The sequence below is a fragment of the Corallococcus sp. AS-1-6 genome (assembly GCF_020037015.1).
Taxonomy (GTDB): Bacteria; Myxococcota; Myxococcia; order Myxococcales; family Myxococcaceae; genus Corallococcus.
In genome coordinates, this window is record NZ_JAIQDE010000006.1 from 1 (window position 1) to 115343 (window position 115343).

The 115343-nt window shown below is 70.6% G+C and carries 91 protein-coding genes and 2 pseudogenes (1 of these 93 running past the window's edge); 47 read left to right on the forward strand and 46 right to left on the reverse strand.

Features of this window, described 5'->3' with window-relative positions; genetic code table 11:
• Positions 1–860 (reverse strand): annotated as a pseudogene (locus tag K8612_RS10020) (hypothetical protein); the annotation flags it as partial.
• A gap of 377 nt (positions 861–1237) precedes the next feature.
• Complete coding sequence (locus K8612_RS10025; RefSeq protein WP_223762121.1) at positions 1238–2032, reverse strand: SDR family NAD(P)-dependent oxidoreductase; 795 nt, start codon at positions 2030–2032, stop codon at positions 1238–1240.
• A 307-nt stretch (positions 2033–2339) separates the two neighbouring features.
• On the opposite strand from K8612_RS10025, the gene K8612_RS10030 reads away from it, so the two are divergent.
• Positions 2340–3560, forward strand: coding sequence for an FAD-dependent monooxygenase (locus K8612_RS10030; protein ID WP_223762122.1), 1221 nt, complete (start codon positions 2340–2342; stop codon positions 3558–3560).
• Positions 3561–3662: 102 nt separating this feature from the next.
• Here K8612_RS10030 and K8612_RS10035 read toward each other — a convergent pair whose 3' ends face one another.
• Genes K8612_RS10035 through K8612_RS10045 form a run of 3 tightly spaced genes read right to left on the reverse strand, consistent with a single transcriptional unit; the run spans position 3663 to position 6372 of the window.
• Positions 3663–4190: a hypothetical protein gene (locus K8612_RS10035; RefSeq protein WP_223762123.1), complete on the reverse strand. Its 528-nt coding sequence runs from the start codon at positions 4188–4190 to the stop codon at positions 3663–3665.
• Between the two features lie 49 nt (positions 4191–4239).
• A complete protein-coding gene (locus K8612_RS10040; RefSeq protein ID WP_223762124.1) occupies positions 4240–5229 on the reverse strand; it encodes a HEAT repeat domain-containing protein in 990 nt (329 codons plus the stop codon).
• 12 nt (positions 5230–5241) lie between these two features.
• Complete coding sequence (locus K8612_RS10045) at positions 5242–6372, reverse strand: hypothetical protein (protein WP_223762125.1); 1131 nt, start codon at positions 6370–6372, stop codon at positions 5242–5244.
• 485 nt (positions 6373–6857) lie between these two features.
• Between K8612_RS10045 and K8612_RS10050 the strand changes: the two genes are divergently transcribed.
• The 6 genes from K8612_RS10050 (at position 6858) to K8612_RS39520 (ending at position 18003) form a co-directional block, all read left to right on the forward strand.
• Positions 6858–9884: a protein kinase gene (locus K8612_RS10050; protein WP_223762126.1), complete on the forward strand. Its 3027-nt coding sequence runs from the start codon at positions 6858–6860 to the stop codon at positions 9882–9884.
• A 20-nt stretch (positions 9885–9904) separates the two neighbouring features.
• Entirely contained in the window at positions 9905–11146 is a 1242-nt protein-coding gene (locus K8612_RS10055) for a PEGA domain-containing protein (RefSeq protein WP_223762127.1), read from the forward strand.
• A gap of 10 nt (positions 11147–11156) precedes the next feature.
• A complete protein-coding gene (locus K8612_RS10060; RefSeq protein ID WP_223762128.1) occupies positions 11157–14096 on the forward strand; it encodes a DUF4215 domain-containing protein in 2940 nt (979 codons plus the stop codon).
• 174 nt (positions 14097–14270) lie between these two features.
• Complete coding sequence (locus K8612_RS10065; protein WP_223762129.1) at positions 14271–16718, forward strand: isoamylase; 2448 nt, start codon at positions 14271–14273, stop codon at positions 16716–16718.
• Positions 16719–16825: 107 nt separating this feature from the next.
• Positions 16826–17488: a pentapeptide repeat-containing protein gene (locus tag K8612_RS10070; protein WP_223762130.1), complete on the forward strand. Its 663-nt coding sequence runs from the start codon at positions 16826–16828 to the stop codon at positions 17486–17488.
• Complete coding sequence (locus tag K8612_RS39520) at positions 17485–18003, forward strand: hypothetical protein (protein WP_373692095.1); 519 nt, start codon at positions 17485–17487, stop codon at positions 18001–18003. The genes K8612_RS10070 and K8612_RS39520 overlap by 4 nt, the downstream gene beginning before the upstream one ends.
• A gap of 997 nt (positions 18004–19000) precedes the next feature.
• On the opposite strand, the pseudogene K8612_RS39525 reads toward K8612_RS39520, so the two are convergent.
• From K8612_RS39525 to modA, 4 genes and pseudogenes are all read right to left on the reverse strand, one after another.
• Positions 19001–19195 (reverse strand): annotated as a pseudogene (locus K8612_RS39525) (hypothetical protein); the annotation flags it as partial.
• A 308-nt stretch (positions 19196–19503) separates the two neighbouring features.
• Positions 19504–20574 carry a molybdenum ABC transporter ATP-binding protein gene (modC, locus tag K8612_RS10080; RefSeq protein ID WP_223762308.1) on the reverse strand — a complete coding sequence of 357 codons (1071 nt, stop codon included), beginning with the start codon at positions 20572–20574 and terminating at the stop codon, positions 19504–19506.
• Positions 20575–20701: 127 nt separating this feature from the next.
• Positions 20702–21379, reverse strand: a complete 678-nt coding sequence (gene modB, locus K8612_RS10085; RefSeq protein ID WP_223762309.1) for a molybdate ABC transporter permease subunit — start codon at positions 21377–21379, stop codon at positions 20702–20704.
• A gap of 651 nt (positions 21380–22030) precedes the next feature.
• Positions 22031–22912 carry a molybdate ABC transporter substrate-binding protein gene (gene modA / locus K8612_RS10090; RefSeq protein ID WP_223762131.1) on the reverse strand — a complete coding sequence of 294 codons (882 nt, stop codon included), beginning with the start codon at positions 22910–22912 and terminating at the stop codon, positions 22031–22033.
• Positions 22913–23001: 89 nt separating this feature from the next.
• Here modA and K8612_RS10095 point away from each other — a divergent pair, with 89 nt between their 5' ends.
• Positions 23002–23487 (forward strand): MarR family transcriptional regulator, encoded by a 486-nt coding sequence (locus tag K8612_RS10095; RefSeq protein WP_223762132.1) that lies wholly within the window; start codon positions 23002–23004, stop codon positions 23485–23487.
• Positions 23488–23493: 6 nt separating this feature from the next.
• On the opposite strand, the gene K8612_RS10100 is transcribed toward K8612_RS10095, so the two are convergent.
• Positions 23494–24132, reverse strand: coding sequence for a YdcF family protein (locus K8612_RS10100; RefSeq protein ID WP_223762133.1), 639 nt, complete (start codon positions 24130–24132; stop codon positions 23494–23496).
• A 219-nt stretch (positions 24133–24351) separates the two neighbouring features.
• Here K8612_RS10100 and K8612_RS10105 point away from each other — a divergent pair, with 219 nt between their 5' ends.
• Entirely contained in the window at positions 24352–24915 is a 564-nt protein-coding gene (locus K8612_RS10105; RefSeq protein WP_223762134.1) for a hypothetical protein, read from the forward strand.
• 3 nt (positions 24916–24918) lie between these two features.
• On the opposite strand, the gene K8612_RS10110 is transcribed toward K8612_RS10105, so the two are convergent.
• The 3 genes from K8612_RS10110 to K8612_RS10120 form a co-directional block, all read right to left on the reverse strand.
• Positions 24919–25836: an endonuclease/exonuclease/phosphatase family protein gene (locus tag K8612_RS10110; RefSeq protein WP_223762135.1), complete on the reverse strand. Its 918-nt coding sequence runs from the start codon at positions 25834–25836 to the stop codon at positions 24919–24921.
• 96 nt (positions 25837–25932) lie between these two features.
• The gene (locus K8612_RS10115; protein ID WP_223741072.1) at positions 25933–26547 is read right to left on the reverse strand and encodes an MXAN_6652 family MXYO-CTERM-anchored protein; all 615 of its coding nucleotides are present in this window, start codon (positions 26545–26547) and stop codon (positions 25933–25935) included.
• 119 nt (positions 26548–26666) lie between these two features.
• Positions 26667–27362 (reverse strand): DUF4336 domain-containing protein, encoded by a 696-nt coding sequence (locus K8612_RS10120; RefSeq protein WP_223762136.1) that lies wholly within the window; start codon positions 27360–27362, stop codon positions 26667–26669.
• A 127-nt stretch (positions 27363–27489) separates the two neighbouring features.
• On the opposite strand from K8612_RS10120, the gene proS reads away from it, so the two are divergent.
• Complete coding sequence (gene proS / locus K8612_RS10125; protein WP_223741070.1) at positions 27490–28923, forward strand: proline--tRNA ligase; 1434 nt, start codon at positions 27490–27492, stop codon at positions 28921–28923.
• 70 nt (positions 28924–28993) lie between these two features.
• Here proS and K8612_RS10130 read toward each other — a convergent pair whose 3' ends face one another.
• Positions 28994–30235 (reverse strand): adenylate/guanylate cyclase domain-containing protein, encoded by a 1242-nt coding sequence (locus K8612_RS10130; RefSeq protein ID WP_223762137.1) that lies wholly within the window; start codon positions 30233–30235, stop codon positions 28994–28996.
• Positions 30236–30307: 72 nt separating this feature from the next.
• On the opposite strand from K8612_RS10130, the gene K8612_RS10135 reads away from it, so the two are divergent.
• Entirely contained in the window at positions 30308–30853 is a 546-nt protein-coding gene (locus tag K8612_RS10135; protein WP_223741068.1) for a metal-dependent hydrolase, read from the forward strand.
• 18 nt (positions 30854–30871) lie between these two features.
• Positions 30872–31423, forward strand: a complete 552-nt coding sequence (gene thpR, locus K8612_RS10140) for an RNA 2',3'-cyclic phosphodiesterase (protein ID WP_223741067.1) — start codon at positions 30872–30874, stop codon at positions 31421–31423.
• Here the strand turns inward: thpR and K8612_RS10145 are convergent.
• Positions 31420–33615: a PhnD/SsuA/transferrin family substrate-binding protein gene (locus K8612_RS10145; RefSeq protein WP_223762138.1), complete on the reverse strand. Its 2196-nt coding sequence runs from the start codon at positions 33613–33615 to the stop codon at positions 31420–31422. The two genes, thpR and K8612_RS10145, sit on opposite strands and share 4 nt — an antisense overlap.
• A gap of 262 nt (positions 33616–33877) precedes the next feature.
• Here K8612_RS10145 and K8612_RS10150 point away from each other — a divergent pair, with 262 nt between their 5' ends.
• Positions 33878–34531, forward strand: a complete 654-nt coding sequence (locus tag K8612_RS10150) for a YiiX/YebB-like N1pC/P60 family cysteine hydrolase (RefSeq protein ID WP_223762139.1) — start codon at positions 33878–33880, stop codon at positions 34529–34531.
• A gap of 10 nt (positions 34532–34541) precedes the next feature.
• On the opposite strand, the gene K8612_RS10155 is transcribed toward K8612_RS10150, so the two are convergent.
• The 8 genes from K8612_RS10155 to K8612_RS10190 form a co-directional block, all read right to left on the reverse strand.
• Positions 34542–36938: an exo-alpha-sialidase gene (locus K8612_RS10155; RefSeq protein ID WP_223762140.1), complete on the reverse strand. Its 2397-nt coding sequence runs from the start codon at positions 36936–36938 to the stop codon at positions 34542–34544.
• Positions 36939–37110: 172 nt separating this feature from the next.
• Entirely contained in the window at positions 37111–37869 is a 759-nt protein-coding gene (locus K8612_RS10160; RefSeq protein ID WP_223741064.1) for a hypothetical protein, read from the reverse strand.
• A 181-nt stretch (positions 37870–38050) separates the two neighbouring features.
• Positions 38051–38803: an ABC transporter ATP-binding protein gene (locus K8612_RS10165; RefSeq protein WP_223741063.1), complete on the reverse strand. Its 753-nt coding sequence runs from the start codon at positions 38801–38803 to the stop codon at positions 38051–38053.
• On the reverse strand, positions 38800–39678 hold the full coding sequence (locus tag K8612_RS10170) for an ABC transporter ATP-binding protein (protein ID WP_223741062.1): 879 nt from the start codon (positions 39676–39678) through the stop codon (positions 38800–38802). Before K8612_RS10170 ends, K8612_RS10165 begins: the two co-directional genes overlap by 4 nt.
• A complete protein-coding gene (locus tag K8612_RS10175; protein ID WP_223741061.1) occupies positions 39675–40745 on the reverse strand; it encodes a branched-chain amino acid ABC transporter permease in 1071 nt (356 codons plus the stop codon). The genes K8612_RS10170 and K8612_RS10175 overlap by 4 nt, the downstream gene beginning before the upstream one ends.
• On the reverse strand, positions 40745–41665 hold the full coding sequence (locus K8612_RS10180) for a branched-chain amino acid ABC transporter permease (RefSeq protein WP_223762141.1): 921 nt from the start codon (positions 41663–41665) through the stop codon (positions 40745–40747). The genes K8612_RS10175 and K8612_RS10180 overlap by 1 nt, the downstream gene beginning before the upstream one ends.
• 18 nt (positions 41666–41683) lie before the next feature.
• A complete protein-coding gene (locus K8612_RS10185) occupies positions 41684–42895 on the reverse strand; it encodes an ABC transporter substrate-binding protein (RefSeq protein WP_223741060.1) in 1212 nt (403 codons plus the stop codon).
• Positions 42896–43056: 161 nt separating this feature from the next.
• Positions 43057–43377: a hypothetical protein gene (locus tag K8612_RS10190; RefSeq protein WP_223762142.1), complete on the reverse strand. Its 321-nt coding sequence runs from the start codon at positions 43375–43377 to the stop codon at positions 43057–43059.
• Positions 43378–43738: 361 nt separating this feature from the next.
• Here K8612_RS10190 and K8612_RS10195 point away from each other — a divergent pair, with 361 nt between their 5' ends.
• Complete coding sequence (locus K8612_RS10195; protein WP_223762143.1) at positions 43739–44641, forward strand: YsnF/AvaK domain-containing protein; 903 nt, start codon at positions 43739–43741, stop codon at positions 44639–44641.
• Positions 44642–44695: 54 nt separating this feature from the next.
• Here K8612_RS10195 and K8612_RS10200 read toward each other — a convergent pair whose 3' ends face one another.
• From K8612_RS10200 to K8612_RS10220, 5 genes are all read right to left on the reverse strand, one after another.
• Entirely contained in the window at positions 44696–46132 is a 1437-nt protein-coding gene (locus tag K8612_RS10200; RefSeq protein ID WP_223762310.1) for a serine/threonine-protein kinase, read from the reverse strand.
• 103 nt (positions 46133–46235) lie between these two features.
• Positions 46236–46538 (reverse strand): hypothetical protein, encoded by a 303-nt coding sequence (locus tag K8612_RS10205; protein WP_223741057.1) that lies wholly within the window; start codon positions 46536–46538, stop codon positions 46236–46238.
• A 95-nt stretch (positions 46539–46633) separates the two neighbouring features.
• The gene (dnaK, locus tag K8612_RS10210; protein WP_223741056.1) at positions 46634–48463 is read right to left on the reverse strand and encodes a molecular chaperone DnaK; all 1830 of its coding nucleotides are present in this window, start codon (positions 48461–48463) and stop codon (positions 46634–46636) included.
• A gap of 2 nt (positions 48464–48465) precedes the next feature.
• Positions 48466–49305, reverse strand: coding sequence for a nucleotide exchange factor GrpE (grpE, locus tag K8612_RS10215; RefSeq protein WP_223762144.1), 840 nt, complete (start codon positions 49303–49305; stop codon positions 48466–48468).
• Positions 49306–49406: 101 nt separating this feature from the next.
• On the reverse strand, positions 49407–49919 hold the full coding sequence (locus K8612_RS10220) for a transcriptional regulator (RefSeq protein WP_223762145.1): 513 nt from the start codon (positions 49917–49919) through the stop codon (positions 49407–49409).
• A gap of 243 nt (positions 49920–50162) precedes the next feature.
• Here K8612_RS10220 and K8612_RS10225 point away from each other — a divergent pair, with 243 nt between their 5' ends.
• On the forward strand, positions 50163–52508 hold the full coding sequence (locus K8612_RS10225) for a lamin tail domain-containing protein (RefSeq protein WP_223762146.1): 2346 nt from the start codon (positions 50163–50165) through the stop codon (positions 52506–52508).
• A gap of 116 nt (positions 52509–52624) precedes the next feature.
• Positions 52625–53194 (forward strand): head protein, encoded by a 570-nt coding sequence (locus K8612_RS10230; protein WP_223762147.1) that lies wholly within the window; start codon positions 52625–52627, stop codon positions 53192–53194.
• A 3-nt stretch (positions 53195–53197) separates the two neighbouring features.
• Here K8612_RS10230 and K8612_RS10235 read toward each other — a convergent pair whose 3' ends face one another.
• Entirely contained in the window at positions 53198–53854 is a 657-nt protein-coding gene (locus tag K8612_RS10235) for an outer membrane beta-barrel protein (protein ID WP_223762148.1), read from the reverse strand.
• Positions 53855–54060: 206 nt separating this feature from the next.
• Here K8612_RS10235 and K8612_RS10240 point away from each other — a divergent pair, with 206 nt between their 5' ends.
• From K8612_RS10240 to K8612_RS10255, 4 genes are all read left to right on the forward strand, one after another.
• Positions 54061–54750 (forward strand): hypothetical protein, encoded by a 690-nt coding sequence (locus K8612_RS10240; RefSeq protein ID WP_223762149.1) that lies wholly within the window; start codon positions 54061–54063, stop codon positions 54748–54750.
• Positions 54751–54888: 138 nt separating this feature from the next.
• Positions 54889–55812 carry a DUF2381 family protein gene (locus tag K8612_RS10245; protein ID WP_223762150.1) on the forward strand — a complete coding sequence of 308 codons (924 nt, stop codon included), beginning with the start codon at positions 54889–54891 and terminating at the stop codon, positions 55810–55812.
• The gene (locus tag K8612_RS10250) at positions 55809–57725 is read left to right on the forward strand and encodes a serine/threonine-protein kinase (RefSeq protein WP_223762151.1); all 1917 of its coding nucleotides are present in this window, start codon (positions 55809–55811) and stop codon (positions 57723–57725) included. The genes K8612_RS10245 and K8612_RS10250 overlap by 4 nt, the downstream gene beginning before the upstream one ends.
• Before the next feature lie 30 nt (positions 57726–57755).
• Positions 57756–58022: a hypothetical protein gene (locus K8612_RS10255; protein WP_223762152.1), complete on the forward strand. Its 267-nt coding sequence runs from the start codon at positions 57756–57758 to the stop codon at positions 58020–58022.
• A gap of 15 nt (positions 58023–58037) precedes the next feature.
• Here K8612_RS10255 and K8612_RS10260 read toward each other — a convergent pair whose 3' ends face one another.
• A complete protein-coding gene (locus tag K8612_RS10260) occupies positions 58038–59606 on the reverse strand; it encodes a hypothetical protein (RefSeq protein ID WP_223741046.1) in 1569 nt (522 codons plus the stop codon).
• Between the two features lie 343 nt (positions 59607–59949).
• Here K8612_RS10260 and K8612_RS10265 point away from each other — a divergent pair, with 343 nt between their 5' ends.
• The 6 genes from K8612_RS10265 (at position 59950) to K8612_RS10290 (ending at position 67182) form a co-directional block, all read left to right on the forward strand.
• A complete protein-coding gene (locus tag K8612_RS10265; RefSeq protein WP_223762153.1) occupies positions 59950–60648 on the forward strand; it encodes a sigma-70 family RNA polymerase sigma factor in 699 nt (232 codons plus the stop codon).
• Entirely contained in the window at positions 60645–61445 is an 801-nt protein-coding gene (locus K8612_RS10270; protein ID WP_223741044.1) for a hypothetical protein, read from the forward strand. The genes K8612_RS10265 and K8612_RS10270 overlap by 4 nt, the downstream gene beginning before the upstream one ends.
• Positions 61442–63172 (forward strand): caspase family protein, encoded by a 1731-nt coding sequence (locus tag K8612_RS10275; RefSeq protein ID WP_223741043.1) that lies wholly within the window; start codon positions 61442–61444, stop codon positions 63170–63172. The genes K8612_RS10270 and K8612_RS10275 overlap by 4 nt, the downstream gene beginning before the upstream one ends.
• Positions 63173–63265: 93 nt before the next feature.
• Entirely contained in the window at positions 63266–64543 is a 1278-nt protein-coding gene (locus tag K8612_RS10280) for a hypothetical protein (protein ID WP_223762154.1), read from the forward strand.
• A gap of 61 nt (positions 64544–64604) precedes the next feature.
• Positions 64605–66305, forward strand: a complete 1701-nt coding sequence (locus K8612_RS10285) for a DUF6311 domain-containing protein (protein WP_223762155.1) — start codon at positions 64605–64607, stop codon at positions 66303–66305.
• Between the two features lie 109 nt (positions 66306–66414).
• Complete coding sequence (locus K8612_RS10290) at positions 66415–67182, forward strand: VOC family protein (protein ID WP_223762156.1); 768 nt, start codon at positions 66415–66417, stop codon at positions 67180–67182.
• Positions 67183–67185: 3 nt separating this feature from the next.
• Here the strand turns inward: K8612_RS10290 and larC are convergent, their stop codons facing one another.
• The 8 genes from larC to thiL all read right to left on the reverse strand — a co-directional run bounded on the left by larC (position 67186) and on the right by thiL (position 75522).
• Entirely contained in the window at positions 67186–68352 is a 1167-nt protein-coding gene (gene larC / locus K8612_RS10295) for a nickel pincer cofactor biosynthesis protein LarC (protein WP_223741039.1), read from the reverse strand.
• Positions 68353–68358: 6 nt separating this feature from the next.
• Positions 68359–69111 carry a nickel pincer cofactor biosynthesis protein LarB gene (larB, locus tag K8612_RS10300; RefSeq protein ID WP_223741038.1) on the reverse strand — a complete coding sequence of 251 codons (753 nt, stop codon included), beginning with the start codon at positions 69109–69111 and terminating at the stop codon, positions 68359–68361.
• A gap of 44 nt (positions 69112–69155) precedes the next feature.
• Positions 69156–69746 carry a chemotaxis protein CheC gene (locus tag K8612_RS10305; protein ID WP_223762157.1) on the reverse strand — a complete coding sequence of 197 codons (591 nt, stop codon included), beginning with the start codon at positions 69744–69746 and terminating at the stop codon, positions 69156–69158.
• Positions 69743–72139 carry a chemotaxis protein CheA gene (locus K8612_RS10310; RefSeq protein ID WP_223762158.1) on the reverse strand — a complete coding sequence of 799 codons (2397 nt, stop codon included), beginning with the start codon at positions 72137–72139 and terminating at the stop codon, positions 69743–69745. The genes K8612_RS10305 and K8612_RS10310 overlap by 4 nt, the downstream gene beginning before the upstream one ends.
• A gap of 68 nt (positions 72140–72207) precedes the next feature.
• Complete coding sequence (locus K8612_RS10315; protein WP_014400067.1) at positions 72208–72576, reverse strand: response regulator; 369 nt, start codon at positions 72574–72576, stop codon at positions 72208–72210.
• Between the two features lie 71 nt (positions 72577–72647).
• Positions 72648–73070, reverse strand: a complete 423-nt coding sequence (locus tag K8612_RS10320) for a chemotaxis protein CheW (RefSeq protein WP_014400068.1) — start codon at positions 73068–73070, stop codon at positions 72648–72650.
• A gap of 51 nt (positions 73071–73121) precedes the next feature.
• Positions 73122–74495 (reverse strand): methyl-accepting chemotaxis protein, encoded by a 1374-nt coding sequence (locus tag K8612_RS10325; RefSeq protein ID WP_223741035.1) that lies wholly within the window; start codon positions 74493–74495, stop codon positions 73122–73124.
• A 64-nt stretch (positions 74496–74559) separates the two neighbouring features.
• Entirely contained in the window at positions 74560–75522 is a 963-nt protein-coding gene (gene thiL / locus K8612_RS10330; RefSeq protein WP_223762159.1) for a thiamine-phosphate kinase, read from the reverse strand.
• A 115-nt stretch (positions 75523–75637) separates the two neighbouring features.
• On the opposite strand from thiL, the gene K8612_RS10335 reads away from it, so the two are divergent.
• Together K8612_RS10335 and K8612_RS10340 are read left to right on the forward strand one after the other, a co-directional pair.
• The gene (locus tag K8612_RS10335; RefSeq protein WP_373692096.1) at positions 75638–76771 is read left to right on the forward strand and encodes an aquaporin; all 1134 of its coding nucleotides are present in this window, start codon (positions 75638–75640) and stop codon (positions 76769–76771) included.
• Between the two features lie 80 nt (positions 76772–76851).
• Entirely contained in the window at positions 76852–78177 is a 1326-nt protein-coding gene (locus K8612_RS10340) for an MgtC/SapB family protein (RefSeq protein ID WP_223762160.1), read from the forward strand.
• A gap of 3 nt (positions 78178–78180) precedes the next feature.
• Here the strand turns inward: K8612_RS10340 and K8612_RS10345 are convergent, their stop codons facing one another.
• Both K8612_RS10345 and K8612_RS10350 read right to left on the reverse strand, forming a co-directional pair.
• Positions 78181–79677: an ATP-binding protein gene (locus tag K8612_RS10345; protein ID WP_223741032.1), complete on the reverse strand. Its 1497-nt coding sequence runs from the start codon at positions 79675–79677 to the stop codon at positions 78181–78183.
• Positions 79674–80399, reverse strand: coding sequence for an ATP/GTP-binding protein (locus K8612_RS10350; protein ID WP_120561098.1), 726 nt, complete (start codon positions 80397–80399; stop codon positions 79674–79676). Before K8612_RS10350 ends, K8612_RS10345 begins: the two co-directional genes overlap by 4 nt.
• A 270-nt stretch (positions 80400–80669) precedes the next feature.
• Here K8612_RS10350 and K8612_RS10355 point away from each other — a divergent pair, with 270 nt between their 5' ends.
• The 5 genes from K8612_RS10355 (at position 80670) to K8612_RS10375 (ending at position 87196) form a co-directional block, all read left to right on the forward strand.
• Positions 80670–81209, forward strand: coding sequence for an N-acetyltransferase (locus tag K8612_RS10355; RefSeq protein WP_206787503.1), 540 nt, complete (start codon positions 80670–80672; stop codon positions 81207–81209).
• A gap of 179 nt (positions 81210–81388) precedes the next feature.
• A complete protein-coding gene (locus K8612_RS10360; RefSeq protein WP_223762161.1) occupies positions 81389–83269 on the forward strand; it encodes a type IV pilus twitching motility protein PilT in 1881 nt (626 codons plus the stop codon).
• A gap of 1 nt (position 83270) precedes the next feature.
• Positions 83271–84377 carry a type IV pilus twitching motility protein PilT gene (locus tag K8612_RS10365; RefSeq protein WP_223762162.1) on the forward strand — a complete coding sequence of 369 codons (1107 nt, stop codon included), beginning with the start codon at positions 83271–83273 and terminating at the stop codon, positions 84375–84377.
• 116 nt (positions 84378–84493) lie between these two features.
• Positions 84494–84913: a DUF5684 domain-containing protein gene (locus K8612_RS10370; protein WP_223762163.1), complete on the forward strand. Its 420-nt coding sequence runs from the start codon at positions 84494–84496 to the stop codon at positions 84911–84913.
• Between the two features lie 129 nt (positions 84914–85042).
• Entirely contained in the window at positions 85043–87196 is a 2154-nt protein-coding gene (locus tag K8612_RS10375; RefSeq protein ID WP_223762164.1) for a TonB-dependent receptor, read from the forward strand.
• Here K8612_RS10375 and K8612_RS10380 read toward each other — a convergent pair.
• From K8612_RS10380 to K8612_RS10390, 3 genes are all read right to left on the reverse strand, one after another.
• On the reverse strand, positions 87150–89147 hold the full coding sequence (locus tag K8612_RS10380) for an ATP-dependent DNA helicase (RefSeq protein ID WP_223741026.1): 1998 nt from the start codon (positions 89145–89147) through the stop codon (positions 87150–87152). The two genes, K8612_RS10375 and K8612_RS10380, sit on opposite strands and share 47 nt — an antisense overlap.
• Positions 89148–89300: 153 nt before the next feature.
• A complete protein-coding gene (locus K8612_RS10385) occupies positions 89301–90056 on the reverse strand; it encodes a hypothetical protein (RefSeq protein ID WP_223762165.1) in 756 nt (251 codons plus the stop codon).
• The gene (locus K8612_RS10390) at positions 90053–91054 is read right to left on the reverse strand and encodes a site-2 protease family protein (protein ID WP_223741024.1); all 1002 of its coding nucleotides are present in this window, start codon (positions 91052–91054) and stop codon (positions 90053–90055) included. Before K8612_RS10390 ends, K8612_RS10385 begins: the two co-directional genes overlap by 4 nt.
• Before the next feature lie 216 nt (positions 91055–91270).
• Between K8612_RS10390 and K8612_RS10395 the strand changes: the two genes are divergently transcribed.
• From K8612_RS10395 to K8612_RS10405, 3 genes are all read left to right on the forward strand, one after another.
• Positions 91271–91618 carry a hypothetical protein gene (locus tag K8612_RS10395; protein WP_120524715.1) on the forward strand — a complete coding sequence of 116 codons (348 nt, stop codon included), beginning with the start codon at positions 91271–91273 and terminating at the stop codon, positions 91616–91618.
• A gap of 86 nt (positions 91619–91704) precedes the next feature.
• Complete coding sequence (locus K8612_RS10400) at positions 91705–92526, forward strand: hypothetical protein (protein WP_223762166.1); 822 nt, start codon at positions 91705–91707, stop codon at positions 92524–92526.
• A 46-nt stretch (positions 92527–92572) separates the two neighbouring features.
• Positions 92573–93286 (forward strand): HAD family hydrolase, encoded by a 714-nt coding sequence (locus K8612_RS10405; RefSeq protein ID WP_223762167.1) that lies wholly within the window; start codon positions 92573–92575, stop codon positions 93284–93286.
• A 69-nt stretch (positions 93287–93355) separates the two neighbouring features.
• Here the strand turns inward: K8612_RS10405 and K8612_RS10410 are convergent, their stop codons facing one another.
• Positions 93356–93808, reverse strand: coding sequence for a transcriptional regulator (locus K8612_RS10410; protein ID WP_223762168.1), 453 nt, complete (start codon positions 93806–93808; stop codon positions 93356–93358).
• A 309-nt stretch (positions 93809–94117) separates the two neighbouring features.
• Here K8612_RS10410 and K8612_RS10415 point away from each other — a divergent pair, with 309 nt between their 5' ends.
• Positions 94118–95026 (forward strand): lipid kinase, encoded by a 909-nt coding sequence (locus K8612_RS10415; protein ID WP_373692097.1) that lies wholly within the window; start codon positions 94118–94120, stop codon positions 95024–95026.
• A 15-nt stretch (positions 95027–95041) separates the two neighbouring features.
• On the opposite strand, the gene hrcA is transcribed toward K8612_RS10415, so the two are convergent.
• Positions 95042–96073 (reverse strand): heat-inducible transcriptional repressor HrcA, encoded by a 1032-nt coding sequence (gene hrcA / locus K8612_RS10420; RefSeq protein ID WP_223762169.1) that lies wholly within the window; start codon positions 96071–96073, stop codon positions 95042–95044.
• Between the two features lie 205 nt (positions 96074–96278).
• On the opposite strand from hrcA, the gene yedA reads away from it, so the two are divergent.
• Positions 96279–97178, forward strand: coding sequence for a drug/metabolite exporter YedA (gene yedA / locus K8612_RS10425; RefSeq protein WP_223741020.1), 900 nt, complete (start codon positions 96279–96281; stop codon positions 97176–97178).
• A gap of 6 nt (positions 97179–97184) precedes the next feature.
• Here the strand turns inward: yedA and K8612_RS10430 are convergent, their stop codons facing one another.
• Positions 97185–98900: a DUF4157 domain-containing protein gene (locus K8612_RS10430; RefSeq protein WP_255671496.1), complete on the reverse strand. Its 1716-nt coding sequence runs from the start codon at positions 98898–98900 to the stop codon at positions 97185–97187.
• Positions 98901–99238: 338 nt separating this feature from the next.
• On the opposite strand from K8612_RS10430, the gene K8612_RS10435 reads away from it, so the two are divergent.
• From K8612_RS10435 to K8612_RS10475, 9 genes are all read left to right on the forward strand, one after another.
• Positions 99239–99937 (forward strand): hypothetical protein, encoded by a 699-nt coding sequence (locus K8612_RS10435; RefSeq protein WP_223762171.1) that lies wholly within the window; start codon positions 99239–99241, stop codon positions 99935–99937.
• On the forward strand, positions 99934–100848 hold the full coding sequence (locus K8612_RS10440) for a DUF3396 domain-containing protein (protein WP_223762172.1): 915 nt from the start codon (positions 99934–99936) through the stop codon (positions 100846–100848). The genes K8612_RS10435 and K8612_RS10440 overlap by 4 nt, the downstream gene beginning before the upstream one ends.
• Before the next feature lie 120 nt (positions 100849–100968).
• A complete protein-coding gene (drmD, locus tag K8612_RS10445; protein WP_223762313.1) occupies positions 100969–104148 on the forward strand; it encodes a DISARM system SNF2-like helicase DrmD in 3180 nt (1059 codons plus the stop codon).
• Positions 104148–108065 (forward strand): type IIL restriction-modification enzyme MmeI, encoded by a 3918-nt coding sequence (locus K8612_RS10450; protein WP_223762173.1) that lies wholly within the window; start codon positions 104148–104150, stop codon positions 108063–108065. The genes drmD and K8612_RS10450 overlap by 1 nt, the downstream gene beginning before the upstream one ends.
• A gap of 8 nt (positions 108066–108073) precedes the next feature.
• Positions 108074–111412 carry a DISARM system helicase DrmA gene (gene drmA, locus K8612_RS10455; protein ID WP_223762174.1) on the forward strand — a complete coding sequence of 1113 codons (3339 nt, stop codon included), beginning with the start codon at positions 108074–108076 and terminating at the stop codon, positions 111410–111412.
• The gene (gene drmB, locus K8612_RS10460; protein ID WP_223762175.1) at positions 111399–113246 is read left to right on the forward strand and encodes a DUF1998 domain-containing protein; all 1848 of its coding nucleotides are present in this window, start codon (positions 111399–111401) and stop codon (positions 113244–113246) included. Before drmA ends, drmB begins: the two co-directional genes overlap by 14 nt.
• The gene (drmC, locus tag K8612_RS10465) at positions 113237–113923 is read left to right on the forward strand and encodes a DISARM system phospholipase D-like protein DrmC (RefSeq protein WP_223741010.1); all 687 of its coding nucleotides are present in this window, start codon (positions 113237–113239) and stop codon (positions 113921–113923) included. The genes drmB and drmC overlap by 10 nt, the downstream gene beginning before the upstream one ends.
• A 114-nt stretch (positions 113924–114037) precedes the next feature.
• A complete protein-coding gene (locus K8612_RS10470; protein WP_223762176.1) occupies positions 114038–114751 on the forward strand; it encodes a hypothetical protein in 714 nt (237 codons plus the stop codon).
• Positions 114748–115343: the 5' portion of a type VI immunity family protein gene (locus K8612_RS10475; RefSeq protein WP_223762177.1), read on the forward strand. 331 nt of this gene lie beyond the right edge of the window; the window shows 596 of its 927 coding nt (coding positions 1–596); it begins with the start codon at positions 114748–114750; the stop codon falls past the right edge of the window. Before K8612_RS10470 ends, K8612_RS10475 begins: the two co-directional genes overlap by 4 nt.

Genomic DNA, 115343 nt, shown 5'->3' on the forward strand with positions numbered 1-115343 from the left:
TGCTGCCTGCGCATCTCCAAGCGCAGCCGCAGCTCCAGCGTGGGCGTCAATGCATCCGCGCCCGCTCCCACCACCGCACCCCATGCGCCACCCTCACCGGGCCGTCCGCCCCAACCGGCAAGCAGGTGGGCCTCGAAGCCCGGCCGCACCAGCACCACGGCGGTGCCGTCCAGATGCGCCAGCGTCACCGAGGGCGCACGCCCTCCGGCGTTCCCCCAGTCATGTACGGCGGAGAGTGCCAGCGTGTAGCGGCCCGGCTCGCGGGGCTGGCCGAAAAGGACGTGCTCCAGGTCCAGCGCGACTTCCGCTCCCATCAACCGTGCGCCCAGCACGTCCGAGGCGAAGGTCTGCGTGTAGAGGGGACCCAGCGTGCCGGTGAGGAAGCCGCCCGCCGGGTGGTAATCGGGATTGCTCCGGTTGGAGTAGCGCCGCACGAGGTGCGCGGACAACAGGCTGTAGGACTCCAGCGCGCCGAACCAGACGCCCACGGGCGCGTCGTTCGAGCCCAGCTTGAGGCCGCGCACGAGCTGTCCCCAATCAGAGAGGCTGTCCCAGTCCTCCCTCCTCACGAGGCCCGTGCCTTCACCCCACAGGCGCAGCCGCACCGGAGCGCCCAGGTTGAGGCCGAACCCCGCGCCTTCGTCGAGAATGAGGGTCGGCTCTACCTGCACGAATCCTTCATCCGTGCCCACCCCCGCGCGCGGCTGGAACGTCAGCGTTGTTGCCTCCAGCCGTGCCAGTGAAGACCTGGAGCGGGTGAGCTTCTTGGGGACCGAAGCCTCGGAGTCGGGCGAAGCCGTGGCAACTCCTCGCAGGGAAAGAAGCCCCAGCCACAGCACCGCCCACCAGCGGTCGCCCATCGCTCGCGCCTCCAGACTGCACTCCGGTGTGGCGTGCAGAAAAGCGTCATATCCGCGGAGTCTGACAACCCGGATGGACCCGTGGTGCACATGTCCCGAGGGAATGGAGGGAGGCGAGAGCCAGAGCCTCAGACCGTGGGCGTCCGACTCCCTATTCACGGAGCGGTAGGACATGGCGCACCAGATGATGTCCTCCGCGAAGAGCGGCAGCGTCTGCTCCAGGGAGAAGAGGTCCGCCCGCGCACTCAGTCAGGACCGGAGAGACCTCCCCGTGCGCAGCGCCTGCGGAGCACCATCTCGGCACCTTCGAGCCTGCACGCCCTTGAACCCCGCCGGCGGCCCACACTGTTGCACACGCGACGCCCCGCCCCGGGGGCTCAGGCGATGGAGTCCACCACGCCCCCGTCGACCCGCAGCGCGGCGCCGGTGGTGGCGGAGGCCTGGGGCGACGCGACGTAGACAATCATGTTCGCCACCTCCTCCACGCTGGACGGGCGGCGGAGGAGGGAGCTGGGCCGGCTCGCCTGGATGAAGTCCACGGCGAGGTCCTCGAAGGAGCGGCCCGACTTCTCGTGCTCCTCGCGGAACATCTCCCGGACGCCCTCGGAGAGGGTGGGGCCCGGCAGCACGGAGTTGACCGTGACGCCCGTCCCCGCCATGCGCTTGGCCAGACCGCGCGCGACGGCCAACTGCGCCGTCTTGGTGACGCCGTAGTGGATCATCTCCGTGGGGATGTTCAGCGCGGACTCGGACGACACGAACACCACGCGGCCCCAGCCCTGCTTCCGCATCCCCGGCAGGTACGCGCGCGACAGCCGCACGCCGGACAGCACGTTCGACTCGAAGAAGTGGCTCCAGTCCTCGTCGGACACGTCGAAGAAGTCCTTCGGCCCGAAGATGCCCAGGTTGTTGATGAGGATGTCGCAGTGGGGGTGCGCCGCGACCAGCGCCGCGCAGGCCTCCGCCGTGCCCAGGTCGCCCGCGAAGCCCTTCACCGTGGCGCCCGGGGCCGCCTCGCGCACCGCCGCGATGGCCCGGTCCACCGACGCTTGCGTGCGGCCGTTGACGATGACCGCGGCGCCCGCCGCCGCCAGCCCCTTCGCCGTGGCCAGGCCGATGCCGGCCGTGGAGCCGGTGACGAGGGCGGTCCTTCCAGTGAGTTCGATGCGCATGGCGTGTCCCGGGAAAAGAGGAGTACGGCCTTCCGGCCCGTGGGGATGCGGCCCGCGAGCCTCCGAGACAATGGCCACGCCGCGCAAACCCGAATCCAGGCGCCGGGCGCGAAATAGGACACCCGCTGGCGTTCCTCGCTGAACACCTGCCCCCGTCCGCGGGGCCCGGCGGCGCGAGGGCCGGAGCCGCTGAAGCCTCTCATCCCCTCTTCTGTCCTCCCAGCAACGACAGACAGCGCTTCCGACCAGCGTCGATTTCCCTGACAGGCCGGTAGCATCCGGGCCGTTCGCGCGCTGGGGGGATTCGATGAAGATGGTCTGTGTTGGCGGTGGCCCTGCCGGGCTCTATTTCTCGATCCTGGCGAAGCTGTCCAACCCGAAGCACGACATCACCGTCCTCGAGCGCAACCCCGCGGGCGTGACGTATGGCTGGGGCGTGGTGTTCTGGGATGACCTGCTGGACGACCTCTACCGGAACGACCCGGTGAGCGCGCAGCGGATCGCCCTGTCCGCGGCGCGCTGGGACACGCAGGAGGTGCACCTGCGCGGCCAGTACGCGACGCACATCGGCGGTTATGGCTTCGCGCTGGGACGCGACCGGCTGCTGGACATCCTCATCCGGCGGGCGCGGGGGCTGGGCGTGGACGTCCGCTTCGAGCACGACGTCACGGACCCCGCCGCGTTCATGGACGCGGACCTCGTCGTCGCCTGCGACGGCGTCAACAGCCGGCTGCGCCAGCGCCACGCCCATCATTTCCAGACCCACATGGAGGAGGGGCGCAACAAGTACATCTGGCTGGGCACCAACCAGGTGTTCGACGCCTTCACCTTCGCCTTCGAGGAGACGCCCGCCGGCTGGCTCTGGTTCCACGGCTACCGCTTCAACAGCGAGACCAGCACCTGCATCGTGGAGTGCCAGGAGGCGACCTGGAGGGCCCTGGGCTTCGACACGATGGGGCCGGATGCGACGCTCCGGAAGCTGGAGGGCATCTTCCACAGCCGGCTCCAGGGCAGGTCGCTGTTCAACCAGTTGAAGGGCATGGGCAGGGCGCCGTGGCTCAACTTCAAGCGCATCACCAACGAGCGCTGGTACCACGACAACCTGGTGCTGATGGGCGACGCCGCGCACACCACGCACTTCTCCATCGGCTCCGGGACGAAGCTGGCCATGCAGGACGCCATCGGGCTGGCGCGGCAACTGCGAGAGCAGCCGGACGTGCCCACGGCGCTGGAGGCCTATGACGAGGAGCGCAGGGCCTCCCTGCTGGCCATCCAGTTGGCGGCGCGCAGCAGCTCCGAGTGGTTCGAGAACGTCCCCAGCTACGTGGACCAGGACGCGACGCAGTTCGCCTATTCGCTGCTGAACCGCCGGGGCAGCTCCGTGTGGAGCTACCTGCTGCTCATGGCCAGCCAGCAGCCCTCGCTCCAGGGGATGCTGCGGAAGATCCACCACTCCAAACAATGGGTCCGCGAGCAGCGCCGGGGCCGAGGCACCGTGGCCCTGAGCCTCCCGCCGCCTCCGGCCTAGGGAGACGTCGCGGCGTGCCGCGACAGCTCCCGCGACCGACCTCCCGACTCCACGGGAGACGGAGCGCCCCACGACGCTCCGCCTCCGGCGGGAAGCTGGGAGCTACTCGATGACGCCGATGGTCTCCGAGCGGTCCACGGCCTCACCCTTGGTGGTGTAGCCGGAGTACCAGCCGGTCAGGTTGCTGCCGGACTGGTCATACTGCACGTGGACGTGGGGACCCGTGGCGTTGCCCGTACCGCCCTCGTTGCCCACCTGGCAGCGGTTGCACGTGCGGTCATACGAATCCGACGTCTTGATGAAGTGCCACAGGCGGAACGTCCGGCCGTTGGCGAAGGCGTGCTTCGCCTCGTTCTGCGTGCCGCTGCCCGTGCCGTTGCAATAGACGCCCGAGGTGCGGATGGTCACGTTCCAGGACAGGGACGCCATCACGCCCGTCTCCACGCCCCAGTAGTTGCAGCGGCCGCTGGAGATGTCCAACGCGCCGTGGAAGCTGCCGCTGGAGTAGTACGTCGTCGCCGTCACCGTGCCCGGAAAGGGCGACTTCACCGTGTACGAGTACGCCGCCGCGACGGAGGGGACCGCGAGGGCCAGGACGGCCGCGAAGACCTTCTTCTTCATGTGACGCATCGGGGGTGTTCCTTTCGGGCCGGCGGGTCCGGCCCCATGAGGGTGCCGCTCAACGGACCTGTTGCAGCCGCTGCTTCTCTCTCAGGAGCAGGCCCCACTCCTGAACTCCTGATTCCAAGGCGCGGATCCACGCGTCGATCTCCGGCGCCATGGCGGGGTCCATGCTCCGCAGCTTGCGCAGCTCCGGCACGGCGTCCGCGAAGCCCAGCTCCGCGATGCTTTGCACCAGCGCCTTGCGCACCCCCACGTCCCGCTCGCCCCGGTACATGCCCACCAGCGCCTCGCGCGCGGGCCCCATCTGCGCCGCCGGCGCGCTGCCCAGCGCGAGCGCCGCCGAGCGCCGCACGTCCGCGCTCTCGTGGCCCAGCATCCCCAGCAGCTTCTGCCCCGCCTCCGGCCCCATCCTGCGCGTGTCCAGGGACTCCAGAATCGTCGCCGTCACCTTCGGGTCCGTGGACACCGCCGCCGCGTTCACCGCCGTGTCCGTGGCCGGGCCGTGATAGCCGGAGTAGACGTGCGCGTTGTCCTCCACGAGGTTCTTCGCCGCCTCCATGCGGACCTCCGGCGAGCCGTCCCGCATGAGCCGCTCGTACATGTCCCCCGTCTTCTCCAGCGCGCCCGTGCGGCGCATGGCGCGCACGGTGGCGGCGCGGACGGACGGGTCGCGGTCCTCCAGCGCGCGGCGGGCCACGGCCTGGATGGCGTCCTTCTCCGCCTCGCGCTCGCTGCGCGCCACCAGCGCCGCGGCCAACTGCTCCACCATCGCCGGGTCCGTCTCACGGTCGAACGCCGCGTGCAGCTCGCCCGAAGGCAGCGACACGGCGGCCTCGCGCAGCACCGCCTGGAGATAGTCGCGGTAGGCCTTGGAGCTGGAGCCCAATCCCTGGCGGAGCTGATCCATCAGCCCCTGGACCGAACAGCTCTCCCCCCGCAGCGCGGGCTTCGCGGTGGAGGGCGTGGACTGGGCGGTGACGACCGGGGACGCGAACATCAGCGTCAGGCCCCCGAGCGCGCGAAGACCTTGGAGGTAGCGGGGCATGGGGCAGGGCTCCTAGGTGTGGCGGTCCATGCAGCCGAAGGGGTTCTGGTCCGGCAGCTCGTTCCAGACGCGGATGAAGTCGACGTGGCCCTGGGCGTAGAGCGTCTCGAAGATGCCGTAGAGCGGCTGGAAGCGCGGATCCACGGTCGCCATGTTCGCCATCACCGGCAGGGCGTCCCGGCCCGCGACGCGCGCGGAGAAGCGGAACAGCGCCCAGCGCACGCACACGGACTGCTCGCGCTGGAAGGCGTCCGTGAACATCTCCAGCACGTGCTCCTTGTCGGAGGACATGGCCAGCACCTGCGCCGCCGCGTCGCGGCCGTCCTCGTTGCCCTCGCTGCGCAGGATGCGCTCGAAGCGGGCCGTGGTCTTCGCGTCCAGCACGGGCGAGTTGTGCAGCGGCGCCGTCTGCGCCAGGTGGCGGATCTGCTCGTCCGGCGCGTCCGTGGCGATGGTGAGGAGCCGGTCGAGGTATGGCGACGCGTCCCCCAGGTTCTCCGACTCGCGCGCCATCACGCGGCCCAGCGTGCGCGTGGCCGCCCAGCCCGCCTCGGTGGACGCCGGGTCGCGCGCGAAGTCCGCCATCCGGTCCATCGCGTCCGGCGTCAGGTGCTTCTGCGTGTCGAGCGCGGACAGCATGCCCGCTCGCCGCGCGATGGACAGCCCCTTGTCCATCCCCGCCTCCAGCAGCCGCGCGGCGACCTGCGGCTTCTGCACCGCGTCCGACCCGCGCAGCCCGGACAGCAACACCTGGAACTCCGCCCCCTGCGCGTCCCGGGCCCAGTCCACCACCTGCCCCGCCTTCTTCGCGTCGTCGCCAATCAGCTCCGCGAGCTTCGCCTTCAGGTAGTCGCGGACGAGCGGGTCCTTCGACGCGAGCAGCGGCGCGGCCCAATCGCGGAACGACTCCATCGTCACGCCGTCGTTGAAGCGCGCCAGCTCCGGGAAGCACGTCTGGTCCGAGAAGCGGCGCTCCGCGGCCTCCGCCTCCGCCACGCCAGCAGGCGCCGCCGCCGCCGCGCCCCCACCGCCGCCATGCGCCCCGCCCGGCTGTGTGCCTTTGGCGGGGGCCGCCACCGCGGACGGCGCCCGGGCGTCGTCACCGCCACGCCACACCAGACCCACGGCCGCCAGAACGGCCACCAGCCCCGCGCCCGCCAGGACCCAGGGGACACGCCGTGCTCGCGGAGGACCGGATGCGGGCGTCTGGGTCGGAGTGGAAGGAACCATGGGAATCAAAATAACCATGGATTCCCTGTTTCAATCAAGGAAAACAGATTGATTGGATTTTTACTGGAACCCGCCCTCCTCCCCTCTTGAGATGGCATCCGCTGACCGCGCGCGTCACAGGAAAAGTCCCCACGTTATGGAACGACGCACGGAGCCGACACACTTCGTGTCGCGGTGGCGCAATGACTCTCCGCGCGCGTGTGCCCTCCTGCCCCCCAAGGTCAAAACAGACACGCCTGTGACAGCGGGGGCGTGGAGTGTCCGCGATTCAGTGACCGTGTATGATTACGACACGTGGTGGCAGGGCCGGGGGGCTGTAGCCAGCGCATGGCTGCACCGGGCGGAGGTGCCCGGGTCGCGCCATGGCTGTGAATGCGTCGCGGGAAAAGTGGCCGGACATGATGAAGAACGAAGCAGGTGCCGTGCGGCGGGAGCCCCCCGCGGTGGGCGTGACGGGTGTGTCCTCGGACCTCGCGGACCGGACCCAGGCCGCGGACATGGAGTCGCTCCTGGGGGTCGCTCCCGCGCCCGTGGAGCCTCCGTCCCGCTCCAACACGGGTTCGTCCACGTGGGACGGGCCGTCGCGTCCGGGCACGGGTGGCACCGGTGACACCGGCAACAACACGAGCCCCTCCATCCAGGGCCACGCGCTGCGCCCGGGCATGCGCCTGCAGCACTACGAGCTCATCCGCGAGCTGGGCTCCGGCGGCATGGGCACGGTGTTCCTGGCGCGCGACGTGCGGCTGGGGCGCCGGGTGGCCATCAAGTTCCTGCACAGCGAGGACGCCGACATCACCCGGCGCTTCATCCTGGAGGCGCGGGCCACGGCGCGGTGCAGCCACGAGAACATCGTCATCATCTACGAGGTCGGCGAGTTCACCGGCGGCCCGTTCATGGTGCTGGAGTACCTGCAGGGCAAGCCGCTGACGAAGGTGCTGGGCACCCAGCGCCTGCCGCCCGCGCGCGCGGTGGAGCTGATGGTGCCGGTGGTGAAGGCGCTGGTGTGCGCCCACGAGCAGGGCATCGTCCACCGCGACCTGAAGCCGGAGAACATCGTGGTGACGGACTCGGGCGCCATCAAGGTGCTCGACTTCGGCATCGCCAAGGTGCTCCAGGGCGACGAGCCCGCGGAAGCGGCCCCGGGCGGCCCGCGGGTCCAGCCGCGGCTGCACTCGGTGGAGGGCATGGGCGAGGACGTGTCCAACCTCACCCGCAAGGGCGCCATCATGGGCACCATGGCCTTCATGTCCCCGGAGCAGTGGGGCATCGGGGTGGCCGTGGACAACCGCACGGACATCTGGGCCGTGGGGTTGATGCTGTTCCGCATGCTCGCCGGCAAGCACCCGTTGGATCCGCTGCGCGGCCCGCAGTTGATGGTCACGGGCATGCTGGACGAGCCCATGCCGCTGCTCAGGACGATGGCGCCGGACGTGCCGCAGGAGCTGGCGGCCGTCGTGGACCGCTGCCTGCTCAAGCGCAAGGAGGAGCGCTATCCGGACGCGGCGTCGCTGTTGCGCGCGCTGGAGCCCTTCCTGCCCGGCCGCATGAGCCGCGAGCTGCGCGTGGACGAAAGCCCCTACGCGGGCCTCAGCTCCTTCCAGGAGGCGGACGCGGACCGCTTCTTCGGCCGCACCCGTGAAATCGCCGCGCTGGTGAACCGCATCAACGACCGGCCGCTGCTGGCCGTGGTGGGCCCGTCCGGCACGGGCAAGTCGTCGTTCGTGCGCGCGGGCCTGGTGCCCGTGCTCAAGCGGTCCGGCACGCCGTGGGAGGCGCTGGTCATCCGCCCCGGCAGAAGCCCCCTGTCGGCGCTGGCCAGCATCGTCACGCCGCTGATGAGCTCGTCCACCACCATCGAGGACGACCTGGTGGAGCAGCAGCGGGTGGTGGAGCGGCTGCGCGCGGAGCCCGGCTACGTGGGCAACGTGCTGCGCAGCCGCGCGCGGCGGGAGAAGCGGCGCATCCTGCTCTTCGTCGACCAGTTCGAGGAGCTCTACACGCTGGTGCCGGACGCCCAGGAGCGGCTGGCCTTCACCGCGTGCCTGTCCGGCATCGCGGACGACGCGACCACGCCCATCCGCGTCATCCTCTCCATCCGCTCGGACTTCCTGGACCGCGTGCCGGAGGACGAGCGCTTCATGGCGGAGCTCAGCCAGGGGCTCTACTTCCTCACCGCGCCCGCCCGCGAAGGCCTGAAGGACGCGCTGGTGCAGCCGGCGGAGCGCGCGGGCTACCAGTTCGAGAGCCCCGCCATGGTGGCCAGCATGCTGGAGCACCTGGACGCGTCCCAGGGCGCGCTGCCCCTGTTGCAGTTCGCGGCCACGCAGTTGTGGGAGGCGCGAGACGTCACCCACCGGCTGCTCACGGAGGGCGCCTACCAGGCCATGGGCGGCATCGCCGGCGCGCTCGCGAGCCACGCGGACAGCGTGCTGGAGAGCCTGTCCACGCAGGAGCGCACGCTGGTGCGCGCGCTCTTCCTGCGGCTGGTCACCCCGGAGCGCACGCGCGCCATCGTGTCCCTGGACGAGCTGCGCGAGCTGACGAAGGACACGGGGGAGATGCAGCGCCTCATCGACCACCTGGTGCAGGCGCGCCTGCTGGTGGTGCAGACCGGCGGCGGCGCCACGGGCGCCACGGTGGAGATCGTCCACGAGTCGCTCCTCCATAGCTGGCCCACGCTGCGGCGCTGGCTGGACGAGGGCCAGGAGGACTCCGCGTTCCTGGAGCAACTGCGCAACGCCGCCCGGCAGTGGCAGGGCAAGAACTTCGACGCGCACCTCCTGTGGCGCGGCGAGCTGGTGGAGGAGGCCCAGCGCTTCCAGCGGCGCTACCGGGGAGAGCTGCCCCGGCTGCAGCAGGACTTCCTCACGGCGGTGTTCGCGCAGGCGAAGAAGGGGCGCCGGCTGAAGCGGGCGCTGCTCATCGGCAGCGCGACGTTCCTGGGGCTCCTGGTGGTGGCGGCGGTGGTGGCGCTCGTGGTCATCCGCAACGCGCAGCAGGAGGCCGAAAAGCAGGCCCAGGCGGCCCAGGCGGCCGAAATCATCGCGCGCGCCGCCGAGACCAACGCCCGCGGCGCGGAGGCCGAGGCCAAGCAGCGGCTGGCCGAGGTGCAGGCCAAGGAGCTGGAGCGCCAGAAGGCGCAGCAGGCGGCGGAGTCCGCCAACGCGCAGGTGGCCCTGGCCAACCAGGAGCTGCTCAGCAAGAACGACGAACTGGTGTCCGCGCTGAAGCGCGCCCAGGAAGCGCAACTGCGCGCCCGGAGCGCCAAGAAGCGCGCCGAGGAGAGCGCCGAGTCCGCGCGCGACGCCCGCGAGGAGGCCCTCCGCGCGGCGGAAGAACTCTCCACGTTGCTCAAGCGGGAGAAGGAGCGCGTCTCCCGTCTGCAATCCCAGCTCGGCAGTCCGGTCATCGAGGTCCTGAAGTGAGAAGCGTCTTGAACAGGGTGATGAGCAGGTCCGCGGTCGCGTTGTCGCTGCTGCTGGCGCTGGAGTCCGTGCCCGCGTGGGCCCGGGAGCCGGCGCCACGGACAGGCACCGCGAAGACGTCCCGGGGCATGAAGAAGAAGCCCACCGCGTCGAAGGCGACGGGCAAGACGAAGCTGCCCGGCACCGGCGCCTCGAAGCGCAAGCGCAAGCCCACCGCCGCCGAGGCCGCACAGGCCCCCTCGGACGCGCCCCTCTCCAGCTCCCTTCCCATGCCCCCGCCGCCCACGCCCAGGGCCGTGGAGCCCCAGCAGGAGCAGGCCAGCAGCACGCTGGAGGGCTCGCCCTCCGGCGCGGACGAGCGCCCCTGGGCACAGGGCATCTCCAAGGCGGACCAGGACGCGTCGCTCGCGCTGTTCGGCGAAGGCAACGTGCTCCTGAAGGAGTCCATCTTCGTGCGGGCGGTGGAGAAGTACCGCCAGGCGCTGGCGCGCTGGGACCACCCGGCCATCCACTACAACCTCGCGCTGGCGCTGATGAACCTGGACCAGCCCGTGGAGGTGCACGAGCACCTGGTGGCGGCGCTGCGCTTCGGACCGGCGCCGCTGGAGAAGGAGAAGTACGAGTACGCCCGCAACTACAAGACGCTGGTGGAGAAGCAGTTGGCGCGTGTGGACATCACCTGCGCCACGCCCGGCGCCACGGTGACCCTGGACGGCCAGACGCTGTTCGTGGCCCCCGGCCGCTACGAGGCGCTGGTGCGCCCCGGCGCGCACAGCATCGTCGCGACGATGGCGGGCTATGTGCCCAGCGACCAGAGCCGCACGCTGCTGCCCGGTGAAACGACGACGCTGGACCTGAAGCTCTTCACCTCCGACGACCTCATCCGCTACAAGCGCCGCTGGTCCGCCGCGATGCCCTGGCTGGTGATGGGCGCGGGCGTGGCCGTGGCGGGCGGCAGCACCTTCCTGCACCTCCAGTCCCGCGACCACTTCCGCGCCTTCGAGTCCGGCATCACCCAATGCGGGGGCTGCGTGCCGCCCGCCGCCGTCGCCGACGAGCGCTCCCAGGGCAACCTGATGCAGACCGGCGCCATCGCCGGGTACGCCGTGGGCGGCGCCGTCATCGTCACCGGCGCGGTGCTCGCCGTCCTCAACCAACCCAAGCCGTACCGCATCGAACCGGGCCAGGAGGCGGCGGCCGTGCAGGTCACGCCGCTCCTCGGCGCGGGGTCGGGCGGTGCCGTGGCCACGTTCCGCTTCTAGAGGTCCTCGCATGACACGCGTCTCCCCCTCTTCCATGGCGCGCGCCCTGCTGCTCCTGGCCGCGCCGCTCCTGCTCCTCTCCTCCTGCTTCCAGCCCACCACGGTGGACTGCCCCGCCGGCCTGGTGTGCCCGGACGGCCTGAAGTGCGCCGCGAACCAGTCCATCTGCATCTCCACGGACTGCGGCGACGGCGTCGTCCAGCCCCACGAGCAGTGTGACGACGGCAACGTCGTGGACGGCGACGGCTGTAGCCGCGACTGCAGGTCCAACGAGACCTGCGGCAACGGCGTCCCGGACACGAACGTGGGCGAGAAGTGCGACGACGGCAACACCGAGGACGGCGACGGCTGCAGCGCGGACTGCAAGTCCAACGAACTGTGCGGCAACGGCGTGGTGGACACGGCCGTGGGCGAGCGGTGCGACGACGGCAACAACGCCAGCGGCGACGGCTGCAGCGCGGACTGTCTGTCCAACGAGACGTGCGGCAACGGCTACACCGACCCCACGAAGGAGGAGCGCTGCGACGACGGCAACACCGTCAGTGGCGACGGGTGCAGCGCGGACTGCCGCTCCCAGGAGAGCTGCGGCAACGGCTACGTGGACGTGGCCAAGGGTGAGAAGTGCGACGACGGCAACAACGTCAACGGCGACGGGTGCAGCTCCGACTGCAAGTCCAACGAGACGTGCGGCAACGGCGTCCTGGACACCATCAAGGGTGAAATCTGCGACGACGGCAACAACGTCAGCGAGGACGGCTGCAGCGCGGACTGCCGGTCCGCGGAAGGCTGCGGCAACGGCGTCCGCGACGGCGAGGAGCAGTGCGACGACAAGGGCGAGTCCGCCATCTGCAACCTCAACTGCACCGTGCGCGTCTGCGGTGACGGCATCGTCAACCGGTCCGCGGGCGAGCAGTGCGACGACAAGGGCGAGTCCGCCTACTGCAACGCCAACTGCACGCTGCGCGCCTGCGGCGACGGCGTGGTGAACACGTCCTCCGGCGAGCAGTGCGACAACCCCGGCCCCGTCAACAGCCCCGCCTGCGACGCGGACTGCACCATCGCCTTCTGCGGCGACGGCTTCACCAACCTCACGCGCGGCGAGCTGTGCGACACGGCGGGCAACTCCCGCACCTGCAACGCGGACTGCACGCCCGCTGCCTGCGGCGACCGGTACCTCAACACCGCGGCGGGCGAGCAGTGCGACGACGGGCCCAGCTCCGCCATCTGCGACGTGGACTGCACCCCCGTGGCCTGCGGCGACGGCGTCACCAACACGGCGGCGAAGGAGCAGTGCGACGACGGCAACACCCGCGACGACGACGACTGCCTGGGCACCTGCAAGCCGAACATCTGCGGCGACAGCGTGGTCAACGTCAACGGACCGGACCGCCCGGAGGCCTGCGACGACGGCAACACCAAGACGGAGGTCGCGTGCGACTACGGCACCGCCACCTGCGAGGCGTGCAGCGGCGACTGCAAGGCGCGGCTGGAGCTGAAGGGCAACGTCTGCGGCGACAACGTGAAGGACGCCACGAACGAGGCCTGTGACGACGGCAACACCGACACGGAGGACGCCTGCCCCTACGGCACCGCCAGTTGCAAGGTGTGCCGCTTCGACTGCAAGGAGAGCCTGTCGCGCACGGGCAACATCTGCGGCGACAGCGTGAAGGACCCGGACCACGAGTCCTGCGACGACGGCAACACGAAGACGGAGACCGCGTGCGACTACGGCGTGGCCACCTGCCAGAAGTGCAGCGGCGACTGCCAGCAGCCCCTGTCGCTCACGGGCAACGTCTGCGGCGACAAGGTGAAGGACCCCACCTTCGAGGCCTGCGACGACGGCAACACCACCACGGAGACCTCCTGCCCCTACGGCGTGGCCAACTGCCAGACGTGCAGCGGCGACTGCAAGCAGTTGCTACCGGTGACGGGCAACGTCTGCGGGGACGGCGTGGCGGACCCCACCCACGAGGCCTGTGACGACGGCAACACCACCACGGAGACCTCCTGCCCCTACGGCCAGGCGAACTGCCAGACGTGCAGCGACGACTGCCAGCGGGTCCTGACGCTCACGGGCAACGTCTGCGGCGACGGCAAGCAGGACCCCAGCGCCTCCAACGAGGTCTGCGACGACGGCAACACGCAGACGGAGTCCTCGTGCCCCTACGGGCAGGCGAGCTGCCAGGTGTGCCGCGGCGACTGCAAGGAGCGGGTCCCCGTCACGGGCAACGTCTGCGGCGACGGCGTGAAGGACCCGGACCACGAGGCCTGCGACGACGGCAACACCACCACGGAGTCCACCTGCCTGTACGGCACGGCGAGCTGCCAGCAGTGCAGCAATGACTGCCAGCAGGTGCTCTCGCTCTCCGGCAACGTCTGCGGCGACGGCGTGAAGGACGCCACGAACGAGGCCTGCGACGACGGCAACACCCTCACCTGCGGCTCGTGCAGCGCCAACTGCAAGACGCAGACGCTCCAGGCGGCGACCGGCACCATCACGGCGACGTCGAGCGCGAACCTGTCCGACCAGGAGACGTTCACCCTCAGCGACGGCATCAACACGCCGGTCACCTTCGAGTTCGACCGCGACAACAGCCTCAAGAACCCCGCCAACCAGCGGGTGGTCCTGGCGAGCGGCACGCCCGCGGCGCAGATTGCCCTCGTCATCCGGGACGCCATCAACGCGGTGGAGGAGCCGTTCGAAATCGAGGCGTCGGTCGTCACCGGCTCCATCACCGTGAACGTCACCCACAAGCTGAAGGGCTCCATCGGCAACCAGGCCATGACGGAGAAGGTCGCCAACAACAACTTCAAGGTGAGCGGGATGAACGGCGGCAGCGGCTACGACTGCCCCCAGGGCACCCGGTGCGTGGGCAACGAGGACTGCGCGCTCGACCTGGTGTGTGGGGCCAGCAAGACCTGCGTCACCCCACCCGCCCCCGTGCCTTGACGCACCGGGCCATGTCTTGCGTCACACGCGAGCGGACCCGGGGGTGGGAGTGGGGGAACGTGCGGTTGACTTCACAGTCGTGGGGGTGGTGAACCGGACGGGCCCCGGGTAGTCGCGGGCCCGGTGGCCATGCAGCGGTCGTGAACCTCGCTTGCCGCGTCTGGAGCCACATCCATGATGACCCCTCCCCGTCGCCACCGCCGGAGCCCCTGGCTCTCGCGGTGGCATCCCCTTGTCGCCGCGGGCTTCGCCTCGGCGCTGGTCTCCTGCGCCTCCCCGGAAGCCCCCGCCGACACCCCCGCGCCTTCCGCGCCTTCCGCGCCCGCGGTGGAGGACATCGCGCAGCGTGAGCAGGAGCTGCTCAGTTGGACCCTGGGCGCGAAGTACGACGCCACGCAGGCGAACATCACCTTCAACGTGTACTCGTCGCGCGCCACGCGCATCGAGGTGTGGATCTACAAGACGGCCCAGGGCGCGCAGGAGGCCGTCAGCTACGTGATGACGAAGAACACGACGACCAACGTCTGGTCGAAGACCGTCTCCGTCTCCACGCTGAAGAACAGCTACGGCGTCACCGGCACCGTCTACTACGGCTACCGCGCGTGGGGCCCCAACTGGACGTACAACTCCACCTGGACCAAGACGAACAACGCGGTGGGCTTCATCGCGGACGTGGACTCCGCGGGCAACCGCTTCAACCCGAACAAGCTCCTGTGGGACCCGTACGCGCTGGAGCTGTCGCACGACCCGGTGAACCCCAGCAACACGGACGCCACGGTGTTCGCGTCCGGCCCGCTGCACCGCTACAAGGACAGCGGCCCGTTCGCGCCCAAGGGCATCGTGCTGCCGCCGGACGCCACGGCCACGGGCACCAAGCCCACGCGCGCCTTCAAGGACGACATCGTCTATGAGGTGCACCTGCGCGGCCTGACGAAGCAGGACACCGGCTCCGGGTTGGACGCCGCCTGTCTGGGCACCTACAAGACGGCGGGCCAGAAGGCGGCGCAGTTGGCGGCGCTGGGCGTGACGGCGGTGGAGTTCCTGCCGCTGCACGAGACGGACAACGGCAACAACGACACCGTCATGAGCACCGCGGGCGACAACTACTGGGGTTACATGAACCTCAGCTACTTCGCGCCGGACCGCCGCTACGCGTGCGACCAGACGCCGGGCGGGCCCACGCGCGAGTTCAAGACCATGGTGAAGGCGTTCCACGACGCCGGCATCAAGGTGCTGGTGGACGTGGTCTACAACCACACCGGCGAGGGCGGCGCGTGGATCAACGGCGACCCGACCACGTACAACGTCATGTCGTACCGGGGCCTGGACAACCCCACGTACTACAGCCTGACGAAGGACATGAAGTTCAACTGGGACAACACGGGCGTGGGCGGCAACTTCAACACGTTCAACCCCACGGCCCGCAACGTCATCCTGCATTCGCTGTCCTACTGGAAGGACACGCTGGGCGTGGACGGCTTCCGGTTCGACCTGGCGTCCGTGCTGGGCAATGTCTACGAACACCAGACGGACACCCACGACGGCTACTTCTACGACCGGGACAACCCGAACACCGCGCTCAACCAAATCACCACGCAGTTGGACCCGCGCCCGGAGGCGGGCGGCGCGGGCACGGACTTCATCGCGGAGCCGTGGGCCATTGGCGGCAATTCCTACCAGGTGGGCAACTTCCCGGCGAAGTGGCGGGAGTGGAACGGCGCGTTCCGCGACACGTTCCGCAAGGACCAGAACCAGTTGGGCGTGGAGAGCGTGACGCCGGCGCAACTGGCCACGCGCTTCGCGGGCTCGTCGGACCTGTACTCGGATGACGGCCGCAAGCCGGCCGCGTCCGTGAACTTCATGGTGGCCCACGACGGCCTCACCTTGAAGGACCTGTACTCGTGCAACAGCAAGAACAACAGCCAGCCGTGGCCCTACGGCCCGTCCGACGGCGGCGAGGACAGCAACCACAGTTGGGACCAGGGCGGCAGCGCGGCGCTCCAGCGGCAGGCGGCGCGCAACGGCCTGGCGTTCATGATGCTGAGCGCGGGCGTGCCCATGCTGACGGGGGGTGACGAGTTCCTGCGCACGCAGTACTGCAACAACAACGTCTACAACCTGGACTCGAACAAGAACTGGCTGGACTACGCGTGGAGCGCGGACCAGTCCAACTTCCGCCTCTTCGCCAAGAACCTCATCGCGTTCCGCAAGGCGCACCCCGCGCTCCGTCCGGCGGACTTCTACAAGACGAACGACAACAACGGGAACGTGATGGAGCAGCACCGCTGGTTCAAGCCGGACGGCCTGGTCCCGGACGCGGCGTACTTCAACAGCGCGAGCAACCACGCGCTGGCGTACCGCATCGACGCGACGGAGTTCGCCGGTGAGACGGTGAGCGCCATCTACGTCGCCTACAACGGCTGGTCCGCCAGCGTGAACTTCCTGCTGCCGTGGCCGGGCAGCGGCAAGCAGTGGTACCGGGTGACGGACACCTGCTCGTGGATTGAGAGCCGGGGCGCGGATCAGGTGCTGCTCAACCCGGGCAGCGCGGACCTGATTGGCGGCGAGGCCGCGAGCTACGGCCTGTGCGGCCGCGGCGTGCTGGTGCTGGTGGCCAAGTAGCGTGAAGGCCGTGGAGGGCCCGGCGCTTTTCCTGGGGCCGGGCCCTTCGCGATAAGGCAGGCACTTCACCCCGCGCATGCGTGGCGGCGAGCCGGTATAAGGCAGCCATGGCCCAGAATGACAGCGCGGTGGCGAAGCGGCTTCAGCAGGAGGACTCGTTCGAAAAGGAGACGTTCGAGGGGTTGGACCTCCAGGGCGTCGACCTGGGTGACAAGGAATTCTACCAGTGCACCTTCCTGAACTGTGAATTGCAGGAGGGCCGGTGGAAGGACACGCTGCTGGAGGCGTGTGTGTTCCGGGGCTGCAACCTGACGCGCGCGAACTTCAATGGCATCCGTCTGAGGGACGTGCGCTTCGAGGGTTCGAAGCTGATGGGCATTGATTGGACGGGCGTGGCGCCGAACCCGGAGGTGAACTTCGAGGAGTGCGGCCTGCCCTACAGCTCGTTCGTGGCGCTGAGTCTTCGCCAGACGTCCTTCGTGCGCTGCGTGGCGAGGGAAGCGAACTTCTTCGACATGGACCTGACGGACGCGGACTTCACGGGCGCGGACCTCACCGGCAGCAACTTCCGCGGCTGCACGCTGACCCGGACGGACTTCTCCGGGGCCACGGGCCTGATGCTCGACCCCGCGCACAACAAGCTGAAGGAGACGCGCATCCCGCAGGACACGGCGATGTCCGTGGTCCATGAACTGGGCATGCGCGTGGAGGGCTACCACGCGAAGGCGGGTGGACGCGGCGGGGCGAAGAAGACCGGGTCGAAGCGGTGAAGGACGGCAGCCCGTTCGACCTGGTCTCCGTCGTGCGAATCGGCGTGATGGTGGAGATGGGGCTCGTCGGGCTCAAGCAGATCATCGCCTGGGCGGATGCCTGGGTGATGAAGCTGGATGACCCACCGCGCTGGTTGCTGGAAATGTGCACCGCGCCAGATGCCGACACAGCGCTGGGGCTGATCCGCGACATTCCGATGCTTCCGTTTCCAGCCACTCCCGAGGAAATCCGCGAGGAGAATGCGGACCACCTGGCGAGCCTGGTCCTCCGCCACCGAAACGGGGCGCTCTCCTGGGGGGATTTCCTCTTTCAAGCAGGTCAGTATCTGGATCGCGCGCGCAGGGCCGATCAGTGCGAGCGGTTCTTCATGCGGTTGAACCTGCTGGAGCGCATGGGCTTTCCGGAAGACCTGGTGCAGGCCCAGCGGGAGGACATCGAGCGCGACCTCGTGGACGCGCTGGCACGGATGGAGTCCGCCCATCGGCGGTTCGAGGCGGAGGCGCGCGGGCACTGAAGCCCCGGTAATCCGAGCACGACGCAGGTGGCCCCAGGGCATGAACCATGAAGCGCCAGAGTCGCGCAATCCACCCGCCCAGGCGGCCCCCCGTCTCCTGCGGCAGTCCAATCCGATGGTCGGACGAGGTCTCCGAGGCCGCGGCCTGCTCGTCCGCCCCGGTGCCATCACCCACGAACTCGTTGAGAACGGGCATTGGAACGGTTGGCGGCGGCAGCGCCCCACACTCCAGCTCCAGGTGGAGGGCCTCCGCCTGGGGACAGGATGCGCCCCCGAGCGCTCCGATATCCTCCGCGGCTGGCACACGCGGGCCAAGGTCTCTCTCGTCCACGTCAGGCCGTGCCTTCGGCGCGCCGCACGGCGCGGGAGCTGACGCGGAGGCGCTGAGCGGCGCTTCCTGAGAGCACGCGGCTTCGGAGGAGACCGGCTCCTGGAGGACGGGAGCGAAGGCCTCCAGCATGCGATCATCGCGCGCCTTCAGCAGCGCCGGCAGTTCGTGCTGAAGCCTCCGCGCGTCGCGCTCATCCAGCGCCCCCACTGCGCGCCAGGCCCACTCGCGCAGCAACTCTCCCCCCATGAAAGGCTGCAGCCGGTCCGCGCCTCCCAGGAAGGCCCGTTGCAGGGACTGAACGAGGAGCACATGCCCGGGCCGCTCGGCCACCCGGGCTGCCAGCCGTAGCAACTCGAATTCCGCCTGGGCGCAAGCTGTACCCGACTCCCAGCGCGCCGCGTCCTGGAGCCGGAAGCACGCGCTCCCCAGCCGGTCCAGGTCGCGGTCCGAGGCCTTCGCGCAGCAGTCGACCAGCAGTTCCACCAGCACCTGCCGCTTGAGGCTGAAGTACCCATCCAGCAGCCACCGGGCGTCCGGCGAGCGCGCGTCATGCAGCGCCAGGCTCAGGTTCTCCAGCGTCAGCGATTCATCCAGCGCCACCGCGCGCGTCTTGCGCCCGGGGCGCTGCACCACGAGGCCCCGTGCCGCCAACCGCCGCAGCGCCTCGCGGATGGTGCCCCGGCATACGCCATAGCGACGTGCCAGCTCCGCTTCGGAAGCGAATCGCCCGCTCGGGTGACACCGCCCCAGCGCGATATCGCTCTCAATCCGCGCTTCCACGTACGCCACGAGCCCGCCCCGATTCATCCCCATCCCCCCTCTTCGCCTCAGCATCGCCATCCAACCATGGGGGTCTGACATGGGCGCGAGCCCCCACCGTCCGCGTGGCCTGCTGGAAGGGGGCACCCTCCAGCCCCGAGCGATGCAAACCTGTCCGACAGTCGGACACGTTCGCGGGTTCAGGCATCGTGCGGCGAAAACCTGTCCGACAGTCGGACAGGTTTTGAGCCAGCGCGCCCGGCGGGCCGCCTCTGCCGGTGACTCCGCCCTTCCTGACGTCCGCGAAATCACCCTGGACTGAGATGGCTCTCCGTTGAACTCCACGAGGCGCGTATCCTGCGGAGTCGTTTCAGGTCCCTGACCTCCTCGACGTGCCTCTGCCCCACTGCTCAGGAAGTCCGGCCCGCCAGGCGGCGGCAGGCGGAGGACTTCACCGCGAGGTACACGCGCAGCCCCGGGGCAATGCGCAGCTCATGCACGGCGGCGTGTGTGAGGCGGACCACCCAGTGCACTCCCGTCACGTCCACGTGGGTCGCGCACTCCCCTGCCCCCGCGTCCTCCAGCTTCGTCACCGCGCCTTCGAGCACGTTGCGCGCGGAGACGCCGCTCAGCGGCCCGGTGGACAGGAGGATGTCCTCGGCGGGCACGGCGTAGGCGGCTCGGGTGCCGTGGGGCAGCTCCGGCGCGTCCGGCACCCAGAGCGACAGGCCTTCCGTGACGCGCAGCCGCGTGCCTCCGGATGAGGGATGTTCCAGGGTGCCTTCGAGGATGTTCTCCTCGGGCTCACCGGTGAGCAGGCCTCGCGCCACGGTGCCCAGCACCGTGTCCGCGGGGCCCACGGCCTTCACCACGCCGCCGTCCAGGAGCAGCGCCTCGCGGGCCAGGGCCCGTGCCTCACCGAGTTGGTGGGTGACGTAGAGCAAGGGCACCCGGGCTTCGTCGCGCACGCGCAGGAGGTACGGCAGCACGCGCTCCTTCAACGCGACGTCCAGCGCGGCCAGGGGCTCGTCCAGCAACAGCAGCGCGGGGTTCGTCGCGAGCGCCCGCGCCAGCGCGACCCGCTGCTTCTCGCCTCCGGACAGCGTCACCGGGTAGCGGTGCAGCAGCGGCTCCAGCTCCAGCAGATGCACGGCCTCGTCCACGCGCGACGGCCGTCCGGCGCGCACGCCGAAGCGCACGTTCTGCCCGGCGGTGAGGTGCGGGAAGAGCAACGCGTCCTGCGGCACGTAGCCCATGCGGCGCGCTTCGGGCGGCACGTCGATACGAGCGGCCGTGTCGAGGAGCACGCGGTCATCGACCACGACGCGCCCTGTGGCGCCCCGCCGCAAGCCCGCGAGCACCTCGAGGAGTGACGTCTTTCCGGAGCCCGAGCGCCCCAGCACCGCCACCGACGCGGACGTGAAGCGCGCTTCGACCTCCAGCGTGAAGCGTGCCAGGGGCAACCGCAGGGAGAGCTCCATCACGAGCGCGCGCCCCTTGCCCGCGTGGTGCCCCGTCCACCCTCCGTGGACACGCGGTTTCCCGAAGCCGCCGGCTTGGGCATGCGGGACCGCACGGCGTGCATCGCCCAGCGTGCAGGTCCGTGGCTCACGCGAGCCCCCGGGCACCGCGGCGCCGCGTCACCACTTCCGTCACGTACATGGCCCCGAACGCGAGCACCACCGAGACGCCCGCGAGCCTCAGCGCCTCCGCGTCCTGTCCCACCTGCGTGCGCTGGAAGATGGCCAGCGACAGTGTCTGCGTGCTCCCTGGGATGTTGCCCGCCACCAGCACGGTCGCGCCGAACTCCCCCAGCGCCCGTGAGAACGCGAGCAGCGCGCCCGTGAGCACCCCGCGCCAGGCCAGAGGCAGCGTCACCCGGAAGAAGGCCCGCGTGCGCGTGTCCCCCAGCGTGCGCGCTACGGCCACCAGCCGTGGATCCACCTCCTCGAAGCCCGCGCGCGCGGAGCGCACCAGCAGCGGGAAGGCCATCACCGCGCTGGCCAGAACCACCGCCTTTGGCGTGAACACCACCTCCACGCCCAGCGCATCCAGCATCCGCCCCAGCGCCGAGTCCCGCGCGAGTAACTCCAGCAGCACCAGCCCCACCGCTGTCGGAGGCAGCACCAGCGGCAGGGCCAGCACCGTCTCCACCACGCCGCGCCCCGGGCCCCTCCAGCGTGCGAGCGCGTACGCCGCCGCCACGCCCGGCACCAGGATGAGCACCGTGGACAGGGCCGCCACCGCCACCGTGAACAGCACCAGCCCTGTCAGTCCGTAGTCCATCACGGCGAGAGATGCCCCGTGGCCAAGGCCATGCAATGCCTCACCCGCACCGGTGCCAGGCATCGCGGCGAAGCACTGGAGCGAGGGAACTCACGCGCTCCCTTCCCCGCAGCCCACGCCAGTACTGGCACAACCATCATGGTGCATCCTTCCGTGTGCCCACACCGTCCGGCATCACCCACGCCAGCAGCCAGCGTCACAGCACGTCCTTCCGCGTTCGAGGCTACGGCCCCAGCACCCACGCCAGCAGCCAGCGTCACAGCACGTCCTTCCGCGTTCGAGGCTACGGCCCCAGCACCCGCGCCAGCAGCCACCGGCACAGCGCGTCCTTCCGCGTTCGGGGCTACGGCCCCAGCACCCGCGCCAGCAGCCATCGTCAGGGGGCTTCCTTCCGCGTCCGGGCTAGGGCCACAACACCCACGCCAGCAGCCATCGTCACGGAGCTTCCTCCCGCGTCCGAGGCTACGGCCCCAGCACCCTCACCAGCAGCCATCGTCACGGTGCTTCCTCCCGCGTCCGAGGCTACGGCCCCAGCACCCGCGCCAGCAGCCACCGTCACGGGGCTTCCTTCCGCGTCCGCAGCACCCACGCCAGCAGCCGTCGTCATGGCGCGTCCTTCCGCGTCCGCAGCACCCGCGCCAGCAGCCATCGTCACGGCGCGTCCTTCCGCGTCCCAGCTCCGGACTTCGACGCCGGTACGGCTCGCGGCATCCCTGCATCCAGTGGCCCCGGGCCACCCGAACTGCCCGGCTCCGTGCCCGTCACTCCCGCGTCCGATGCGGCATTCGCCGTGCTCGCGTCCAGGAAGCCCAGCCGGCGGAACTCCTTTCGCGCTTCTTCTGTCTGGAGGAAGCGCACGAACGCGAGCCCGCCTTCCGGTGCCTTGCCCTGCGTCAGCGCCGCCGCCGGATACACGATGCGCGGCGCGTCCCCCTCCGGCACCGTGAACACCACCCGGACCTTCTTCGATTGCGCCGCGTCCGTCGCGTACACCACGCCCGCGTCCGCCCTGCCCGCTTCCACCGCCGCCAGCGCGGCCCGCACGTCCACCGCCGGCACCACGCGCGGCGCCACCTCCGCCCATACGCCCGCCTTCGTCAGCCAAGCCTTCGCGTACACGCCCGCCGGCACCGCCGCCGGCTCCGCCAACACCACCCGCTTGAGCCCCTTCAGGTCCGCCGGCCCGGCGACCTTCACGGCCGACTTCACCGGCACCACCACCACCAGCCGGTTGGACAGCAGGTCCACCCTCGAGCCCGCCTGCACGAGCCCCGCCCGGTCGACCACGTCCAGCTTCGCCTCGTCGGCGGAGAGGAACGCATCCGCCGGAGCCCCCGCCACCACCTGACGGGCCAGGTCGCTGGACGCCCCGAAGGCGAACCGCACCCGGTGCCCCGATACCTGCTGGAACGCGGGCGCCAGCACCTGGAGTGCGTCCGTCGTGCTCGCCGCCGCGAACACCAACACCTCCTCCGCTCGCGCCGCGGACACCGACACCCACGCCAGCAACAACGCCCACCCCGCATGTCGCATCGTCCGCTCCTCCCGCCACCGGCCCCGCCGGGAGCCCTTTCCGAGCCTACAAGTTGACCCGCTCCCACCCCGCCGCTAATGAATATTCTGTGTCACGGAATATCCATAAAGAGGATGAAGCGCTCTCGAAGGACATCGACCGGTTGCAGGAGTTGATGTTCTCGCTGGGTCGTCGCCGTTCACTCCGTGACCCCATCGCCAGCACCTGCGAGCAGCTCCAGTTCACGCCGCCCCAGGTGCATGCCCTGCTGTGGCTGGGCCTGGACGGCTCGCTCACCATGGGCGAGCTGGCCCGGCGACTGGGCGTCACCGAAAAGACCGTCACGGGCGTCGTGGACCGCCTGGAGCGTGAAGGCCACCTCGTCCGCGAACGCGGGGAGACTGACCGGCGCGTCGTGCGCTGCCGCCTCACCGACAAGGGCAAGCAGACCTTCGCCAAGCTCGACCGCTCCATGCACCGCGCGATGGGCGTGGTGATGGGCATGCTCGACCCGGACGACCGGCAGGCCCTCTTCCGCGTCCTGGAGAAGGTGCTCAGCAAGCTGGACGCGCCGGACTCCGCGTCCGGGAGCTGAAGGCCGTCAGCGCCTGTCCGGCGCCGGCGCCCGCGCCCACAGGAGGCGCGGGTGCAGGAGCAGCGCGAACGCCTCCCGCACCGTCCAGTACGCCCGGTCCCCCGCGCGCATCCGCCCGGCGATGGGGGCGGGGCTCGTGGCCACCTCCAGCCCCTCGCGCCGGAAGCACTGCCTCGCGCGCAGCAGGTGATACGGGTCGGAGACCACCACCACCCGGCGCGCCCCCCGCTCGCGCAGCACGCGCGCGCTGAACCGCGCGTTGGCCTGCGTGGAGTGGCTGTCCTCCTCCAGCACGCACGCGGACGCGGGCACGCCCGCCGCCACCGCCAGCTCGCGCATCACGCGCGCCTCGGACGGCGGATGGGCCCCCACGCCTCCGGACAACACCAACCACGGCGCCACGCCCCGGTGATACAGCGCGACCGCCTGCTCCACGCGCGCCACCAGCGCCCCGGACGGCACGCCGCCCGGCAACACCCGCGCGCCCAGCACCACCAGCGCGTCCGCCTCCGTCACGCGCTCGCGCCGGCCAAAGCGGTCCACCCACCAGGCCAGCCCGAACACACCGCCCGTGAGCACGCCCGCGCACAGGAGCACCGCCCGGCGCGCACGTCCGGGTCTGGGGAGGAGGGCAAGGGGACGCACCGCCAGGACCCTAGTCCTGCACCGGACATCCCGCGGCCCCGGATACGCCTCCAGCGAGGCAGTGTGTCCGCGATGACAGGTTTCACGGTGTGAGGTGGACGCACGACCCGGTGAATTGTCGCGATGCGTATCGCCCCGGAGTGGGTCTCAAGACACAATGCGCAAATGACCCGGCCGGGGTCCGAGGCGAACCCGGGGCGGCCGGTGGGAGGCATACGGATGGATGTCAAAGGCGTCGCATTCCTGGCACGGCAGACCATGGCGGTGCAGGCCTTCGGCGAACCGGCATGGAAGGCCTTCCTCGCGGAGCAGGCGAAGCGGGACCCCATCTTCGGGCAGCTCATCATGCCGGTCTCGCGCATCCCGGCGGACGCCTTCCTCCGCCTCAACGAGGCCTTCACCCAGCGCTTCTACGGCGGCGACACCAAGGCCTACTGGCAATACGGCATCAAGTCCGCCGAGTACGCGCTGGGCCAGGGCCAGCTCAAGACGATGTTCGGCAAGGACGACTTCCGCCGCTTCGCCCTGTTCACCCCCGGCATCTGGAAGGGCTACTTCACCGAAGGCGAGCTGACCGCGCAGTTGCAGGGCGACACCGTGGAGCTGCGCATCACCGGCGTGCCCCGGCCGCACATCTACTTCGAGCTCGCGGTGATGGGCTTCGCCTCCGGGGGCCTCGCGTACCTGAGCGGCCGCAAGGAGATCCACCACGAGGTGCTGAAGGGCTTCAGCAAGGGGGACATGGAGGTCCTCTACCGCTTCACCCTGCCCACCCCGGCTTGAGCCTCAGGGCGCCGAGGCGGCCGTGGCCGTGCCCGCGGGCGCGGCTCCAGCCGGAGCCACGACGACCGGAGCCTCGACCGGAGCCTGGGAGGGCTGAAGCCGCAGGTCCGCCACCACGGGGTAGTGGTCGGACGCGCCCACGCGCAGCACGCGCGTGGCCACCGGGGTGAAGGCGCCGCACGCCATCACGTAGTCGATGCGCAGGGACCTCAGGAACAGCGGCATGGGGTAGGTGCCCGTCCCGTCGGAGCGGGTGACGCGCGCCACGTCCTGGAGCTGGCGGCGCAACAGGCGCACCGGGCGCGAGTCCGGGTCGTCGTTCAGGTCCCCCATCAGGAGCCGGGGCCGGGTGTCCTTCGCCAGCAGCCGCGAGATGAAGACGCTCTGGCGCACGCGCGCCGCGCCGTTGAAGGGCCGGCGGATGAGGTGCGTGGCGTAGACGCTCACCTCGCGCCCGTCCACGTCCAGCACGGCGTGCGCCAGCGTGCGCGGCTCCGCGCCCCTCGGCGTGGGCAGCGGGTACTGCGCCAGGGACTGGAACGGGTGGCGCGACAGGAGCGCGATGCCGTACGCGCCGCCGTACAGCCGCGTGGTGCCGAAGTGCGCGCGGTACTTCAGGCCGGTGAGCGCGGACAGCCGCTCCACCTGGTCCTCGCCGCGCGCGCGCGTGGAGCCCACGTCCACCTCCTGCAGCGCGACGACGTCCGGGCCCTCCTGGCGGATGACCTCCGCCACCTGCTCCAGCCCCTTGAGGCCGGACTGGATGTTGAAGGTCATCACCCGCAGGGCGCCCGGGTCGCGCGCGGGGGCGGCGGCGACGGGGGTGGTGCCCGAGGACAGGGTGGGACGCACGGGACCGGAGGCACAGGCCAGGGTTCCCGCGACGAACAGGGCGGTCAGCAGGGGGCTCGTTCGCGTCATTCGCATCAGGGGGGGCGATGGTAGGCCGCCCGCCCTCGCGCTGTCGTCCCGCCCCCCGGGGCCCGGCCGGAGGGCAGGCGGGCCCGAGGCCCCGGCTCAGGACCGGCGGCGGCGGCGCGCGGCCAGCGCCGCGAACACCGCGATGAGCGCCGCGGGAGCGCCGCCGGTGGCCACGGAGCAGCCGCCCTCGTCCTCCTTGATGGGCGCCGGGTCGCTGCCGCCGGTGACGACGACGTCCAGCGTGGCGTTGGCGTGCGCGTCCCCCGTGGCGGCGGTGTCGCCGTTCACGGAGTTGCCGGCGGCGTACACCTTGTAGGTGCCGTTGGTGGCCGGGGCCACCAGCGAGAAGTCGAAGCGCGCCGAGCCGTTGGAGAAGGCCTTGGGCAGCGAGTGCGTCAGCTCGCCGTTCAGCACCTTCGTGCCCGAGCCCGCGGTCAGCGTCGCGCCGTCCGAGGCCACGTTCATGCCCGCCTTCGCGCCGGGGCCGCCCGTGATGATCAACGAGTACTGGCCCGTCTGGCCCGCCGTCAGCGCCGTGGGCCCCTCCAGCGTCACCGTGGGGGTGCTCGAGCCGCCGCCGTGGCAGCCGGACGCGGTGCAGGACACGCTCTGCTTGCCGCTGCGCCCGCTGATGCCGGTGGAGTTGGCGAACGCGGAGCCCGCGACAAGGCACACCGCGACCGCGCCCACGGACGGAAGAATGGACCGCATGGAATGGACCTCCTGGGGGGAAACTCAGGAAAAAGAGGGAGGTCCTCTTGTAGCGCAGCGCGGCGTGGAGTGCAGCAGGCGACACTCCCCTGCGACGCGGAGGCAGGGCGTACCGCGACCTACAGCCGGGAGAAGGCGTCGTGGAGGGCCTTCTGGGCGCCGTGCTCCAGCACCTGTCCGTGACAGACGATGACGCGCGCCACGTCCCACTTCAGCGCACGCTGGAGCGAAGCGCGCACGGCCTCCGGGTCCTTGGTGAACAGGCGCAGGAAGCGCGGGGCGGCGAACCGGCCCAGGACGCCGTCCAGCCACAGGTACGCGCGCAGCTTGAGGCCCTCCGCGTGCGCGTAGTGGAAGGCCAGGTCGGTGACGAGCGCGGTGCGCGACGGGCGGTGGAAGAAGAGGAACTCGTTGAGCTGGGGCATGCCGCGCACGTGCATCTGTTCCAGCACGGGGGCCCAGGCGGGGTCCGGGAGGTCCTCCAGCTCCAGGTCGATGCGCAGCGCCGGCTGCTTCGCGCGCAGCCCCCGGGGCGCCACCACGCGGGCGTCGGGGAAGGCCGCGGCCCAGTCTGGCAGGTGCAGGTGGTGGAAGAGGTTGGGGGCCACCAGGAAGCGCACGGGGCCCAGGGCGGCCACGGCGGCCCTGCGCTCCGGCGTGAAGGCGACAGGCGAGTGCACCCACAGCCCGCCGTCCGGCAGGCGGAGGACCGTCATGCGGCCGCCCACCGGCACGCCGAACAGGGAGAAGGGGGCGTCGAACACGTGGACGCCGTCAGCGAGCTGGCGGGGCGAGGTGTCAGGGGGCGTGGGCATGGCGGGTCGTTTTCCAAGCATGGACGGCGTCCAGGGGACGAGTCCGGCCTGCGTCCGGCGTTGATTTCCGGAACATCCCAGCGTAGGCAACCCCCACTTTCCATCCCCTAGCAAGGTTCCCAAGCACATGGCCGAGAAGCTCACGCCCCGCGAGAAGGGCTTTTCCGAGTGGTACGTCGACCTGGTCCAGAAGGCGAAGCTCGCCGACTACTCGGACGTGAAGGGCTGCATGGTCATCCGCCCCAACGGCTACGCGCTGTGGGAGAACATCCAGCGGACGATGGACAAGATGTTCAAGGACACGGGCGTGAAGAACGCCTACTTCCCGCTGCTCATCCCGGAGTCCTTCCTCAAGAAGGAAGCCGAGCACGTGGAGGGCTTCAACCCGCAGTTGGCGGTCGTCACGCACGCGGGCGGCGCGAAGCTGGAGGAGCCGTACGTCATCCGGCCCACGTCCGAGACCATCATCAACCGCAGCTTCTCCAAGTGGATCCAGAGCTACCGGGACCTGCCCCTGCTGGTGAACCAGTGGGCCAACGTGATGCGCTGGGAGATGCGCACGCGCCTGTTCCTGCGCACCACGGAGTTCCTCTGGCAGGAGGGCCACACCTGCCATGAGACGGAGGCGGACGCGGAGGAGCGCACGCTGCAGATGCTGGAGGTCTACCGCACGTTCGCGGAGGACTACATGGCCATGCCCGTGCTGCCGGGGCGCAAGTCGGAGTCGGAGAAGTTCGCCGGCGCGCTGCGCACGTACAGCATCGAGGCCATGATGCAGGACAAGAAGGCGCTCCAGGCGGGCACCAGCCACAACCTGGGCCAGAACTTCGCCAAGGCCTTCGACACCACGTTCCAGGGCCGCGACGGCAAGGTGCACCACGTGTGGCAGACGTCGTGGGGCTCCTCCACGCGCCTCATCGGCGGGCTCATCCTCACGCACTCGGATGACGCGGGCCTCGTGGTGCCGCCGCGCATCGCGGCCACGCACGTGGTCATCATCCCCATCGCGGGCAAGGCGACGGACGCGGAGAAGACGCAGGTGATGGAGAAGTCGCACGCGCTCGCCGCGGACCTGCGCAAGGCGGGCCTGGGCGTGGTGGTGGACGACGACGAAACGAAGGGCCCGGGCTTCAAGTACAACGAGCACGAGCTCATCGGCACGTGTCTGCGCATCGAGCTGGGGCCCAAGGACCTGGCCAAGGGCTCGTGCGTGATGGTGCGCCGCGACCTGCGCCAGAAGGAGTTCGTGTCGCTGGACGAGGCCGTCGCCAAGGCACAGGCCATGCTGGACCAGATGCAGAAGGACCTGTTCCAGAAGGCCAGGGACTTCCGCGACTCGCACACCTTCGAGGTCAACTCCTACGAGGAGCTGAAGGCGCGCGCGGAGGACGGCTTCCTGCTGGCGCACTGGGACCTGGACCCGAAGACGGAGGCGCGCATCAAGGAGGAGACGGGCCTCACCACCCGCTGCCGCCCGTTCAGCCTCAAGCAGGAGCCGGGCAAGTGCGTGCTGACCGGCAACCCCTCGCCGGGCCGCATCGTGTTCTCCAAGGCGTACTGAGCCGGGGAGCGCGTCCGCCGCATCCGCGGGGCTGGGAGGCGACTCCCGGCCCCGTTGTCATTCCAGCGCGTCAGCTCGCGGCGAGCAGGCCGCGCTTGCGGGGCAGGAAGGTGGCCACCGGCTCCGGCTTGCCCGCGACGGGCAGCGGGGCGGCGGCCTCGAAGTCGAAGGTGTCCCCGCAGCGCTCGCGCGTGGCGTGGGAGACGAGCACCGGGGCGCCGACCTTCTTCGTCAGGCCCTCGATGCGGCTGGCCAGGTTCACCGCGTCGCCGATGACGGTGTACTCGCGGCGCTGCTCGCTGCCGACGGCGCCCACCACCACGCGGCCGGTGTGGATGCCCACGCCGATGTCGAGCGTGAACTCCCCCCGGGCGGCGCGCTCCTGGTTGAGGGCCTTCAGCGCGTCCAGCATGGCCAGCCCGCAGGCCACGGCGGCCTCCGGGTGGTCGGGCTGCTCCAGGGGCGCGCCGAAGTACGCGAGGATGCCGTCGCCGATGAACTTGTCCAGGGTGCCGCCGTGGCGGAACACCACCTCCACCATGCGCGACAGGTACTCGTTGAGCAGCGCCACCACCTGGGGGCTGTCCATCCGGTCCGACAGCGAGGTGAAGCCGCGGATGTCGGAGAACAGCAGCGTCACCTCGCGGTGCTCGCCGGCCTCGCCGTCGGTGCCGCGCTCGGAGATGCGCCGGGCGACCTCCGGGGAGAAGAAGCGGCCCAGCCGTTCGCGCTGCATCTCCTCTCGCACCACGTCCGTCACCAGCCCCATCACCGTGCGGCTGATGAAGAAGGCCACGGACGACGCGAGCACCATCACCAGCACCATGCCGGGCAGGAACTGCGAGGGCGAAAGGCCCGCGCTCAAGGTGAGCAGGGCGACCGCGACGATGCCCAGCGCCGTGGCCCCCGCGACGATGAGCCGCGACAGCGTCACCATGGACACGATGACCACCAGCACCATGTACACGCCCATGGTGAGCAGCGCGGTGGGCACGCCGTTGGCGGTGGCCGGGATGGCCTGCGCCTGGAGGAAGTAGATGAGCGGCATGTCCAGCAGCGCCACGCCCAGCGCGGGCCGCCGCAGCAGGTCCGGCACCTTGCGCCCCGCCGCCCACAGCGCCACCGCGAGCGCGAGGTAGGCCCCCAGCACGCCGCGAGACACGCTCCAGTCGTCCGCCACGGCCATCAGCAGCCACGCGGCGGTGGCGCCGACGCGCGTCAGGCTGAGCCAGGAGCCGACATCGGCCCGCCACTCGCCCAGCCGGCGTTGCAGGGTGCCTTCGACTCGGGCGCGTGAGAACAGGAACCGCATGTCTCCCCGGAGGCTACCCCACGCGTGGGGCCCCTCTCCAGGCGGGGTCCCCGTGCGTTAGGGTCCCGGCCCATGGCGAGCATCGGGCACGTGGCGGTGGGCATGGCGTTGGGGCGTCATGAGACGGGGGCGGGCGCGCCCTGGCGGCGGCGGGTGGCGGTGATGGGGTTCCTGTCCCTGCTCGCCCTGCTGCCGGACGCGGACGTGGTGGCGTTCGCGCTGCGCATCCCCTACGCGGCGACGTGGGGACACCGCGGCGCGTCGCACTCGCTCGTGTTCGCGGCGGCGGTGGCGCTCGCGGTGGCGGCGCTGGCCCGGTGGAAGGGCGAGTCCGCCACGCGCTGGGGCCTCCTGACGCTGGCGGCGGTGGCCAGCCACGGCATCCTGGACACGCTCACGGACGGCGGGCTGGGCGCGGCCCTCTTCTGGCCCTTCTCCGACGCGCGCGTCTTCGCCCCGGTGCGTCCGCTGCCGGTGGCGCCCATTGGCGCGGGCATGCTGTCCGCGCGGGGCCTGTACGTGAGCGGCGTGGAGTTCCTCGTGTTCCTGCCCGCCTGGGCCTACGCGCTGTGGCCCCGGAAGAGGGCGCGCGCGGTGGGGAGCGTCCAGGTTCCCTGAAGGAGGAGGTCCTTCGCGATGCGCCTGTTCACCGCCGTGACGTTGGGAGAGGTCCTCACCGCGCAGACGGAGCGGGGCATCGAGCGCCTGCGCGCCCTGGCTCCGGACGCGAAGTGGGTGCGGCCGGAGGGCGTGCACCTGACGCTGCTCTTCCTGGGGGACGTGGAGGAGGGCCGCCTGCCGGAGCTGCGCGACGCGCTGGAGCCGGTGGGGCTCTACCACGCGCCGTTCGTGCTGTCGGTGGCGGGGGGAGGGACGTTCGGTCCGCCGTCCCACCCGCGCGTACTCTGGGCGGACGTGCGCGGGGACACCGCGGCGCTGAAGGCGCTCCAGGCGGACGTGGCCCGCGCGCTGGAGCCCCTGGGCTTCACGTCGGAGCACGGCGAGTACATCGCGCACCTGACGCTGGCCCGGGCCCGGCCGCCGCGCGGGGACCCGGCGCTGGCGGCGTGCGCGAGCGAGCTGCAGGGCGCGTCCTGGGGCGAGGGGCGCGTGGACCGGCTGGTGCTGTTCGAGAGCACGCGCGGCCACTACGTGCCCCGCCTGGAGGTGATGCTGGAGCGCGGCTAGCAGGCGCGCAGGGACTCCGCCACGGGCACGGCGGCCGGCAGCGTGACGGTGAGCAGCGTGCCGCGGCCCTCGCGGCTCTCCGCGCGCAGCGTGCCGCCCAGGCCGGTGACGATGGTGTGGCTGACGGACAGGCCCAGGCCGGTGCTGTGGGGGCGCGCGGTGGCGAAGGGCTCGAAGATGTGCGCGAGCGCGTCCTGTGACAGGCCCTTGCCGGAGTCCTGCACCTCCACCACCACCTCGCCGTCCTCGCTGGTGTAGGCCGCCACGCGCAGCACGTTGTGCGCGGCGTCCTGCGCGTCCATCTGGTGCAGGCCGTTGAGCAGCAGGTTGAGGAAGAGCTGGGTGAGGCGCGCCTCGTCCGCGTCCACCGTGGGCATGTCGTGGAAGTCCCGCTCCAGCCGCGCGCGGTGCTGCAGCTCGCCGCGCAGGAGCTTGAGCGCGTTCTCCAGCACCGGCTGCACGGCCACGCGGGCGCGGTGCTCCGGCGGCTTGCGCGACAGCGTGCGCAGGTCCTGCACGATGTGCTTGAGCCGGGTGGCGCCCTCCACCGTCTCGCCCAGCGCCTCCAGCATGTCGTCCAGGTCCGCGCGGGGCACGGGCCGGCCTTCGAGCAGCGGCTGCTTCAGGCGGTCCATCTCCTCGCGGATGAACGACAGGTTCGCCAGCACGAAGGCCAGCGGGTTGTTCATCTCATGGCCCACCGCCGCCGCGAGCGAGCCCAGCGCGGACAGCCGGTCCGCCTGGAACAGCCGCGCCTCCATCTGCTTGCGCAGCGTCACGTCGCGCGCGAACACGCGCAGGCCCGGCGGGTCCCAGAGCTGCGCGATGGTGAGCTCCCAGTAGCGCCCGTCCAGGTGCACCGTGGGCGGCGGCTCTCCCGGGGGCGCGCCCCGCCACGCCCAGACGATGGCGGCGTTCACCAGCGGGTGCTCGGCGCCCTTCTCCACCAGGTCCTGGAAGGCCGCGTGGGTGGCGGGGTTCGCGTACCGCAGCGCCCCGTCCATGCCCAACTCCAGCAGCGGCTCCGGGTGCAGCAGCGGGAACGACGCCAGCCGGTACAGCGGGTCCTCCAGCGCGCGCAGGCCGCTGACGTCGCGCACCAGCAGGCCCAGCCGCACGCCCGTGTCCCCGGGCGAGGGCTCGCACGGGGTGATTTCGGCCGCGTAGACGCGCTCGTCGCCGTTCACGGTGAGCCGGTACTCCAGCCGCCCGTCGGAACCGCCCCGGAGGACGGCGTCGAGCAGGGACATGAGGGGCTTGCTCGCGGCGGTGCCCAGGACCTCCTCCAGCATGCGCCCCTCCCCACCACGCACGCTCAGGCCGAAGGCGCGGCCGGAGGGGGACCACAGCCGCAGGCAGCGGCCCTCCGCGTCCAGCTCTCCGGCCAGGTACTCGGCGGTCCCCGTGGGACGCGGGCCGGACGCGGGCGCGTCCAGGCCGGGCGACCGGACGAAGGTCTCCACCCGGAAGGGGCCCATGAGCATCTCCAGGCCCGCGCCGTCGGTGTTCATCCGGGTGAGGACGGAGATGAGCGCCTGCGCGTCCGCCTCCGGCATCCGCTTCGTGAGGATGAGGCCGTCGGCGAGCGTGGGGATGGTGAAGAGGAACGGCGTGAGCCTCGGCGCGTCCGCGCCCAGGTACGTCGTCAGCGTGGCGCGCATCGCGTGCGCGTCCTTGTGGTTGCAGAAGAGCGCGCACAGGTCCGACTCGCCGCGCAGCACGGCATCCAGCGCCTTGCGGTAGGTCCCCAGGAAGCGCTGCTCGGAGAAGAGCGTGTCCGGGCGCAGGCCCAGCGACTCCAGGTGGCGCACCGGCAACAGGTGCCCGCCGGTGGAGCGCGGCGCCACCCAGGCCACGCGCTTGCCCGGCAGCGTCTCCAGCGTCAGCGGCTCGTCCGCGCGGCAGATGAAGGCCGCGTGGTAGTAGCAACTGCCGGAGCGCACCGCGCGCAGCACCGCGCGCGCCTGCGGCTCGAAGGCGTTGCACTGCTCGGCGGTGCCCCAGGCCATCTCCACCCGGCCCGCCGCGAGCTCCGCCTCCAGGTACTCGTAGGAGGGCGCCATGGACATCACCACCGGGCGGCCCATCCGCTCCGACAGCGCCCGCGCGAACAGCTCCACGCGCACGTGCTCCCGCACCTCACCGAGGGTCGGATAGAGCAGGCAACGGATGGGCGCGGTCGATGCGGTCACGACGAATTCCTCCGATGAGCCCCCTCTCCCGCATGCACGGACTGCCGGCGCGCGAGTGCTCCCTGACTACCCCAAAATTTACGGCGATGCCACACTATTCTTGATTCGCTGTAATAAGTAGATTCCCCAGGTTTACCACGTTCCGACCCAGGGTCGGAGGCGACTTCCGCGCACCGTGAGTGAAACCCGACTCCGGAGGGGCTGGCACCCGGGCTGCACTGGGGGTGGGTGGACGGGTGCAACCCAGGGAAGGAGCGGACGGATGCGCTGGCTCGTGAGGGGGCTGTGGCTGCTGGCCCTCGTGCTGGTGGGGGCGGCGTGGCTGGTGGGCCGCGGGACGCAGGCGGCGCCGCGACAGGCGGAGGGTGTGGCGGCGAAGGTGCGGACGGGGGACGTGGTGTTCCAGACGTCGGGATCACGCCAGTCGAAGGCCATCCAGGTGGCCACGCACAGCCCGCTGTCGCACGTGGGGCTGGTGGAGGTGACGCCGGAGGGGGTGTTCGTGGTGGAGGCGGTGCAGCCGGTGAAGCGCACGCCGTTCGCGCAATGGAAGGCGCGCGGGGTGAAGGGGCGGCTGTTGGTGATGCGCCCGCAGGGGGTGGATGACGCGGCGAAGGCGCGCGCGGTGGAGGAGGCGAAGCGGCACCTGGGCAAGCCGTACGACGCGCTCTTCGGGTGGGGGGACGAGGCGATGTACTGCTCGGAGCTGGTGCGCAAGGCGTACGCGGCCGGCGCCGGCGTGGAGTACGGCAGGATGAAGCGGCTGGGCGACCTGGACGTGGCGGGGCTGCGGCGGGAGATCGCGGAGCGCTACCGGGGGCCGGTGCCGGTGGACCTGGAGCTGGTGACGCCCGCGAGCCTGGCGGCGGATGCCCGGCTCGCGGTCGTGCATTCGGACTTCCCGCGGGCGCCCTGACGCCCGCGCCTCAGCGCTTCACGCGCAGGACCTGGAACCCCTTCCCTCCGGCTCCGAAGCCCTTCAGGTTCTCCGCCCGCACCACCAGGTCGCCGCCGGGCAGCACGCCCCAGACCTCCACGCGGGCGAGGACGCCGCTGGTGGCCCGCTCGTAGCCGCGGGCCTCCATCCACGCCACGCCGTCCGTGCTGGTGAAGAGCCGCGCGAAGAGGTCCGACGCGGGCTGCACGTCGCCCACGTCCGCCCTGGCCGTCCCCAGCACGAAGCCGCCGCCCGTCAGCGCCTCCAGCGAGTACGCCGGGCCCGGCAAGGTCATCAGCGCGTCCACCCTTCCGCTCGCGTACACGCGCAGGAGCTTCGGGTGCTCGGGCTCGTAGAGGGTGGACTGCCCCATGAGCAGCTCGCCGCCCGGCAACACCGTCCCCGTCACCGCGTTGGCCGCGTAGCCGCCCATCACCTTCGTCCAGTTGCGGCCCCCGTCCGTCGAGCGCACCACCGCCGCCTGCGCGCTGCTGCTGCCGAACGTGGCCCACAGCGCGCCGCGCGTCGCGTCCGCGTACAGCGCCGTGCCGTGCCGGTGGTCCTGGAACGTCGCGCGCGTGGACCACGTCGCGCCCCCGTCCGTGCTCGCCCACAGCCGCAGCGGGGTGCTCTCGGAGGTGAACGTCTGGTACTCCAGGAAGAACACCGCGCCGCCCAGCTCCGCGAAGCTCGCGGGCGACATCGCGCGGTAGCTCCCGAGCGCCGCCACGTCCGCCCACGTGCGCCCGCCGTCCGTCGAGCGCTCCAGGTGGTAGCTGCCGCTGCGGCTCATCTGCGCCAGCAGCGTCCCGTCCTTGAGCACCGCCATCACCCAGAACGACGCGCCGCCCACCCCCTGCCCTCGCGCGCTGAAGGTGCGCCCGCCGTCCGTGCTCGCCAACAGCTTCGAGCGGCTCCCGTCCAGCGCCAGCGCGTACACGGTGCCCGCGCCGTCCACGGCCAGCACCTCATGCGTCGTGTTCGTGAACACCGGCTCCAGCGTCACCGGCCCCTGCACCCCGCCATCCCCCGGCGGAGTCCCCGCGTCCACGCCGCCATCCGTGCCCGAGCCCGCGTCCGGAGTCCCCGCGTCCACGCCGGCATCCGTGCCCGTTCCGGCATCCGTGCCCGAGCCGCCATCCGGCGTCCCCGCGTCGAAGCCGCCATCCGGCGTCCCGCCGTCCTGCCCGGAGCCGCCGCCTTCCGGCTGGCGGGCCAGGGCCACGCGCATCACCCGGCCGCTGGAGTTCGCGTCCACCGCGTCGCCGTAGAAGCACGGCACCTCCGTGACGCTGTCCGGCAGCACGTCCAGGGTGCTCAGGTAGCCCTTGAAGCTCGTGCGCGAATCCAGCGTCACCGGGTCGCTGAACACGCCGTTGCGCAGCACCCGCGCGCGGATTTCGTAATCCGTCGCCGTCTGGAAGTGATTGTAGAAGACATACAGCGCGTCCCCGATGCGCGTCACCGCGGGCTGCAACGCCCAGTCCGGCGTCCCCTCCACCAGGATGCGCGAGCCGAACGACGTCCCGTCGAAGCGCCGGTAGTACAGCCGCTCCGTCTCGTCCTTGTAGACCAGGTGGATGCCGCCCTTGCCGTCCTCCACCGCGCTCAGCGCCGCGCCGTGGTAGATGCCGTCGGAGAACGCGTCCCGCTGCGGCCCCCACGTGTCCAGCGGATCCGCCGCGTCACGCACCCGCATCCGCGTGGGCTCGAAGCCGTCGTGCATGGCCCAGAAGAAGACGAGCTTGGACCCCACGCTGAGCAGCCGTCCCCCGCCCCGCTTCCGCGTCCGCCCCAGGTCCGGCTGCCGCTGGAAGCTCGCGCCGCCGTCCGTGGACACCGCCACCACCGCCGTGGCGCCGCCGTCCGCCTCCAGCCGGAACGCCTGCACCCACAGCCGCCCCTTCGAGTCCCGCGCCAGCAGCGCCCGCGAGTACGCCGTCGCGCTGTCCGCGTTGAACACCCGCACCGCTGGCTCCGGCGTCCAGGTGTCCCCGTCCGCGTCGTAGCGCCACCACTGGAAGTACACGTCGTGCCGCGACGACGCCGCCAGCGAGGGGGCTTCGTACGCGTAGACCATCGCCACGTCGCGCCCCACCGCGACCAGCTCCGCCCGGTCGTGGTGCGACGCGTCCGGCTGGATTTCCGCCAGCTTGGAGAAGCTCTGGAACCCGTCCTCGGAACGGAACAGGTTCAGCCCCTGGCCCTCCGCCCCCTGCTGCTGGATGGCCAGGAGCCACGTGGGCGCATGCCCGTTGCCTGTTTCAATCCGCACCGCGTGCCGGTGCGCCGGCAGCGTCAGGGCATTGCCCCCGCCGGCCGGCACCATGGGCACTCCTCCCGCCGCCACCACCGTGGTCAGCAGGGCCCCCACCCAGGACATCATGTGATTTCGCGCCCCCTGTCGTATCCCCGCCCGAAAGGTAGGGACGGCAGACCCGGGAGCAATCCGGCGGAGGCGGACCTGGAGGGTCCGGCCATCTCCGCGCGGACAGGTGAACACACCCCACCGCGCGACGCCCCCGGACTGTTGGGAGCGCCGCGCCGGTGCCCTGCGACTACTTCGCCTTGCGGCGGCGCGGGGCGGGGGTGCCCGCGTCGGTGGCGGTGCCCGCGTCCATGCCCTCGAGCGTGCCCGCGTCCGCGTCCGTGCCGGCGTCCGGCGTGGCCGTGGTGACGGCCGGGGGCGGGTTCACCAGCTTCAGCGAGGTGAGGAACTGGTCCGCCGTGGTGTTGGGGTGGTTGGGGTTGTAGATGACCAGCAGCGTGTACAGGCGCGGGCCCACCAGGAAGTTGCGCGCCTTCACCTCACCGACCACCGGCGAGCTGACCGTGTAGGCCTTGCCGGGGTAGCCATCCAGGGTGACGTCCGACTCTTCCTTGATGGTGCCCTGGACCTGCTTGACCAGGCCGTCCTTGCCCTCGTTCAGCAGGGCCTCCGGGGGACGGCTCGACACCAGGCGCTCCGGGTAGTCCGCGGTGCTGACGGAGTAGATGGTGCCGTCCTCGGTGCGCGAGGAGAAGGCCGCGGTGTTCACCGTGTTGGCGCCCAGCGGGACCTGCTTGCGCTCCACCTGGGGCTCCGTCGGCATCTCGATGGAGAAGCCTTCCGTCGCCTCGTAGGGCTTGAAGGCCGGGGCCGGGGTGGCCGAGCCCTCGTTGGGCACGTCCTCGATGGTGGAGGTCGCCTGGGGGCCCCCGGTGCCGCCCGACGTGGACGACGAGGAGCCTTCGGTCTTCTGCTGGTTGGCGCACGCACCTGCGATGAGCGCGAGGGTGGTGAGCGACGCGAGGAGGAGGCGGGACAACGGGCGCATGGGCACGCTTCCTGAGAGGGAAGTGGAAGAAAACAGACTGACTTGTCGGACGGTAGACGAAGTCCTCCGCCGCTGACTACCCGAGTTTCGACACGGCGCGAGCAACTTGCCCACGCGCCGCCCCCGGAAGCGTCCGGGGGCGGACAACGTGCAGCGAGGCCGGAAAATCGGCGCGGGAGGGCTATTCGCCCAGGTACGCGCGCCGCACCTCGGCGCTGTCCAGGAGCGCCTTGCCGGGGCCGGCCATCACCACCTCGCCCGTCTCCAGCACGTAGCCGTAGTGGGCGGCGTTGAGGGCCAGGTGCGCGTTCTGCTCCACCAGCAGCACGCTGACGCCGGTGGCGTTCACCTCGCGCAGCGTGCGGAAGATGGTCTCCGTCACCTGCGGCGCCAGGCCCAGGGACGGTTCGTCCAGCAGCAGGAGCTGCGGCTTGCTGAGCAGCGCCCGGGCGATGGCGAGCATCTGCTGCTCACCGCCGGACAGCGTGCCCGCGAGCTGCTTCTGACGCTCGCGCAGCACCGGGAACAGGCTGAAGCCCTTGTCCATGTCCAGGCGCACCTGGGCGGTGTCCTTGCGCAGGTACGCGCCCAGCTCCAGGTTCTCCGTCACGGTGAGGTTGGGGAAGATGCCCCGGCCCTCCGGCGCGTGCGCCATGCCGCGCGGCACCAGTTGGTGCGCCTTGAGGCCGGTGATGTCCTGCCCCGCCAGCGTGATGCGGCCCGCGGACGGCTTGAGCATGCCGCTCACCGCGCGCAGGGTGCTCGTCTTGCCCGCGCCGTTGGCCCCGATGAGGGCCACCATCTCGCCCCGGCCCACCGTCAGGGACACGCCCCGCAGCGCCTGGATGGCGCCGTAGCGGACCTGGATGCCCTCCACCGACAGGAGCGGCTCGAACGCGCGCCGCTCGCCCAGCACCTTCACCGGCTCGCTCACGCCGCGCCTCCGTGGGACTCCAGGTAGCTGTCGCCCAGGTACGCCTCGATGACCTTGCGGTCGCTGCGAACTTCCGCCGGAGCGCCACGGGCGATGGTCTCGCCGTGGTCCAGCACGGTGATGCGCTCGCAGATGCCCATCACCAGCTTCATGTCGTGCTCGATGACCAGCACCCCCAGCGAGAACTCGTCGCGCAGCCGGCGGATGAGCACCATCAGGTCCGCCTTCTCCCGCGTGTTCATGCCCGCCGCGGGCTCGTCCAGCAGCAGCACCTTGGGGCGCGTGCCCAGCGCGCGGGCGATCTCCAGCCGGCGCTGCTCGCCGTAGGGCAGGTTCTTCGCCTCTTCGTCGCGGCGGTGCGACAGGCCCATGACCTCCAGCAGGTGCTCCGCCTGGCGCGTCAGCTCGCGCTCCTCGGCCTGGAAGCCGGGGGTGAGCAGCAGCGCGCGCCACCAGTCGCGGTAGTTGCGCATCGCCGTGGCGGCCTTGGCCATGGGGCCCAGGCGCACCGGGTGCAGCCCGCCTTGAGCGCGGCAGGCCACCTTCACGTTGTCCAGCGCGGTCAGGGCGCGGAACAGGCGGATGTTCTGGAACGTGCGCGCCAGCCCCAGGTGGTTGATTTGATGCGGCACCCAGCCGTTCACCCGCTGCCCGGCCACGCGCACCTCGCCCTCGGTGGGCTGGTACACGCCGGTGAGCACGTTGAACGCGGTGGACTTGCCCGCGCCGTTGGGGCCAATGAGGCCCAAGAGGTCGCCCTGGCGCACGGTGAGGTTGAAGTCCGTGAGGGCCTTGAGGCCCCCGAAGCGGATGCTCACGCCGGACGCTTGCAGCAGCGCGTCGCCAGGAGCGGGAGCGGCGGCAACGGTGCTCATGTCAGCCCCTTCTTCTTCCGGGGAAGCCACCGGGGCAGCACGTCCCAGAGCTCCTTCGTGCCGAACAGGCCCTGCGGACGCGCGAGCATCAGCACCACCAGCAGGAGGCCGTACACGGGCATGCGGATCTGATCCACCTTCTGCGCCAGGCTGCCCTCGGCGCCCAGCGCGCCGAACAGCGAGCGCAGGCCCTCCGGCAGCAGCGTGAGGAAGATGGCCGCGACGATGGCGCCCGTGGTGGAGCCCAGGCCGCCCAGCACCACCATGACGACGATCTCCATGGACTTCACGAAGGTGAACGAGCCCGGGTTGATGATGGGCACGAAGTGCGCGAACAGGCCGCCCGCGATGCCCGCGAAGAACGACGAGATGACGAACGCGCGGACCTTGTAGCCGGTGGTGTCCACGCCCATGGCCTCGGCGGCGACCTCGTCCTCGCGGATGGCCCACAGGCTGCGGCCGTGACTGGAGCCCGCGATGCGCCGGGCCACCAGCACCACCAGGAAGACCCAGAAGTACACCATGGCCACGCTGGAGTACTGCGGGATGCCGGACAGGCCCAGCGCGCGGCCGAAGGCCTCCGTGTTCTGCACCACCACGCGGATGATTTCGCCAAAGCCCAGCGTCACGATGGCCAGGTAGTCCCCGCGCAGCCGCAGGGACGGCAGGCCCACCAGGAAGCCGCACAGCGCCGCGCAGGTGCCGCCCGCGAGCAGCGCCACGGTGAAGAGCACCTGGTCGCTGGCGGCCACCGGCAGGAAGGACAGCGCCACCTCCTTGAGCGAAAGGGACGTGACGCCCGCGATGTACGCGCCCACCGCCATGAAGCCCGCGTGGCCAATGGAGAACTGGCCCGTCATGCCGTTCACGATGTTGAGGCTCACCGCGAGGATGATGTTCACCCCCACCACGGACAAGAGGTACGTGGCGAAGGGCGAGGCGCCCAGCAGCACCTCCGCCAGCGCCAGCACCGGCAGCGCGATGAGCACGGGCAGGATGCCGCGCAGCGCCGGGGGCACGCGGCCCGCGTCCACGTCGGTCAGCGTCGTTACGCCAGGGGCCGCCATCAGACCTTCTCCGCCGCGACGCGGCCGAACAGACCGCCCGGCTTCACCAGCAGCACCAGGATGAGGAAGGCGAAGGCCACCGCGTCACGCCAGGTGCTGGCCGCGTAGCCCACGACGAACTCCTCCACCAGGCCCAGCAGCAGCGCGCCCACCACGGCGCCCGGCACGTTGCCGATGCCGCCGATGACCGCCGCCACGAAGGCCTTGAGGCCCACGTACAGGCCCATGAGCGGGCTCACGGACGTGTCCTTGATGGCGTAGAGCAGGCCCGCGCCCGCCGCCAGCGCGCTGGAGAGCATGAACGTCAGCGCGATGATGCGGTCGGTGGGGATGCCCATCAGCGCCGCGGTGCGGTGGTCGTAGGACACCGCGCGCATCGCCTTGCCGAAGCGCGTCCGGTACACGAGGAACTGGAGCGCGGCCATCAGCCCCACGGCGATGAGGAAGCTGATGACCTGCCAGTTCCAGATGACCACGTCCCGGTCGCCAATGATGAACCACTCGCTGGGGGTGATGACCTCCGGGAAGGCCCGGGGGGACGCGCCCGGCAGGAAGCCGATGTCCAACTGGAAGCCGTACGACAGCGCGAACGAGATGCCGATGGCGGTGATGAGCGCGGTGAGGCGCGGCTTCTCGCGCAGCGGCCGGTAGGCGAAGCGCTCGATGAGGAAGCCGAGCAGCGCGCACCCCACCATGGCCACCGCGAAGATGACGACCACGCCCCACAGGGACCGCTGCGCCTGACGCCCGAGGGCGAAGGCGGTCGCGTAGCCCATGTAGACGCCGACCATCATCACGTCGCCGTGGGCGAAGTTGATGAGCTTGAGGACGCCGTACACCATCGTGTAGCCCAGCGCGACCAGGGCGTAGATGGTGCCGGCGGCCAGACCGTTGATGAGGTGCTGGAGAAGCTGCGACATGCCGGGGGGGGCCCTGGGTTACGGCGAGATGGTGGTGACGTAGGTGGACTTGCCGTCCTGGACCTTCAGCACCACCGCGGACTTCACCGCGTTGCGCTTCGCGTCCAGCGTGATGTTGCCCGCCACGCCGGGGAAGTCCTTCGTCTGCGCGATGGCCGCGCGCAGCGCCGGGCCGCTGGTGTCCGGGGCCTTCTTGAGCGCTTCAATGGCGACGCGCGCGGCGTCGTAGCCCAGCGCCGCGAGCGCGTCCGGCACCGCGCCGTTGTTGTCCGCCTTGTAGTCCGCGATGAACTTCTTCACGCGCTCGTCCGGGTTGTCCGGCGAGTAGTGGTTGGAGAAGTAGCTGCCTTCAATGGCGCTGCCGCCCAGCTCGAAGAGCTTCTCGGAGTCCCAGCCGTCGCCGCCCATCAGCGGGACCTTCAGGCCCAGCTCGCGCGCCTGGCGGGCGATGATGCCCACCTCGCTGTAGTAGCCCGGCACGTAGATGCCCTCCGGCTGCGTCTTCTTGATGGCGGTGAGCTGCGCGCGGTAGTCCGTGTCGCCCTGGCTGTAGCTCTCCGTGGCGGTGATCTTCCCGCCCAGCTCCGCGAACTTCTGGCGGAACACCTCCGTGAGGCCGATGGAGTAGGCGCTCTTGTTGTCCTGGAGCACCGCGACCTTGTTGAGCTTGAGGTTCTCCCGCGCGAACTTCGCCATCACGAAGCCCTGGAACGGGTCGATGAAGCAGACGCGGAAGATGTTGTCGCCCTTCTCCGTGACGGAGGGGTTGGTGGACGACGGGGTGATCATGGGCACGCCGGCCGCCTGGGCCTTCTCCGCCATGGCCAGGGAGCTGGACGAGGCCACCTCACCCAGGATGAGCACCACCTTGTCCTGGGTGATGAGGCGGGTGACGGCCTGCGCGGCCTCCTCCGGCTTGCTCTGGTCGTCATACACGCGCACGACCAGCTTCTTGCCCTTCACGCCGCCAGCCGCGTTGGCTTCCTTCACCGCCAGCGCGATGCCGTTGCGGGTGGAGATGCCGAAGGTCGCCTGGCCGCCCGTCAGCGCGCCCACTTCGCCCAGGACGATGACGTCGTCACCCGCCGGGGGGGCGCCGCCGCCCTGCGCCGTGGCCGGGGCCTGCGCCGCAGGCGCGCCTCCCGCCTCTCCCGTGGGCTGCGTCTTCTTCTCGCAGGCGGCCGCCAGGACGGCGAGCGCGGCGAGGAGCATCGGGGCAAGTCGTCGCATGCGGGGGCTTCCTCCGGGGGAGATGACGGGCAAAGCCCCGGTTTTCTAGGGGAGCCCTCCCCATGGGTCAAGCGCACAGCTTGGCTCCGGAGTCCCGTCAACACCCCGAAACATCGCTGTGGCGATCCCCTGCCCCGACCCCGAGTGCGCGCCCTGCCCGCTCAGGGCTCCAGCCAGAAGTGCTCCCGGCCTGATGGGCCCCGGCGGATCCTCGGCGGGCCCTGGGCTCCGGCGTCTTGCGCCCCGCCGTCCTCCCAGGCCGGCATGTCCTCGTGCGTCAGCGCCCACCCGGCGCCGGGCGGGTCCTCGGCGCCCGGCAGCGCGGTGGGCGTCCAGGAGACGGGCTCCAGGGCTGACGCTCTTTCGGGGGCGGGCTCCGGGAGCGCCGCTCCCGCGCGTCGGCGCAGGAGCCGGCCCGCCACCAGCATTCCCACCGCGCCGGCCATCCATCCGAGTCCCCGGCCAGGCCTCGTGGCTCGCATCGCAGACTCCTTGCTCGCGCGGGCCGGGCCATCCGGGCCCGCGCCCTCACAGTGAGGTGTGAGGACGCGCGCGGCCAGCGTGAAGCCCCCGGGCTCCGCTGCCGCATGCCTGCCCTCCGGACAGGGAGCGGGGAGACGTCCGGCGCGGCGTTGCCCACGGCGTGCGGCGTGCCGAGCCCCTGGACCATCCAGCACCAGGGGTTTTCTTGGGCGTCATTGAACCCACTTTTCGGGTGATGGCCGTGGCGGGCACCTCGCGTCCACTTTCCCCCCAGGAACCCCTCTCCAGCGCGCTGGACGGCCCTGGCGCTCCGCTTGCGACCACATCCGACCCGACGTGAAGGCACAAGGAGCCAAGTCCATGATGATCAAGCGCAACGACATCAAGGAAGGGATGACGGTCCGCAGCAGCGACGGCGAGAAGCTGGGCAAGGTGTTCGCCGTGAGCGAGGGCGAGTTCCACATCGAGAAGGGGATGTTCTTCCCGAAGGACTACCTGGTCCGCTACGTGGAGGTGAGCGACATCCGCAACGGGGAGATCTACCTCAACCACGGCCGCGAGGCGCTGCGAGGGCTGTCCGACTCCAGCGACGTGGCGGCGAGCCGGGGCCCCGGCGCGGTGGGCGCGACGGCGGCGACGGCCACCGGCGCCACGATGGGCGGCATTGGCGCGGGGCTGAAGACGGGCCCCACGAAGGTGGCGGAGGTCCCCCGCACCGGCGCGGAGAAGGCCGGCATCGCGGAGAAGGTGGGCATCAAGGACCGCGAGCTGAAGGAGCGCGAGCTGCGCACCGACATGCGCGCCGCCGAGCGCATCGCGAACGAAGACGTCACGCTGCGCACGCACCATGAGGAGCTGGGCGTCACCAAGCACCAGCGCTCCGCGGGCGAGGCGCAGGTGCGCAAGATTGTCGTCGAGGAGCTGAAGACGGTGGAGGTCCCGCTGCGCCACGAGGAGGTGGAGGTGGTGCGCCGCGCGGTGAAGGGGGACAACATCCCCGGCGACGTGGCGACCTTCCAGGAGGAGACCATCCGCATCCCCCTGAGCGCGGAGGAGGCGGAGCTCACCAAGCGCGCGTACACGGACGAGGAGATCACCATCCACAAGCGCCCCATCGAGGAGCGCCGCAGCATGGAGGGCCGCGTCCGCCACGAGGAGCTGGAGGACGTGAAGGTGGTCCGCACCGAGCCCACCGTGGACGAGGAGAAGCGCCGCGCCGGCTACCGCGCGGACTCGGACATCGATCCGCTCAAGCGCTCGTAGCGCCGCAGGAAGGAAGCCTCACCGTCCTTGTGCTCCGCCCCGCATGCCGCGCCTTCACGCGCGCGGCGTGCGGACGGGCGGCGTCGCGCGGGTGGGGGCTTCCCGCTGGCGATCCACGGCGGTCTCCAGCCGCTGCGATTCGCGCAGCCGGTCCGGGAAGAGCCGGCCCGCCAGCGCCGCCAGGGCCGTATCGCGCGCGGGAGGACACGCGGACACCAGCCGGTCCGCCATGGCGTGCGCGGAGGGGAAGCGGGCCGCGGGGTCCTTGGACAGCGCCACCGACAGCACGTTCCACAGGGGCGCGGGCACCTCCGCGGGCTTCGTCAGCTTCTCCTGGCAGATGGCCTTCATGGTGTCCAACTCGTCCTCGCGCTCGAAGGCGCGCCGCCCCGTGAGGGCCTGGTAGAGGACGAGCCCCATGGCGAACAGGTCGCTGCGCGCGTCCAGCTTCTGGCCCAGCGCCTGCTCCGGGGACATGTAGAGCGGCTTGCCCTTCACGATGCCCGGCAGCGTCACCGTGCGCTGCGCGCGCACCTTGGCCACGCCGAAGTCCAGCACCTTCACCTGGCCGTCGAAGCCCACCATCACGTTGTGGGGTGACAGGTCGCGGTGCACCAACTCCATGGGCGCGCCGTCCTCGCCCTTGAGCGAGTGCGCGGCGTGCAGCCCCAGGAGCGCCTGCGACACGATGGCGGACGCCACCGCCGGCTCCAGCGGCCCCTTGTTGGCGCGCAAGAGCCGGTCCAGGTCGATGCCGTTCACCAGCTCCATGGCCATGAAGTACGCGCCCTGCGCCTCGCCGAAGTCGTAGACGTGCACCAGGTTGGGGTGTGACAGCCGCAGGCCGATGCGCGCCTCGTCCAGGAACTGCTGCACCATCTCCGGCTGCGCCGTCAGGTGGGGCAGGATGCGCTTGAGCGCCACCAGCCGCCCCAACCCCTCCGGCCCGCGCGTGCGCGCGATGAGCACCTGCGCCATGCCGCCCGTGCCCAGGGGTTTCACGACCTCATAGCGGCCAATGCGCCCGCGGTTGACGGGCGTGCCCTCCACGTCCAGTTCGTCCAGCCGCTCCAGCGGGCCCCGGCCGTCCGTCAGCGCCAGGAAGGACAGCACCGCGGAGTCCAGTTGCTCGCCAATCGCCTCCACCAGCCCCATCACCCGCTGGCCGCCGTCCGCGAAGTCCCCGTCCACCACCAGGCCCAGCCCGCCCAGGTTCAGCTTCCCCAGGGTGAGCTGCTGGCAGAAGAGCATCCGGCCTTCGCGCAAGCGCCGGGGGCCGCTCCAGTGGGCCGCCGCGAAGACGTCCACGCCCAGCTCGCCCAGGACGCGCGTCAGCACGGGCCCCCGCGTGCCCCGCAGCGACACGAAGCCCGCCTTCGCGTGCACCATGCGGGCGCACTGCGTGAGGAACACATCCAGGCCGGTGTCGAGGTCCAGCCCCCGCTCCAGGCAGTCCTCGAGGATGTCGTCGGCCATCCGGTTCACGGCCATCAGGCCGCGCAGGAAGGCCAGCTCTTCTTCCGGGGATTGGAACGCCACGCGTCCATCAATACCCGAAAACCCGGTGGGGATGCAGCGCCCAGCGGGTGGGACGTCAGACGCGCTCGCGGTCCACGCGCACCACCGGCGCCAGCCGCTCCGGCAGCTCGGGGGAGGCGCGGGTGACGGGGTGCTCCAGCATGCCGTGGCGGTCCAGCATGTGCTCCAGGTGCGCCACGCGCGCGCGCAGCCCCTCCAGCTCCACGGCGGACACCTGCCCCCGGGCCTGGGCCTCGCGCACGCGCAGCCACGTCTCCACCACGGGCTTGAGGGCGAAGCGCAGCGTGAGGCCGAGCAGCGGCACACCGACGGTCATGCCGGTGACCATGATGACCATGACGGCTTCGGTGACTTCCATGCGGGAGGCTCCGGGAAAAGAGAGGTGGACCCCGGGCCTACGAACGGGGGGACCGGGCGATTGCACACCGCCCGGCCCGCGCCCGGGGCGGGGCATCAGCCGGACTTGGCCTGGTCCGTGTAGATGGCGTCCGCGATGCGGTACGCGCTGCCCTCCAGGCGCTGGAAGGCCTCCTTCAGGGCGCCCGCGTCGGAGGTGTTGAGCACGGCGCGCAGGCGCTCCAGGTCCGCCTGGATTTCGCCGCGGTCCTTCTCCGACAGGAGGTTGGCGTACTCCTCCAGGCTCTTCTCCGTGGTGTAGATGAGCCCGTCCGCGTTGTTGCGCAGCTCCGCCAGCTCCTTCTTCTTCTTGTCGTCCGCGGAGTGCGACTGGGCGTCGTTGATCATCGCCTGGATTTCGGCCTCGGACAGGCCGGAGTTGCCCACCACGCGCACCTGCTGCTGCTTGCCGGTGCCCAGGTCGCGCGCGCTCACGTGCACGATGCCGTTCGCGTCGATGTCGAAGGACACTTCAATCTGCGGCACGCCGCGCGGCGCGGGCGGGATGCCGACCAGCTCGAAGCGCGCCAGCGTCTTGTTGTCCGCCGCCATCTCGCGCTCGCCCTGGAGGACGTGCACGGACACGAGCGGCTGGTTGTCCACCGCGGTGGAGAACACCTGGCCCTTCTTGCAGGGGATGGTGGTGTTCTTGTCGATGATCTTCGTGAAGACGCCGCCCGCGGTCTCCACGCCCAGCGACAGCGGCGTGACGTCCAGCAGGAGGACGTCCTTCACCTCGCCCTTGAGCACGCCGCCCTGGATGGCGGCGCCCACGGCGACGACCTCATCCGGGTTGATGCCCTTGTGGGGCTCCTTGCCGAAGAACTCCTTCACCTTCTGCTGCACGCGCGGCATGCGCGTCATGCCGCCCACCAGGAGGACCTGGTTGATGGCCTGCGCGGTGATGCCCGCGTCCTTGAGCGCGATGCGGCACGGCTCGATGGAGCGGTCGATGAGGTCCGCGACCAGCGCCTCGAAGGTGGACCGGTCCACGGTCTCCGTGAGGTGCTTGGGGCCGGACGCGTCCGCGGTGATGAACGGGAGGTTGACCTCCGTCTCCGGGGCGCTGGACAGCTCGTGCTTGGCGCGCTCGGCGGCCTCCTTCAGGCGCTGGAGCGCCATGCGGTCCTTGCGCAGGTCCAGGCCGTTGTTCTGCTCCGCGAAGCGCTTGGCCAGGTAGTCGATGAGGCGCTGGTCGAAGTCCTCGCCGCCCAGGAACGTGTCGCCGTTGGTGCTCTTGACCTCGAACACGCCGGCGGTGAGCTCCAGGATGGAGATATCGAACGTGCCGCCGCCCAGGTCGTAGACGGCCACGCGCTCCGTGGTGGCGTCCTTCACCTTGTCCAGGCCGTACGCGAGCGCCGCGGCCGTGGGCTCGTTGATGATGCGCAGCACGTTGAGGCCGGCGATGCGGCCCGCGTCCTTGGTGGCCTGGCGCTGGCTGTCGTTGAAGTAGGCGGGGACGGTGATGACGGCCTCGGTGACGGGCTCACCCAGGTAGTCCTCCGCCGTCTGCTTCATCTTCATCAGCACGATGGCGCTGACTTCCGGCGGGCTGTAGCCCTTGCCCCGGATCTCGACCCACGCGTCGCCGTTGGGGCTGGAGGCCACCTTGAAGGAGGAGACGCCAATGGCCTTCTTCGCCTCCGGCGAGTCGAACTTGCGGCCGATGAGGCGCTTGGCCGCGAAGACCGTGTTCTCCGGGTTGGTGATGGCCTGCCGCTTGGCGATCTGCCCCACCAGGCGCTCACCGGAGTCGGTGAAGCCCACCATGGAGGGCGTGGTGCGGCTGCCTTCGCTGTTGGGGATGACCACCGGCTCGCCGCCTTCCATGACGGCGACGCAGGAGTTGGTGGTGCCCAGGTCGATTCCAATCACCTTCGCCATGACTACTGCTCCCCCCCGGAGGAACTGTCGGACGGCGCGGAAGTCTGGGGCTCCGCGCCGCTTTCTTCAGAGGCCTTCGGTGCTTCCGTTGCGGCCGCGGGCGCGGCGGCTTCCGGCGCGCGGGCGACGACGACCATGGCGGGACGCACCAGGCGTTCGTTGAGGTAGAAGCCACGCGTCACCTCGAAGAGGACGTGGCCCGCCGGGACGTCCGCGGACTCCACCTGCTGGATGGCCTCGTGCAGGCGCGGGTCGAAGGGCTGGCCCTTGGCGGAGAAGCCCTTCACGCCGTGGCGGGCAAGCGAGTCCTCGAAGGACTTGCGCGTCATGGCCACGCCCTTCTGGAAGCTGTCGAAGTCGGGGGACTTGCCCGCGGCGTCGAGCGCGCGGTCCATGTTGTCCACGACGGGGAGCAGGTCCTTGAGGAGCTTCTCCACGCCGAACTTCTGGACGTCCTCCTTCTCCTTCTGCGCGCGCTTGCGGTAGTTCTCCAGGTCCGCGGCGGAGCGGATGGCCCGGTCCTGGAAGTCCTTGGCGCGCTCGTGCGCCTCCTTCAGGCGCTCCAGCGTCTCGCGGGCCTTGGTCTGGCTGAACTCCAACTGCGCGCGCAGCGACTCCACCTCCTGGCGGAGCGCGGCCGCGTCCTCGGTGGGGGGAGCGACTTCGGGGGTGGAGGCCTCCGCTTCGGCGGCCGGGGGGGAGACGTCCAGCTCCACCTCCGTCTCCGCGCCCGCGCTGTCCGCGTCTCCGTCCATCCGACGCTCGACGCTGCGAACCGCCTCGTCGATCACGTCCTGCCCGATGTCCGTCTGGATGCTGCCCTTGTCATTGGTACCCGACACGGCGCGCACTATCTCACGCGACGGGGAGCGATCCAACAGGACCCGGGGCGGTCGCGCATGCCCGGCGTGCGGGCAGGCGCGACTTCATGGGCAGCGGAACTTCACGTCCCGGGCGCGGGCTTCTTGCGGCCTAGCGTTTTCTTGGAAGCTGGTTTCTTCGGGGCCCTGGCGCCCTTGGCGGCGGCGGGAGCGCCCGCGGTCTTCTTGCGCCCGATGGACTTGTTGCCGCCCTTGGACGCGCCGGCGCCCTTGGCGCGGGGCGGGCGGCTGGGGGCGGCCTCCTGCTGGGGGGCGGCCTTGGGAGCCCTGGCTTCGGCGGGGGGCGGAGGGGTGGAGTCGGCGCCGGAGGTGGAGCCGGGCTTGAAGGCCTCCTCCACGGAGGTCTCCACGCGGCGCACGGCGGTCTCAATCTTCTCCGCGGCGGTCTTGGTGGTGGCGGCGGCCCAGGTGCGCAGTTGCGCGAGGCCTTCCTTCACCTTGGCCTGCTTTTCCGGGTCCTTCACCTCCTTGAGGAGGCGCTCGGCCTCGCCGCGGAGGTCATCCGTGGTGCGCTTGAGGTCCTCGCCGGTGCGCTTGAGGAAGTCCATCAACTGCCTGTCCCACTTCTCGGCCATGACGTGTCTCCTCCGTCTGCTCGAACCCATCCAACTGCACGTGTGGACGGCGCGCAAAGCCTTCCGCGCTGTCCATGTAGGACGGCGGAGCGCGCCATCGATTGCCGTGTGGCAGTGCGTCAGGGGCCCCGCCGGGGTGCAAGAGGGGGGGACGCGCGACAGTCGGATGGAGGACACGTTAAGGTGCGTGCCCTCTTCCGGGAAGGCCGCGTTGGGGCGGGCCCGGTGCTGGAGCGTTCCTCTATGTCGTCCCGGTCCTTGCGAGCGCTGTCCTCGCTCGTCGTGCTCACGTCCCTGTTCGCGCTGGTGGCCTGTGGTTCCAACGAGGCGGAGTCATCCGGGCCGGTGCTGCCCCAGGTGACGCTGCCGGCGGCCACGGTGGGGACGGCCTACGAGAAGGTGCTGACGGCGACGGGGGGCGCGGCGCCGCTCACGTATTCGGTGGACCAGGTGCCGCCGGGCTTCTCCTTCTATGGAGACAGCGGGCGGCTGGTGGGCCCCGCGACGACGGCCGGCGAGTGGTCGCTGACGGTGGGGGTGCGCGACGCGAAGGGCCTGCAGCACGCGCGGGGCTACGCGTTGCGCGTGTGGCCGGCGCCGGTCATCACCACGACGTCGCCGCTGCCCGACGCGAAGGAGGGCAGCGCCTACACCTTCACCTTCACCGCCACGGGCGGGGCGCCGCCGCTGACCTGGTCCCGGGTGGGCGGCGCGATTCCGGACGGTCTGGAGCTGACGGAGGACGGGGTGCTGACGGGCACGCCGTTTGGCCCGGCGCTGTATGAGTTCACGGCGCGGGTGGAGGACGCCAACGGCGCCCACGCGGAGGCGGTCCTCCGGCTGCCCCTGACCACGTCGACCGGCGAGCTGCCCGACGGCGGCCCGGTGACGGACGGCGGGACGAAGACGGATGGCGGCACGGATGGCGGCACGAAGACGGATGGCGGGACGCAGCCGACGGCGGTGCCGCTGAAGGTGGGCAACTGGAACATTGAATGGTTCGGCTCCACGGCCGAGGGCCCCACGGACGAGGCGCTGCAGTTGACCAACGCGACGGCGGTCATCGCGGACGCGGGGCCGGACGTGCTGGGCGTGGCGGAGATCGTCGGCGTGGACGCGTTCAACTCGTTGAAGGCGGGGCTCAACGGCTACAGCGGCCTGCTCGCGGGTGATGGCTGGTACGGCTCCACGGCCCAGAAGGTGGGCCTGCTCTACAAGACGAGCACGGTGGAGCTGGTGAGCGCGAACGTCGTGCTGACGGATTGCGCGCCGGACTTCGCCTACCGGCCGCCCTTGCGCGTGGACCTGAAGGTGCTCCGGGGCTCCTCGCCGGTGGACCTGACGGTGATGGTGCTGCACATGAAGGCGTACGCGGACTCGGATTCGTACCTGCGGCGCAAGGGCGCGGCGGTGTGCCTCAAGGACTACCTGGACACGAACCTGCCGACGCAGAACGTGATGGTGCTGGGTGACTGGAACGACGACGTGGACGCGTCCATCTACACGCCCTACGAGTCGCCGTACCTGAACCTGGTGAACGATGCCGCACGCTACAAGTTCCTCACCCAGCCGCTGTCGGAGTCCGGGGAGCGCTCGACGGTGAGCAACAGCCAGTTCATCGACCATCAACTGGTGACGAACGAGCTGGCGGCGTACCACGTGGCGGACTCCACGAAGGTGCTCAAGCCGAGCATCGTCAGCTACAAGAGCACCACGTCGGACCACTACCCCATCTTCAGCGACTTCAACTTCGGCTCGGCCGCGCAACCGGGCAGCGTGCGGGTCACGGCGCCCAATGGCGGCGAGACGCTGCAGGCGGGCACGTCGTTCAACATCACCTGGACGTCCAGCAACGTGTCGCAGGTGAACATCACGTACACGCTGGACGGGACGGTGTGGCGCTCGGTGGCGTCGAACGTGACGGCGTCCGCTGGCCGCTACGCGTGGACGGTGCCGAGCGAGTCCTCCACCTCCGCGAAGGTGCGCGTGGCGGACGCGGCGCGCGCGGACGTGGCGGACGCGAGCGACGGGGTGTTCACGCTGACGCGGCCGGTGCCGCAGGTGTTCATCAACGAGTACCTGCCGCAGCCCAACCCGCCGGCCTCGGGTGGGACGACTCCGGACTACGACCAGCAGTTCGTGGAGCTCTACAACGCGGGTCCGGGGTCGGTGGATCTGAGCGGCTGGAAGATCCACGACGCGAAGTCGTATACGGGCGCGGAGGCGGCGCGGCACACGTTCGCGTCGGGCACGGTGCTGCCGGCGGGCAAGGCGTACGTGGTGTACTCGGGGCTGTCCGCGGTGCCGGCGGGGGCGCAGTACGCGACGTACGCGAACAACAACGGCTACGGGCTGCGGTTCGACCGGGGCACGAACCAGTGGAACGGCACGTCCTACGGAGCGGGTGACGTCGTGTACCTGGTGCGCCCGGACGGGACGGTGCAGGACAGCCACTCGTACCAGAGCACCAGCGTGCCGGTGACGTCGGGCCGGTCGTTCAACCGGTCCCCGGACCTGAGCGCCACGGGGACCTGGAACCTGGACTCCGCCCCGACCCCGGGCACCAAGGCGAACGGCTCCGCGTTCTGAAGCGCTTCACGGTGACATGACTTGTTCGTCGTCGTCTCAGCGGGCGCGGGGCTCATCCTGCTCGCACCCGCGTTGCTTCTCACGACGCCATCCGTGTCACCGGCGCAGAGCGCACCATGATGCACTTGTTCGACCAGATGGAGATACTCGGGCGGGTCCTGCTCGACGACGCTCCGAAGACTCCTGGAAGTGAGGAGGCCATCCGCACCGCCGCGGCTGCCCTCCAATTCATCGACGCGACGGGGCAGGTTGCTGATTTCGAGGACTACGTCCGGAACCTCGAAGCCTACGCGCCGCCGCTTGCCATTGCCCGGTTCGACACCCGGCAGGATGCCGATGCCTGGCTGATGGCCCAGAAACGTCCACCGGTGTTTGCCTCCATCCTGGTGGCGGATGAGTACTACTCGGTCTTCTTCAATCCCACGAGCGGGTGGAGGGCCCTGGGCCGTCAGCCTCGCCTTGAGTTCTATCTCCAGGAGATGGCGGATGAGCGGCGCCCACCTTCGGGCCTGTCCTTCGCCACGAAGGCAGAGGCGGAGGCGTGGATGAACCAGCAGCCCACGCCTCCCCAGCAGGTGATCATCGACATCGCGGGGGCGCCGTATCTGGCCGCCTACCACCACCGCATCGACTACCGCGTCCTCTACCCCCTGCCCGCGCCCACGCCTCCGTCACAGGAGACGTGAGGACTACAGCCGGAACTGCACGCGCACGCCCGGCTGGATCCAGACGTGGAGCTGCTTCGCGTCGTCGGACAGGTCGTTGCTGACTTCGGCCGAACCGCCAAGCCGGACCGTTCCCTCGCGGTACTGCCCCACGGACGCGGAGATGTAGGGCCCCACCGCGATGGAGCGGGTGAGCTGGAGGTCCACGCCGAAGTGGGCGTGCCCCAGGTCATAGCCCTCCAGCTTCAGATAGGAGTTCGCGGCGCCCTCCCCCACTTCCACCTTCCCGATTTCGTAGCCCACGCCCACGCCCACCCACGGCGAGAAGAAGCCGTCCGGACGGAAGTGGTAGTCCAGGTCGATGCCGAAGCGCAGGACCGTGCTCCTGCAGTTCACCCCGTCCTCGCACTGGTCGCCCGGTCCGGACCCGATGCCGTACTGGAAGTAGGCGCCCAGCGAGAGCTGCCGGTTGAAGAAGTAGGAGAGGTCCACCTGCGGCGCCACCGTGCTGCCAAAGGTGTCCTTCAGCGCGCTCTCCGCGAACGCGTCACCCACGGGAATGCCAATGGCGCCGCGCGCGCCCAGCGCGAGCCCGGAGCTCTTGGGCTCCTGGGCCGCCGCCGGCAGTGCGCCCAGACAAAAGGTCAGAACCAGCGATGCGATGAAGCGTCGTGAAGTCATGTCGTCCAGGGAGAAGAGGCCGTCATCCGACGGCGTTGGGTGTTGGCGGCACGCACTGCAAGCCCACGGCCAGGATTCGCAGGATGCGGGCGCCAGGGCTTCGCACGTCTCGGGGTGTTGGGACAGCGCCGAAGCGCGACAGGAATGTCAGTCTTTCGTTTCAGGTCATGGCAGGTTCACGCCGTGCCAGAGTCCTGGAGCAAGCCATGTCCTCCCCGCTGACCGAAGACTCCGACATCGTCCGCTGGCTGCGCGCCGAGCGCGAGACCCGCGGGCTGGCCCGCATCGAGCTGTCCGCTTCGTTGAAGCATCGAGGGGAGCTGCTGGATGACACGTTGCTCTTCACGGCGCCGGACGGAGCGCTGACGTTCGGTTCATTGCCGGAAGCGCCACGGGCCCAGGTCCAGGCGCTGATGCAGCGGCATCACGCGTCCGCGCCCGGGCTGGGGGACGTCTCGCTGTCCATCGTCTGTGACGCGCACGCGGCGCCGCGCCTCCAGATGACGGACGCGGCCACGCGGGAGCATGAGGCGAAGGAGCAGGCCCGCGCGGAGGCCCGCTTCGATTCGCGCAAGTACGGACGCGCGCTGGCGCAGCGGGTGGCGGAGCTGCTGGACGCGGGAGCGGACCTGTCCATCACGGTCGACCCGCGCGAGGGCGTGTCCCGCGCGCTGTGGCGGTCCGGGGATGGCACGTACGCGCAGGGCCACCGGTACCTCCAGGGCGACTCCAGGCCGAAGCGGACCTTCGCGTCGCGGGAGGAGTTCAGCCGCTGGCTGGCGGAACAGAGCGACGAGTCCCTGGCGAAGGAGGACTTCCCGGACGACCCTCGCAGGTGGGGAGTGGCGACGTTCAACCGCGAGTTCTTCGCGCGGAAGACGGGCCGGCGTTCTTAGGTAGGCCTTCCTCTCAAAGACGCTTGAGGTAGGCTGGTTTTCCTTGTCCAGCCGCCGCATCCAGAGCCTATCCAGGCCCGTGCATCCCCGTGCGTGTCACCCCTATCTGTTAGGTTTGAAGGATGGAGGTGACCCGTGATGTCGCTGTCCACTTCGACCATTCCCCTGGTGCTGACGGTCCTGCTGGGCGCCACGGCGGCGGCTCAGTCCCGCACTCCCGTGCCCCGGGAGCGCAAGGCCCGGCAGCTCACGCTGCGTGCGGAGGAGCCTCCGGTGCTGCATCCGCTGCATGTCGCGGCCCATGAAGTGACCACCGTCACCTTCGATGCGCCCATCGTTCCGGAGTCCGTGGACCGGAGCGTACTCGCGCCCTTCTTCTCCCGCGTGGCAGTGCATGAGGACGTGCTCGTCCTGAAAGCGTCCATGGATGTCCCCTCTGGCAAGGAGCCCGTGCTCACCGTGCGCTTCGCCGGGCCCGGCGCTCCGGCCCAGGTGGGCTTCGTGCTCACGACCGTGGCGGCGGAGGTGGATTCACAGGTGGAGGTGTTCCGGCAGGGGCGCACCGCGCAGGACCTCGGGAAGGAGCTCGCGGACCTGCGGGCCCGGTGCGCGGTCACTGAGCCGGGGCTCGCGATGCTGCGGGCACAGTGCGCGCGCAGTGGGCTGGGCGGCGCGGTGTTGATGGGGGATGTCACCCCTGGCGGCGTCGCGGTGGCTTACCTCCGGGAGCCGTCCGTGAGCCCGGGGATGCTCGCCAAACGCCCTCATGTGCTCTACCGCACGGAAAGCACCCGTGCCCTGTCGACGTTGCTGATCAACCCCGTGGGGAGCGCCCCCTGGATACCGGGGGTCGCGCGGATGACACCACGCGGGTCCAATGCACCGCCGGCCCGTGAGTTCCCCCTGCTCATGCAGGTGAATCAGCTGGCGCCTGGGGAGCAGGCCACCGTGGTGGTGGAATGGCGCGCGCTTCCGGACCTGCCTGCTGGCACGCACTACACCTTGGAGTTGCTGGACTCGAAGGGTAAACGCGGCGTCCGCTGGGAAGAGGTGGCGCCATGAGCCCGCACGAGGCACCGCCCGGCGAACAGCATCATGCCTCCACCCAGCCCGGCAAGAAGGCCCACGGCCCTGCCCGACCTTCCTTGCTGCTGATGGTGGATGCGCTTCCACCGGGGACCCTTATCGGTCCCTGGCGCGTCCTCCGTCGGGTGGCATCAGGCGGGTACGGCACGGTCTACGTCGTTCAGGCGAACCACCGGCCTCGCGGCAGGCGGTACGCCCTGAAGCTGGCGCGACAGCCCGACAGCCCCTGGTTCTCACGCGAAGCGGAGGTGCTGTCCCGCCTGCGGCATTTGGGGGTGCCTCGCCTCATGGAGGCCGGGGCATGGCGGTCAGGGTCCGGAAACTACCCTTTCCTGGTGATGGAGCACGTGGAGGGTGAGTCGCTCTATGAATGGGCCCGCGCTCGCAACCCCACGGCCCACGAGGTGAGCGCATTGTTCATCCAGGCCGCGGAGGTCCTGGCCTTCGCGCACCAGCACGGTGTCCTGCACCGCGACGTCAAAGGCGACAACCTCCACGTCCAGCCCGGTGGACGGCTCACCCTTCTGGACTGGGGAGCGGGCTGGCATCCCGAAGCGAAGCCCCTGACCGGAACGGGCCAGCTTCCTCCTGGCACGGCTCACTACTTGAGTCCCCAGCTCCACCGCTGGCGGATGGCGGCTCCGTCACAGGAGTGTCCTCGCTATGGCGAGGCGGATGAGCTGTACGCCCTGGGCGTCACCTTCCATCGATTGATGACCGACAGCTATCCGGCGCTCCCGATGGAAGGTGAAGGGCCTGGACACGCATGGCCCAACCCGCTGGTGCCGAGGGCATTGGCTTCGCTCGTCAGCCGCCTGCTCGCGTTCGCGCCCGAAGCACGGCCTCCGAGCGCCTCCGCTCTGGCCTCCGAACTGCATCAGGTCCTGGCCCATGCGGATACCACCTGGGACCTGCCCCTGTTCGACTGGGCCACACCTCCCTCGGATTCCTCACGCACGACGCAGGAGGCGCCCGGGATGGTGGGACCGGTGGCACCGGGTCAGGAGGTGCCGCTCCAGCACGCACGCCTTCAGCGTCTGGACCGGGTTCAACGCCTCCGCGAAGCACGCGAGCTGCGGCGCCGGTCTCCGCGTCATGTCGCTCGGGCGGAGGCCAAGGCCATCCTGGCCGCGAGCACGGTGCGCCGCCGACGGACGTGGCGGCCCCTGTGGCGTCAGGGTGCCGTGGGATTCGCATGCGTGCTGTTCATGGTCTGGTTGGGCTGGAGCCTGGGACTCTTTTCAAGGTCCGACATCGATGCGCCAGTTCGCCCTTCCCCGCCTCCCGTGGCGCTGGCGCTTGCGCCCGACCAAGCTGCCGCGTCCGGAGCGGCCCCTCCTTCCCCTGCGCCGCTCCCGCCGGAGAAGGACCTCATGAGCATTCCCTTGAAGCAGGACCCACCTGTCCGCGGACGTTCACTGTCACGCGGCTGCACGTTGGCTGTCGGTGCGGCGACAACCCTCATTGCCTGCGCGGGTGCACAGGTGGTGCCCAAACCCCAGCGATGCCCCACGGAGGCGCTGGAGGCGATGAAAGCGCTGAAGCTGCGGCGGGATGCGAAGGCAGCCATCACGGTCGACATCCGTTATCCCGACCGCCTGGATGCCATGCTCATGCTCTCCGTGCATGACGGCGACATCGTCAGCGTCCAGGAGGAAAAACGCGGCGGGCTTCCGAAGGGGACCCTGCTCTACGGACGACTGTGGACAGGGGGAGAACGGGTCATGGGCCGCTACACGCGAGCGGAGACGCCGGACGGCCACACCTACCCGGTCTGCTTCGTCCTGGGGAACGACGATGGCTTCTGGCCACTGGAGACGGGCTCCAAGCCCGGCGCCGCGCTCCTTCCCCGGACCGCGGGCTACACCGTGGTGGACGCGTTCCCATAAGCGTCGTGCGCCCGAGGTAAGACCCGGGGGATGAGCCACATCCTGGCGAACGAAGCGCTCCGCTCCGTCGTGCTCTACCAACCCAAGCCCACCGAAGGCTGGCGCTACGCCATCTACACCCAGGAAGGCGTCACGGATGGGAGGCTGCTCGACAGCACCCCATCCACTTCTTTCGAGGAGGCCCGGGCCCGGATGGAGCAGACGCTGGTGGAACTCTTCGGCCGCTCCTCCCCCCTGCGCTGGAAGGAGACCGCTCCGGGATGGTGGACGGGCGCAGCGCTGGACGCAGAAGCCTGAGCGGCCCACGCCGCGCTACTCCAGCAGATCCAGGATCGCCAGGGGCTCCTTGGGCTCCAGCAGGTCCAGCCGATGACGGGCCTTCACGGCCAGCTCCAGGGGCTGAACACCATGGCGGAACCATGCATGCGCGATGCGGTCGATGCCCGCGCCAATCAACGGCGCCGCCGTCCGCAGGCTGGCGCGGAGAGCCACTGCGTTCGTCTGCCCACCGTGCAGCACCAGGTTTCGCTGACGATAGAGCCGGCGGAATGCCCGCACCGCGTAGCCCTCCACGTCCTTCAACTTCTTGCGTGGGTCCTTGAGCAGTCCCTCCATCCGTGCCACCGCCGCCCGGTGGCTCCAGACAGGTCCCTCCCAGGGGAGCGACCGGGCTTGCTGGATGGCTTCCAACATTCGGGATGCGCGCTCGTGATTGCTCGTGCACTTCAGGAGTTGCTCCTGGAGGGGACTGGCGCTGCTCTTGCTTTGGAGGGATGCCAGCAATGTCAGCTCCGCCCTGGGAAACGAACACGCCACCAGGGCGGCCAACCGGTCCCCCGCAGGTGCCTTCTGGCCATCCTCGGGTGCGACCAGCAACGCTTCGATGGAGGCCCAGCCAGCGGCCACCGCGACCACGGCGGGCGCATCCAACTGACCGAGCAACTCGAAGGCCGCATCCACACGGCTGAAAGGCCCGGACGCGAAGAGCTGGTCCTGACGCTCCAGACTGCGGACCTCGACCCGCCGATGCCTGCGGAGCGGCAGCGGCTGCCGGCTGCCTTCGACATATGCGTGCTCGCCATGCCGCATCTGATGGCCTGTTCCAATGAGGAGCCGCGCGGCCAACTTCTCGACTGTCTCCGAAGCCTGTTCCGCGGCGGAGAAGGCATCGCGGGCATGAACCGTCAGCAACCAGCCTCCGCCTTGCCGGACGTGGGTGGCGTCGAACCCATTCGCGATGAGCCACTTCGAGACCAAGGGCGCGTCACACCATTCTCGAGGCAGAGGCCCCTGGAGCCCCAGCGCGCTGCGCACGGTCAAGAGGACCTGGAAGCGAGAGGGCGGCGTCCGGGCCAGGGCATGCGCTTCCTCCAGCAGCTCCGATAGACGATAGACCTGCGTGGAATGGACGAGTCGGTACGTCAGCCAGCGATGAAGGAAGTCGGGGCTGAACCCCGCATCCAGCAGATGGGAGGCGACGGCGCGGGCCACCCGCTCTGGCTTCACCGGGATGCCCAGCGCGAGCTGTTCCGCCCAGCGGGACAGATATGACGCATCAATCTCCTCGGTGAGACGGTGCACCGCGGGCAGCTCCCCCGAGCGGGGCCTCAACGGCGAGCCGAGCAGCCGCTGCAGCAGGCTCCGGGACTGCGGTGAGATGCCTTCATCGGGCCCCAGCGCTCGGGATAATTCGTTCGCCAGCCACTCGACCGCCTTGTCGGAGAGCACGCCCGCCGGGACGGCTTCCACCGCCTCCAACAGCTCACGGAGGCTGAGCACCGTTCCCACCTCCCAGAGCCCTCGGAACCAGGCGGTCCAAGCCTCGAAGAACTCCAGGAGACGTGCCGCCACCCGCTGTGAGCTGTCCTTGCTTTCGAGCACCGAGCGCCTTACTTTTCGAGCAGGTCACTGGACCGCTCTCTCTACGGAGGCCGTCCCCACCCGGGAGCTGTTCATCCGCGTGGGTTTCGGCCTCCAATTTTTTCCGCGGGCAGGGTGACGGCTTCCGCCTCCCCTGCTTCCGCGAACCTCCCCCTGGCTCGATGCAGGATTCGCACCCACAGCCTCCGGCGCCGGAGACCCTCCCCAATTCGCAACCATCTCCGGGCCCGGCTCAATAAAACGCGCGCCGTGCGTGTGGGGACGACCCGGATTTCGGGGTCATTTCGTATCTCATTTCCAGAAGGGGCCCGGCCGGGCGCCTCCATGACACGGAGCATTCCGCGTGCTGCCTGGAACCGAGCGGTCAGTCTTGGAGGCCTTCCGCCGGGGTGACACCGCCGTGCTCACCCAGGTCTACCGCGCCTATTCGCCAGAAGTGCTGCGCTACCTGTCCCGGCGCTTCGCCGTCCACTCGGAGACCGGCACGCGCTCCGTCGCGCTCACGCCCCTGGACCTGGACGCCGCGCACCAGGAGACCTTCGTGCGGGCCTTCCGCCCCCACATGCGCCAGGCCTATGACGGCGTGCGCCCCTACCTGGGCTTCCTGCTCACCGTCGCCCGCTCCACCGCCATCGACCTCATGCGCGCCTCCGGCCGCGTGGCCCGGGAGGCCATCCCCCTGGATGACGCCCCGGAGCTCACCCACGCCCCCACCGAGGGCAAGAGCCCGGAGGAAGAGGCCCTGGGCGCCGAGGTCCGCTCCATCGTGCGCCGCTTCCTGGAGGCCCTGCCCGCCGAAGGGCGCGCCCTGGCCCAGCTTCGCTTCATGGACGGCCTGTCCCAGGAGTCCGCCGCCGACCAGCTCCAGCTCACCCGCGGCGAGGTGCGGGTGCGCGAACGCCGCCTGCGGTTGCAGTTCACCGAACACCTGAAGGACTCGGGCTGGCTGGACAGCGATGTCTTGCCGGGACGCCTGCAGTGGGGCGCCCTGCTCGCCACCCTGGCCCTGCTGTGCGCCATCCCATTCGGGAGCCTCCCATGAAGTGGTACGAGCGACATGTGGACGCGGGACTGACGCGCTGGTCCCTGGGGGAGCTGTCCACCCCCGAATCCTCGCGGCTCCTGCGCCACGCCCACGCCTGCGCCCGCTGCGGCGCCCGCTACGACAAGTGGGCCCGCGCCCACCGCGTCTTCGAATCCGGCCAGACGGACACCCCCACCGCCACGGAGCTGGAGACACTCACCGCCGCGGGGCTCGAAGCCGCCCTCACCGCCGCCTCGCCCCCGGACGCCGCCCCCGCCCGGTGGCCCACCCTCGCGGTGCTCGGCGCCACGCTCGCGGCCCTGTTCCTCGCGGTGGTGGTGACGCCCTCGTCCGTCGCGCCCACCGCCGCCACCGAACCCACCGAGCCCGAGTTCAGCGTCCGGGGCGCCAGCCATGACCCGGTCGCGCCCCCCGCGCCGGTGGCCCAGGCCGTCCTGCGCGTCTTCTGCGCGAAGCCCGGCCAGGCCCTGCGCGAGCTGCGCGCCGGGGCCGCGTGCACCCCGGGCGCCACGCTGGCCTTCGCGGCCGGTGCCCGCCCGCCCTACACCCACGTCGCGGTGCGCGTGCGCGCCGGCGGCCGCGAGGAGGTCAACGGCCCCTTCCTGCTCAGCGGCAAGGCCGGCGAGGAGCGCCCCCTGGAGCTGACGGTCGCGCTGCCCGCGGGCGCCGATATGGCGGAGGTCACCGCGACGTTCTCCGCGCACCCGGACGCCACCCTGGCGGCCCTCCGTCAGGGCACGGCGGAGGGGGTGGTGGTGCTCAGGCAGGAGGTCCGGGTAAAGGAATCTCCATGAAGAAGCTGGAAGTCCTCCTGGGGGTGGCGCTGCTGGCGGCGGCGCCGGAGGCGGTCGCGGACACCGTGCGGCGCGCGCTGGTCATTGCCCACAACGGCAGTGACGACCCCGCGCTCGCGCCGCTGCGCTACGCGGACGACGACGGCGTGCTGTGGGCGGAGACGCTCAAGCGGCTGGGCGTGGAGACCACGCTGCTCGTGGACCCGGACGAGCCCACGCGCAAGAGCGGCAGCCTGGCGCTGAAGTCCGCGCAGCCGCCCACGCGCGCCGCGGTGGAGCAGGCCGTGAAGCGGCTGCAGGCGGCGGCGCTCGCGGACCACGCGGCGGGACGCCAGACGGACGTGCTCATCGTCTACGTGGGTCACGGCAACACGGACGACGCGGGCCGCGCCTACTTCACGCTCGCCGACGCGCGCCTGGACCGCGGCAGCCTCTATTCGGAGCTCGTGGATCCGCTGGGTGCGGACTACGTGCACGTCATCGCGGATGCGTGCCGCGCCTCCGGCGTGGTGGGCAGCCGAGGCGGGACGCCGGACGCGGCGGTGCTGGCGGAGCTGCGCGGCGTGCTCGCGCGCGAGCAACTGGCGTCGCGCCCCCACGTGGGCGCCCTCTTCGCGGAGAGCGAGGATGGCGAGACGCACGAGTGGTCCCGCATCCGTGCGGGCGTCTTCAGCCACGTGGCCCGCTCCGGCCTGCTGGGCGGCGCGGACATCAACGGCGACGGCCAGGTGGAGTACAGCGAGCTGGCCGCGTTCGTGGCCGCGTCCCTGCACGGCGTGAAGGGCATGCCCGCGCGCCTGTCCGTCAACGCCTTCGCGCCCACGGCCGAGCCCCGCCGCCCGCTGGTGGGCCCCGCGCCCGAAGGGCCCCGGGTCACCTTCCCCGCCGGCTTCGAGTACGCGCGCCTCTCCGTGGAGGACGCGGACGGCCAGCGGCTGGTGGACGTGCGGCGCTCGAAGGAGCAGTGGACGCAGATCCTGCTGCCGCTGCGCGACGTGTACTGGGTGCGCGCGCCGGACGCGGAGGCGCGCATCACGCTGGCGCAGGTGTCCTCGGGCACGCCGAAGCTGCGCCCGCGCGAGCTCCAGGAAAGAGGTCCCGCGGAGGAGGCGCTCCGCCGGGGCCTGTTCGCCGTTCCGCTGGACCGGTCGTTCTACGACGAATACGTCGCCGCCGTGGGGCTGGTGCCGGTGGACTTCGGCGACCCCTTCCAGCCGTCCGTCATCGGCGGGGCGCGCTCGCCGCTGGCCGTGGCGGCGCCGTCCGACTGGACGTCGCGGTTGGAGCTGGGCCTGGGCGCGGGGCGCTCGCCGCTGGGGCTGGCGAAGTTCGCCGCCGGGCCCAGCCTGTCGTGGCGCACGCCGTCCTCCGTGGACCTGCTCTACTACGGCGTGCGCGGGGCGTATGGCGTCACGCCGCTCGCGTCCCGGGACGGCATCCGCCTGCACCGCTTCACGGTGGAGGGGCTGGTGGGGCTGGAGCGCCCCGCGAACACGCCGCTGTTCGCGGAGGTGGGCCTGGGCTGGGGGCTGCTGGGCCTCACGGCGCCGGGCTTCCGCCAGGCGGACCCGGCGATGCTCACCGGCCACGTGGCCGCGGGCGTGATGGGGCGGCTCGCGGGCATGCCGCTGCGGCTCTCGGCCCGGGTGGGCATGGATCGCGTCACCGCCAACGGCCACACCGGCATGGACAAGCAGTACGGCCTGGAGATTTCCCTGAGGCGCTAGCGGACGCGGGCCGTTGGGCCCGACCGTGTCCGTGCGTGGGTGCGCCGCTGTCCGCGCCCACCGCGCCAACCTCGAGCCCTGACGGTCCCTCCCGTGTCCCGTTCATTCCTCGTGTACACCGCGCTGTCGAGCGCCGCCGTGGCCACCGCCCTGCTGGCCGGCTGCGACCCCATCTGCACGAACGGGGTCTCCAGTCCCGGGCAGGGACAGGTGACCCGGAACGCCGCCGGCACCTGCGTGCAGTTGGTGGTCACCCACCCCGACGCCGGCGCGGAGGGCGACCCGGACGGGGGCACGGATGGTGGGGTGTGCGGCGCCGGGCCGGGCTGGACGACGCAGGTGGTGGACGAGGGCATCGACGCCCTCACCGCCACGTTCGTCTTCGACGCGCAGGGCGTGGGCCACTACGCCTATTCGAAGAACTCCAACCTCCACATCGGCACCACCCGGCCGGGCGACGTGCCGACGCGGGTGTGGAACGTGTGGACCGCCTACGACGTGAACATGGTGGTGGCCGCGGACGGGACGCACCGCGTGCTGTACCAGCAGGGAGAGCAGGTCGGCTACGCGACCGACGCCAGCGGGACCTGGACCTTCCACATCCTGGTCCGGGGCTGGGCGAGGGCCATCGCGCTCGATTCGCAGGGCCGGGCCCACGTGCTCATCGCCAAACCCTCCCTGGACGGCTACCTGCTTGGCACCGTGGCCGCCAACGGCACCTGGAGCCTGCCGCCGGTGGAGTCGCTCGGTGCCGCGGGCGACCGCGAGCGGCTGGTCGTGGATGCCAATGGCCACGGCCACCTCGTGTTCGCGCGTGGGTTCGGCACGAAGAGCCAGGTCTTCTACGCGAGCAATGCGTCGGGCACCTGGCTCCCCGAGCCGCTGGACTGGATGATTCCCTTGAACTCGCCGCGCCTTCGCATCGCGTTGGAGGTGGACTCCACGGGGCGGCCCTCCCTGCTGGCCTCCGACGACCAGGAGGCCCGGCTGTGGGTGAAGGAGGACAGCGGCTGGCGGTCCTACGCGCTGGGCGCCTTCCGCAGCCGGGGCCCCGCGCTGTCGAGGAGCGCCTCCGTCCCGGGCCTCCGCCACGCGCTGCTGGACGACGCGGCCATCAACGCGGATGTGACGGGGGGCACCAGCCAGTTGCTCGTGCAGGCGCTGGACGGCACGTCCCCCGCCGGCGCGACACCGCCGCTCGTCCTGGAGACACTGGACGGCGGGAACGCGTTCCCCGGTCACTCCTCGGTCCACGTGGACGACCAGGACCAGGTGCAGGTGGGCTTCTCCTACGTGCACTATTACTTCCCGCCGGACGGCGGCGCGCTGCAGACGACGCGCGGCCTGCGCTACGCGCGCTACTGCCCGTGAACTCCACGGGGGCAGCGCGCGGTTGCGGGGCACGGAAGCGGGCGCCTACAGTCGCCGCGCCTTGAGCCAGTCCGTCCTTCCCCCGAGTCCCCCGCCCTCCCCGTCCACCTCCCACCGGGCCCTCGTCGTGGCGCGAGCGCTGGCGGTGCTCGGCGGGCTGGGCTGGTTCCTGTGGCTGGGCGGCGGGCCGGTGCTGCCGCCCACGCGCATCGACTGGATGATGCGCGAGGACTGGGCCGCGCACATCTTCGGCTGGCTCTTCTTCCGCAACGCGGACTGGACGCTGCCCCTGGGCGCGGCGCCCAACCACTTCTACCCGTACGGCTCGTCGGTGGCGCTCACGGACGGCAACCCGTGGGTGGCGCTGCTCTTCAAGCCCCTCTCGCCGCTGTTGCCCGTGGACTTCCAGTACACCGGGCCGTGGCTGGCCCTGTGCTACGCGCTGATGGGGTACTTCGGCGCGCGGCTGGTGGAGACGGTGTCCCCGCGTCCGGTGCCCATGGCGCTGGGCGGCACGCTGCTGGCGCTGTCGCCGGTGATGGCGGCGCGCTTCGGCCACCCCACGCTGTGCGCGCACTGGCTGCTGCTGGCCCTGCTGTGGCTCAACCTGCGGGACATCCCGGACGCGCGCGCCGCGACGCGGAGCCTGGGCCTGGCGGCCCTCTTCAACGCCATCGCGTCCGGCACCCATCCGTACTGGGTGGCCATGTTGATGCCGCTGACGCTGGCGCTCGGGGTGCGGCTCGCCTGGAGCCGGAAGCTGGGCCCCGCGCGCGTCGCGGCGCTGTGCGCGGGCATCGCGGCGCTGGACGTGGGGCTGTTCGCCCTCTTCGGCTACTTCGGCGGCGGCGGGCTGGGCGCGGAGGGCTTCGGGGACTTCTCCGCGGACCTGGCCACGCTGGTGAACCCCATGGGCTGGGCGCGCCTGTTGCCGGACCTGCCCGCCGCGCCCCGGCAGGGCGAGGGCTTCGGCTACCTGGGCGCGGGGGCGCTGCTGCTCGGCGCCGTGGCGTGCGTGAGCCTGTTCGCGCGCATGCGGGAGGCGCGCGCGCTGGACTGGCGCCGGGTGCTGCCCGCGGCGGCGGTGGTGCTGCTCATGGCCTTCTACGCGCTGTCCTCGCGCGTGACGTGGCTGGGCCAGCCGGTGGCGGACCTGGGCGCGCTGTACGCGCCGCTGACGAAGGCGACGAACGCGTTCCGCGCGTCCGGCCGCTTCGTCTGGCCGCTGCACTACCTGCTCGTCGTTGGCGCGGTGCTGGGGGTGGTGCGCCTGTGGCGCGGCGTGCCCGTCGTGGCCGTGGCCGCGCTGGCGGTGGCGGTGGCGCTCCAGGCGTACGACGTGCGCGAGGACAAGAGCGCCCTCTTCAAGCCCGTGCGCTTCCACCGCCTGAAGTCCCCGGAGTGGGACGCGCTGAAGGGCTCCTACCAGCACCTGGCCCTCTTCCCGCCGCAGGTGCAGTGGGTGTGCCGCTACGACGAGCCGCTGGTGAACGCGCTGGCGTATCAGGCGTACCGGCTGAAGCTGACGTTCAACAGCGGCTACGCGTCGCGCACGCCGGAGGCGCTGGCCGCGGAGTGCCGCGCGCCCCTGCCTTCGGGCGGCCTGGACGCGAAGACCGCGTACGTGGTGCTGCCGCCGCACGTGCGGCCCTTCCTCGACGCGGGCGCGCGCTGCGGGCTCGTGGAGGACCTGCCGGTGTGCGTGGTGGGGAGCAACACGGATGCGTTCGCGCAGGGGCTCGCGCGTCAGCCCCGCCGCTGACGCGGAGCACCACTGAAAATCCTTTCAGTCCGCCGCGAATCCGCTGTTACCTTCCAGGTAGCCCCGGTGTCCCACCGGGCGCACTGCGAGGGGAGCGACGATGCCTGCGATGACGAAGCACGCTGCGGGGACGGTGTCCTGGGTGGACCTGTCGGCCTGGGACCTGGAGAAGGCCCTGGACTTCTACGGTGCGCTGTTCGGCTGGACGTTCGACCCCACGTCCCAGCAGAACGGCTACTACACGATGGCCCGCAAGAACGGCCAGCTCGTGGCGGCGATGATGCCGCGCCCCAAGGACGCGCCGCCCCCGCCGGCGTGGAACACCTACTTCGCCGTGGAGAGCGTGGACCGCTCCGTCGCCCGCCTGAAGGAGCTGGGCGGCAAGGTGATGTTGGAGCCCATGGACGTCATGGAGGCGGGGCGCATGGCCTTCTGCGCGGACAACACCGGCGCGGCGTTCGGCTTCTGGCAGCCGAACCTGTTCCCCGGCGCGGCCCTGGTGAACGAGCCCGGCGCCGTGGCCTGGTTCGAGGCCAAGACGCGCGACGGCGCCAAGGCCGTCGCCTTCTACAAGGACCTCTTCGGCATGACGGCGGACAAGATGCCGGATGACCGGATGCACTACTGGGTGCTGAAGCAGGGCGGCACCGAGGCGGCCGGCGTGATGCAGCTCGACGACAAGACGCCCGCCGAGGTGGGGCCCCACTGGATGATCACCTTCGCCGTGGCCAACACCGACGAGGCCGCCGCCACCGTCACCGCCAGGGGCGGCAAGGTGCTCATGCGGCCGTTCGACTCACCCTACGGCCGCATCGCCATCGTGGCCGACCCCGGCGGCGCGTCCTTCGGCGTCATCACCCTGGCGCGGCCGGCCTAGGCGTCACGGCGTGAGGGCCGCCATCGCGGCGGCCATCACCTGCTTCACCGGCACGCCCGCGGCCCGGGCCAGCCGGACGCAGTCGTCGAACTCCGGGTGCGCGTTGAGCACCCGGCCGTCCCTGAGGCCGCGCTTCACGCGGACCCGGCCCCAGGGCGTCTCCACCTCCACGAAGTCGCGCGCCAGCGCGTGGCGCTCCACCCGGTGGTAGCGCACGCCCAGCGACGTGGACTCCGTCAGCAGCGCGTCCACCACCGCCTCGCGCAGGCCGCCCTCCACCAGCGCGCCCAACAGGTGCGCCGGCCGGCCCTTCTTCATCACCACCGGGGACACCCACGCGTCCTTCGCGCCCACCTCCAACAGCCGCTCCACCAGGTGCGCCAGGAGCTGCGGCGTGGCGTCATCCAGGTTCGCCTCCACCACCCACAGCCCTTCGGTGGCCTGCGTCTCCACGCGGCCCAGCGACGCGCGCAGCACGTTGGGCCGGTCGCGGAAGTCCTTCGTCCCCACGCCGTAGCCCACCTTCTCCACGATGAAGTCCGGCGGGTGGCCAATCCGCGTCAGCACCTTGAGCAGCGCCGCGCCCGTGGGCGTCGTCAGCTCGCCCACGCCCTCGAAGCGCACGGGCACGTCGCGCAGCAGCTCCAGCGTCGCGGGCACGGGGATGGGCATCTGGCCGTGCGCCACGCGGATGGTGCCGCTGCCCAGGGGCGGCGGCGCGGCGTGCACCTCCGGGTCGCCCAGCAGCTCCAGCACCACGGCGGCGCCGCAGATGTCCACGATGGAGTCCACCGCGCCCACTTCATGGAAGTGGATGGCGTCGATGGACACGCCGTGCACCTTCGCCTCCGCCTCGCCGATGGCGCGGAACACCGCCAGGGCCCGCGCCTTCGCGCGCTCCGGCAGCGTGGGCGCGGCCTCAATCAACTGGCGGATGTCCGCGTAGGCGCGGTGCGGGTGCGCCTCCTTCGCGTCCAGCACCACGTCCAGGTGCGTGCCGCTGATGGCGTGGCGCACCGCTCGCGACACCGCCAGCTTCCAGCCCGGCACGTTGAGGCCGGACAGCGCCTGCGCGAGCGCGTCCGGGGACACGCCCAGGTCGATGCCCGCCGCCAGGAACATGTCCCCGGCGATGCCGCCCACCGGCTCCAGGTAGAGGATGCGCCGCATGACCTGTCAGCTCCGTCCCTTGGTGCGGGAGATGAGCGCCGCGTAGAAGCCGCCGCCGAACCCGTTGTCGATGTTCATCGTGGCCACGTTGGAGGCGCACGAGTTCACCATGGAGAGCAGCGCGGAGATGCCCCCGAGGTTCGCGCCGTAGCCCACCGACGTGGGCACCGCCACCACCGGGATGCCCACCAGGCCCCCCAGCGCGGACGCGAGCGCGCCCTCCATGCCCGCCACCGCCACGGCGACGTGGCACTCCTGAATCTCCTCACGCCGGCGCAAGAGCCGGTGGATGCCCGCCACGCCCACGTCGTAGACGCGCCGCACGTCCGCGCCCATGGCCTGCGCGGTGAGCGCGGCCTCCTCCGCCACCGGGAGGTCGCTGGTGCCGCCCGTCACGATGGCCACGCGGCCCGCCTTCACCTTGCGCTGGGGCAGGTGGAAGATGCGCGCCACCGGGTGGTACTGGCCCTTGGGGAAGCGGGCCACCAGGGCCTCCGCCTTCTCCGGCTGCAGCCGCGTCACCAGCACCGTCTGCTTGCGCTCCACCAGCGCGCCCACGATGCCCAGGATCTGCTCCGCCGTCTTGGGCTCTCCCAGCACCACCTCCGGGAAGCCGAACCGCAGGTTGCGGTGCGTGTCCACCGTCGCGTAGCCCAGCTCCGCGTACGGCAGGTCCTTCAGCTTGCCCACCGCGTCGTCCAGGCTGACCTTGCCCGTCTTCACCTGGCCCAGCAGGGCCCTGAGCGCCTTCTCGTCCATGGGCGAGCGGTCTACCCCAGCCGCCCCCGCGCCTCCAGGCGGACCTAGAGGCCCAGCCGGGACAGGAGCGCCTGGGCGCTCCCGCGCTCCAGCACCAGCAGCATCTGCCCCCCCAGCGACGTGGGCCCGGACGCCGTGAAGCGCGCCGCCAGCACCACGCCCGGCCCCGGCTCCACGTCTCCCAGCACGCCCGCCAGCACGGGGCGCATGGGCCCGCGCTGGAGCTGGGGCACGGAGGGCAGCAACCGCCAGCCCGTCAGCCGTCCGATGGCGGACAGGCACGCGCTGGCGAGGATGTTCGCGGCCTCCGCCAGGGCGCTCTCGCGCTCCTCGGGGGACGCGGGGTGGCCGCGCACCAGCGCGAACTCCAGCGCCTCCGCGTCCCTGGACGGCAGCGCCAGCACCAGCGCGCCGCGCAGCTCTCCCGTCATGCCCAGGCGCACGGCGACGGCGGGGGCGTCGTCCGCGAAGAGCGCGGGGCCTTGAGTGGCGTCCGTGACGCGCACGTCCGGGACGGACAGGTCCACGCGGCCACCCACCAGCCGGGCCAGGGCGTTCGCGCCGTGTCCACAGCCGATGTTGGCCACCTCGCGCAGGGCGTCGAGCTGCGCGTCACTGGGCAGGGGGGGGCTCACGCGGTCAGTAACCTCGGGACGTCCAGGATGAACACGGGACGACCGCTGCCCAGGATGGTCACGCCGGACAATCCCGGCAGCAAGTCCAGGGGGCGGGACAAGGGTTTGAGCACGACTTCCTCCTGCCCCAGGAGGCGATCCACCGCCAGCGCCACCTTGCCGGTGCCGGCGTCGCCCTCCATCACCACGAAGGGCCGGTAGCCCGGCTTCGGCGCCGCGGGCACGCCCAGGAGCACCTCCAGTGCGTGCACCGGAAGCAGGCCGTTGCCGTGCGGCAGGAGCGCCGTCTCCCGGCTCTTGCTCAGGGACTGCGGGTCCGCCTCCGTGGCGCCCACCACCTTGGCGATGGGCAGGCCGAAGACCTCCTCCCCCACCTCCACGAGGAGCAGGTGCACCACGGCGACGGTGAGCGGCAGGCGCAGCGTGAAGACCGTGCCCCGGCCCCGCTCGCTGTCGATTTCGAGCGTGCCGCCCACGCTCTCCACCACGCGCTTCACCGCGTCCATGCCCACGCCGCGGCCGGAGATGTCGGTGATGTCCTTGGCGGTGGACACGCCCGGCAGGCACGACAGCAGGAACGCGTCGCGGTCCGCCATGCGCTGGGCGGCGTCCTCGGTGATGAGCCCCCGCTTGAGCGCGGAGGCCTTGAGCTTCGCGGGGTCCATGCCCCGGCCGTCGTCCTCGATGTCGATGATGACGCGGTCGCGTGCGCGGCGCACGGTGACGGTGACGCGGCCGCGCGCGGACTTCTTCGCGGCCACCCGCTCCTCCGGAGACTCCAGGCCGTGGTCGATGCAATTGCGGAGCAGGTGCAGCAGCGGGTCCGCCAGCTCGTCGAGGATGGCGCGGTCGAGCTCGATTTCGGCGCCGGTGATGACCAGCTCCACCTCGCGCTCCTTGCGGCGGGCGAGGTCGCGCGCGGCGCGGGGCAGCCGGTCGGTGATGAGCGACAGCGGCGTCATGCGCGCGCTCATGACCTTGTCGTGCAGGTCCTTCACCAGCGTGTGCAGCCGGTAGACGCCCTCCTCCAGCGCGGGGCGCGTGTTCTCCGGCAGCACCTTGCCCACTTCGCGCAGGCGCGCGGTGGCGAGCATCAGCTCCCCCACCGTGTCGAGGAAGTAGTCGAGCAGCTCCGTGCGCACGCGCACCGTGCGGGAGCCCGCGTCCGCGGTGGCGCGCGCCGGGTCCAACGCGGGCGCGGCGACGGGGAGCGCGGGCGGCTCCGGGACGGCCGGGGCGACGGAGACGACCTCCACCTCCGCCACGTTGCGCAGGGCCGTCTGGATGCCGGCGTCGCCCACGCCGGTCTCCACGTCCACCTGGATGTAGCCGTCCGGGATGCGGCCGGCCTTGAGCTCCTCCAGGGGCGGGCGCAGGTCCACCAGCGTGCCCAGGGAGGACAGCCGCTTGTGCACGAGGAACGCGCGCACGCCGGGCACCTGGCAGTTGGGGGAGATGCGCAGGCGCACCGACCAGCGGGGAGAACCGGCCTTGCCGTCCCCCGCGCTGGCGGCGGCCTTGAGCCCGGAGGCCAGCGCCGCCACGGACGCGGCAGCGTCGTTCTCCGGCACCACCGCCAGGGACCGCGCCCCCGGGGCACCGTAGAGGGCATCCGGGCCGCTCAGGTCGCGAGGCGGCATCAAAGTGGCCGGCGGCATCACCGCCAGGGAGGAGGGCGCTCCGCCTGCTCCCGAGGCCGCCTCTCCGCGGGATGCTCCCGAACCCGAGGCCCCCGAGTCCGAAGGCCCGGCGCCACCTGAAGCGGAGCCTCCCGAAGCCTCGGAGCCCTCCGTCGTCCCCGCACCCGACGCACCGGCGCCGGAGGCACCGGCCGCGCTCCCCGGCGTCCCCGAACCCGGCGCGGGCCCGGCGTTGCCTCCCGGCGTCCCCGAGCCCGAGGCACCCGACGGCCCCTCCCCGCCTCCCGAGCCCTCCCCGTCGTCTCCGGACGGGGTCGCGGGCTTGAGCGCGGTGACCTGGGCCACGCGGGTCGCGGCGGGGGCGTGGCCGGTGAGCGACTGCACGCGGGTGCTCAACTGCTTGAGCAACCCCTCCGCCTGCTCCGGCTCGCGGTTGGACGACACGGCGCGCACCTGGGCGGTGAGCGTGTCCGTGGCGCTCAGCAGCAGGTCCACCAGGTCCCGGTCCAGGAGCTTGCGGTCCTGCCGCACCGCGTCCACCAGGTCCTCCACCCGGTGCGCCAGCATCGCGATGGGCTCGAAGCCCATGGACGACGCCATGCCCTTCACCGAGTGGGCGTGCCGGAACATCGAGTCCACGGTGCTGGCGGTGGCCTCGCGCTCCAGCGCCACGAGGTCCCGCCCGAGCGCCTCCAGGTGCTCGGTGGCCTCCGAGATGAAGAGGCCCAGGTACCGGGACATGTCCATCGTCATGACCCGGCACCTCCTTCACAGGCGGACAGGGCCGCGACCCGGGCGGCAGCGGCCCCGTGTGCGCCGATTCAGGCCTCGCCCAGCACCTTCTTGACGACCGCCAGCACGTCCTCCGCCCGGAACGGCTTGACGATGAAGTCCGAGGCACCCGCCTCGATGGCCTCCATCACCAGGCTCTCCTGCCCGAGCGCCGAGCACATGATGACGACCGCGCTGCTGTCGGCCTTGATGATTTCCCGTGTGGCTTCAATGCCACTCTTGAAGGGCATCACGATGTCCATCGTCGTGAGGTCCGGCTTCAACTCCTTGAACTTCTCCACGGCCTCCAGGCCGTTGGCCGCCTCACCGACGACCTCGAACCCTCCAGACGCAAAGATGTCCTTGATCATGTTGCGCATGAAGATGGCGTCGTCGACGACCAGCACCCGCTTAGCCATGTGAAGAACTCCGCCTCCGTTTCAGGCCTAGAGGGAGCGCACCCTATCACCGGCCGTTTCCAGGGGGCTACTCACTTGGAGGGAGTGAACAAGGCAACGACCGCCGCATCAAGTCCTTCCGGATCCAGCACGGTCACTCCCAGACCGCCCAGGCGGGCAACGCCGCGAACCGCGGGCATGACCTTGCCCGGCGCGGCGCTGACGCGCTCCACCGCCTCGATGCCATCCACGTCCGTCACCAGCAGCCCCAAATCCCTGCGACCCCGGTCCAGTAGCACGACCCGGCACAGGGGCGTGGGACCTTCTGGCAAATGGAGCAACTGGCGCAGCTCCACCACCGTCACCACCCGGCCGCGCAGGTTCATCACCCCGGTGATGGCGGCGGGGGCGCGCGGTACACGGGTGTAGCGCTCCGGGGGGACGACCACCTCCCGGACGGCCGACAAGGGCAACCCGTAGCGTTCCTTCTCGACCCGGAAGATGACGTGCCGCACGGTGAGGGCCCTGGTGCCGGAAGGCGGCGGAAAGGCGGGGAATGGGGGCTTTCAGGGCCCCAGGCGGAAGCTGCGCACCACGCTCTGCAGCTCCACGGAGAGGTTGGTCAGCTCGCTCGCCAGCGACGTCATCCGCGACACCGCGGCCGTCTGCTCCTGGATGACGGCCTGGATGGCCTCCGTGGAGCTGGCGTTGTTCTTCGCCACGAGCTTGATCTCCTCGATGGCCTTCACCATCTCCTCGCTGCCCTTCATCTGGTCGCGGGTGCTGTCGGAGATGAGCGTCACCTTCTCCGCGCCCTTGCGGGCGGTGTCGGTGATGGCCCCCATGGAGCGCATGATGTCGGTGAGGTCCTCACGGCCTTCCGCCAGCTCCGCGATGCCTTCCTTCATGGCGCTCACGACGGAGGTGGACTGGCCGGAGATGTCGCGCGCCAGGCGGGAAATCTGCTCCGCGGAGCGGCCGGCGCTCTCCGCCAGCTTGCGCACTTCGTCCGCCACCACCGCGAAGCCGCGGCCGTACTCGCCCGCGCGCGCCGCTTCGATGGTGGCGTTGAGGGCCAGGAGGTTCGTCTGCTGCGCCACCTGGGTGATGGCGTCGACGATCTTCGAAATCTCCTGCGTCTTCTCGCCGAAGGCGAACACCTGCTGGCTGGCGGACTCGATGCGGTTGAAGACCTTCTTCACCTTGTCGCCCGCGAGCCGCGCCGCCTTGGAGCCGTCCTCCGCGCTGCTGCTCGTCTCCGCGGACGTGCGGGCCGCGTCCAGGGCGCTGGCCGCCGTGCGCTGGATGCTGCCGGCCATCTCCGTGATGACCTTGGAGGCCTGCGACACCAACTGCGACTGGGTCTCCGCGCCGCTGGCGATCTTCTCCATCGACGAGCCCACCTCCTCCGTGGACCCGTTGACGTTCTCCGCGCTGCGCTGCAGGTCGATGGCCGTGTCCGCCACGCTCTTGGCGGTGTCTTGAATCTTGCCCACCAGCTCGCGCAGGTTCTCCTGCATGCGGGAGATGGCGCCCGTCAGCTCGTCGATTTCGTCGCGGGTGCTGTGCACCTCCGCGGCCACGGGCTTGGACAGGTCACCCTGCGAGATTTCGAAGGCGGAGCGGCTGAGCACCTTCACGCGGGTGACGCGCGCCAGCAGCGACGGCAGGAACGTGGCGCCGCCGAAGGTGATGAGCACGCCCACGCCCACCCGGATGATGAAGCTCCAGTTGCCCCAGGACGCGTCGAAGAGGCTCTCCGTGCACAAGAGCCACGTGCCCAGCAGCAGGCCCAGCAGGATGTAGCCGGTGGTGATCTTCCGGTGCAGGGACTGCTCGCGAACCGCCTTGGGGCCCTCGACGGCGCGCAGCAGTCGCTGCACCGGCTCGCGTCGGGGGGTGAGGCCAGAGGAGGGGTCGTCGCGAAGGGGGCGGCGCACGGGGTGCTTTCAGCGGGAGGGGCGGAAAACAGCCCAGGGGTTTAGCCTTGCTGTCCGGTACGGGTCAATCATCCGGCCGGATCTGCCTGCCTGACCGGGCGAAGTGATCGTATCCCGCGGGAGGGGTCACAAGGTGCCCCCCCGCGTCCCGGATTCGCAACGTCCGCTCCCGGGTGAGCACGCCCACGCGCGTCACCTCCTGCCCGGCGCGGGCACACGCCCGCTCGAACGCCTGCATGCGCGAGGGGGGGATGGCGAGCAGCAGCTCGTAGTCCTCCCCTCCCCGCAGGGCCCCCTCCGGTCCCAGCGCCGCGCGCACGGCGCGTGACAGGGGCAGCCGGTCCAGCGCCAGCTCCGCGCCCACCCGGGACGCGGCGCACAGGTGGCCCAGGTCCTGCGCCAGGCCATCCGACACGTCCATCCCGGCGGAGGCGAAGCGCGCGGCCAGCCTCCCCAGGGCGATGCGGGGCTCGGGGCGGCGCTGGCGTCTCACGGCCGAGCCCCGCCGGACGCCGGCCTTCAGGTGCTGGAGCCCCAGGCGCGCGTCGCCCAGCGTGCCGGAGGCATAGAGGAGGTCTCCGGGCCGGGCGCCGGCGCGGGTGAGGGGCGCGTGGGACAGCTCCCCGGTGACGGTGAGGGTGACGGACACCTCGCGCGCGGAGGTGAAGTTGCCGCCCACGAGCATGATGCGGTGGGCCTTCGCCAGCGCGGCCATGCCCCGGCCCAGCGCGGACACCTCGCGGGCGGGGAAGTCCCGGGGCAGCGCGAGCGCGCAGACGAACCAGCGCGGCGTGGCGCCCATGGCGGCCAGGTCCGACAGGTTCACCGCGAGCGCCTTGTGGCCGATGTCCGCGGCGGAGAACGTCGCGCGGGTGAAGTGCACGTCCTCCACCACGGCGTCGGTGGTGACGCACAGCGCGCCCCGGGACGGCGCGAGCACGGCGCAGTCGTCTCCCGGGCCCACCGGCACCCGCGCGCGCGGGAAGCAGGCGAGGAAGCGTTGGATGAGGTCGAACTCGCCGGGCATGGCGCACTGAAGACCACGCCCGCGCCGGGGACGCAATGACGACCCGCGAACGTGAGGGCGGGATGGGGGCGCGTGGCGTTGACGGTGTCGGACCGCCCAGGCATAGGACTGGGGAGTGCCCTCTTCCACCCCACCCATGGACCTGCGCCGCCGGCTGGTGACGGAAGCGCTGGGCTGCGGGCTGGTGGTGGTGGCGCTGGAGGGGTCGCACCACGTCGCGGAGCACCTGGGCGCGAGCGCCACGGAGGGACGCCTCTTCATGTCCCTGTCCTGCGGCGCGGTGCTGGCGTGCCTCTTGTGGGTGCTGCGGCCGCTGTCGGGGGCGCACCTGAATCCGGCGCTCACCTTCGCGGACGCGCTGGGGGACCGCACGCCCTGGCGCGAGGTGCCGCTGTACGCGCTGGCGCAGTTGACCGGCAGCCTGGTGGGGCGGCTCGTCGCGCACCGCATGTGCAATGAGCCGCTGCTGCTCACCGCGAGGCTGCCCGCGGCGGACGGGGCGCGGTTCCTCACGGAGATGGTGGCCACGTTCGGGCTGCTGGTGGTGGTGCGGGGCTGCGTGCGCACGCGTCCGTCGGCGACGCCGCTGGCCATCGCGGGGTACGTGGCCGCGACGGTGTGGTTCACGGACTCGCGCTCGCTGGCGAACCCGGCGCTGGTGCTGGCCAGAGCGGCCAGCGCCCACCTGGGCGTGATGAGCCCGTGGGAGGTGGAGTCCTTCGTCGCGGCGCAGCTTCTGGGCGCGGCGCTGGCGGTGTTCCTCTTCCGGTGGCTGCTGGGCGGCCCGCCGAGGCCCGCGCCCACGGCCGTGGAGACCGTCGTCTTCGAGTGCTCGGAGGCAGGGCCCGCGCACCTGGCCGCCGCCCTCTTCAACACGCTGGCGCACCCGGACCGGGCGCGGGCGGTGGTGGCGCCGCCACCGGGCGCGGGCCTGGATGACGGGCCGCCGCCGGCGGTGGAGGCGCTGATGCGGGAGACGAACCTGCGCGCCGCGCCGACGCGCGACCGGACCGTGCCCGCATCGCACTACGTCCTCATCGACGTCGCGGGCCATGCGCCCGGCATGGACGCACGCGTGAGGGAGCGTTGGTCGCTGCCCGCGCTGTCATTGAAGGACGAGGCCGGAGTGAAGGCGTTGCAGGCGGCGCTGCGGCTCCGGCTGCATCAGCTCCTCGCGCGCCAGGGCTGGGAGCGGCTGCACGTCATCCCCGGCGGCCCCGCTCCCGAAGGCCCCCGCGCGCTCACCTGACGTGGGCCTCGGGTGCGTGACGGGGTGCGGCGTTGACGTCCGCCCGGCACGCGAGCAGAGAAAGAGGAGAGGGTTTTCGCATGATGGAAGGTCTTCCCCCCGTCGTCTCCTGGCCGCCGCTGCAGACGCTGATGCGGCTGACGCTCGCGCTCGCGGTGGGCCTGTTCGTCGGGCTGGAGCGTGAGTGGCGCGGCAAGGAGGCCGGCCTGCGCACGTTCGGCTTCGCGGCGCTGCTGGGCGGCATGGGCGGCCTCCTGGGCCCGAACTTCGCGCTGCTCAGCCTCGCGCTGCTGGGCGTGCTGCTGTGCTTCCTCAACTGGCAGTCCCTGCGCGCCAACGGCGGCGCGGAGCTGACCACGTCCGCCGCGCTGCTCGTCACGGGCTTCACCGGCGTGCTGTGCGGCCTGGGCCACACGGTGACGCCCGCGGCGGTGGGGGTGACGACGGCGGGGCTGCTCGCGTGGAAGGAGCGGATGGCCACCTTCAGCCACAAAATCACCGCCGAGGAGCTGCGCAGCGCCATCCTGCTGGCCATCCTCGCCTTCGCCATCTACCCGGTGCTGCCCGCGCAGCCGGTGGACCCGTGGGGCCTCATCGAGCCGCGCGCCGCGTGGGTGACCGTCATCCTCATCGCGGCCATCGGCTTCGTGAACTACCTGCTGTGGAAGATGTTCGGCACGCACGGCGTGGAGGTGACGGGGTTCCTGGGCGGGCTCGTCAACAGCACCGTCACCGTGGCGGAGCTGGCCAACCGCGTGCGCGAGACGTCCGGGCGCCTGCTGGACGTGGCCTACCGGGGCGTGATGCTGGCCACCGCCGCCATGGCGCTGCGCAATGCCGTGCTGCTGGGGCTGCTCTCCTTCCGAGCGCTGGTGGACTCCGCCATCCCGCTGGTGCTCATCCTCCTGTCCAGCACGGGCCTCGCGTTGATGCGCTCGCGCACGGAGGCCACGCCCGGCGCCGAGCCCCCCGCCCTGCCCCTGAAGTCGCCCTTCTCCCTGCCGTCCGCGCTGAAGTTCGGCCTCATCTTCCTGGCGCTCCAGGTGGTGGGCACCGTGGGCCAGACGCTGCTGGGCCGCTGGGGCTTCTACGCGGTGAGCGCCGTGGGCGGACTGGTGTCCAGCGCGTCCGCGGTGGCGTCCGCCGCGTCGCTGTGCGCCAACGGCACCATCTCCCCCACGACGGCCGGGGTGGGCGCCATCATCGCGTCGCTCGCCAGCGCCGCCATCAACTTCGTCCTCGTGGCGCGCGTGTCGGAGCAGCGCTCGCTCACGCTCAGGCTGGGCCGCGCGCTGGGCGTGGTGATGCTGCTGGGGCTCGTGGGCGCGCTGGTGCAGACGCGCCTGCCGGAGTTCCTCCCCACCACGTCAGGAGGCCCGGGGCTCATCGAGCCCCACCCGCCCTGACCGTCAGAAGCGGTCGGGCTCCGGCATGGGCGGCGCGGCCGTCAGCCCGCGCTCCTGCATGGGCGGGTGCAGCGGCAGTTGGACGATGAAGCGCGAGCCGTGGCCGAACTCGCTCTCCACGCGCACCCGGCCGCCGTGGCCCTCCACCAGGCTCTTCACGATGGCCAGCCCCAGCCCCGCGCCGCCGAACTCGCGCGTGGAGCTGCCGTCCACCTGGTAGAAGCTCTGGAAGATGCGCTCGAACTCCTCGGCGCGGATGCCCACGCCGGTGTCCTCCACGCTGATGCGGTAGCCGGGCACGCCCAGCTCCTGCTGCATCGCCGCGTCCGACAGCGTCACCTTCACGCGGCCGCCCGCGGGCGTGAACTTCACCGCGTTGGCCAGCAGGTTCACCACCACCTGGCGCAGCTTGTCCAGGTCACCCGCGAGCCGGGGCTGCGGCGTGTGCGGCAGCCGCACCTCCAGCTCCAACCCCTTGCGCTGCGCCTGCGGCAGCACGCTGGAGACCGCCGTCTGGATGACGTAGCCGGGGTCCACCGGCGCCATGGACAGGCGCAGGCGCCCGGCTTCAATCTGGCTCAGGTCCAGCAGCGAGGAGATCATCGAGAGGAGCGTCTCGCCCTTCTCCACGATGGTGCGCACGTACTGGAGCTGCTCCGGGTTGAGCGGCCCCGCCAGCCCCTCCGCCATCATCTCCGAGTAGCCCAGGATGGACGCGAGCGGCGTGCGCAGCTCGTGGCTCACCGTGCCCAGGAAGGTGGACTTCAGCCGGTCCAGCTCCTTGAGCCGCGCGTTCGCCTGGAGCAGCCGCGCGTTCTGCGCCTCCAGCTCGCGGTGCACCTCCAGCGTGGACTCCAGGTGCAGGTGCGTGGCCAGGTACGCCTTCTGGCCGCTGGCCACGAGCGCGCCCAGCACCTGGCCGAAGTGGCCCAGCACCTGCGCGGCGGTGCGCTCCGGCACGCGGCGCACGCGGCCCAAGAGCTCCTGCGCGCGCTCCAGGTCCAGGCCGTGGATGCCGGTGAGCGTCTGGGGGAAGTCCGTCAGCTCCTCCGGCGTGAAGGGCCCCAGGATGACCCGGCCCAAGAGGTCGCCGTCCCAGCGCACCGGCATCACCACGTAGCGCAGGCCGGTGAAGCAGGTGAGCGCGATGAGGCCCGCCGCTTCGGAGACGTCCCCGTCCGCCACGCGCCCGCCGGCCTCCGGCAGCACGGGGCCGTCCTTCACCCGGCCCACCATGGCGGTGCACGCGTGGCGGCCGTCCGGGAAGGAGAAGACGTAGGCGCAGAAGTCGCCATGGCCCACCTTCACGTCCGCCAGCTTGTTGCCGCGCGTGTCCAGCACCTTGATGCCCACGCGGTACAGGTCGCTGAAGCCCTTCACCACCTCCGTGAAGGACGGCAGGTCCAGCAGGTCCCCCAGCGACAGCCGCCGCTGGAGCGCGGACTCGCGCCGGGGCACGCTCGCGGTGTTCCGGGGCCCTCCGCCTGACGCGCCGCTCATGGCGCCCTCCCGCTCTCCCTGCCGCCAGGCATGGCGCCGGGGCCGTACCGCCCCTCCAGCGCCGTGCCGCTCAGGTCGATGTGCCGGAAGATCTGCCCCAGGAACTCTTCCTCGCTCAGGCCCACGTTGCGCGACAGTTGGGCCCGGCCCTCCAGCGCGCGCCAGGCCGTCTGCACCACGGCGTGGAAGGTCTCCACCACGCCCTCGCCCCGCACGGCCACGGAGCCCACCACCGGCTGGCTGCCCCGGCGCTGCACCTCCGCCAGCTCCTCGTCCGTGAGGCTGTCGGGCAGGTCGCGCTTATTGAACTGGATGACCACCGGCACCTGCGTGGGGTCCAGCTCCATCTCCCGCAGGTTCTCCTGCAGGTTGCGCCAGTAGGCGTTGTTCTCCTGGGCCGCCCCGCGCCGGCTGTCCGCGATGAAGACCACCGCGTCCGCGCCCTGGAGCACCACCCGCCGCGTGGCGTTGTGGATGACCTGCCCGGGCACGGTGAAGAGCTTCACCTTCACCTTGAAGCCCGTGGAGGTGGAGAAGAAGACGGGCAAGAGGTCGAAGAAGAGGGTCCGGTCGTCGTGGGTATCCACCGACAGCAGGCGCCCTCGCACGTCCGGCCGCGCTCGCGCGTGCAGCTTGCGCAAGTTCGTCGTCTTCCCGCTGAGCCCGGGGCCGTAATAGACGATCTTGAGCGTCAGCTCGCGCTGGGCGTGGTTGAGTTGCAAGGGGCGGAACTCGGACCGAGGGGGACCCGGACAGGGGTTTTATAATGGCCTCACGCTCCGCGCGGAAGGCCGCTCGCAGTCCAGACAGCGGAGCGGGACGTGTCTTCCCGGAATGACGCCTCCGCAAGTGACGTTTCGAGAAGTTCCTGCTCCCCGCCTGGGAGGAGGACGTCTCCCCACACTGAAAACAGGACAATGCGCGCGGAATGATCGCGTGCATGGGTACGGGGGGACCGGTTAGGATCGCGGACGCGACGGAGGAGCAAGGCGATGACGATGAAGCAGGTGGACCCTGGCGTCGAGGTGGCGGCCCCCACGCCGGTGCTGGACGGAGCGACGCTCCCCAACGATCTGGTGACCGGGGTCAAATTCGGTCCGCCCACCGACGAGGACCTGACCACGGTGTCGGCCTTGCGCGCCAACTCGGAGCCCTGGAAGGGGCGGGGTGAGACGCAGGAGGAGAGCCTCAAGGCTCTCACCCAGTTGAAGCCCTTCCTCCACGTGGCGCGGCTGCAGAACCAGGTGGTGGGCTACGTGACGGTGGAGCGCGACGGTCCGGTGCCGGGCGCGGCCTACCTGCGCAACATCGTGGTGAAGCCGGAGCTGCGGCGCCACGGCGTGGGCGCCATGCTGCTGGACAAGGCGCTGGACGCGGCGCGCGACATGTACCGCAAGACCATCGCCCTGCGCGTGGACCCGGCGAACGCGCCCGCGGTGGGCTTCTACCGCAAGGCGGGCTTCACCACGGTGGCCACGGTGGTCTCCAAGAAGTCCGGCAAGCTGCGGCTCCTGATGTCGCGCGAGCTGTAGTCCGCCGTACCCCAACGCACTCGGTTGGACCCGACGGGAGGGGCCCTCACACGGCCGCTCCCGTCGTGCGTTCGGGCCCATGCCCCCAGGGTGACCTGGAGCGCGGCGGTCGACTATCCTCGCGGGAGTTTCCACCCCGCCGGGCCTGACGCACGGCAGCGGTGGGGCCTCCCCCCTGAATGAAACCGCTCGCGGAACTGCTGCGTCATCTCTCGCGTCCTGGAATCACCGAGCTGGCCCTGGCCAGCGGCCGTCCTCCGATGGTGCGAGGCGCCAACGGCTACGAGCCCATTGATCCAGGCGCCCTCTCCACCGATGAGCTCGTGAAGGCCCTCCAGGCGATGGTGGGCATGGCGCGCGCGTCCTCGGTATCGGAGACGCCGGTGCAGTGGACGGTGAACGCCACGGGCCTGGGCTCCCTCAACATCGCGGCGGTGCGCCGGGGCGAGCTGATGAACGTGCGCCTCACGCGAGGCACGGAGGGCGCGCCAGCCGCGGCGGCTCCAGCGGCCGCGGCGGCTCCGGCGACCGCGGCTCCGGCGGCACCCGCCGCGCCCACGCGCACACCCTACGCGGGCATGCCGGCCGTGTCCGCGCAGGCGCCTACGCGCACGCCCTACGCGGGAGTGCCCGCGGTCTCCGCTCCCGTGGACGCGTCCGCGCGGGCCGCGCAGCCCGGTGGCATGGGCGCGGGAGCCGCCGCGCGCGGAGCTCCTGGCACGGCCTCCCACGCGGGTGCGCCTTCACACGCGAGCGCACCTTCACACGCGAGCGCGGCCGGGTACGGGGGTGCTCCTTCACACGCGGGTGCTCCTTCACACGCGGGCGCTCCGGCCCACTCCACCGCCGGCGCGAATCCCCCCGCGCGGATCATCCCCATCTCGCGCGCGACGTCCGCTCCGGGCCGCGACCTGACCGTGCTGCTGGAGCAGGCGCGCAGCATGGGCGCCAGCGACCTGCACCTGGTGGCCGGTCGGCCTCCGCTGCTGCGCCTGGCCGGGGAGCTGCTCCCGCAGGACACGCCGCTGTCCCCGGAGACGGTGGAGCGGCTGCTGCTCCCCATCATCCCGGAGCGGCTGCGGCCCGTGCTGGAGAAGGACGGCAGCGTGGACTTCGCGCTGGACTCCGAGGAGACCGGCCGCTTCCGCGTCAACGTGGGCCGCCAGCGCACGGGCCTCAAGGGCACCTTCCGCGTCATCGCCCGCGAAATCCCCACCTTGGAGTCGCTGGGCCTGCCCCCGGACATCGCCAAGGCCACGCACCACCACCAGGGCCTCATCGTGCTCACCGGCCCCTCCGGCCACGGCAAGACGAGCACGCTCGCGGCGCTGGTGGACATCATCAACCGCGAGACCACGCACCACGTGCTCACCGTGGAGGACCCGGTGGAGTACGTGCACCCGCGCAAGCGCGCCCTCATCAGCCAGCGCGAGGTGGGCACCAGCACCCGCACCTTCGCCAGCGCCCTCAAGGGCAGCCTCCGCGAGGACCCGGACGTCATCGTCGTGGGCGAGCTGCGCGACACGGAGACCGTGCGCATGGCGCTCGCCGCCAGCGAGACGGGCCACCTGCTCATCAGCACCATGAACACGCCCAGCGCGGCGAAGACCATCGACCGGCTCATCGACCTCTTCCCGCCGGGAGACCAGCAGCAGGTGCGCCTGTCGCTCTCCAGCGGCCTGCGCCTCATCGTCAGCCAGCGGCTGATGCCCGCCACGGACGGCAAGTCCCTGGTCGCCGCCGCCGAGGTGCTCACCGGCTCCGTGGCCCTGGGCAACCTCATCCGCGACAACAAGACGTTCCAGATCCCCTCCCTCCAGCAGCGCGGCAAGTCGCTGGGCATCATCCGCTTCGAGGACTCGCTCGCGGACCTGGCCCGCTCCGGCAAGGCGACGCTGGAGACGGTGAAGGGCTTCGCGGAGAACCCGGACGAGATTGAAGCCATGGTGACGGGCAAGCGGCCCGGCGCCGCCCCCACCGTGCCCACGCCCGCCAGCGCCCAGGAGGGCGCGCGGATGCTGTCCAAGGTGGGCTCACTGCTTGGCAAGAAGGGCGCCTGACATGACGGACACCCCCCGCATCGCCGGCTGGTTCGACATGCTGCTCGACAGGAAGGGCAGCGACCTGCACCTGAGCGTGGGCTACCCGCCCCTGGGCCGCATCCGCGGCGAGCTGGTGCCCCTGCGCGAGGAGGCCCTCACCACCGACGAGCTGGAGTCGGTGCTCTTCGAGATCTGCTCGCCCGAACAGAAGCGGCAGATCACCGAGGAGCTGGACCTGGACTTCGCCTACGGCTACGGCAACAAGGCCCGCTTCCGCGCCAACTACTTCTACAAGATGACCGGCATTGGCGCCGTGTTCCGCACCATCCCCAGCAAGGTCCTGTCGCTGGAGGACCTGAAGACGCCCGAGGTGGTGCGCAAGATGGCGGACCGCCGCAGCGGCCTGGTGCTGGTGACGGGCCCCACGGGCTCCGGCAAGTCCACGACGCTCGCGGGGATGATCAACCACATCAACAAGACGCGCCCCGCGCACGTGCTCACCATCGAGGACCCGGTGGAGTTCGTGCACGAGTCGCTCAAGGCCCAGGTCACCCACCGCGAGGTGGGCCCGCACGCCTCCAGCTTCGCCACCGCCATCCGCTCCGCGGGCCGTGAGGACCCCAACGTCATCCTCATCGGCGAGCTGCGCACCAACGAGACCATGAAGCTGGCGCTCCAGCTCGCGAGCTTCGGCGTGCTCGTCTTCGCCACGGTGCACACCAACAGCGCCCCCGCCACCATCGACCGCATCATCAACTCCTTCCCCGCGGACGAGCAGGGCCAGGTGCGCGGCATGCTCGCGGAGTCGCTGGCCGGCATCGTCGCCCAGCAGCTCATCAAGACCGCGGACGGCAAGGGCCGCGTCGCCGCGCTCGAAATCCTGGTGGGCAGCGCCGCCATCGCCGCGATGATCCGCGAGGGCAAGGTGTTCCAGATCGCCTCCAAGATGCAGGCGGGCCAGGGCCAGGGCATGCAGACCCTGGACATGCACCTGGAGCGGCTGGTGAAGGACGACGTCATCCTCCCGGAGGCCGCCCTGGAGAAAGCCCAGGACAAAGAGAATTTCGTGAAGATCATCCAGCGCCTGAAGCCGGACTGGCAGGTGCCGGAGACGCTGAAGGCCTGAGCGGGCCCGGCCCGGGCGGGGAAGACATTTGCTTTCCCCCCCCGACTTCGCCTTTGTTCGGGAGTGAACTGGGACCCGCCCACCGGGGTGGGGCCCGCACTTCCGAGGGGGAAGTCATGGATCAGCAGCAGCTCGAGATGATGCAGCAGATGCAGGACCAGCAGGCGGCGGGCCCGGGCCCGCTGTTCTGGATCTTCTACCTGGCGTTCATCGGCTTCATCATCGCCGGCATGTGGAAGACGTTCGCCAAGGCGGGCGAGCCCGGGTGGGCGGCCATCGTGCCCTTCTACAACATCTACGTGCTGACCAAGATCGTCGGCCGTCCGGCGTGGTGGGTGGTGCTGGCGCTCCTGCCGTGCGTGAACTTCATCGCGCTGTTCATCATCAGCATCGACATGGCGAAGTCGTTCGGGAAGGGCGTGGGCTTCGGCATCGGCCTGGCGCTGCTCGGCCCGGTCTTCTACGCCATCCTCGGCTTCGGCGACGCGCAGTACCAGGGCCCGGCCGCCGCCTCCGGTGGCATGTCCGCGGCGTAGTTCCCCCACGGCCTCCGAGGCCGTGAGCGGCGGCGGTGGAGTGGCCTTCCGGTCGCTTCACCGCCGTTCGTGTTTGTGGAGCCCGCCATCACTCGCCCGGGCGCCGGACATCCAGTAGAGCGGAGCGCGATGCCTGGACCGCGCGCTCCCTCTCGACTGTCGCTCCCCTTCGGCCTCGGACTCGCGTTGCTGCTGCCCGGAGTGGCCGCCGCGCAGGCCGTGCCGCCCGTGGAGACGGAGCCCGAGGAGGAACAGGTCCCCAGTGAGACCCGCACCGTCGTCACCGCCACGCGCCTGCCGCGTCCGCTGCGCGACGTGCCCGCCACCACGGTGGTGATTCCCCGCGCGGAGATGGAGCGCAGCCCCACGCTCACGCAGGACGCGCTCATCCGCACGCTGCCGTCCGCGGCCACCTTCCGCCGCACGCCGTCGCTCGTCGCGGACCCCACCGCGCAGGGGCTCAACCTGCGCGGGCTCGCGCCCTCCGGTGTGGCGCGCGGGCTGGTGCTGCTGGACGGACTCCCCTTCAACGACCCCTACGGCGGCTGGGTCTTCTGGCGCGCCCTGCCCCGCCTGGGCCTGGACCACGTCGAGGTCGTCCCCACCGGCGGCTCCGCGCTCTACGGCAGCGCCGCGCTGGGCGGCGTGGTGCAGTGGTTCTCCCGCCCCATCACCGGCCCGGTGCTCGATGCCGACGTGTCCGCCGGCAACCTGGGCACCGGCTTCGCCGCCGCGCGCATCGCGGACCGCTGGGGCCGCGTGGGCGCGGCCCTGGAGGTCGAGGGCCTCACCAGCAACGGCTACCACATCGTCCCCGAGGGCCAGCGCGGCCGCATCGACGGTGACACGCCCTCCGAGCACGTCAGCGCCCAGGCCCGCGTCGAAGCGGCGGCCACCGACCACCTCTCCCTCTCCGCCCGGGCGGGCGTGTTCCGCGAGGTGCAGAACGGCGGCACGCAGCACACCGTCGCCAGCGTGGACCTGGCGTGGTTCGCCGCGAACGCCCGCCTGCGCACGGACGCCGCCGGCGCCTTCGAGCTGGGCCTCTACGGCCGCACCCAGCACTTCGCCCAGGACCGCGCCCGCGTCACCCCGGACCGCGCCTTCGAGACCCGCTCCGCCCTCCAGGACGTGCCCGCGAACGACCAGGGCGGCTCGCTCGTCTGGACCGGCCCGGAGCTGGCGCTGGGAGGACGCCACGTGCTCGCCGCGGGCGTGGACGTGCGGCGCTCCCACGGCAGGGCCGATGAGCTGCTCTTCCCCCCCACCTACACCGCCACGACGCTCTACGCGCGCAACACGCGGGGCACGCAGCGCTCCGGCGGCGTCTTCGTGCAGGACCTCTACACCGTGTCCCCCGCGCTGGAGTTCGCCGGAACCCTGCGCTGGGACACGTGGCGCAACTTCGACGGCAGGCAGTTGGAGAGCTTCGCGAACGGCACCACCACCGCCACCGCCTACACGCCCCGCACCGCGAGCCAGCTCAGCCCCCGCATGGCCGCGCGCGTGCGCCCGCGGGAGTGGCTCACCCTGCGCGCCTCCGCGTACCGCGCCTTCCGCGCCCCCACCCTCAACGAGCTCTACCGCCCCTTCCAGGTGGGCACCGTCCTCACCGCCGCGAACCCGGACCTGGGCGCCGAGCGCCTCTGGGGCACCGAGGCCGGCGTGGAGGCCACCGGCCCGCGCGGGCTCACCGGCCGCGTCACCGGCTTCTGGAACGTGCTGGACGCCCCCGTCACCAACGTCACCCTCGCCACGCCGCTGCCGGGCGGCGCCACCCGCCAGCGCCAGAACCTGGGCCGGGCCCGCGTGCGCGGCGTGGAGCTGGGCGCGGACTGGCGCGTGTCACGGCGGTGGACCGCGCTCGCCGCCTACACCTTCGTGGACCCCGTCGTCACGCGGGCTCCCGGACAGCCCGACCTCGTGGGTCGCCAGCTCCCGCAGGACCCCCGGCATCGCGGCGCGCTCGCGCTCTCCTTCGACGACCCGTCCATCGTCTCCGTCACCGCGCAACTGCGCGTGTTCGGCCCGCAGTACGAGGACGACCTCAACACGCGCGGCATGGGCGGCGCGGCGGTGGTGGACCTGTTCGTGAGCCGCCACCTCTTCTGGAAGGTGGACGCCTTCGGCGCGGTGGAGAACCTCTTCGACCGGCGCTACCTCGCGGGCCGCGCGGGCGTGGACACCCTGGCCCCGCCCCTCCAGGCGCGCGTGGGCCTGCGCCTGCGCGACGTGTTCAGCGAATCGAGCGCACGGGCGGCACCGGGCGCACCGGGCCGTTGAACCAGCGGCTCAGCTCCGTCGTGTCGTCCATCCGCTTCGCGGGCGGCAGGCTGGAGAGGAACACGCGGCCATAGCCCTTGGTCACGATGCGGCGGTCCAGCATCGCCACGATGCCCCGGTCCGCCTGTGTGCGGATGAGCCGCCCGAAGCCCTGCCGCAGCGCCAGCGCCGCCTGCGGCAGTTGGTACTGGTCGAAGGGCTCCTCCCCGCGCGCTTGAATCTGACGGATGCGCGCGGCCACCAGCGGGTCGCCGGGAGACGCGAACGGGAGCCGGTCGATGATGACCAGGCTCAGCGCGTCCCCGGGCACGTCCACGCCCTCCCAGAAGCTGTGCGCGGCGAAGAGCACGCTGGGCGTCTGGCGGAAGGCGTCCAGCAACTGCTGCTTGGGCCGCTCCCCCTGGAGCAGCGCCTGGTAGGGCAGCCGCGTCGCCGTCAGCTCGTACGCGCGCACCATGTTGCGCAGCGACGTGAAGAGCACGAACGCGCGCCCGCCCGTCACCTCGCACAACTGGATGATTTCTTCCGCCGCCGCCTCGATGAAGCCCGGGGCGCTGGGGTCCGGCAGGTGCGTGGGCAGGTACAGCGCGGACTGGCGGGGGAAGTCGAACGGGCTGGGCACCGCCAGCGTGCGCACGCGCGTCACGGGCTGGCCCTCGTCGTCGTACATGCCCATGCGCCTGGCGAAGAAGTCGAAGCGGCTGTCCGCCGCGAGCGTCGCGGAGGTGAACACCACCGTGTCCAGCGCGCCGTAGAGCCGGTCGCGCAGCTCCTTCGCCACGTCGATGGGGTTCGCGCGCAGGAACAACCCCTTGCCGCGCGCCTCCGCCCAGTACACGTGGTCCGCGGACTCGGACTTCTCCAGGAAGGTGAGCTGCTCCGCCATCTCCTCCGCGCGGCGGTGGATGGCGGCCAGCTCCGGCTCGCGCTCGCTGCCCGCGAAGGACGCCAGCGCGGCCAGGCCTTCACGCACCTGCTCCAGCGCGCCGGACAGCTTGCCCATCGTCTCCGGGCGCAGGGCCACGGTGGACTCCTGGCTGGACAGCCCCAGCGCGCGCGGCGCCTGGAGGAACAGCGCGTCCGCGTGCGAGCGCACCCGCTGGGCCAGCGCGGAGAGCGTCGCGTGCCGCTCGTCCTTCGCCGGCAGGGCCGCCACCGCGTCGCGCGACAGCTCCTCCAGCCGGTAGTTGGACACGCTGCACCCGAAGTGGCTGCTGGCCGCGTCCTCCAGCGCGTGCGCCTCGTCGAAGATGACCGCGTCGTAGAAGGGCAGCACCCCTTCCGTGCGCTTGCCGGAGCTGCGCAGCGCCAGGTCCGCGAAGAACAGGTGGTGGTTCACCACCAGCAGGTCCGCCGCCTCCGCGCGCTTGCGCATCCGCGTGACGAAGCACGTCTCGTACTGCGAGCAGCGCGAGCCCAGGCACGTCTCCGACGTGGTGGACAGCCGCGACCACGCGGCGAAGGACTCCGGCAAATCCAGCTCCGCCCGGTCCCCCGTCTCCGTCTGCGTCACCCACTTCTTGAGCAGCGGCCACTGCTTCGCCTCGTCCTTCGAGACGAACTGCGGGTCCTTCTCGAAGGAGTCGTAGCGGTGCAGGCACAGGTAGTTGCCGCGCCCCTTGAGGTACGCCGCCTGGAAGCGCAGCCCCAGCTTCTCGCTGAGCAGCGGCAGGTCCTTGAAGAACACCTGGTCCTGGAGCGTCTTCGTGGCCGTGGACACCACCACCTTGCGCCCGGACAGCAGCGCGGGCACCAGGTACGCCAGCGTCTTGCCCGTGCCGGTGCCGGCCTCCGCCAAGAGGTAGCTGCCCTCCGCGAAGGCCCGCTCCACCGCGCGCGCCATCTGGAGCTGCTCCGGGCGGTGCTCGTACGCGGGCAGCGCCTCCTCCAGCGCGCCACCGGGCCCCAGCAGGCTGTCGACAGAGAGAGGACGGGGCGCGGGCGCGGACATGCGGCGGTTCGGGGGCAGGAGGACGCGAAAGGCGGCCCCGCAGGATAACAGCGCCCGGCGCCCCCCGCGCGTTCCCTGACGCGGCCCGGAAGCCCTGCCTCCCGCCCGCCCGGGAAGCGGGCCGGCCGGCGCTCCGCCGCGCCCGAGGCCGGCTCAGGCCGCGCGTATCATCTGGACGAGCACCAGCAACAGCACCAGGGACACCACCAACACGGCGCCCATCACCACGGTCTTCACCTTGCGCCCCAGCACCGGTGACGGCCCGTCGGAGGTGAGCGGCGTCGCCGTCGTCACCCGGCGGACCACCTCATCCCGCCCGCGCAGCGCCTGGGCGTCGTTCGGCGCCCGGGCCAGCCGCATGCGGTACAGCCGGCCCACCATGGCCATCTCGCCCCGCCCCATCGCCTGGGACAGCAGGCGGTCATGCGCGTCCCAGTCGTGCCAGGCCTCCAGCAGCTCGCGCCACTCCCCGGCCAGGAGTTCGGAGGGCTGGTGCTCGTCCGGGATGAAGTTGGCGTAGACCAACCCGCACGCCGAACAGGACCCGGCGTCCTCGCGCATGGGCGCCACGCACTTGGGGCAGCGGCCCGGAGGCGCCTGGAAGGGGTCCTCACCCGACACCCGCGGATCCGCGGCGGGCGCGTCCTGGCGCACCACCCGCAGCGCGGTGACGCTGGGTCGCGACGGAGGACCCTCGGCGGGGGCCTTCACCGGCACCGCCACCGCCAGGCCCTCCCCTCCGTCACCCGCCGGAGCAGGCGCGGGCCGCGCGGACGCAGGTGGGGAGAGGGACGGCGCCGCCCGCGTCCACGCCCCACACGCCGGGCACGCCACGGCCAGCGCGTGGTCCTCCAGGACGTAGGTCTCCACCTTCACCAGCCGGTCGCAGCTCTCGCACTGGTACTTCATGACCACACCTCTCGCAGCGGGATGGGCATCGCGCACCCTACCAGCGCCAGCAGGCACAGCGCGCAGATGACCTTGCGCGAGGCGCTCAGGGGCTCCTCGGGCCGCAGCACCTCCGGGTGGCCGAAGCCCACGACCTTGCTCGCCACCACCAGCCACAGCCCCCATGACACGGTGACGAACACGGTGAGGAACAGCAGCACCACCGCCACGCCGTGGCCCACCCACCGGGCCCGGGGCCCCAGCACCGCGAACGTCAGGTGCCCGCCGTCCAACTGCCCCACCGGCAGCAGGTTGAGCAGCGTCACCAGCAGGCCGAACCACGCCGCCATCACCACCGGGTGCACCACCACGTCCTTGCCCTCCGGCAGCGGCCCCAGCGCCAGCCACGTCAGCGCCTTCATGATGAGGTTGTCGCCAAAGAGCGTCTGGTGGCTCGTGTAGACGGGCGCCATCGCGGGCGGAGCCTGCGTCAGCTTCTCCATCGCCCACCGCAGCAGGTCCTGCCCCAGCACCCACAGCGACGACTCGCCGGGGAACGCGGACGGCACCGGCGGCGAGTCCACCACCGTGGAGTGCAGCAGCCCCCAGTAGAGCAGGGGCAGCGCCACCACCAGGCCCGCCAGCGGCCCCGCCGCGCCAATGTCCACCAGCGCGTCGCGCGTGGGGATGCGCCCGCGCAGCCGGATGACCGCGCCCAGCGTGCCCAGGCTCCCCGGCACCGGCAGCGGGATGAAGTACGGCAGGGACGTGTCCACCCGGTGCCACCGCGCGAGCACGTAGTGCCCCATCTCGTGCGAGCCCAGGATGGCCAGCAGCGACCCGCTGAAGAACAGCGCCTGGGTCCGGTCCTCCGCGAGCAGCCCGCCCCCGCTGAACGGGAACGAGCGGCCGAAGAGCAGCAGGTACGCGAGGAACGTCGTCCCCAGCGTCACCACGAAGAGCAGCAGGTGCAGCCAGACGCGGGCCGGGGCGGGACGGGGAACGGAAACCGGGTGCATGCGCGAAGATGCCTCACGTCCGCCAGAGGGGCGACCACTCCCGCGCCGCCCGGCGGATGAAGTGTCCAACAGAACTCGGAATACCCCGACCCGGGTCCTTGACTTGAAAAAGCCTTCTGCTACGTACCCGGCCGCTTGAGGTTTTACTGAACGGCGGAGGGCCCGTCCGGGCCGTTCCGTCACCATCCAAGCCACCGTCTGTTGGGGAGATAAAACATGAAGAAGTTCATCCTGTCCGCCGTCGCCGCCGCCTCCCTCGTGGGCTGCACCAGCGTCGAGTCCGCCGTCGTCTCCGGCTCCGAGATCGCCGCCAACGGCGAGGCCGTGGCCGTCATCCAGGGCAGCTCGCTGGGCCTGACCGCGATCTTCCACATCATCGACATCGTCCAGAGCGACCTGGACACCGTGGTGAACAAGCTCCTCATCACCGAGGCGAAGGCCATGGGCGCCTCCAAGGTGGACCTGAAGTCGGCGAACACCACGCCCCGTCACGGCATCTTCGCCCTGTTCGGCACCATCATCGGCATCACCAGCTCCTCCGCGACCGGCGTGGCGGTGAAGTAGTCCGAAGCTGCCTCCTCACCGAGGCAGTCCGAAGGCCCCCTGGGAACAGCGGGGCCTTTTCCATTTCCAGCCCCCGGATTCTCCCCATGCGCGCCCTCCTCCTCGTGCCCCTCGTGTGCGTCCTCGCGTGCCGTTCGTCCTCGTCCGGAGGCGCGAACGACGCGGAGCTGATGGCCCAGGTGCGGGAGAAGCTGGCCGCGCGCGACGCGAAGCTCCAGGCCTACCAGTTGGAGGGCACCCAGACGGAAGGGGAGACGGCCTCCGCGGGCTTCACCTTCGCCTACCGCGCGCCCCAGAAGATGCGCGGCACCGTGTCCGCGCCCCAGGCCCGGCAGGTGTGGTGGGACGGCAAGCACCTGTACGAGCAGGTGGAGGCGACGAAGCAGTTCACCACCTTCACCTCCCAGGTCTCCGCGGAGAAGCTGTCCGCGTTCCTCACCGAAATCTTCACCCCCTTCGTGCCGGACGGCTTCCGCGCGCCGCTGCTCCTGCGCAGCGCGAAGGCGAAGCGCACCACCGGCCTGCCCCAGGCGAAGGAGGCCGTGGAGCTGACCATGGCGCTGGAGGGCGAGGCGGGCGGCGGCGTGGAGGTGACGTACGTGCTGCGCTGGCCCTCGCTGGACTTCCTGGCCAAGAAGACGCGCGCGCCGGACGGCACCCGGGCGGAGGTGCGGATGGAGGAGGAGCACTGCGACGCGGCCCTGGGGCTGTGCGTGCCCCGGAAGCTGACGCGCTGGCTGGGGGACGCGAAGCAGGGGGAGACGGTGCTGTCGAAGGTGGACCTGAAGACGCCGCTGCCCAACGACGCCTTCACCCCCGCCGCTCCGGACGGATACAGCGTGCAGACCCGGACACTCGTGGACAGCGAAGCGCAGGAGAGTGGACCGAAGTCGCCCGCGGGCGGTTGACCGGCCCGCCGCCCGTCGCCACCTTGGCGGCGGAGGTTTGCCGCGAATGGTCGAGAACGTCATCTTCGACGTGGATGGGACGCTGGTGGATTCCGTGGACGAGCACGCCGAGGCCTGGCGCCGGTCGTTCATCGAGTTCGGGCGGGACATCCCGTTCGCCCACGTGCGCAGCCAGATTGGCAAGGGCGCCGACCAGTTGCTGCCCGTCTTCTTCAACGACGAGGAGCTGGAGCGCTTCGGCAAGGACCTGGAGGAGGACCGCTCCGCGCGCTTCAAGCGCGAGTTCCTGCCCAAGGTGCGCGCCTTCCCGCGCGTGAAGGAGCTGTTCCAGCTCCTGCGCAAGCGCGGCCGGAAGATCGCCCTGGCCTCCAGCGCCAAGGACGACGAGCTCAAGCGCTACGTGGAGCTGTGCGGCATCGACGGACTGTTCGAGGCGAAGACGGCCAAGGACGAGGTCGACAAGAGCAAGCCGCACCCGGACATCTTCGAGGCCGCGCTCGCGAAGCTGGGCAAGCCGGACCCCGCCACGGTGGTGGTGGTGGGTGACACGCCCTTCGACGCGCTGGCCGCGGGCAAGCTGCACCTGGCGTCCGTGGGCATGCTGTGCGGCGGCTTCCGCGCGGAGGACCTGCGCACGGCCGGCTGCCGCACGCTGGTGAAGGACCCCGCGGAGCTGCTGCGCCGCCTGGAGACGGATCCCGAAATCTGGCCCTGGGACGCGGCGTCGCGGGACACCTCCAAGGACGAGGAGTCGCGCTGACGTCCGCCGCGGGGTGAAGGCGTCCCCGGCGGCCACGGACACGTGGCCACCGGTGGAGCCCTCCGGGTGCTACTTGCGCGAACCGCCCCGCTTCGCGCGTGAACGCGACGCGGTGCTCTTGCGAGCCGTCCCGCGACGCGCGGTGCTCTTGCGAGCCGTGGAGCGCTTGCCGGCGGTCCCGGTGCGCGAGGTGGCCTTGCGGCCGGTGGTGGTGCGCCGGGCCCGGGTGGGCGCGGCCTTCCTGCGGCTGGAGGTCGTCTTCTTCGCCGTGGCGGCGCGGCGCTTGCCGCCCACGCGTCCGGCCTTGCGCGCGTTCTTGCGGGCCGTGGGGCGCCGGCGGGCCGCCTTCGCCTTGCTGCCGGAGCCGCCCTTCACGCCGCCACCGGTGAGCTTGTTGACGGTGGCCCACGCGCGGGCCTCCGCGGTCTTCTCGCTGGTGCCCTTGTCCTCGTAGCCCTTCTCGATGTGCCGGGCCATGCGCTTCTGCTTCGCCGAGTACTTGTCCTTGCTTCCTCGTGCCATTCAATCCCCTCCTGGAGAACGTCCCGGCGCGGGTCCGTGGCACGGAGTCCGCGTCGCCTGGAAGGTGAACACGCCTGCCCAGGGAGGGAACCCGCCGGCCCCCTACCCCTGTCCACCCGTGGAAGCTCTCCGCGCGCGGGAGGTGGGGAATGGACAGTGCCCCTGCCCTTTTCTCCCGGCTCCCGCTGGTGCGCGGGGACGGTCGTGCGCAGCTTGGAGACGCCGCACAGAAAGCCGAGGTTTCCTCTGGAACCCGCACTCAACGCACCGCCGCGCCTTCGCCACCTGGATGAGGGGCCCGCGGTCCTGGTGGTGAACACGCGCTCGCGCTCGGGGCGCGACGCCTTCGAACAAGCCCGGGAGCTGCTGGCCGCCCACGGCATCCCGCTCATGGCCGCGCACGCGCTCACGCGGCCCAAGCGCCTGCGCAAGGTGGTGGAGGAGGCCCTGGCCCAGGGGGCCCGCCGCGTCCTCGTGGGAGGAGGCGACGGCACCATCAGTTGCGCGGTGCAGGCGCTGATGGGGCGCGACGTGACGCTGGGCGTGGTGCCGCTGGGCACCGGCAACGACTTCGCCCGCTCGCTGGGCATCCCGGACACGCTGGAGGCCGCGTGTGACGTCATCGCCGGTGGCTACACGGCGCGCGTGGACGTGGGGCTCGTCAACGGGCGGCCCTTCCTCAACGCCGCCAGCCTGGGGCTCACCACCGCCATCGCGAAGCGGCTCACGCAGGAATTGAAGCAGCGCGCCGGCAAGCTGGCCTACCCCATGGCCGCCGCCGCGGAGATGCGCACGCTGCAGCCCTTCCACGTCCGGCTCCAGGCGGACGGCCGGACGCTGGAGGTGGACGCGCTCCAACTGGTGGTGGGCAACGGCCGCTACCACGGCGCGGGCAACATGGTGGCGCCGGACGCGACGCTGGATGACCGCTGCTTCCACGTCTATGCCATCACCGCGCCCTCCGCGGCGGAGGGCGGAGAGCGCACGGGGCTGGGCCACCTGCAGGACGTGGCCACGCTGGCGCGCGTGGCGCTGGGCATGAGGAGCGGCGGGCACCTGGAGCACGAGTCCGTCGTGCACCTGCACACCTCGCGGCTCGTCGTGGAGACGGACCCGCCCATGGAGATGAACGCGGACGGGGAGAACGTGGGCATGACGCCCATGCGCTTCGAGGTCGCCCCCGCGGCGCTGCGCGTCTACGCGCCCGCGCCGCAGTAGGGCCGCTTCGCGCGGCTACACCTTCTCCAGCACGCTGGAGAGCACCTGGGCGGTGAAGTTCACCAGGGGAATCACGCGCCGGTAGTCCATGCGCGTGGGCCCGATGACGCCCACCGTGCCCAGCACCGCCTCCGCCGTGCCGTAGGGGCTGGCGATGACGGTGACGTCGCCGGCCGCGGAGAACTCGCTCTCCGCGCCGATGAAGACGTGCATCTCCTTGGTGCGCTGCACGCGGTCCAGCAGGTGCAGCAGCTTGTGCTTCTCATCCAGGGCGCGGAACAGCGCGCGGATGCGCTCCACGTCCGCGAACTCCGGCTGCTCCAGGAAGGAGCCGGTGCCTTCGATGAGCACGCGCTCGGGCGTCTGCAGGTCGGTGGCGGCGGCGCCCAGCTTGAGGGCCTTGGCGGTGAGCGCGTTGTAGAGCGCCTGCTCCTGGTCCATCTCCGCGCGGATGCGCTCGCGCGCCTCCTCCAGGGGCACCTGGTGCAAGAGCTCGGAGAGGTAGTTGCTGGCCTTCATGAGCTCATCGGACGTCACCGGGAAGTCCACGGTGAGGGCCTTGTTGTGCACCTGGCCGTTCTGGCCCACGAGGATGGCGAGCACGCGGTTCTCGCGCAGGCGCAGGAACTCGATGCGCTGGAACACGGCGGCGTCGGCGCGGGGCGTGAGGACGACGCCCGCGTGGCGCGTGAGCGAGTGCAGCACGCGGCTGGCCTCCGACAGCACCTCGTCCAGGCTGGACTCGTGGACCAGGCCGGCGTGGATGAGCTCGCGGTCGCGGGGGGCGGGGTCGCGCAGCTTCACCAGGGTGTCCACGTAGAAGCGGTAGCCCCGGTCGGTGGGCACGCGGCCGGCGGACGTGTGGGGCTTCTCCAGGAAGCCCAGGGCCTCCAGGTCCGCGAGCACGTTGCGCATGGTCGCGGAGGACACCTCGAACTCTCCGCGGCGCGTCAGTTGCTGACTGCCGACCGGGCCGCCGGTGGTGATGTGCTCCTGCACCACGGCCCGGAGGACTTCCTTCTCGCGCTCACCCAATTCGTCGAGCATTCCCGCTCACGCTCCGGAGGGTGTCGGCCCGACCTCCGGGTCTCCATGCCTCCTGTAGAATTCTAAAAGGGACGCCCGGGGCATTCAATTGGGAGGGCTGTGCAGGAAGGCAGGCAGGCGGGGCGCTGGTCCGCCGGCCCGTGGAGCGGGTACGGCAAAGCGCACATCGCACGGCGGGGAGGTCGGGCGTTAGAAGGCCGCCGCCGTGACGACCGCGACCGTGACCCCCGACGTAGCCGAGCCCGCGCCCCACCGGGGACGCCTGCTGTTCAGTCTTTTCGCGCTCTACGTCATCTGGGGGTCGACCTACCTGGCGATGCGCTTCGCGCTGACGGGCTTTCCGCCATTCCGGATGGCGGGGCTGCGCTTCCTGCTGGCGGGCGGGGTGTTGTTCGCCGGGCTGCGGTTGAAGGGGCAGCCGGGGCCGGGCCTGCGGCAGTGGGGGGCGGGCGTGGTGACGGGCTTCCTGTTGCTGGTGCTGGGCAACGGGGGCATCGCGGTGGCGCAGAACCTGGGGGTGCCGTCCGGGGTGGCGGCGCTGGTGGTGGGGAGCATGCCCTTGTGGGCGGCCATCTTCGGGGCGGCGTTCGGGCAGAAGCCGGGCCGCGCGGAGCTGGCGGGGCTGGTGCTGGGGTTCGCGGGGGTGGCGCTGCTCAACCTGGGCGGGGACATGAGCGGCGGAGGCGTGGCGGCGCTGGCGGTGGTGGTGGCGCCGGCCGCGTGGGCCTTCGGGTCGGTGTGGAGCCGGCGCTTGCCGATGGCCTCGGGGTTGATGACGCCGGCGACGCAGATGTTGAGCGCGGGCGTGATGATGATGGCGCTGAGCTTCGCGCTGGGGGAGCGGATGGCGGACGCGGTGCCCCCGCGCGCGATGGCGTCGTTCGTGTATCTGGTGGTGTTCGGTTCGCTGGTGGCGTTCAGCGCGTACGGCTATCTGCTGAAGCACGCGAGGCCGGCGCTCGCGACGAGCTATGCGTACGTGAACCCGGCGGTGGCGGTGCTCCTGGGCGTGGTGTTCGCGGGAGAGACGCTGGGCCCCATGACCTGGGGCGCGATGAGCGCCATCCTGGTCGCGGTGATGCTGCTGGCTCGCGGGAAGCGGTGAGGCGCTTCAGCGCCCGCAGCGGCTGAGCTTGGACACGCACAGCGTGAGGGCGTTGGCGAAGCCGTGGGCGTAACAGCTCTCGTGCCAGGACTGGGCGATGAGCGGATCATTGACCCCGGTGGGCACGCGGGTCATCTGGAAGAACGCGCGGAACTCGCCGCCCTGGAGCTGGGGGCCGTTGCGGTCCTCGTAGTTGCGGGCGTAGTTCTCGAAGGTGATGCGGTCCGCGCCGCTCTCCGCGACCACGCCGCCCCAGTGATACTCCCACACCGGCTCGCAGTAGACGGGCGGAGGGATGGGCGCCACCGGGCGGGGAGCGACCTCGTCCCGCATCCGCATCCAGTTGCGGTTCTGGGCGTCCTGGTAGCGCTCCATGGCGCCCACGGAGTACGTCTGGAACGCGTCCCCCACGCGCGGATCCGCGTAGGCGTTGAGGCCCAGCCGGAAGAGGAGCTGCTCGTAGCGTGCGCTCAGCGTCTGCCCGTTGAGGTTGACGCCGTTGAGGGTCATGCCGGCATTGGCGCGGACCCGGTTCACCAGGCGGCCGTAGTTGCGGCCAATGGGGCCGTAGTAGCCCGCGAGCGCCGCCATCTGGGCATTGGGGGTGTTGGCGCCCGCCAGCGCGTTCTGCAGCCCCACCTGGTAGTCGTTGACCGCGCGTTGCCGGGCCGCGGCGGCGTTGGGGCCCTCTCCCTGTCCGTGGAAGAGGAACGTGGTGAGGAGCACCGCCAGCCGGAAGGGGATGTCGCCGTGGGCGGGGAAGACGGGGGCCCATCCGCCGAGCTGCCAGCGCGGCAGGTTGAGGAAGAGCTGATTGCCGGACTGCGAGAGCCGCACGGTGCGCTGCGAGTCCTGCTGCTCCCCCATGACCTTGCCGGAGATTTCGTTGCAGTTCTGCGACACGGCGGGCTCGAGGTGCCCGTCCTCGGACATGGCCACCTGGAACAGCCGCTTGGGTCCCGGGCCGCTCAGGAAGGGCAGACAGCCCGGCTGCACGGGAGGGCCGATTTCGAGGTAGCGCGGCCCGGGGACCTTGGCGATCCGATAGCTGGAGCCCACGGACCGCAGCGCGCGGTTGCACCGGTCGATGGCACGGTCCGTGGCGAAGAAGTGCTTGGCCTGCTGGTGGCGGGGATCGGTGTCCTCGATGGCGAGTTCGTTGTCATCCGAGAACCGGAGCGCGACCTGGTCGTGCCCCCGGACCATGACGTTCGCGGTCCCGGCATTGATGAGGAAGCTTTCGCCGTTCGTCTTCGGGTAGGGCTGGGGCCGCAGCCCGTCGCGCTGGGTCTCGAAGGTGGCGTTGTGGAGGTTGACGTCCTGGGCGGCGAGCTGGGCGTTCGGGATGACGTGGTACGCCTGGAGCGCGGGAGTGGGCGAGGTCCACCGGCCTGCGCGCGCCCAGGAAGCCGCGAGGTGCGCACCGGAGAGGGCCTGGGCCGCCAGGGTCTCGGCCTCTGCTTCCAGGGCTTCATCCACGAGCAACCCGGTCCCACCGTTCCCATGAGGGACGCGCCCCGCGCGCTGTTGCAGCACATGCACCAGCTCATGCGCGAGGATCCGGCTCCCGCGAGCCAGGTCGAGTTCCAGGGTTCCCGGAGCGAAGAGGATCTGCTCGCCCCAGCACAGGGCCTTGGCGCCCAGCCGAGCGACCAGGGGGTGCTCGTGCAGGCGCACAGCGCTCAGGTCGGTCCCGAAGGCGCGCTCGAACCGGACACGCAACGCCCCAGGGAGTGCCTGGCCCCGAGCGCAGGCCTGACCCAGGAGCGTGGGAGAGATCCAACTGTGCCGAGCATCCAAGTTCCGGGCTCCCCATGTATCAAGGCGTGTCTCGTCGAAGGGTCTACTACACCCGGGCGCCCCGCTCACGCGAGCCGCGGAAGACACGCCGTGCATCGACCAGCGTCCTCGGAATCCAAGTGACTCCTCCAATCATGGACATCGCTGGAGCCAGGGGAGGCAATAGAGTCCGGCGCGTGCGTCCTGCGACGAGTCCCTGGATGTTCTGTGTGTTGCTCACGGCGTGTGCCGGAGGTTCACGGCATGGGACGCTGCGGTTCGTGGACACGGAGACGGCCGGGAAGGCACGGCACGCGGCCTACGTGGCGGAGCAGGCGTCCGCACGAGCGGCGGCGTCAACCCTGGTTCAAGCAGCCCCGGTGTTACTTGGGTTGATGCAACAGGACCACTCCGCCGTGGATGAGTTGGAGGAACGCCTCACGGAGTGTGCTGCTCGGGCTGAGCAGGTAGGAAATGCGCGCTACTTCCAAGGACGGCCTCCAACGCGGCAGGAATGCAGCGAGGTCGTCGAGAAGGACCGCTGTGGCAAACCCGTCACGAGGGCGATGCAGTTGGGAAAGCTGAAGCACGTACTCGCCCTCCAGTGCGCGGAAGAGGTGCTGAAGGAGCTGTGGCCCGCGCCCTTCAGCATCGAGCAGCGCTACCGCTACTACCCGAACGCCCGCTTCCTGGAGACCATCAGCCGGGCGAAGGAAGCGCAACTCATCGCCGATGGCTGCACTGACGAACTCAGGGGCACGATCAAGCCGGACATCGTCCTGCACGAGGACCGCAACCTGCTCGAGTCCGCGCTCACCCTGGACTTCAAGTTCCCCTGCCCTGATAGCAACCTGCCAAAGTGGACAGAGTATGGCCCCAACAGTCCATACATCGGCATGAACCAGGGTGAAGTCTACAAGGCAGCGCTGGGCGGACCGGCTCTGCTCATCTCTCCAGGCAATGGAGTGAGGCCGCGGTGAAGGACATCTTTCCGGTCATCCAGCTTCGCGCCAGGAGAGGCTGGCTCGCGGGACGCGACGGCATCGTCATCTCCTTCTTCATCCATCGTCCCCCCCAGGATGTCGCTCCTGCGGCATGGCGCGCCCTGCAAATCTACCGTCGAGTCATTCCTGCGGGAATGCTGGGCTGGTACCCGTCCGACGACGGAGACATGACTCCTCTCGATGACGCTGGATGGGCGTATCTCCGGGAATGTCTGCTGGAGCCTCCCTGGAATGGACTCCGCCCCATCGAACTCCTGGAGAGTCCGAGCGAGGCTGGCAGCTACCACTTCGAATACTACGGGCGGCAACTCGAGAACCCCATCCTCGAGGACCCCATCAGCTCGGTGTCGTTCACCTTCCCGACCGAATACCTCAAGGAGCACGGAGCTTCACACCTGCGAGCCCTTGCACTCCAACTCGGGAATGAGCTGCCTTTCAACTTCGGCTACGCCAGCTTCGCCGTCGTCTCCCCCCAAGGCTTGTTCAGCTCCGCCGACTGGAACATCACTGAGGCGCTTCTCAACCGGTATCCGGGACTGGACGCCTACAACAACAGGGAGCTCAGCGCGGTCATCGGCACGCACGCCCTGGCCCCCGCCTGGCTCACGTTTCTCGGTCAGCCCCTGCTGGGACAACTGGGCGGCATCGACGCGCTCCGCAACGCGCTCTCCTTCCCAGAGGTCTCCCTGCTCCCCATGGACGGAGACCGTGTGCTCGTCACCCTGGACGACTGGCCAGACCCCATCGACACGCAGACGAAGGCCATCCCCCCCCAGTACCGCGCGCTGGCCCGCCTGATGGAACCCTTCCTCTTCCAGTACGAAGGGGAAGGACTTCCCGTCTACGAACAAGACATGAATCAGTGGCTACGAAGATACTTGAGATGAGCGAACAGCAGTACCGGCATCCTGATTGTATGGGTTTCGCGCCACGACGACGCTGCCCCGAAAGAGGTATGGTCTAGTCCGAAGCTGTAGCGGCATGTTGCACGCATGCCCTCCGCTCCCATGCCGTGCGCGGGTGATATCGCGCAGGTCCGACACCGCCAATATCTGGTCAACGAGGTCGTGGCTCCTTCGGATGTCCGGGAGCAACACACCCTCGTCCGTCTCACCTGTCTGGATGATGACGCACAGGGCCGTCCCCTGTCTGTCCTGTGGGAGCGGGAACTCGCGGCGCGGGTCATCCGGCCTGAACACGGTGGATTGGGAACCCCCGAGCGCTTCGACGAACCCCGTCACTTCGCCGCGTACCTGCACGCGCTCAAGTGGAGCTCCGTCACCGCCACCGATGCCCGGCTCTTCCAGGCGCCGTTCCGCGCGGGCATCCACCTGATGAACCACCAGCTCACGCCTCTCAAGAAGGCGCTCGAGCTGCCCCGGGTGAACCTCTTCATCGCGGACGACGTAGGTCTGGGAAAGACCATCGAAGCCGGGCTGGTGTTGCAGGAGCTCATCCTCCGCCAGCGCGTGGACCGCGTCCTCATCGTCTGCCCGGCGTCCGTGACGCTCCAGTGGCGCGATGAGATGGAGAAGCGCTTCGGCCTGCGCTTCGAGATCTTCAACAGCGAGTTCGTCTCCCGCCGTCGTCAGGAGCGCGGCTTCCAGGTCCCCGTCTGGGCCACGCACTCGCGCTTCATCGTGTCGTACCAGACGCTGCGCCGCAGCGAGTACTTCGAGCCGCTCAAGACCCTGCTGGAAGAGAAGGGCCACCACAAGTCCATGCTGGTGCTGGACGAGGCGCACGTCGTCGCCCCCGCATCGGCCAGCCGGTACGCCATCGACACGGAGACGACCCGCAGCATCCGCTCCCTCGCGGAGCGCTTCGAGCACCGGCTCTTCCTCTCCGCCACGCCCCACAACGGCCACTCCAACAGCTTCTCCGCGCTGCTGGAGATGCTGGACCCGCAGCGCTTCACCCGAGGCACTCGCGTCCGCGAAGCCCAGCTCGCCCCCGTCATGGTGCGCCGGCTCAAGGGCGACCTGCGCGCCCTGGGCAGTGCACAGCGCTACCCCGAGCGACACGTCGTGGGCGTGCGCCTGACGCATGAGGCGGGGCGCTGGCATGCCGAGTGGCTCGCGCCGGACGGGAAGAGCGTCGAACAGCGAGTCGACCTGGGTGAAGGCTCAGCCGCTGAACTGGAGCTGTCCCAGAAGCTCGCTCGCTACACGGAGCTGATGGCGCCTGCGACGAAGCAGGGGCGCCTGGTCTTCATCAACCTCCAGAAGCGCCTCCTCTCCAGCATCGAGGCCTTCCACCGCACCCTCTCCGTCCATGCGGCGGCCTTCGGCGCGGGGAGCCTGGCCCCTGACGGCGGAGCACTCACCGGCGAAACGACCCCCGACTCCGAGGAACACGGCGAGACGGACGAATCCCTCGAGCAGGCGTTCGCGGAGACCATCCGCGAGCAGAGTCAGGAGCTGTCCGCCAGCATCCAGGCACGCCAGCTCCTGGATGACATGCTCAAGCTGAGCGCCCGGCACCGCACCGCCCGGGACGCGAAGCTGCGGGCCCTGCTCCACTGGATTCGCGAGCACCAATGTCCGCTCACCCGGGGTGCCCCATGGAAGCCCCGCCGGGTCATCGTCTTCACGGAGTACGGCGACACGCTCCGCTTCCTCAAGGAGCAGCTCACCGCGGCCTTCGAAGGAACCCACCGGGGCGATGAGCGAATCCTCACGCTGACGGGCGGCATCGATGACGTGAGGCGCGCACTGGTCCAGGCCGCCTTCAACGGCCCGATGGAGGAGTCCCCCGTCCGGGTCCTCCTCGCGACCGACGCCGCGCGCGAAGGCATCAACCTGCAGGGCCATTGCGCGGACCTCTTCCACTACGATGTCCCGTGGAATCCCTCGCGCATGGAGCAGCGCAACGGTCGCATCGACCGGGCCCTGCAACCCGCGCCGGCGGTCCGCTGCGGCTACTTCGTCTACAGCCAGCGCGCCGAGGACGCGGTGCTCGACACCCTGGCTCGCAAGGTCGAGACCATCACGCGCGAGCTGGGCAGCCTGGGCTGCGTGCTGATGGACCAGATGCACGATGCCCTCGCCTCGGGCATCAACAAAGGCACCCTGGAGAGCCTCTCCCGCGCCGCGACCTCCTCCCGCACCGAGGTCACGAAGCGGGAACTGGAGTCCCAACGCACGCTGCAGTCGCTGCGCAAGGAGTTGGATGCGATTGGAGACCTCCGCGACCGCAGCGGCAAGGTCATGGATTTCAACCCCGTCCTGCTGCGCGACGCGCTGGACGTGGGGTTCGAGCTGGCTGGCGCGGGACGGCTGGAGCGGGAGACCGTCACGGAGGAGGGCCGGACGCTGGAGGCCTGGAAGGTTCCCGCGCTCCCCGCTTCATGGAACTCGACCCTGGATGCCATCCGCCCCAGGCGGGAGCAGGACGAAGCGCCCTGGGAGTGGCGCAAGCGCCCCCTGTCTCCCGTGGTCTTCGAGGCGCCTCCGGGGGTCTCCAGCAAGCTCGCCCACCTGCACCTGTCCCATCCGCTCGTCCAGCGGGTGCTCCAGCGGTTCCTGGCGCAGGGGTTCTCCGCCAACGACCTGAGCCGGGTCACGGTGGTCCAGACGAAGCGCGACTCGGTGGCGCGCGTCATCGTCTTCGGCCGGCTGTCGCTCTTTGGTGAAGGCGCGGCGCGGCTCCATGACGAGGTTGTCTCCGTCTCAGCGAAGTGGCTGGACGGCGGCGGCCGCGGGCACCTGAAGCCCTTCGCGGACGAGGCGGACCGCAAGGCGATTGATCAGTTGGAGACCACGCTGGCGGAAGCGCCCGCGCTCTCCGCGACACCGAAGGCCGTCCAGAAGCGACTGCTGGCCAGCGCCGCGTCCGACTTCTCGAAGCTCTGGCCCGCCATCGAGGAGCAGGCCTCGGAGCGGGAGAAGGAGGCTCGCAAGAAGCTGGCGGCTCGGGGGGCATCCGAAGCCAAGGCCCTGACACAGATTCTCCTCACGCAGCAGGAGGCCATCCAAGAGGCGCTGGGCGCACAGCTCGAGCTCAAGCTCGACGCACGGGCGGAGCAGGACCAATGGAGGCGAGACAAGGCCCACCTCGAGCAACGTTTGACAGCGCTCGGGAAGGAGCTCGTTGAGCAGCCCGAATCCTTGAAAGCCACCTACGCCGTGCGGGTCGCCCGTCTGGTGCCCGTGGGCATGGTCTACCTGTGGCCGGGGGCGCGCTGATGAACGGCCAGGGCTTTGGCGGTGACGTCGAGCGTCGCTATCACCAGACATGGATGGGGATGGCGCAGCCCATCGAAGGGCTGGTGGTCTCCATCCCGGTCCTCGAGGACGCGCAGTGCATGCAGCGCCTGCCGGTGTCCGCGCAGTCGCGGTTCATCCTGCTCGCGGGCCGGGAGTCACCTCGCGTGACGGATGTCCCGCGCTTCCTCCGGGAGGTGCTGGGCTTCTCCGACGATGACTTCGTCACGGAGTTCCCGGAGGACCTCCGGCTCGACATCGCGGAGGGACACCAGACGATCCGGCCCACGCGGGCTCTGCGGCGGCGCGGTCCTCCACCCGCGAAGCCGGAAGGCCTGCCGGACGACTCCACACCGGTCAGCCGGGCCGCGGAGGGTTTCGCGCTCCTCACCTGGGAGCTGCCGCTCGGGTTGGACCTGGACAAGAAGGAGGACACCACGGGCGCGTGGTTCTACGAGCCCACCGCCAAGTTCGACCGCCTGCTGCGCGCAGCCCGCGTCCCCATCGGCCTGCTGTTCAATGGGGACTGCGTGCGCCTGGTCTACGCCCCCCACGGGGAGACCTCGGGGCACCTCACCTTCCGGTTCAAGGACCTCGTCACCTCCAGCGGCCGGCCCCTGTTCGACGCGATGGTGATGCTCCTGCACGCGCGCCGCTTCTTCGGCGTGCTGCCCGAGCATCAGCTCCCCGCGCTCCTGGAGCAGTCCCGCCGCCGCCAGGCCGATGTCACCGAGGAGCTGGCGGACCAGGTGCTGGAGGCGCTCAGCATCTTGTTGACGGGGTTCGAGACGGCCGCGGAGCGGGATGGCTCCCGTGCCCTGGACGAGGCGTTCGCGCGAGGGGAGGACCATGTCTACGGGGGACTCCTCTCCACGCTCCTGAGGCTCGTCTTCATCCTCTATGCGGAGGACCAGGGCCTGCTCCCCGTGGACCAGGAGCCCTACCGCGACGACCTGTCGGTGAAGGCGCTTCACGAGCAACTGGTCGAGGACGCCAGCCAGTACCCCGACGCGATGAACCGCCGGTTCGGCGCGTGGCCACGGCTGCTGGCGCTCTTCCGGTGCATCTATCTGGGGGCCTCACACGACAAGCTGCGCATGCCGGCACGTCGCGGGCAGCTCTTCGACCCCGACAGGTTTCCCTTCCTGGGTGGAGGGACCTCCGACGATGCGGGCACGCAGGCGCCAACGCCATCCATCGATGATGAGACCGTCCACCAGGTCCTGGAGCGGCTCATCTTCCTCAAGGGACAGCGACTGAGCTTCAAGTCGCTCGACGTGGAGCAGATCGGCTCCGTGTACGAGGGGCTGATGGGCTTTCACGTCAAGCGCCTGACCGGCGCTGGACTCTGCCTCAAGCCCTCGAAGGTCTGGGTCTCCGCGGACGAAGTGCTGGCCCAGCCCGCGAAGCGGCGCGCCGCATGGCTGGGGGAGGAAGCAGGTCTTGATACGAAGGCCGTGAAGGCCCTGGCGAAGACGCTGGAGCAGGCCGTCACGCAGCAGATGGTCCTGGCCGCGCTGGAGCCGTACCGCGTGAGGGGCACCGAGACGCGGCGAGCCTCCCAGTGGGTGCTCCAGCCCGGAGACGAGCGACGGCGGACGAGCAGCCACTACACGCCTCGAAGCCTCTCGACGCCCATCGTTCAGCGTGCGTTGGAGCCGCTGCTCAAGACGATGGGACCCCAGCCGTCCTCGGAGCGCCTCCTCAACCTGAAGATCTGTGACCCGGCCATGGGGTCGGGCGCGTTCCTCGTGGAGTCCTGCCGCTTCCTCGCGGACCAGGTCGTCGCCGCCTGGACCCGTGAGGGCGTGCTGAAGCGCGACAAGCACGAGGATGAGGTGATGCGAGCGCGCCGGCTGGTGGCCCAGCGGTGCCTGTACGGCGTGGACAAGAACCCGTGGGCGGTGAGCCTCGCGAAGCTGTCGTTGTGGCTCGTGACGCTGGCGAAGACAGAGCCGTTCACGTTCCTGGACCATGCGCTCAAGTGTGGGGATTCGCTGGTCGGGCTCGACCTGGAGCAGCTTCAAGCGTTCCATTGGGACCCGGCCAGCAAGAAGCAGTCAGAGCTGCCGTGGGCGCTCATCAACAATCAACTGACGCGTTCGCTCGAGAAGCGCGAGAGGATCCTCCAGCTCGCGCTCGACCTGGAAGGACCAGAGCGCAAGCCATTGCAGTTGGACCTGGACCCTGGCCGGGTGAAGGAAGGGCTGCTCGGTGACGCGGACGCGGCGCTGGCGGACGTCAAACGGATCGCCAACGCGTGCGTCGGTGCGTTCTTCGCACACGGCTCGGACAAGGAGCGGGAGAAGGAGCGCGTCCGTCGGCTCGATCGGATTGGAGCGTGGCTGGCCCAGGAGAAGAAGGGCGTTCTGCCCCCCATGCCGGCGGACATCGCCGCGTTCTCCGCGCCGTCTTGGACGTTTCACTGGCCGCTGGAGTTCCCCGAGGTGTTCCATGGAAGTCGGCCCGATCCGCTCGACAACGAGCAGCCCAACAAGGCGGCATGGATCGATGGGTTCGTGGGCAACCCGCCCTTCGCGGGGAAGAACGCGATCATCGAGACAGGGGGAGAGAACTACCTGCCCTGGCTCCAGGCGGTCCACGAGGGAGCACACGGCAACGCGGACCTGTCCGCGCATTTCTTCCGCCGCGCGTTCCACTTGCTGGGTGAGCACGGCAGCTTCGGATTCATCGCCACCAACACCATCGCGCAGGGAGACACGAGGGCCACGGGGCTGAAGTACCTGGTGGACCATGGCGGCCACCTGTACGACGCCGTGCGCTCCATGAAGTGGCCCGTGACCGGAGCCAACGTCTCGGTGTCCGTGGTCCATCTGGCGAAGGGGCACGTCTCTGACCTGAAGCTGGAGTCCCGACTGGACCGGCTGCCCGTGAAGCACCTCAATTCCCGACTGCGGGGGAAAGCTGAACGAGCGGATCCCGTGGTCCTCAGAGCCAACGCGGGCAAGAGCTTTCAGGGAAGCATCGTTCTTGGCATGGGATTCGTGCTCAGTCCTGAGCAGCGCTCGGCCCTTATCGCAAAGTCACCCAAGAACGCGGAGCGCATCTTTCGCTACGTCGGTGGGGAGGAGATCAATTCCGATCCCAGTCCCGAACTTGAAAGGTACGTCATCAACTTCGGACAGATGGAATTAAAAGACGCGAAACAATGGCCCGACCTCATCCATATCGTGCAAGAACAGGTAAAACCTGAGCGCGACAAGAGCAAGGACAAGGGAGCGAAGCACCTCTGGTGGCAATACATACGCCCGCGGCAAGAGCTCTACCAGACACTTCGACCGCTCCACCGATGCCTCGTAAACTCACAGGTATCCAAGCACCTTGTCTTCGATTGGCGTCCCACAGGCGGCATTTTCTCCCATGCAGCCTACGTTTACACTCAAGAACAAGACAGATGGCTCGCGGTCTTGCAATCCCGAGCGCATGAGGCCTGGGCACGTTTGCTGTCCTCCTCCATGCGCAACGACCTTCGCTACACGCCAAGCAGTTGCTTCGAAACCTTCCCATTTCCCGAAGACGCACGGGGGGCCACGCTTGACGCAATAGGCAAGCGACTCCACTTCGAGCGCAGCCAGTACATTCAGGCCCACAACATCGGCCTGACGACGACGTACAACCGGCTCAAGGACAGGTCCGTCACGGACGCCGCGACGCAGCGACTGCGTGACCTGCACGTCGCCGTGGACCAGGCCGTCCTGGATGCGTACGGCTGGAATGACCTCCACGCACCTCCCTACTGCGGCGCCACTCCCAAACAACTCGATGCCTTCGAGGACGAAGTCCTCGACCGCCTCTTCGACCTGAACGAGCAGCGCGCCCACGAGGAAGCCCACCCCACGTCCCGCCGTCCCTCGAAGTCCCGCACCCAGACCGCCTGAGCCCTCCCATGAATGCCCATGACGCCGGAGCGGTCCGCTCCCACCTCATCGATGCGCTCGAAGCGGACCTCGTCGGTCCGTTCCACAAGCCCCCAGGCGCTCCCGTGTCGGACGCCACCGAAGTGCTCCGCACGCCGCCGTCCCGTTGGTACCTGACAGGCTTCCTCGTCCCACTCGACCAGGGTGTCATCGAGGACGACCCGGACGACGAAGAGGACGACCTGGCCGCGGGCAACGACGAGGACAACGAGGAAGCCTCCCGTCCCGACCCGACCGCCAAGAAGGTGCGCCGCCTTCCCGCGTCCATGGGTCTGTCCGTCTTCGTCCCCTCAGGCACTTCCCAGCTCACCGCGCATGTCTGCTGGGCGGACTACCAGCGCACCGAGGCGGACGGGCGCAAGCCATGGAGCCGCACCTTCCACCAACGCACCGTCACCCTGTCCTTGAACGACTCGGTGCTGCGCGAAGGCGTGCACCTCCAGGACAGCCGGGGTCTGCGCCTGGAGGGCCACGTGGAGAGGACGCGCGAAGGGGAGCTCGCCGTCGCCATCTTCCTCGTGAACGCGCGTCCCCCCACCTCCACCGCCGCGGACCGCGACGAGGCCTATGCCTTCCAGACGCACCTCGCCCTGGAGTGCGCGCAGGGCTTCGTCAGCCGGCAGGACTCCAGCGACGCCCGGAGCGAGGACGATGACGACCGCGTCAACGACCTCCAGTTCCGCCACCGTCAGCAGTGGGCCGTGGGCCACGGCGTCTCCGTGCGCGTCCCCTCCACTTCCATGCCCGTCACCCTCGTGGAGACGGACTGGCTGCCTCGCGTCGAGGTGCTCCCCGTCGAAGCGCGCCAGATTCGCGAGGTCGCTGTGGGAATGGAACAGCTCGCCGCGTTCACGACGCCTTCGGAAGCCGTCGCGGCCCTGAGTCCCCTGGTGCGTGCCTACCGCGACTGGGTGACCACCCAGTCCGCCCTCGACGTGGGCAGTGAGCGCCGGGAGGAGACCCGGGATGAGCTGGTCCGCCGCGCCCACCGCGCGGCAACCCGCATCGAGGAGGGCATCCAGCTCCTGGAGCGGGAGCCCCTCGCCTTCGACGCCTTCCGCTGGATGAACAGCGTCATGGCCCAGGCCGAACGCAAGGCCCGCCCGGACCGGGCTCCCGAATGGCGCCTCTTCCAGCTCGCCTTCATCCTGCTCAACCTCCCGTCCGTCGAGGACGAAGCCCACGCGGACCGCGAGCTCGTGGAACTCATCTTCTTCCCCACGGGCGGCGGCAAGACGCAGGCGTACCTGGGCCTCATCGCCTTCACCCTGCTCCTGCGCCGCCTCCGCGGTCAGGCGCATCTCCACGGAGGCCTGGGGGTGGCCGTGCTGCTGCGCTACACGCTGCGGCTGCTCACGCTCGACCAGCTCGGCCGCGCGGCGACGCTCATCTGCGCGCTCGACGTGCTCCGTCAGCAGGAGCCGAAACGCCTGGGAGCGGTGCGCTTCTCCATCGGCCTGTGGGTCGGCCGCTCCGCCACCGCCAACACCCTGGAGCAGGTCTCCACGCAGATCACCGAGTACAAGAACGACAACAGCGCCCGCGCCCAGTCGCCCTTTCCGCTCGCCACCTGCCCGTGGTGCGCCACGCCCTTCGAACGGGAGTGCTTCATCCTCCGGCCCTCCAAGTCCAAGCCTGAAGAGGTGCTCGTCGGCTGCGCGAACATCGCGTGCGCCTTCAACCTGGGCCGCAACCCGGAGGGGCTCCCCGTCCTCTTCGTCGACGAGCAGATCTACCGCGAGCTGCCATGCTTCCTCGTGGCCACCGTGGACAAGTTCGCCATGCTGCCCTGGCGTGGAGAGACCGGGCTGCTCTTCGGCCGGGCCCTGGGCCGCACCGGGAAGCGCTTCGTCGGCCCGTGCGACGACGCCGCGGACGTGAAGGCGGCGCTCGTGACGCTCCCGAAGGGCCTGCGCCCCCCGGAGCTCATCGTGCAGGACGAGCTGCACCTCATCTCCGGTCCCCTGGGCTCCATGGTGGGCCTCTACGAAGGGGCCGTCCTGACGCTCGCGCCCCGGGCGAAGCTGGTGGCCTCCACGGCCACGGTCCGCCGTTCGCGGCAACAGGTGAGCCGCCTCTATGGACGGGACGTGGCGCTCTTCCCTCCCCCTGGCGTGGACGCCTCCGAGACGTTCTTCGCCTCCGTGGGCAAGAAGGGCGCGCGCCAGTACTTGGGTGTGGCGGCGCCCGGACGGCCCATGAAGGCCATCCTGCTGCGCGTCTACGTCAGCGTGCTCGCCGCCGCCGCGCGCGGTGAACAACTCCACGGCGCGCCCAGCGCCGACCCGTACCTGACCCTCGTCGGCTACTTCAACAGCCTGCGGGAGTTGGGCGGCATGCGCCGGCTCGTCGAGGACGAGGTGCGACGGCTGGTGATGGACCGCGCCCGCCGCCGTCCCGAGGACTTCGACAAGGACGCCGAGCACCCCTGGTACCGGAGCCGGACCATCCGTGGCGAGCCCATCGAGCTGACCAGCCGGGAGAAGACCGCCGACATCAAGGCCTCGAAGAACCGACTGGAGCTCACGCACGGCCAGCCCCAGAGCATCGACGTCGTGCTCGCCAGCAACATGATCTCCGTGGGCGTGGACATCGACCGGCTGGGCCTCATGGTCGTGGCGGGTCAACCCAAGACAACCAGCGAGTACATCCAGGCGTCCAGCCGCGTGGGCCGCAACACGAACAAGCCCGGCCTGGTGGTGACGTGCCTCAACGCCGCCAAGCCTCGCGACCGCAGCCACTACGAGCGCTTCGGGACGTACCATGAGTCGTTCTACCGCTTCGTCGAAGCCACCTCGGTGACGCCCTTCTCCGCCCCGGCGCTCGATCGGGGCCTCGCGGGCGTGGTGGTGGCGCTGGGCCGGCTGCTGGACACCGCGATGACCGCTCCCCTGGAGTGGAAGTCGTTGCAGGCGCACCGGGACGCGCTGGAGCAGACGCTCGAAACGCTGGCGAAGCGCGCGGGGCGCGGGCTTCCCAAGGAGGAGTCGGAGCGCGCCAGCGGCATCGTGATGCAGCGGGCACGGAGCCTGCTCGACTCGTGGCGCAACATCATCGAGCAGTCGAAGAAGGACGCCGCCCAGCGCGCGTACTCGCGCTACGACCCGGCGGGAAAGGGTCTCAAGCCCCTGCTGCGCGGCTTCCTGGACACCACCGAGAACCTCACCCAGGACGAGCTCAAGTTCGAAGCGCCCACGTCCATGCGCGACGTGGAGTCCTCGGTGCACCTGTGGATTTCACGTCAACCACTGGGCGGCTACCGCGCCCCGAAGGCCGCGACGGAGGAGGTGACGCATGACGAACCGTAGGAAGTGGACCCGGGCCCGCTCGACGCGGCCGCCGGATGGGCGCGTGCGCCAGAGCCAGGTGGTCTCCACCTTCGGCCCGGGCAGCATGCTGGACCTGCTCAACGATGCGGTCCTCGTGGGAGGCCTGGACTTCTGGCGGCTCAAGGGCCAGGGCGAGGTGGTCAACGAGCCCAGGCTCCTGGAGATCGTCGAACCGCTCTACCACCGCAACAAGTGGCCCCTCAGCAAGGAGGCGCCCTTCCGCAAACCACCCGCCGGGGATGAGCGCGAGCCGACGGAGTCCTGCGGCATCCAGGTGTATGAGTTTCCGCGCTGGTTCGTCTGCCAGAACCCCCACTGCCGTGCGCTGGTGCGGGCCAACAGCCTGGAGCGCGTGAACCAGGAGTACCGCCACCGTTGCTCGGGCATGGAGGCGAAGCCGGAGCGGTGCGTACCGGTGCGCTTCGTCGCGGCGTGTCCCCGGGGGCATCTGTCGGACATTGACTGGTCCTGGTGGACGCACGAGCGCAAGCCCTGCGACGCCCCGCAGCTCAGGCTGGAAGAAGGCGTGAGCGGAGACTTCAGCGACATCGAGGTCGCGTGCTCGACGTGCGGCAAGCGCAAGCGCCTTGCCGACATGATGGTCAAGGAGCAGCAGGACCGCTGCGACGGAGAGCGGCCCTGGCTGGGGCTGGAGGCCCGGGAGCGCTGCGACGAGAAGCAGCGGCTGCTGGTCCGCACCGCCAGCAATGGCTACTTCGCGCAGACCACCAGCGCCATCACCATCCCCGAGCCCGAGTCGCTCCGGCGCAAAGTGCAGTCCGCGTGGAACATCCTCCAGGCGGCCACAGCGGAGAGCCTGCCCGCCTTCCGGACCATCCCCCAGGTCCAGGCGGCGCTGGGCTCCGCCTCCAACGCGGAGGTGCTGGCGGCCATCCAGGCGGAGCGCGAGCACACGCCCGAGGCCGTCCCGGAGATTCGCACCGCGGAGTGGCTCCAGTTCCTCGCGCAGCCGCAGGAGAAGCCGGGTGAGATGCCCCGGGACCGCACCGAGGTCTTCTGGGCGCGGCGCATCGCCCGGCCCCAGGGGCTGCCCTCGCTGGTCGAACGCGTGGTGCTGGCGCGGCGGCTGCGCGAGGTCCAGGCCCAGGTCGGCTTCACGCGGCTGGAGCCGCTGTCGAAGGACCTCCAGGGCCGCTACGACCTGGACGTGGCGCTCGCGCCGATGTCGCTGCACCGGGACTGGGTGCCCGTCACGGAGATGCAGGGCGAGGGCATGCTGCTGGTGCTCGACGAGCAGCAGGTGCACGCATGGGAGACCTCCGAGCCGGTGCGACGGCGCGAGGAGGTGCTCCAGGCCGGCTGGGAGCGCTGGAAGCAGGGCTCCGGTTCGAAGCTCACCTTCCCGGGGGTGCGGCTCTACCTGCTGCACTCGCTGGCGCACCTCCTGATGACGGAGGTGGCGCTGGAGTGTGGCTACCCCGCGAGCTCCATCCGCGAGCGGCTGTACTGCGCGCCGCACAGCGATGCCGTCCCCATGGCGGGCATCCTGCTGATGACGGGAACCACGGGCGCGGAGGGCACGTTGGGCGGACTGGTGGAGGAGGGGCGGAGGCTGGGGCAGCACCTGTCCCGCGCGCTGGAGGACGCGCGCCTCTGCTCCAACGACCCTGTCTGCGCGCACCACGAGCCCACGGGTCGTGACGACCGCGACCTGGAAGGGGCCGCGTGCCACGGCTGCCTCTTCCTGCCGGAGTGCTCCTGCGAGCGTTTCAACCAATACCTCGACCGCGCGCTCGTCGTGCCCACGCTGGGCCACGAGGACGTCGCCTTCCTGAAGACGCCGTGGACCTGAGCGGCGTGGCGACGCTGGACCTGGAGCGGCTGAGGGACGTGGTGGCCGCGCGGAGGCTCGGGTTCCCGCTGTCACGGCTGGCGCTCCAGGGTGAAGGGCTGGAGCGGTTGGCGGGCGAGGCCGCGGCGTTGAACGCGCTGGGGCGGGACGGGACGCTCGTGTTGCTGGACACGCTGCTCGTGGAGCGGCGCGGGAGAGCCCGGCGTCCGGAGCTGGTCTGGACGGGGCCGGAGACGCGCTGGAGCGGCGCCCGCGACACGGCGGTGGTGCTGGCGGACCTGTTCCACAAGGCCACGAGCACGGTGCTGGTGGCCGGGTTCGCGTTCGACCACGCGGCGGAGGTCCTGAAGCCGCTGCACGAAGCGCTCAAGCGGGGTGTGGGTTGCCGGCTCTATGCCAGTGCCTCGGTGGCCTCGGCGTTCCTGAAGGAGCACTGGCCGTTCGGGCCACCGTTTCCGGAGTGTCACGGCTTCTCGCCGGAGAAGGGAGTCTTCGCCAGCCTGCATGCGAAGTGCGTCGTGGTGGACGCGCGGTGGGTCTTCGTGACGTCCGCGAACTTCACCGACCGGGGACAGACGCGGAACATCGAGGTGGGCGTGCTGCTGGAGGATGCGCACCTGGCGGCGGTGCTGGAGGCCCAGTTCTCCACGGGGGAGTGGTTCTCAAGGGTCGCCTGATTCGACGCAGCGCCGGATAGAGTCCGGCGTGTGCGTTCCGTAACGAGCCTCTGGGTAGCCTGCGTCCTGCTGACAGCGTGTGCCGGTGGTTCACGGCATGGGACGCTGCGGTTCGTGGACACGGAGACGGCCGGGAAGGCACGGCACGCGGCCTACGTGGCGGAGCAGGCGTCCGCGCGGGCGGCGACCCAGGCCATGGCGTCCCCGTTGGTCCGAGCCATCCCGCCGGCCATGCTCGCGCTGATGCAGCAGGAGCACGACGCGGATGAGCTGGAGCAGCAGCTCGCCGCGTGTGCCATCCAGGCGGAGCAGTTGGGGAACGCGCGCTACTTCAAGGACCGGCCTCCGACGCGCCAGGAGTGCGCCGAGGTGGTGGAGCAGGACCGCTGCGGCAAGCCCGTAACGCGGGCCATGAAACTCGGTCAGCATAAGCACGTGCTCGCGCTTCAGTGCGCGGAAGCAGTGCTGAAGGAGCTGTGGCCCGCTCCCTTCAGCATCGAGCAGCGCTACCGCTACTACCCGAACGCCCGCTTCCTGGAGACCATCAGCCGGGCGAAAGAGGCGCAACTCATCGCAGACGGCTGCACCGACGAACTCAGGGGCACGATCAAGCCGGACATTGTCCTTCACGGAGACCGCGACCTGCTCAGGTCCGCGCTCACCCTGGACTTCAAGTTCCCGTGTCCGGACACCAATGGTCCAGCCTGGACGAGGTATGGCACAGGCACCTACGCCGGCATGTCCCAGCGGTCCGTCTACGAGGAAGCCCTGGGAGGGCAGGCCTTGCTCATATCGCCCCGTACAGGGGTCAAGGAGGTGGAGCCATGACCAGGGAATACCCTGTCATCCGCCTGTGGTCTAAAGGTTCGCCCCCGCTTCCCGCGGCCCGTGATGGCATTGGCCTCAGCTTTTTCATCCACCGCGATCACAAGGAGATTGCGCCCTCCGTATGGCGTGCGCTGCAGGCTTATCTTCGCGCCATTCCTCCGGGCTCGCTGGGTTGGTACGGCACGGACGACGGCGACATCCTGGAGCTGGATGACAAGGGCTGGGAGATCGCTCGCCAGCAAATACTCGAGCGTCCCTGGGGCACCAGTGGGAATGCGGAGCTCTCCGAGAGCCCTGGCGGAGGTGAGATCTCCAGCGGGTACGTTTTTGAGTACGAAGGGCATCCACTCGACACACCGTTCGGTAAGGCTCCCGTCAACGCGGTGTCATTCACCTTTCCCACGGACTACCTCCAGGGAAACAGTGCGGCTCACCTGCGCACATTGGCGCTGGAGCTCGCTCGGGAGCTGCCCTTCAACTTCGGATACGCCAGCTTCGCCATCATCTCCTCCCATGGAATGTGGGGCGCGGCGAAGTGGCCCATCGTCGAGGCACTCCTCGCTCGCTATCCAGGCTTGGATCTCCATCAAGG

What these genes read in the sequence shown, in the direction of transcription:
- K8612_RS10025 (WP_223762121.1), bottom strand. Translation starts at nt 2,032, where the DNA reads ATGCGCATCGAACTCACTGGAAGGACCGCCCTCGTCACCGGCTCCACG.
- K8612_RS10030 (WP_223762122.1), top strand. Translation starts at nt 2,340, where the DNA reads ATGAAGATGGTCTGTGTTGGCGGTGGCCCTGCCGGGCTCTATTTCTCG.
- K8612_RS10035 (WP_223762123.1), bottom strand. Translation starts at nt 4,190, where the DNA reads ATGCGTCACATGAAGAAGAAGGTCTTCGCGGCCGTCCTGGCCCTCGCG.
- K8612_RS10040 (WP_223762124.1), bottom strand. Translation starts at nt 5,229, where the DNA reads ATGCCCCGCTACCTCCAAGGTCTTCGCGCGCTCGGGGGCCTGACGCTG.
- K8612_RS10050 (WP_223762126.1), top strand. Translation starts at nt 6,858, where the DNA reads ATGATGAAGAACGAAGCAGGTGCCGTGCGGCGGGAGCCCCCCGCGGTG.
- K8612_RS10055 (WP_223762127.1), top strand. Translation starts at nt 9,905, where the DNA reads ATGAGCAGGTCCGCGGTCGCGTTGTCGCTGCTGCTGGCGCTGGAGTCC.
- K8612_RS10060 (WP_223762128.1), top strand. Translation starts at nt 11,157, where the DNA reads ATGACACGCGTCTCCCCCTCTTCCATGGCGCGCGCCCTGCTGCTCCTG.
- K8612_RS10065 (WP_223762129.1), top strand. Translation starts at nt 14,271, where the DNA reads ATGATGACCCCTCCCCGTCGCCACCGCCGGAGCCCCTGGCTCTCGCGG.
- K8612_RS10070 (WP_223762130.1), top strand. Translation starts at nt 16,826, where the DNA reads ATGGCCCAGAATGACAGCGCGGTGGCGAAGCGGCTTCAGCAGGAGGAC.
- modC (WP_223762308.1), bottom strand. Translation starts at nt 20,574, where the DNA reads ATGGAGCTCTCCCTGCGGTTGCCCCTGGCACGCTTCACGCTGGAGGTC.
- modB (WP_223762309.1), bottom strand. Translation starts at nt 21,379, where the DNA reads ATGGACTACGGACTGACAGGGCTGGTGCTGTTCACGGTGGCGGTGGCG.
- modA (WP_223762131.1), bottom strand. Translation starts at nt 22,912, where the DNA reads ATGCGACATGCGGGGTGGGCGTTGTTGCTGGCGTGGGTGTCGGTGTCC.
- K8612_RS10105 (WP_223762134.1), top strand. Translation starts at nt 24,352, where the DNA reads ATGGATGTCAAAGGCGTCGCATTCCTGGCACGGCAGACCATGGCGGTG.
- K8612_RS10110 (WP_223762135.1), bottom strand. Translation starts at nt 25,836, where the DNA reads ATGACGCGAACGAGCCCCCTGCTGACCGCCCTGTTCGTCGCGGGAACC.
- K8612_RS10115 (WP_223741072.1), bottom strand. Translation starts at nt 26,547, where the DNA reads ATGCGGTCCATTCTTCCGTCCGTGGGCGCGGTCGCGGTGTGCCTTGTC.
- K8612_RS10120 (WP_223762136.1), bottom strand. Translation starts at nt 27,362, where the DNA reads ATGCCCACGCCCCCTGACACCTCGCCCCGCCAGCTCGCTGACGGCGTC.
- proS (WP_223741070.1), top strand. Translation starts at nt 27,490, where the DNA reads ATGGCCGAGAAGCTCACGCCCCGCGAGAAGGGCTTTTCCGAGTGGTAC.
- K8612_RS10130 (WP_223762137.1), bottom strand. Translation starts at nt 30,235, where the DNA reads ATGCGGTTCCTGTTCTCACGCGCCCGAGTCGAAGGCACCCTGCAACGC.
- K8612_RS10135 (WP_223741068.1), top strand. Translation starts at nt 30,308, where the DNA reads ATGGCGAGCATCGGGCACGTGGCGGTGGGCATGGCGTTGGGGCGTCAT.
- thpR (WP_223741067.1), top strand. Translation starts at nt 30,872, where the DNA reads ATGCGCCTGTTCACCGCCGTGACGTTGGGAGAGGTCCTCACCGCGCAG.
- K8612_RS10150 (WP_223762139.1), top strand. Translation starts at nt 33,878, where the DNA reads ATGCGCTGGCTCGTGAGGGGGCTGTGGCTGCTGGCCCTCGTGCTGGTG.
- K8612_RS10155 (WP_223762140.1), bottom strand. Translation starts at nt 36,938, where the DNA reads ATGATGTCCTGGGTGGGGGCCCTGCTGACCACGGTGGTGGCGGCGGGA.
- K8612_RS10160 (WP_223741064.1), bottom strand. Translation starts at nt 37,869, where the DNA reads ATGCGCCCGTTGTCCCGCCTCCTCCTCGCGTCGCTCACCACCCTCGCG.
- K8612_RS10170 (WP_223741062.1), bottom strand. Translation starts at nt 39,678, where the DNA reads ATGAGCACCGTTGCCGCCGCTCCCGCTCCTGGCGACGCGCTGCTGCAA.
- K8612_RS10175 (WP_223741061.1), bottom strand. Translation starts at nt 40,745, where the DNA reads ATGGCGGCCCCTGGCGTAACGACGCTGACCGACGTGGACGCGGGCCGC.
- K8612_RS10180 (WP_223762141.1), bottom strand. Translation starts at nt 41,665, where the DNA reads ATGTCGCAGCTTCTCCAGCACCTCATCAACGGTCTGGCCGCCGGCACC.
- K8612_RS10185 (WP_223741060.1), bottom strand. Translation starts at nt 42,895, where the DNA reads ATGCGACGACTTGCCCCGATGCTCCTCGCCGCGCTCGCCGTCCTGGCG.
- K8612_RS10190 (WP_223762142.1), bottom strand. Translation starts at nt 43,377, where the DNA reads ATGCGAGCCACGAGGCCTGGCCGGGGACTCGGATGGATGGCCGGCGCG.
- K8612_RS10195 (WP_223762143.1), top strand. Translation starts at nt 43,739, where the DNA reads ATGATGATCAAGCGCAACGACATCAAGGAAGGGATGACGGTCCGCAGC.
- K8612_RS10200 (WP_223762310.1), bottom strand. Translation starts at nt 46,132, where the DNA reads ATGGCCGTGAACCGGATGGCCGACGACATCCTCGAGGACTGCCTGGAG.
- K8612_RS10205 (WP_223741057.1), bottom strand. Translation starts at nt 46,538, where the DNA reads ATGGAAGTCACCGAAGCCGTCATGGTCATCATGGTCACCGGCATGACC.
- dnaK (WP_223741056.1), bottom strand. Translation starts at nt 48,463, where the DNA reads ATGGCGAAGGTGATTGGAATCGACCTGGGCACCACCAACTCCTGCGTC.
- K8612_RS10220 (WP_223762145.1), bottom strand. Translation starts at nt 49,919, where the DNA reads ATGGCCGAGAAGTGGGACAGGCAGTTGATGGACTTCCTCAAGCGCACC.
- K8612_RS10225 (WP_223762146.1), top strand. Translation starts at nt 50,163, where the DNA reads ATGTCGTCCCGGTCCTTGCGAGCGCTGTCCTCGCTCGTCGTGCTCACG.
- K8612_RS10230 (WP_223762147.1), top strand. Translation starts at nt 52,625, where the DNA reads ATGATGCACTTGTTCGACCAGATGGAGATACTCGGGCGGGTCCTGCTC.
- K8612_RS10235 (WP_223762148.1), bottom strand. Translation starts at nt 53,854, where the DNA reads ATGACTTCACGACGCTTCATCGCATCGCTGGTTCTGACCTTTTGTCTG.
- K8612_RS10240 (WP_223762149.1), top strand. Translation starts at nt 54,061, where the DNA reads ATGTCCTCCCCGCTGACCGAAGACTCCGACATCGTCCGCTGGCTGCGC.
- K8612_RS10245 (WP_223762150.1), top strand. Translation starts at nt 54,889, where the DNA reads ATGTCGCTGTCCACTTCGACCATTCCCCTGGTGCTGACGGTCCTGCTG.
- K8612_RS10250 (WP_223762151.1), top strand. Translation starts at nt 55,809, where the DNA reads ATGAGCCCGCACGAGGCACCGCCCGGCGAACAGCATCATGCCTCCACC.
- K8612_RS10255 (WP_223762152.1), top strand. Translation starts at nt 57,756, where the DNA reads ATGAGCCACATCCTGGCGAACGAAGCGCTCCGCTCCGTCGTGCTCTAC.
- K8612_RS10270 (WP_223741044.1), top strand. Translation starts at nt 60,645, where the DNA reads ATGAAGTGGTACGAGCGACATGTGGACGCGGGACTGACGCGCTGGTCC.
- K8612_RS10275 (WP_223741043.1), top strand. Translation starts at nt 61,442, where the DNA reads ATGAAGAAGCTGGAAGTCCTCCTGGGGGTGGCGCTGCTGGCGGCGGCG.
- K8612_RS10290 (WP_223762156.1), top strand. Translation starts at nt 66,415, where the DNA reads ATGACGAAGCACGCTGCGGGGACGGTGTCCTGGGTGGACCTGTCGGCC.
- larC (WP_223741039.1), bottom strand. Translation starts at nt 68,352, where the DNA reads ATGCGGCGCATCCTCTACCTGGAGCCGGTGGGCGGCATCGCCGGGGAC.
- larB (WP_223741038.1), bottom strand. Translation starts at nt 69,111, where the DNA reads ATGGACGAGAAGGCGCTCAGGGCCCTGCTGGGCCAGGTGAAGACGGGC.
- K8612_RS10310 (WP_223762158.1), bottom strand. Translation starts at nt 72,139, where the DNA reads ATGACGATGGACATGTCCCGGTACCTGGGCCTCTTCATCTCGGAGGCC.
- K8612_RS10315 (WP_014400067.1), bottom strand. Translation starts at nt 72,576, where the DNA reads ATGGCTAAGCGGGTGCTGGTCGTCGACGACGCCATCTTCATGCGCAAC.
- thiL (WP_223762159.1), bottom strand. Translation starts at nt 75,522, where the DNA reads ATGCCCGGCGAGTTCGACCTCATCCAACGCTTCCTCGCCTGCTTCCCG.
- K8612_RS10340 (WP_223762160.1), top strand. Translation starts at nt 76,852, where the DNA reads ATGATGGAAGGTCTTCCCCCCGTCGTCTCCTGGCCGCCGCTGCAGACG.
- K8612_RS10345 (WP_223741032.1), bottom strand. Translation starts at nt 79,677, where the DNA reads ATGAGCGGCGCGTCAGGCGGAGGGCCCCGGAACACCGCGAGCGTGCCC.
- K8612_RS10355 (WP_206787503.1), top strand. Translation starts at nt 80,670, where the DNA reads ATGACGATGAAGCAGGTGGACCCTGGCGTCGAGGTGGCGGCCCCCACG.
- K8612_RS10360 (WP_223762161.1), top strand. Translation starts at nt 81,389, where the DNA reads ATGAAACCGCTCGCGGAACTGCTGCGTCATCTCTCGCGTCCTGGAATC.
- K8612_RS10365 (WP_223762162.1), top strand. Translation starts at nt 83,271, where the DNA reads ATGACGGACACCCCCCGCATCGCCGGCTGGTTCGACATGCTGCTCGAC.
- K8612_RS10370 (WP_223762163.1), top strand. Translation starts at nt 84,494, where the DNA reads ATGGATCAGCAGCAGCTCGAGATGATGCAGCAGATGCAGGACCAGCAG.
- K8612_RS10375 (WP_223762164.1), top strand. Translation starts at nt 85,043, where the DNA reads ATGCCTGGACCGCGCGCTCCCTCTCGACTGTCGCTCCCCTTCGGCCTC.
- K8612_RS10380 (WP_223741026.1), bottom strand. Translation starts at nt 89,147, where the DNA reads ATGTCCGCGCCCGCGCCCCGTCCTCTCTCTGTCGACAGCCTGCTGGGG.
- K8612_RS10385 (WP_223762165.1), bottom strand. Translation starts at nt 90,056, where the DNA reads ATGAAGTACCAGTGCGAGAGCTGCGACCGGCTGGTGAAGGTGGAGACC.
- K8612_RS10390 (WP_223741024.1), bottom strand. Translation starts at nt 91,054, where the DNA reads ATGCACCCGGTTTCCGTTCCCCGTCCCGCCCCGGCCCGCGTCTGGCTG.
- K8612_RS10395 (WP_120524715.1), top strand. Translation starts at nt 91,271, where the DNA reads ATGAAGAAGTTCATCCTGTCCGCCGTCGCCGCCGCCTCCCTCGTGGGC.
- K8612_RS10400 (WP_223762166.1), top strand. Translation starts at nt 91,705, where the DNA reads ATGCGCGCCCTCCTCCTCGTGCCCCTCGTGTGCGTCCTCGCGTGCCGT.
- K8612_RS10405 (WP_223762167.1), top strand. Translation starts at nt 92,573, where the DNA reads ATGGTCGAGAACGTCATCTTCGACGTGGATGGGACGCTGGTGGATTCC.
- K8612_RS10410 (WP_223762168.1), bottom strand. Translation starts at nt 93,808, where the DNA reads ATGGCACGAGGAAGCAAGGACAAGTACTCGGCGAAGCAGAAGCGCATG.
- hrcA (WP_223762169.1), bottom strand. Translation starts at nt 96,073, where the DNA reads ATGCTCGACGAATTGGGTGAGCGCGAGAAGGAAGTCCTCCGGGCCGTG.
- drmD (WP_223762313.1), top strand. Translation starts at nt 100,969, where the DNA reads ATGCCGTGCGCGGGTGATATCGCGCAGGTCCGACACCGCCAATATCTG.
- K8612_RS10450 (WP_223762173.1), top strand. Translation starts at nt 104,148, where the DNA reads ATGAACGGCCAGGGCTTTGGCGGTGACGTCGAGCGTCGCTATCACCAG.
- drmA (WP_223762174.1), top strand. Translation starts at nt 108,074, where the DNA reads ATGAATGCCCATGACGCCGGAGCGGTCCGCTCCCACCTCATCGATGCG.
- drmB (WP_223762175.1), top strand. Translation starts at nt 111,399, where the DNA reads ATGACGAACCGTAGGAAGTGGACCCGGGCCCGCTCGACGCGGCCGCCG.